At 62.2% G+C, this 115343-nt stretch carries 112 protein-coding genes; 58 read left to right on the top strand and 54 right to left on the bottom strand.

The window, feature by feature from the left end; genetic code table 11:
- Positions 1–155 precede the first annotated feature (155 nt).
- Entirely contained in the window at positions 156–878 is a 723-nt protein-coding gene (locus BJI47_RS09180) for a DUF1906 domain-containing protein (protein ID WP_254900479.1), read from the top strand.
- Between the two features lie 63 nt (positions 879–941).
- On the opposite strand, the gene BJI47_RS09175 is transcribed toward BJI47_RS09180, so the two are convergent.
- Together BJI47_RS09175 and BJI47_RS09170 are read right to left on the bottom strand one after the other, a co-directional pair.
- Positions 942–2147 (bottom strand): MFS transporter, encoded by a 1206-nt coding sequence (locus BJI47_RS09175; protein WP_088943416.1) that lies wholly within the window; start codon positions 2145–2147, stop codon positions 942–944.
- 25 nt (positions 2148–2172) lie between these two features.
- Positions 2173–2985, bottom strand: coding sequence for a hypothetical protein (locus BJI47_RS09170; protein WP_088943415.1), 813 nt, complete (start codon positions 2983–2985; stop codon positions 2173–2175).
- A gap of 339 nt (positions 2986–3324) precedes the next feature.
- Here BJI47_RS09170 and BJI47_RS09165 point away from each other — a divergent pair, with 339 nt between their 5' ends.
- Positions 3325–4551 carry a mannosyltransferase gene (locus BJI47_RS09165; RefSeq protein ID WP_254900478.1) on the top strand — a complete coding sequence of 409 codons (1227 nt, stop codon included), beginning with the start codon at positions 3325–3327 and terminating at the stop codon, positions 4549–4551.
- Here BJI47_RS09165 and BJI47_RS09160 read toward each other — a convergent pair.
- Complete coding sequence (locus tag BJI47_RS09160) at positions 4493–4783, bottom strand: 4a-hydroxytetrahydrobiopterin dehydratase (protein WP_088943413.1); 291 nt, start codon at positions 4781–4783, stop codon at positions 4493–4495. The two genes, BJI47_RS09165 and BJI47_RS09160, sit on opposite strands and share 59 nt — an antisense overlap.
- Before the next feature lie 15 nt (positions 4784–4798).
- On the opposite strand from BJI47_RS09160, the gene BJI47_RS09155 reads away from it, so the two are divergent.
- The gene (locus tag BJI47_RS09155) at positions 4799–5254 is read left to right on the top strand and encodes a (deoxy)nucleoside triphosphate pyrophosphohydrolase (RefSeq protein ID WP_088943412.1); all 456 of its coding nucleotides are present in this window, start codon (positions 4799–4801) and stop codon (positions 5252–5254) included.
- Here BJI47_RS09155 and BJI47_RS24055 read toward each other — a convergent pair.
- Positions 5220–5396 carry a hypothetical protein gene (locus BJI47_RS24055; protein ID WP_088943411.1) on the bottom strand — a complete coding sequence of 59 codons (177 nt, stop codon included), beginning with the start codon at positions 5394–5396 and terminating at the stop codon, positions 5220–5222. The two genes, BJI47_RS09155 and BJI47_RS24055, sit on opposite strands and share 35 nt — an antisense overlap.
- A gap of 189 nt (positions 5397–5585) precedes the next feature.
- On the opposite strand from BJI47_RS24055, the gene typA reads away from it, so the two are divergent.
- The 5 genes from typA (at position 5586) to BJI47_RS09130 (ending at position 10912) form a co-directional block, all read left to right on the top strand.
- On the top strand, positions 5586–7523 hold the full coding sequence (gene typA, locus BJI47_RS09145; RefSeq protein WP_088943410.1) for a translational GTPase TypA: 1938 nt from the start codon (positions 5586–5588) through the stop codon (positions 7521–7523).
- A 93-nt stretch (positions 7524–7616) separates the two neighbouring features.
- Positions 7617–9350, top strand: coding sequence for an ABC transporter family substrate-binding protein (locus BJI47_RS09140; protein ID WP_088943474.1), 1734 nt, complete (start codon positions 7617–7619; stop codon positions 9348–9350).
- A complete protein-coding gene (gene mshB, locus BJI47_RS09135) occupies positions 9326–10231 on the top strand; it encodes an N-acetyl-1-D-myo-inositol-2-amino-2-deoxy-alpha-D-glucopyranoside deacetylase (RefSeq protein WP_088943409.1) in 906 nt (301 codons plus the stop codon). The genes BJI47_RS09140 and mshB overlap by 25 nt, the downstream gene beginning before the upstream one ends.
- A 41-nt stretch (positions 10232–10272) precedes the next feature.
- Complete coding sequence (locus BJI47_RS24050) at positions 10273–10431, top strand: hypothetical protein (RefSeq protein WP_176224757.1); 159 nt, start codon at positions 10273–10275, stop codon at positions 10429–10431.
- A 28-nt stretch (positions 10432–10459) separates the two neighbouring features.
- Positions 10460–10912 (top strand): hypothetical protein, encoded by a 453-nt coding sequence (locus tag BJI47_RS09130; RefSeq protein WP_088943408.1) that lies wholly within the window; start codon positions 10460–10462, stop codon positions 10910–10912.
- Here BJI47_RS09130 and BJI47_RS09125 read toward each other — a convergent pair.
- The 3 genes from BJI47_RS09125 to BJI47_RS09115 form a co-directional block, all read right to left on the bottom strand.
- Positions 10839–11711, bottom strand: a complete 873-nt coding sequence (locus tag BJI47_RS09125) for a uracil-DNA glycosylase (RefSeq protein WP_303393528.1) — start codon at positions 11709–11711, stop codon at positions 10839–10841. The two genes, BJI47_RS09130 and BJI47_RS09125, sit on opposite strands and share 74 nt — an antisense overlap.
- Complete coding sequence (locus BJI47_RS09120) at positions 11699–13129, bottom strand: PH domain-containing protein (protein WP_088943472.1); 1431 nt, start codon at positions 13127–13129, stop codon at positions 11699–11701. The genes BJI47_RS09125 and BJI47_RS09120 overlap by 13 nt, the downstream gene beginning before the upstream one ends.
- A gap of 62 nt (positions 13130–13191) precedes the next feature.
- On the bottom strand, positions 13192–13680 hold the full coding sequence (locus BJI47_RS09115) for a PH domain-containing protein (RefSeq protein WP_088943407.1): 489 nt from the start codon (positions 13678–13680) through the stop codon (positions 13192–13194).
- A 235-nt stretch (positions 13681–13915) separates the two neighbouring features.
- Here BJI47_RS09115 and BJI47_RS09110 point away from each other — a divergent pair, with 235 nt between their 5' ends.
- From BJI47_RS09110 to BJI47_RS09090, 5 genes are all read left to right on the top strand, one after another.
- Positions 13916–16480: a bifunctional FO biosynthesis protein CofGH gene (locus BJI47_RS09110; RefSeq protein WP_088943471.1), complete on the top strand. Its 2565-nt coding sequence runs from the start codon at positions 13916–13918 to the stop codon at positions 16478–16480.
- A gap of 2 nt (positions 16481–16482) precedes the next feature.
- Complete coding sequence (locus BJI47_RS09105; protein ID WP_088943406.1) at positions 16483–17250, top strand: hypothetical protein; 768 nt, start codon at positions 16483–16485, stop codon at positions 17248–17250.
- Between the two features lie 115 nt (positions 17251–17365).
- The gene (gene fdxA / locus BJI47_RS09100) at positions 17366–17689 is read left to right on the top strand and encodes a ferredoxin (RefSeq protein ID WP_084346039.1); all 324 of its coding nucleotides are present in this window, start codon (positions 17366–17368) and stop codon (positions 17687–17689) included.
- 2 nt (positions 17690–17691) lie between these two features.
- Positions 17692–18795, top strand: coding sequence for a succinyldiaminopimelate transaminase (gene dapC, locus BJI47_RS09095; RefSeq protein ID WP_088943405.1), 1104 nt, complete (start codon positions 17692–17694; stop codon positions 18793–18795).
- A 41-nt stretch (positions 18796–18836) separates the two neighbouring features.
- Positions 18837–19484, top strand: a complete 648-nt coding sequence (locus BJI47_RS09090) for a LysE family translocator (protein WP_254900477.1) — start codon at positions 18837–18839, stop codon at positions 19482–19484.
- A 33-nt stretch (positions 19485–19517) separates the two neighbouring features.
- On the opposite strand, the gene BJI47_RS09085 is transcribed toward BJI47_RS09090, so the two are convergent.
- A complete protein-coding gene (locus BJI47_RS09085) occupies positions 19518–19913 on the bottom strand; it encodes a hypothetical protein (protein ID WP_088943404.1) in 396 nt (131 codons plus the stop codon).
- 2 nt (positions 19914–19915) lie between these two features.
- On the opposite strand from BJI47_RS09085, the gene BJI47_RS09080 reads away from it, so the two are divergent.
- Positions 19916–21331: an acyl-CoA synthetase gene (locus BJI47_RS09080; protein ID WP_088943403.1), complete on the top strand. Its 1416-nt coding sequence runs from the start codon at positions 19916–19918 to the stop codon at positions 21329–21331.
- Between the two features lie 4 nt (positions 21332–21335).
- On the opposite strand, the gene BJI47_RS09075 is transcribed toward BJI47_RS09080, so the two are convergent.
- The gene (locus BJI47_RS09075; protein ID WP_088943402.1) at positions 21336–21974 is read right to left on the bottom strand and encodes a CHAP domain-containing protein; all 639 of its coding nucleotides are present in this window, start codon (positions 21972–21974) and stop codon (positions 21336–21338) included.
- Between the two features lie 105 nt (positions 21975–22079).
- On the opposite strand from BJI47_RS09075, the gene BJI47_RS09070 reads away from it, so the two are divergent.
- Complete coding sequence (locus tag BJI47_RS09070) at positions 22080–22499, top strand: DUF1810 domain-containing protein (protein ID WP_088943469.1); 420 nt, start codon at positions 22080–22082, stop codon at positions 22497–22499.
- A gap of 11 nt (positions 22500–22510) precedes the next feature.
- On the top strand, positions 22511–22963 hold the full coding sequence (locus tag BJI47_RS09065) for a 6,7-dimethyl-8-ribityllumazine synthase (protein ID WP_088943401.1): 453 nt from the start codon (positions 22511–22513) through the stop codon (positions 22961–22963).
- Here BJI47_RS09065 and dapD read toward each other — a convergent pair.
- Complete coding sequence (dapD, locus tag BJI47_RS09060) at positions 22960–23913, bottom strand: 2,3,4,5-tetrahydropyridine-2,6-dicarboxylate N-succinyltransferase (protein ID WP_088943400.1); 954 nt, start codon at positions 23911–23913, stop codon at positions 22960–22962. The genes BJI47_RS09065 and dapD overlap by 4 nt on opposite strands.
- 153 nt (positions 23914–24066) lie before the next feature.
- Between dapD and dapE the strand changes: the two genes are divergently transcribed.
- From dapE to BJI47_RS09010, 10 genes are all read left to right on the top strand, one after another.
- Positions 24067–25164: a succinyl-diaminopimelate desuccinylase gene (dapE, locus tag BJI47_RS09055; protein ID WP_088943399.1), complete on the top strand. Its 1098-nt coding sequence runs from the start codon at positions 24067–24069 to the stop codon at positions 25162–25164.
- 42 nt (positions 25165–25206) lie between these two features.
- On the top strand, positions 25207–25944 hold the full coding sequence (locus BJI47_RS09050) for a TIGR00730 family Rossman fold protein (protein ID WP_088943398.1): 738 nt from the start codon (positions 25207–25209) through the stop codon (positions 25942–25944).
- Entirely contained in the window at positions 25941–26492 is a 552-nt protein-coding gene (locus tag BJI47_RS09045) for a TIGR00730 family Rossman fold protein (RefSeq protein WP_088943397.1), read from the top strand. The genes BJI47_RS09050 and BJI47_RS09045 overlap by 4 nt, the downstream gene beginning before the upstream one ends.
- Positions 26493–26549: 57 nt before the next feature.
- Positions 26550–28325 carry a long-chain-acyl-CoA synthetase gene (locus BJI47_RS09040; protein WP_088943396.1) on the top strand — a complete coding sequence of 592 codons (1776 nt, stop codon included), beginning with the start codon at positions 26550–26552 and terminating at the stop codon, positions 28323–28325.
- 112 nt (positions 28326–28437) lie between these two features.
- Positions 28438–29298, top strand: a complete 861-nt coding sequence (folP, locus tag BJI47_RS09035; protein ID WP_088943395.1) for a dihydropteroate synthase — start codon at positions 28438–28440, stop codon at positions 29296–29298.
- Entirely contained in the window at positions 29295–30227 is a 933-nt protein-coding gene (locus BJI47_RS09030) for a glucosyl-3-phosphoglycerate synthase (protein WP_088943394.1), read from the top strand. The genes folP and BJI47_RS09030 overlap by 4 nt, the downstream gene beginning before the upstream one ends.
- Positions 30228–30256: 29 nt before the next feature.
- The gene (locus tag BJI47_RS09025) at positions 30257–30547 is read left to right on the top strand and encodes a DivIVA domain-containing protein (protein ID WP_088943393.1); all 291 of its coding nucleotides are present in this window, start codon (positions 30257–30259) and stop codon (positions 30545–30547) included.
- Positions 30544–31152, top strand: coding sequence for a DNA-3-methyladenine glycosylase I (locus BJI47_RS09020; RefSeq protein WP_088943392.1), 609 nt, complete (start codon positions 30544–30546; stop codon positions 31150–31152). The genes BJI47_RS09025 and BJI47_RS09020 overlap by 4 nt, the downstream gene beginning before the upstream one ends.
- Positions 31153–31250: 98 nt before the next feature.
- Positions 31251–31418: a DUF3117 domain-containing protein gene (locus tag BJI47_RS09015; RefSeq protein ID WP_084346353.1), complete on the top strand. Its 168-nt coding sequence runs from the start codon at positions 31251–31253 to the stop codon at positions 31416–31418.
- Between the two features lie 87 nt (positions 31419–31505).
- Positions 31506–32360 (top strand): methyltransferase domain-containing protein, encoded by an 855-nt coding sequence (locus tag BJI47_RS09010; protein ID WP_088943468.1) that lies wholly within the window; start codon positions 31506–31508, stop codon positions 32358–32360.
- Here BJI47_RS09010 and glgA read toward each other — a convergent pair.
- On the bottom strand, positions 32327–33505 hold the full coding sequence (gene glgA / locus BJI47_RS09005) for a glycogen synthase (protein WP_176224770.1): 1179 nt from the start codon (positions 33503–33505) through the stop codon (positions 32327–32329). The two genes, BJI47_RS09010 and glgA, sit on opposite strands and share 34 nt — an antisense overlap.
- 76 nt (positions 33506–33581) lie before the next feature.
- Here glgA and glgC point away from each other — a divergent pair, with 76 nt between their 5' ends.
- Positions 33582–34796, top strand: coding sequence for a glucose-1-phosphate adenylyltransferase (glgC, locus tag BJI47_RS09000; protein ID WP_088943390.1), 1215 nt, complete (start codon positions 33582–33584; stop codon positions 34794–34796).
- Positions 34797–34820: 24 nt separating this feature from the next.
- Here glgC and BJI47_RS08995 read toward each other — a convergent pair whose 3' ends face one another.
- Positions 34821–35453: an O-methyltransferase gene (locus tag BJI47_RS08995; RefSeq protein ID WP_176224756.1), complete on the bottom strand. Its 633-nt coding sequence runs from the start codon at positions 35451–35453 to the stop codon at positions 34821–34823.
- A 107-nt stretch (positions 35454–35560) separates the two neighbouring features.
- Here BJI47_RS08995 and sigE point away from each other — a divergent pair, with 107 nt between their 5' ends.
- Genes sigE through tatB form a run of 4 tightly spaced genes read left to right on the top strand, consistent with a single transcriptional unit; the run spans position 35561 to position 38593 of the window.
- Positions 35561–36325, top strand: coding sequence for an RNA polymerase sigma factor SigE (gene sigE / locus BJI47_RS08990; RefSeq protein WP_254900476.1), 765 nt, complete (start codon positions 35561–35563; stop codon positions 36323–36325).
- A 16-nt stretch (positions 36326–36341) separates the two neighbouring features.
- A complete protein-coding gene (locus tag BJI47_RS08985; protein ID WP_088943466.1) occupies positions 36342–36677 on the top strand; it encodes a hypothetical protein in 336 nt (111 codons plus the stop codon).
- Between the two features lie 9 nt (positions 36678–36686).
- Positions 36687–38144, top strand: coding sequence for a S1C family serine protease (locus BJI47_RS08980; RefSeq protein ID WP_254900475.1), 1458 nt, complete (start codon positions 36687–36689; stop codon positions 38142–38144).
- 17 nt (positions 38145–38161) lie between these two features.
- The gene (tatB, locus tag BJI47_RS08975) at positions 38162–38593 is read left to right on the top strand and encodes a Sec-independent protein translocase protein TatB (protein ID WP_088943387.1); all 432 of its coding nucleotides are present in this window, start codon (positions 38162–38164) and stop codon (positions 38591–38593) included.
- Between the two features lie 66 nt (positions 38594–38659).
- Here the strand turns inward: tatB and BJI47_RS08970 are convergent, their stop codons facing one another.
- The 6 genes from BJI47_RS08970 to BJI47_RS08945 form a co-directional block, all read right to left on the bottom strand.
- Positions 38660–39433 (bottom strand): amino acid ABC transporter ATP-binding protein, encoded by a 774-nt coding sequence (locus BJI47_RS08970; RefSeq protein WP_088943386.1) that lies wholly within the window; start codon positions 39431–39433, stop codon positions 38660–38662.
- The gene (locus BJI47_RS08965) at positions 39430–40890 is read right to left on the bottom strand and encodes an amino acid ABC transporter substrate-binding protein/permease (RefSeq protein WP_088943465.1); all 1461 of its coding nucleotides are present in this window, start codon (positions 40888–40890) and stop codon (positions 39430–39432) included. Before BJI47_RS08965 ends, BJI47_RS08970 begins: the two co-directional genes overlap by 4 nt.
- A 48-nt stretch (positions 40891–40938) precedes the next feature.
- On the bottom strand, positions 40939–42072 hold the full coding sequence (locus BJI47_RS08960; protein WP_088943385.1) for an Mrp/NBP35 family ATP-binding protein: 1134 nt from the start codon (positions 42070–42072) through the stop codon (positions 40939–40941).
- Between the two features lie 26 nt (positions 42073–42098).
- Positions 42099–42962: a lytic transglycosylase domain-containing protein gene (locus tag BJI47_RS08955; protein ID WP_176224755.1), complete on the bottom strand. Its 864-nt coding sequence runs from the start codon at positions 42960–42962 to the stop codon at positions 42099–42101.
- Between the two features lie 138 nt (positions 42963–43100).
- Complete coding sequence (locus BJI47_RS08950; protein WP_088943384.1) at positions 43101–43670, bottom strand: DUF1003 domain-containing protein; 570 nt, start codon at positions 43668–43670, stop codon at positions 43101–43103.
- Positions 43667–44941, bottom strand: a complete 1275-nt coding sequence (locus BJI47_RS08945) for a CBS domain-containing protein (protein WP_088943383.1) — start codon at positions 44939–44941, stop codon at positions 43667–43669. The genes BJI47_RS08950 and BJI47_RS08945 overlap by 4 nt, the downstream gene beginning before the upstream one ends.
- A gap of 59 nt (positions 44942–45000) precedes the next feature.
- On the opposite strand from BJI47_RS08945, the gene BJI47_RS08940 reads away from it, so the two are divergent.
- The 6 genes from BJI47_RS08940 (at position 45001) to BJI47_RS08915 (ending at position 51001) form a co-directional block, all read left to right on the top strand.
- Positions 45001–45966, top strand: coding sequence for a CoA ester lyase (locus BJI47_RS08940; RefSeq protein ID WP_088943463.1), 966 nt, complete (start codon positions 45001–45003; stop codon positions 45964–45966).
- A 78-nt stretch (positions 45967–46044) separates the two neighbouring features.
- Complete coding sequence (locus BJI47_RS08935) at positions 46045–46536, top strand: general stress protein (protein WP_088943382.1); 492 nt, start codon at positions 46045–46047, stop codon at positions 46534–46536.
- Positions 46537–46720: 184 nt separating this feature from the next.
- Positions 46721–48043 carry an ABC transporter substrate-binding protein gene (locus BJI47_RS08930; RefSeq protein WP_088943381.1) on the top strand — a complete coding sequence of 441 codons (1323 nt, stop codon included), beginning with the start codon at positions 46721–46723 and terminating at the stop codon, positions 48041–48043.
- On the top strand, positions 48040–48993 hold the full coding sequence (locus tag BJI47_RS08925; RefSeq protein ID WP_088943380.1) for a carbohydrate ABC transporter permease: 954 nt from the start codon (positions 48040–48042) through the stop codon (positions 48991–48993). The genes BJI47_RS08930 and BJI47_RS08925 overlap by 4 nt, the downstream gene beginning before the upstream one ends.
- Positions 48993–49826: a carbohydrate ABC transporter permease gene (locus BJI47_RS08920; protein ID WP_088943379.1), complete on the top strand. Its 834-nt coding sequence runs from the start codon at positions 48993–48995 to the stop codon at positions 49824–49826. The genes BJI47_RS08925 and BJI47_RS08920 overlap by 1 nt, the downstream gene beginning before the upstream one ends.
- A gap of 5 nt (positions 49827–49831) precedes the next feature.
- On the top strand, positions 49832–51001 hold the full coding sequence (locus BJI47_RS08915; protein ID WP_088943378.1) for an ABC transporter ATP-binding protein: 1170 nt from the start codon (positions 49832–49834) through the stop codon (positions 50999–51001).
- 38 nt (positions 51002–51039) lie between these two features.
- On the opposite strand, the gene BJI47_RS08910 is transcribed toward BJI47_RS08915, so the two are convergent.
- The 3 genes from BJI47_RS08910 to BJI47_RS08900 all read right to left on the bottom strand — a co-directional run bounded on the left by BJI47_RS08910 (position 51040) and on the right by BJI47_RS08900 (position 54185).
- Positions 51040–52506: an MFS transporter gene (locus BJI47_RS08910; protein WP_088943377.1), complete on the bottom strand. Its 1467-nt coding sequence runs from the start codon at positions 52504–52506 to the stop codon at positions 51040–51042.
- Between the two features lie 118 nt (positions 52507–52624).
- Positions 52625–53482: a chromosome partitioning protein ParB gene (locus tag BJI47_RS08905; protein WP_088943376.1), complete on the bottom strand. Its 858-nt coding sequence runs from the start codon at positions 53480–53482 to the stop codon at positions 52625–52627.
- On the bottom strand, positions 53472–54185 hold the full coding sequence (locus BJI47_RS08900) for a metallophosphoesterase (RefSeq protein WP_088943462.1): 714 nt from the start codon (positions 54183–54185) through the stop codon (positions 53472–53474). Before BJI47_RS08900 ends, BJI47_RS08905 begins: the two co-directional genes overlap by 11 nt.
- Positions 54186–54263: 78 nt before the next feature.
- On the opposite strand from BJI47_RS08900, the gene BJI47_RS08895 reads away from it, so the two are divergent.
- Positions 54264–54851, top strand: coding sequence for a suppressor of fused domain protein (locus BJI47_RS08895; protein ID WP_176224754.1), 588 nt, complete (start codon positions 54264–54266; stop codon positions 54849–54851).
- Positions 54852–54882: 31 nt separating this feature from the next.
- On the opposite strand, the gene BJI47_RS08890 is transcribed toward BJI47_RS08895, so the two are convergent.
- Positions 54883–55980: a magnesium and cobalt transport protein CorA gene (locus BJI47_RS08890; protein WP_088943375.1), complete on the bottom strand. Its 1098-nt coding sequence runs from the start codon at positions 55978–55980 to the stop codon at positions 54883–54885.
- Positions 55981–56072: 92 nt separating this feature from the next.
- Here BJI47_RS08890 and BJI47_RS08885 point away from each other — a divergent pair, with 92 nt between their 5' ends.
- The 4 genes from BJI47_RS08885 to BJI47_RS08870 all read left to right on the top strand — a co-directional run bounded on the left by BJI47_RS08885 (position 56073) and on the right by BJI47_RS08870 (position 59213).
- The gene (locus BJI47_RS08885; protein ID WP_088943374.1) at positions 56073–56936 is read left to right on the top strand and encodes a PHP domain-containing protein; all 864 of its coding nucleotides are present in this window, start codon (positions 56073–56075) and stop codon (positions 56934–56936) included.
- The gene (locus BJI47_RS08880) at positions 56933–57547 is read left to right on the top strand and encodes a MarC family protein (RefSeq protein ID WP_088943373.1); all 615 of its coding nucleotides are present in this window, start codon (positions 56933–56935) and stop codon (positions 57545–57547) included. Before BJI47_RS08885 ends, BJI47_RS08880 begins: the two co-directional genes overlap by 4 nt.
- A gap of 5 nt (positions 57548–57552) precedes the next feature.
- The gene (locus BJI47_RS08875; RefSeq protein WP_254900473.1) at positions 57553–57813 is read left to right on the top strand and encodes a hypothetical protein; all 261 of its coding nucleotides are present in this window, start codon (positions 57553–57555) and stop codon (positions 57811–57813) included.
- 203 nt (positions 57814–58016) lie between these two features.
- Complete coding sequence (locus BJI47_RS08870; protein ID WP_176224753.1) at positions 58017–59213, top strand: NADP-dependent malic enzyme; 1197 nt, start codon at positions 58017–58019, stop codon at positions 59211–59213.
- A 73-nt stretch (positions 59214–59286) separates the two neighbouring features.
- Here the strand turns inward: BJI47_RS08870 and BJI47_RS08865 are convergent, their stop codons facing one another.
- The 4 genes from BJI47_RS08865 to BJI47_RS08850 form a co-directional block, all read right to left on the bottom strand.
- Positions 59287–59979: an ABC transporter permease gene (locus BJI47_RS08865; RefSeq protein WP_088943371.1), complete on the bottom strand. Its 693-nt coding sequence runs from the start codon at positions 59977–59979 to the stop codon at positions 59287–59289.
- A complete protein-coding gene (locus tag BJI47_RS08860) occupies positions 59976–60674 on the bottom strand; it encodes an ABC transporter permease (RefSeq protein ID WP_088943370.1) in 699 nt (232 codons plus the stop codon). Before BJI47_RS08860 ends, BJI47_RS08865 begins: the two co-directional genes overlap by 4 nt.
- Positions 60671–61849 carry an ABC transporter ATP-binding protein gene (locus tag BJI47_RS08855; protein ID WP_088943369.1) on the bottom strand — a complete coding sequence of 393 codons (1179 nt, stop codon included), beginning with the start codon at positions 61847–61849 and terminating at the stop codon, positions 60671–60673. The genes BJI47_RS08860 and BJI47_RS08855 overlap by 4 nt, the downstream gene beginning before the upstream one ends.
- A gap of 71 nt (positions 61850–61920) precedes the next feature.
- Positions 61921–62868: an ABC transporter substrate-binding protein gene (locus BJI47_RS08850; RefSeq protein WP_088943368.1), complete on the bottom strand. Its 948-nt coding sequence runs from the start codon at positions 62866–62868 to the stop codon at positions 61921–61923.
- Positions 62869–63050: 182 nt separating this feature from the next.
- Here BJI47_RS08850 and BJI47_RS08845 point away from each other — a divergent pair, with 182 nt between their 5' ends.
- Positions 63051–63917 carry a glycine betaine ABC transporter substrate-binding protein gene (locus BJI47_RS08845; RefSeq protein ID WP_176224752.1) on the top strand — a complete coding sequence of 289 codons (867 nt, stop codon included), beginning with the start codon at positions 63051–63053 and terminating at the stop codon, positions 63915–63917.
- Here the strand turns inward: BJI47_RS08845 and BJI47_RS08840 are convergent.
- From BJI47_RS08840 to BJI47_RS08830, 3 genes are read right to left on the bottom strand one after another with little or no spacing between them, the layout of a single operon-like run.
- A complete protein-coding gene (locus BJI47_RS08840) occupies positions 63873–64802 on the bottom strand; it encodes an alpha/beta hydrolase (RefSeq protein WP_176224765.1) in 930 nt (309 codons plus the stop codon). The genes BJI47_RS08845 and BJI47_RS08840 overlap by 45 nt on opposite strands.
- Before the next feature lie 12 nt (positions 64803–64814).
- Entirely contained in the window at positions 64815–65660 is an 846-nt protein-coding gene (locus BJI47_RS08835; protein WP_088943365.1) for an SDR family oxidoreductase, read from the bottom strand.
- On the bottom strand, positions 65657–67222 hold the full coding sequence (locus tag BJI47_RS08830; protein WP_088943364.1) for an NAD(P)/FAD-dependent oxidoreductase: 1566 nt from the start codon (positions 67220–67222) through the stop codon (positions 65657–65659). Before BJI47_RS08830 ends, BJI47_RS08835 begins: the two co-directional genes overlap by 4 nt.
- A 69-nt stretch (positions 67223–67291) precedes the next feature.
- Here BJI47_RS08830 and BJI47_RS08825 point away from each other — a divergent pair, with 69 nt between their 5' ends.
- The gene (locus tag BJI47_RS08825; RefSeq protein WP_088943363.1) at positions 67292–67951 is read left to right on the top strand and encodes a TetR/AcrR family transcriptional regulator; all 660 of its coding nucleotides are present in this window, start codon (positions 67292–67294) and stop codon (positions 67949–67951) included.
- Positions 67952–68126: 175 nt separating this feature from the next.
- Here BJI47_RS08825 and BJI47_RS08820 read toward each other — a convergent pair whose 3' ends face one another.
- The 6 genes from BJI47_RS08820 to BJI47_RS08795 form a co-directional block, all read right to left on the bottom strand.
- Positions 68127–71918 carry a multifunctional oxoglutarate decarboxylase/oxoglutarate dehydrogenase thiamine pyrophosphate-binding subunit/dihydrolipoyllysine-residue succinyltransferase subunit gene (locus BJI47_RS08820; protein ID WP_088943362.1) on the bottom strand — a complete coding sequence of 1264 codons (3792 nt, stop codon included), beginning with the start codon at positions 71916–71918 and terminating at the stop codon, positions 68127–68129.
- 111 nt (positions 71919–72029) lie between these two features.
- Positions 72030–75830 carry an ABC transporter ATP-binding protein gene (locus BJI47_RS08815; protein WP_088943361.1) on the bottom strand — a complete coding sequence of 1267 codons (3801 nt, stop codon included), beginning with the start codon at positions 75828–75830 and terminating at the stop codon, positions 72030–72032.
- 36 nt (positions 75831–75866) lie between these two features.
- Entirely contained in the window at positions 75867–76628 is a 762-nt protein-coding gene (locus BJI47_RS08810; RefSeq protein WP_088943360.1) for an ABC transporter permease, read from the bottom strand.
- On the bottom strand, positions 76625–77677 hold the full coding sequence (locus tag BJI47_RS08805; RefSeq protein ID WP_088943359.1) for an ABC transporter ATP-binding protein: 1053 nt from the start codon (positions 77675–77677) through the stop codon (positions 76625–76627). The genes BJI47_RS08810 and BJI47_RS08805 overlap by 4 nt, the downstream gene beginning before the upstream one ends.
- Before the next feature lie 91 nt (positions 77678–77768).
- Positions 77769–78611: an LLM class F420-dependent oxidoreductase gene (locus BJI47_RS08800; RefSeq protein WP_176224764.1), complete on the bottom strand. Its 843-nt coding sequence runs from the start codon at positions 78609–78611 to the stop codon at positions 77769–77771.
- Between the two features lie 44 nt (positions 78612–78655).
- On the bottom strand, positions 78656–79381 hold the full coding sequence (locus BJI47_RS08795; RefSeq protein ID WP_088943358.1) for a hypothetical protein: 726 nt from the start codon (positions 79379–79381) through the stop codon (positions 78656–78658).
- Positions 79382–79463: 82 nt separating this feature from the next.
- Between BJI47_RS08795 and BJI47_RS08790 the strand changes: the two genes are divergently transcribed.
- Both BJI47_RS08790 and BJI47_RS08785 read left to right on the top strand, forming a co-directional pair.
- Complete coding sequence (locus BJI47_RS08790; RefSeq protein ID WP_254900472.1) at positions 79464–80285, top strand: AraC family transcriptional regulator; 822 nt, start codon at positions 79464–79466, stop codon at positions 80283–80285.
- 20 nt (positions 80286–80305) lie between these two features.
- Complete coding sequence (locus BJI47_RS08785) at positions 80306–80713, top strand: VOC family protein (RefSeq protein WP_088943457.1); 408 nt, start codon at positions 80306–80308, stop codon at positions 80711–80713.
- Here the strand turns inward: BJI47_RS08785 and BJI47_RS08780 are convergent.
- On the bottom strand, positions 80695–81702 hold the full coding sequence (locus BJI47_RS08780; protein WP_088943357.1) for a glutathione S-transferase family protein: 1008 nt from the start codon (positions 81700–81702) through the stop codon (positions 80695–80697). The two genes, BJI47_RS08785 and BJI47_RS08780, sit on opposite strands and share 19 nt — an antisense overlap.
- Before the next feature lie 10 nt (positions 81703–81712).
- On the bottom strand, positions 81713–82423 hold the full coding sequence (locus BJI47_RS08775; protein WP_088943356.1) for a GNAT family N-acetyltransferase: 711 nt from the start codon (positions 82421–82423) through the stop codon (positions 81713–81715).
- A 147-nt stretch (positions 82424–82570) separates the two neighbouring features.
- Here BJI47_RS08775 and BJI47_RS08770 point away from each other — a divergent pair, with 147 nt between their 5' ends.
- Complete coding sequence (locus tag BJI47_RS08770; RefSeq protein WP_068369974.1) at positions 82571–82774, top strand: cold-shock protein; 204 nt, start codon at positions 82571–82573, stop codon at positions 82772–82774.
- Between the two features lie 176 nt (positions 82775–82950).
- Here BJI47_RS08770 and BJI47_RS08765 read toward each other — a convergent pair whose 3' ends face one another.
- Positions 82951–84096, bottom strand: coding sequence for an acyl-CoA dehydrogenase family protein (locus tag BJI47_RS08765; RefSeq protein ID WP_088943456.1), 1146 nt, complete (start codon positions 84094–84096; stop codon positions 82951–82953).
- Positions 84097–84179: 83 nt separating this feature from the next.
- Between BJI47_RS08765 and BJI47_RS08760 the strand changes: the two genes are divergently transcribed.
- Positions 84180–84971, top strand: a complete 792-nt coding sequence (locus BJI47_RS08760) for an enoyl-CoA hydratase/isomerase family protein (RefSeq protein ID WP_088943355.1) — start codon at positions 84180–84182, stop codon at positions 84969–84971.
- Between the two features lie 10 nt (positions 84972–84981).
- Positions 84982–85914: an adenosine deaminase gene (locus tag BJI47_RS08755; RefSeq protein WP_088943354.1), complete on the top strand. Its 933-nt coding sequence runs from the start codon at positions 84982–84984 to the stop codon at positions 85912–85914.
- On the opposite strand, the gene BJI47_RS08750 is transcribed toward BJI47_RS08755, so the two are convergent.
- Entirely contained in the window at positions 85907–87406 is a 1500-nt protein-coding gene (locus BJI47_RS08750) for a molybdopterin-dependent oxidoreductase (RefSeq protein WP_088943455.1), read from the bottom strand. The genes BJI47_RS08755 and BJI47_RS08750 overlap by 8 nt on opposite strands.
- A gap of 50 nt (positions 87407–87456) precedes the next feature.
- The gene (locus BJI47_RS08745; protein ID WP_088943353.1) at positions 87457–88773 is read right to left on the bottom strand and encodes a D-arabinono-1,4-lactone oxidase; all 1317 of its coding nucleotides are present in this window, start codon (positions 88771–88773) and stop codon (positions 87457–87459) included.
- Between the two features lie 77 nt (positions 88774–88850).
- On the opposite strand from BJI47_RS08745, the gene BJI47_RS08740 reads away from it, so the two are divergent.
- Positions 88851–89492: a TetR/AcrR family transcriptional regulator gene (locus BJI47_RS08740; RefSeq protein ID WP_088943352.1), complete on the top strand. Its 642-nt coding sequence runs from the start codon at positions 88851–88853 to the stop codon at positions 89490–89492.
- A 109-nt stretch (positions 89493–89601) separates the two neighbouring features.
- Positions 89602–90894 carry an amino acid deaminase/aldolase gene (locus BJI47_RS08735; protein WP_254900471.1) on the top strand — a complete coding sequence of 431 codons (1293 nt, stop codon included), beginning with the start codon at positions 89602–89604 and terminating at the stop codon, positions 90892–90894.
- Here the strand turns inward: BJI47_RS08735 and BJI47_RS08730 are convergent, their stop codons facing one another.
- Positions 90895–94350, bottom strand: coding sequence for a bifunctional RecB family nuclease/DEAD/DEAH box helicase (locus BJI47_RS08730; protein ID WP_088943453.1), 3456 nt, complete (start codon positions 94348–94350; stop codon positions 90895–90897).
- Between the two features lie 56 nt (positions 94351–94406).
- On the opposite strand from BJI47_RS08730, the gene BJI47_RS08725 reads away from it, so the two are divergent.
- Positions 94407–95036, top strand: coding sequence for an alpha/beta hydrolase (locus BJI47_RS08725; protein ID WP_088943351.1), 630 nt, complete (start codon positions 94407–94409; stop codon positions 95034–95036).
- Positions 95037–95079: 43 nt separating this feature from the next.
- On the opposite strand, the gene BJI47_RS08720 is transcribed toward BJI47_RS08725, so the two are convergent.
- Positions 95080–96867: a long-chain fatty acid--CoA ligase gene (locus BJI47_RS08720; RefSeq protein WP_176224750.1), complete on the bottom strand. Its 1788-nt coding sequence runs from the start codon at positions 96865–96867 to the stop codon at positions 95080–95082.
- A gap of 302 nt (positions 96868–97169) precedes the next feature.
- Between BJI47_RS08720 and BJI47_RS08715 the strand changes: the two genes are divergently transcribed.
- Positions 97170–98987: a DEAD/DEAH box helicase gene (locus BJI47_RS08715; protein ID WP_254900470.1), complete on the top strand. Its 1818-nt coding sequence runs from the start codon at positions 97170–97172 to the stop codon at positions 98985–98987.
- Positions 98988–99108: 121 nt separating this feature from the next.
- Here BJI47_RS08715 and BJI47_RS08710 read toward each other — a convergent pair whose 3' ends face one another.
- The 4 genes from BJI47_RS08710 to BJI47_RS08695 are packed head-to-tail and all read right to left on the bottom strand — an operon-like array spanning position 99109 to position 102431.
- A complete protein-coding gene (locus tag BJI47_RS08710) occupies positions 99109–99855 on the bottom strand; it encodes an amino acid ABC transporter ATP-binding protein (protein ID WP_088943350.1) in 747 nt (248 codons plus the stop codon).
- The gene (locus tag BJI47_RS08705; RefSeq protein WP_088943349.1) at positions 99852–101339 is read right to left on the bottom strand and encodes an ABC transporter substrate-binding protein/permease; all 1488 of its coding nucleotides are present in this window, start codon (positions 101337–101339) and stop codon (positions 99852–99854) included. Before BJI47_RS08705 ends, BJI47_RS08710 begins: the two co-directional genes overlap by 4 nt.
- A 41-nt stretch (positions 101340–101380) precedes the next feature.
- The gene (locus BJI47_RS08700; RefSeq protein WP_088943348.1) at positions 101381–101863 is read right to left on the bottom strand and encodes a RidA family protein; all 483 of its coding nucleotides are present in this window, start codon (positions 101861–101863) and stop codon (positions 101381–101383) included.
- A 1-nt stretch (position 101864) separates the two neighbouring features.
- A complete protein-coding gene (locus tag BJI47_RS08695) occupies positions 101865–102431 on the bottom strand; it encodes a histidine phosphatase family protein (RefSeq protein WP_088943347.1) in 567 nt (188 codons plus the stop codon).
- Positions 102432–102506: 75 nt separating this feature from the next.
- On the opposite strand from BJI47_RS08695, the gene BJI47_RS08690 reads away from it, so the two are divergent.
- From BJI47_RS08690 to BJI47_RS08680, 3 genes are all read left to right on the top strand, one after another.
- Positions 102507–103682 (top strand): acyl-CoA dehydrogenase family protein, encoded by a 1176-nt coding sequence (locus tag BJI47_RS08690; RefSeq protein ID WP_088943346.1) that lies wholly within the window; start codon positions 102507–102509, stop codon positions 103680–103682.
- A 9-nt stretch (positions 103683–103691) separates the two neighbouring features.
- Positions 103692–104789, top strand: a complete 1098-nt coding sequence (locus tag BJI47_RS08685; RefSeq protein WP_088943345.1) for an acyl-CoA dehydrogenase family protein — start codon at positions 103692–103694, stop codon at positions 104787–104789.
- 187 nt (positions 104790–104976) lie between these two features.
- On the top strand, positions 104977–105885 hold the full coding sequence (locus tag BJI47_RS08680; protein WP_088943344.1) for a phosphodiesterase: 909 nt from the start codon (positions 104977–104979) through the stop codon (positions 105883–105885).
- Here BJI47_RS08680 and BJI47_RS08675 read toward each other — a convergent pair.
- From BJI47_RS08675 to BJI47_RS08660, 4 genes are all read right to left on the bottom strand, one after another.
- Positions 105882–107375: a stealth family protein gene (locus tag BJI47_RS08675; RefSeq protein ID WP_254900480.1), complete on the bottom strand. Its 1494-nt coding sequence runs from the start codon at positions 107373–107375 to the stop codon at positions 105882–105884. The two genes, BJI47_RS08680 and BJI47_RS08675, sit on opposite strands and share 4 nt — an antisense overlap.
- A 155-nt stretch (positions 107376–107530) precedes the next feature.
- Positions 107531–107899, bottom strand: coding sequence for a VanZ family protein (locus tag BJI47_RS08670; RefSeq protein WP_254900469.1), 369 nt, complete (start codon positions 107897–107899; stop codon positions 107531–107533).
- A 41-nt stretch (positions 107900–107940) separates the two neighbouring features.
- Positions 107941–108564 carry a bifunctional 2-polyprenyl-6-hydroxyphenol methylase/3-demethylubiquinol 3-O-methyltransferase UbiG gene (locus BJI47_RS08665; RefSeq protein ID WP_088943449.1) on the bottom strand — a complete coding sequence of 208 codons (624 nt, stop codon included), beginning with the start codon at positions 108562–108564 and terminating at the stop codon, positions 107941–107943.
- A gap of 75 nt (positions 108565–108639) precedes the next feature.
- Positions 108640–109659: an NADPH:quinone reductase gene (locus tag BJI47_RS08660; RefSeq protein ID WP_088943343.1), complete on the bottom strand. Its 1020-nt coding sequence runs from the start codon at positions 109657–109659 to the stop codon at positions 108640–108642.
- Positions 109660–109782: 123 nt separating this feature from the next.
- On the opposite strand from BJI47_RS08660, the gene BJI47_RS08655 reads away from it, so the two are divergent.
- Positions 109783–110289, top strand: coding sequence for a DinB family protein (locus BJI47_RS08655; RefSeq protein ID WP_176224749.1), 507 nt, complete (start codon positions 109783–109785; stop codon positions 110287–110289).
- A gap of 4 nt (positions 110290–110293) precedes the next feature.
- Here BJI47_RS08655 and BJI47_RS08650 read toward each other — a convergent pair whose 3' ends face one another.
- Positions 110294–110788 carry an SRPBCC family protein gene (locus BJI47_RS08650; protein WP_088943341.1) on the bottom strand — a complete coding sequence of 165 codons (495 nt, stop codon included), beginning with the start codon at positions 110786–110788 and terminating at the stop codon, positions 110294–110296.
- Positions 110785–111609, bottom strand: a complete 825-nt coding sequence (locus BJI47_RS08645; RefSeq protein ID WP_088943340.1) for an SDR family oxidoreductase — start codon at positions 111607–111609, stop codon at positions 110785–110787. The genes BJI47_RS08650 and BJI47_RS08645 overlap by 4 nt, the downstream gene beginning before the upstream one ends.
- A 674-nt stretch (positions 111610–112283) precedes the next feature.
- On the opposite strand from BJI47_RS08645, the gene BJI47_RS08640 reads away from it, so the two are divergent.
- On the top strand, positions 112284–113102 hold the full coding sequence (locus tag BJI47_RS08640) for a hypothetical protein (RefSeq protein ID WP_088943339.1): 819 nt from the start codon (positions 112284–112286) through the stop codon (positions 113100–113102).
- 50 nt (positions 113103–113152) lie between these two features.
- Here the strand turns inward: BJI47_RS08640 and BJI47_RS08635 are convergent, their stop codons facing one another.
- Positions 113153–113836, bottom strand: coding sequence for a hypothetical protein (locus BJI47_RS08635; RefSeq protein ID WP_125458679.1), 684 nt, complete (start codon positions 113834–113836; stop codon positions 113153–113155).
- A 140-nt stretch (positions 113837–113976) separates the two neighbouring features.
- Positions 113977–114765 carry a NucA/NucB deoxyribonuclease domain-containing protein gene (locus BJI47_RS08630; RefSeq protein WP_176224748.1) on the bottom strand — a complete coding sequence of 263 codons (789 nt, stop codon included), beginning with the start codon at positions 114763–114765 and terminating at the stop codon, positions 113977–113979.
- Positions 114766–115343 lie beyond the last annotated feature (578 nt).

The following is a 115343-nucleotide window of genomic DNA, read 5'->3' as shown; positions in this document are numbered from 1 at the left end:
TTGTGCAGAGAGAGACAAATGGGACTGTGGAGTCTGGAGTGACTAGCGGTACTGGTGTGAGTGTGGTGCAATGCCAAAACTAGAAAATGTATCAGCGCGCACACAAATCAGCGGTGCGACACGCCGAATCGACCTACCTATGTGGGGGGCTTGAAGTGCACGTTTCACGACGCGACTTGTTCAAATACGCGGCGGTGGGGTCGGCAACTGCCGTCGGACTGGCGACGTTGGGCGCCCGTTCTGCAGCGCACGCCGACGGGTTGGGCACGCTTGTCGACTACTCGGCCGGGGTCCCCTCGCCGGAGGCGATCAAAGCGGCAGGCCACCTCGGTGCCGTTCGCTATGTCTCCGATCGCAGACCCGGTGCCGAATGGATGCTCGGCAAGCCGATGAAGCGCGACGAGGCCGATGCGCTGACCGACTCAGGGTTGGAAGTGGTGTCCAACTATCAGTTCGGCAAGGGTGCAACGTCCGACTGGAGGGACGGATACGCGGCCGGGGTCAAGCATGCGAACCGGGGCATGGAACTGCATCGAGCCGCCGGCGGACCGCAGAACCGACCGATCTACGCCTCGATCGACGATAATCCCACCGCGGTCGAGTTCGCCACGATGATCGCGCCGTACATTCTCGGCTGGCAATCTGTCGTCGGAGCCGGGAACACCGGAATCTACGCCAATTCACCGACCATCGAATTGGCGTCCATTGCCGGGCTCGGGCAGTGGTATTGGCAGCACAATTGGGGCACTCCGAAAGGCTTCCGGCACCCCGCCGCACATCTACATCAAGTGCAGATCGACAAGGGAAAGGTCGACGGCATCGCCGTCGACATCAATGTAATTCTCAAGCCCGATTACGGCCAATGGTCCCTAGCCTGATTCTCGAAAGAAAGACGATATGAATCTCATCGATGTTATTTACACGATTGCCGGATACATCTATCAGTTCCTGTCGGATTCCTTCGCTTCTTGATTCGAGTCTTGTCCATGAGATTCGAGTACCAGTAGCAGGAATGCAATCGCCGCGAGCGCGGCGACTGCGCAGGAGAACACCACCCCAGCGGTGACGAGGCCCCAGGCATTCGCGGCTGCTCCTGCTCCGATCACGGGCACCGAGATGGCGATGTAGAGGACGACAAAGAATGTCGACGTCACTTCGGCGCGCCGATCCACCGGCAGTTCTGCGGTCACCGTCGACATTCCCTTGCTGAACGTCACTCCTTGCCCGACTCCACTCACCACGGCGCTCAGAATCAGCAGGGGGAGCGACGCCGTCAGCAACGAGATTGCAAGTACTACGACGCCGGCGAAGAGCACGACGCATCCCGCCCGCAGCGCGAACGACGTATCTAGGGCGCGGAGACCGATTTGAGCGGCCGCGGACGAAGCGAACAATACGAAGACAACAGCGCCGGTCACAGCGTGGTCGTCGATGCCGAGGACACTGGTCATGAAGCCGGGAGAGACTCCGGTGAACAGGCCCAGAACAGCGAATCCGGCGAAGCCGGCGATCGATGCTCGGAGAAAGATTCCACGGATGGGCGCCGGAATCGACAGTCTCTGCAGGTGTGGTCTGGCCCCGCGGGCAACTTTCACCGTCTCGGGAGAGAGGTACACCGCGACCCCCGCCAGGATCAGCAATCCGATATCGACGACGAAGGTCAGCTGCATCGGGTGCGGCAGATACTGAACCAGTACACCGGCAAGTAGTGGCCCGAGACCGAGTCCGCCGATATTCGCCGCCGTCGCAATCGCCGGTGCGTGTGCGCGCCACTTGTCCGGCACCAATTCCAACAGTGTCACGGTTGCAGTTCCGACGAATATGCCCGCCGATAGTCCAGAGAGCACCCGTCCGATCAACAGCGCGGCGAGCGATCCGGCGAAAATGAACACCAGCGCGCTGACGATGCCGAATGCGATTCCGGCGAGCAGCATCGGGCGACGACCCAGTGAGTCCGACCAACGACCGAACGCCAGGAGTGCAGTGAGCACTCCCAGCGCATAGGCGGCAAAGATTATAGTGACGACGAAAACGGAGAATCCGAACTCGACCTGGTACAGCGAGTAGACCGGCGTCGGCATCGTGGTGCCGATCATCGCTACCGCGAATGCATAGGTGATCGCAACGAATGCGAGAGGTTTGCTCACCGAGCAGACCCTACTCACATGATGATCAGGCTACGTGGAAGGTCCCGATCGTAGGCAGGAATCCGCAGGTCCGTGCCGGTGCAGCGGGATCTTCGACGGACTTGGTCGTGATGGAACCGGATGCGACAGCGAGAACGCGTCCCGGTCCGGTATCAGCAATACCAGAGATCGTGGCAGGTCCGCCCGGGTTGATGGCCGACGCTCCGGTCAACTCCTGAGTCCCGGTGCGACGGTTGTCGAGATTGAGCCACGTCACGGTGAACGGTGACTCTTGCTGAGCAGCAAGAGGAGCCGTGCCGAGGGCGGTGAAGACGAAGCCGGCGTGCCCTGCAGCAGGTCCGGGAGGCGGAAGCGTTGCGGGGCCGGGTACGGCCAGCGCGGTGCCGATGGAATCTGCCTTGTCCGAGATGCAGCCTTTACCGATGGTCGGGTAGAGGAACTGCGCGATGACCGGTCCGTCGGACGGAGGCAGTTCGGGTCCGCCGCCACCGGATCCGTCGAGGAATGTGATGACCCTCGTGAGAGTGGCTTTCACCGTCTCGGGGATGGCGGGATTGTCCAGCAGCTGACGTGCCTGGGCGAGGAGGTCGGCTTGCGGGCCCGCTGCGACGTCGGTCGGACCTGCGGCGGCACCCATGATGGCGGGGGCGAACGATGCAAGTGCTTGGATCTGCGCGTAATCCGGCAGAGGCTGGTCCGGATCGGGGAGGAACATAGGAGGCAGCTCGGCTGCAGGCGGTGCTGGCTCTGCAGAAGCAAAGGTCGGCAGCGCGAGTGCAGCGGCGCATGCCACCGCCGCAACAGTGACGACTTTGCGTGTTACCCCGGTACGAAGCACTTGATTTTCCCCATCCTGATCGTAAAACGGGCCATGAAGCGGTTGTTGGCTCGAGGGGCCACTCTATGTATCCGACCCTTGTCTTGTACAGCCCGTACTTTCGGGCGTTGTCGGACTGGACGCGGTCGTGACTCGGCATTGACCGTCCACGGACATTAGCGTGTTACAGAAGTGAACAGTGTGATTGGTGATGCAAATGTTATTTGTGAACATCCATCATGATGGTCAACATATTCTGTGAACCGCGTGCGCGAGGCCCGATCGGGTTCCCTATAAGCTCGGCTGTCGATCTCGAACCGAGACGACCGAACTGCACCGAGCGGGAGCGAGAGACAACAGGTGAACCGACTGGTTCGATACGCCCCCTTCCTGCTTGCGCTATCGGTCTTGGCCAGACTCGCCTGGGCTTTCGCCATGCCCAACGGGATGAACCTCGTCGACCTGCACGTCTACGTAGACGGCTCGGCAGCATTGCTGAAAGACGATCTCTACAACTTCACCTACTCGGTGAAGACTCCCGACTTTCCGCTTCCGTTCACCTATCCGCCGTTCGCAGCCCTGGTCTTCTTTCCACTGCACTATCTGCCGTTCACCGTCGTCGGGATCGCCTGGCAGTTGGCGACAATGGCAGCGATGTTCCTGCTCATCAAGCTCAGCCTCGGGCTGATGCTCGGTGACGACGTGGCAGGCACCTCACGCTGGACCCGCATCGCTATGGCATGGACAGCGCTTGCCCTGTGGACCGAACCCGTGCGCACCACACTCGACTACGGGCAGGTCAACGTCTTCCTCGCTCTGGGTGCGGTCGTGGCGATCCGGAGTACGCGTTGGTGGGTGGCAGGTGGACTCATCGGATTCGTCGCCGGAATCAAGCTCACGCCTGCGATAACCGGGCTCTACTTCCTGGCCACGAAGCGCTGGAAGGCGGCGATCTTCTCGGCAGTCGCCTTCGCTGCAACCGTCGCGCTCAGTTACCTGGTTCTCGGCCATCAAGCAGGCACCTACTTCACCACGCTGCTCGGTGACGCCGATCGAATCGGGCCGGTCGGCTCGGTGTGGAACCAGTCGCTGCGCGGAGCAATGAGCCGGATCGCCGGACACGACATCGGATCCGGGGCGCTGTGGATCGGCGGCGTCGTGATCGTCTTCGCTCTCGCAATCGCCGCATGGCGCTCGCTACGACGCGACGATCGACTCGGCATCCTCCTCGTCGTTCAACTGTTGGGGCTGCTCATCTCGCCGATCTCCTGGTCACACCACTGGGTATGGGTGATGCCGCTGCTCGTCTGGCTCGTACACGGGCCGGATCGCGAAGCTCTGTTCACACGGATCGTGGCCGGATACTGGCTGGTGACCAGCGTCATCGGCATCCCCTGGATCCTCAGCTTCTTCCAGGAGTCGATCTGGCTCGTATCCCGCCCAGGGATACTCGCCTGGCTCGGAACCGTCGACGTATTCGGTGCACTCCTCGTGTACATCCTGGCGATCTACCTGAGAAGACGACGGGTCAATCTCGAATCAGCAGCTTCTCGATCTCGCGAGCCAGATCCACGTCCTTCGACGTGAGCCCGCCCTCGGAGTGCGTCGACAGCGTGAAGGTCAACTTTCGCCATCGAATATCGATGTCGGGGTGGTGCCCCGCAGCCTCGGCAGCGGTCGCCACCCTCGACACGAACTGGATTGCCGCCGGAAACGTCGGCAACTCGACCGTCCGGGTGATCGAGGAGCCATCGAGACTCCACCCCGGCAGACTGCTCAGTGCGTCGTCGATCTCGGCGTTTGACAGTAGTTCACTCATGGAAACGATCCTGACATGACCGATGCCGAAAAATCAGCTGGTTCCGCCCCCGACATCACCACTCCTGCCGTCGTGGTGGCCGGTGCCATCGTCGCCGACGGGCTACTTCTTCTCGCTCAGCGAGCCCGTCCACCGGAGCTCGCGGGCCTGTGGGAGCTGCCGGGAGGAAAGGTCGAACCCGGCGAAAGCGACGCTCAGGCGTTGATGCGTGAACTGCACGAGGAACTCGGCGTCGACACTGCTGTCGGTGCGCAGCTTGCCGGTGATGTCCACATCGGAGCCGGACGAATTCTGCGTGCCTACCGCGTCGAATTGGTTGCCGGATCGCCTGCGCCGCTTGAGCATTCAGATTTGCGGTGGGTCGACGCCGCTGAACTGCGGGAGATGGATCTGGTCGATGCGGACCGCGAATGGGTAACCGAACTTGCGCTGATGCTCAGGCAGACCGGGCCTTCTTCAGGCCTTTCTTGAGATCCTTGCCGGAGACGCCCTGATTCTCGAGCTTCTTCATCCTCATTATCACCACGGGGCACTTGATGCAGCGCGTCTTCTTGCGGCAACATTTCTTCTTGGGCTTGAGACCCGACACCTTCTCGGCCTTGATCTTGCCCATGTGAACGTCTCCGAAAATCTCGCATTTCAAGGTGAACTTATGAAAAAGGGTACTGCGTGTCGCAGGTCACCCTGGGGTAGCGGGTAAACTTGTTCAGTCGCGAGATTCTCGCGGTGCAGCGCGCTTCTCTAGCGTCAATAAGCCCGCTAGCGAACAAGAGCCCGCATTCAACCCAGGAGAACCTTTCGCGTGAGCGCCCCAAGCAGTGCAGATAACATCGACAGCACCACCACTTTTCGCAACGTAGCCATCGTTGCACACGTCGACCATGGCAAGACCACCCTGGTCGACGCCATGCTCCGGCAGTCGGGAGCGTTCGAGGAACGCGCCGAAGCGATCGATCGCGTGATGGACTCGGGTGACCTCGAGAAGGAAAAGGGCATCACGATTCTGGCCAAGAACACGGCCGTTCATCGACGCAACCCCGACGGCACCATGACCGTCATCAACGTCATCGACACCCCCGGGCACGCCGACTTCGGTGGCGAGGTCGAGCGCGGCCTGTCCATGGTCGACGGTGTAGTCCTTCTCGTCGATGCATCCGAGGGTCCGCTACCGCAGACCCGCTTCGTGCTGCGCAAGGCGCTCGCTGCGTCGCTGCCCGTCATCTTGGTCGTGAACAAGACCGATCGACCCGACGCACGAATCGAAGAGGTCGTCTCCGAGAGTCACGACCTGCTTCTCGATCTCGCTTCCGACCTCGACGACGAAGCTTCCGAGGCTGCTGAGCTTGCCCTCGACCTTCCTGTCCTCTACGCCTCCGGCCGCGAGGGCAAGGCATCGAAGGTTCAGCCCGAGAACGGCAACGCACCTGATGCGGAAAACCTCGACGAACTGTTCGAGGTTCTGCTCAGCTACGTTCCTGCTCCCAAGGGGAACGTCGACGCTCCTCTGCAGGCGCACGTCACCAACCTCGATGCTTCGGCATTCTTGGGTCGCCTCGCTCTGGTTCGCATCCACAACGGCCAGCTCAGCAAGGGCCAGACCGTGAGCTGGATGCGTGAGGTCGACGGCGAACCCGTCGTCCAGAAGACGAAGATCACCGAGCTGCTCAACACCATCGGTGTCGAGCGCGTACCGGGCGAGAAGGGCGTCGCAGGAGACATCGTCGCCGTCGCAGGCTTCCCTGACATCATGATCGGTGACACCCTCGCCGACCTAGAGAACCCCGTCGCGTTGCCGCGGATCACCGTCGACCAGCCGGCGATCTCGGTCACCATCGGCACCAACACGAGCCCGCTCGTCGGCCGCGTCAGCGGTCACAAGCTGACCTCGCGCATGGTCAAGAGCCGCCTCGATCAGGAACTCGTCGGTAACGTCTCGTTGAAGGTTCTCGACATCGGCCGTCCCGATGCCTGGGAGGTGCAGGGTCGTGGTGAGCTGGCTCTCGCCATCCTCGTCGAGCAGATGCGTCGTGAAGGCTTCGAGCTGACCGTCGGCAAGCCCCAGGTGGTCACCCGGCTGGTCGACGGCAAGGTTCACGAGCCGTTCGAAGAATTGACCGTCGACTCCCCGGAGGAATACCTCGGCGGTGTCACGCAGTTGCTCGCCGCACGCAAGGGCAAGATGGTGCAGATGACGAACCACGGCGCAGGCTGGGTTCGCATGGAGTTCATCGTTCCCTCGCGTGGCCTCATCGGTTTCCGCACCGACTTCCTCACCGACACGCGTGGCACCGGTATCGCCAACGCTGTCTTCCACGGTTACGGACCGTGGGCAGGAGAGATTCGTGCACGCCACACCGGTTCGCTCGTCTCGGACCGCGCCGGCAGCGTCACCCCGTTCGCCATGATTCAGTTGGCCGACCGAGGCACGTTCTTCGTCGAGCCGGGCGTCGATACCTACGAGGGCATGGTCGTTGGCATCAACCCGCGTCAGGAAGACCTCGACATCAACGTCACGCGCGAGAAGAAGCTGACCAACATGCGTCAGTCTTCGGCAGACGTCATGGAGACTTTGGCCAAGCCGAAGAAGATGGACCTGGAAATGGCCATGGAATTCTGTGCAGTCGACGAGTGCGTCGAAGTGACCCCCGAGGTCGTTCGCGTCCGTAAGGTGCACCTCGATTCCAATGAGCGTGCTCGTGAGCGTTCGCGCAGCAAGTCGCGTGACAAGGCTGCTCTGTAAAGAGCGGTAGCTTTCGTATATCGCGCTGAACGCCCGTGTCTGCGCAGTCGGTCTCGACAGATGACTGAGCAGGCACGGGCTACGACGAAGGAGATGCATTTGCGGCGAGCGCGCCCCCTGGGCCTCGGAACCATCGCATTGGTTCTACCCACTCTGGTTCTCGCAGCATGCACCGCCAACCCGCCGCCTCCGGTCGAGAGCGAACCGACACCCGTCATCACGACGACGGAAGTACCCGTCGAAACCGGAGATCCCGTCGTCGTCGCGATCGACGATGTCGGCATCGGATTCAATCCGCACCTCTTGTCGGATCAGTCGCCCGCCAACTCTGCGGTGAGCGCGCTCGTCCTACCGAGTCCGTTTCGGCCGACCACCGATCCGTCGAACCCCGCGGTGTCCATCTGGGTCCAGGACCCTTCGCTGTTGTTGTCGGCGGACGTGACGTCGCAGAATCCGTTCACGGTCACCTATCAACTCCGTAACGAAGCTCAGTGGTCCGACAGTGCGCCGATCGCCGCCGAGGATTTCCGGTATCTCTGGCAACAGATGATTTCGCAACCCGGAGTCATCGACCCGGCAGGCTACGGCCTCATCGTCGATGTTGCCTCCTCCGGCGGCGGCAAGAGCGTCGCCGTGACATTCGCTGAGCCATATCAAAATTGGCGACGGCTCTTCTCCGATTTACTCCCGAGTCATCTCCTCAAAGATTCCCCCGGTGGCTTCGAAACCGGTCTCGTCGACAACGTGCCGGTCTCCGGCGGTCAGTTCAGTATCAAGTCGATCGACGAAGGACGCGACGAAATCCTTCTCGAACGCAACGACAGGTTCTGGGACGAGCCGGCGAAGCCTGATCGAATCCTGCTTCGTCGAGGTGGGACCTCTGCTCAGTTGGCAGACTCGCTTCGGTCGAAAGACGCGCAGGTAGCCCAGGTTCGAGCAAGCACCGCTACGAGGGCCCAGCTGGCGGCGATACCAGGGGTTCGCACCGACGTCAGATTTCAGCCACGCGTTCTCGATCTGACCCTCAACGGCCGAACTGCGATGCTGTCGGATCCAAATGTGCGAGCGGGGATCCTCGGCCTTCTCGATCCGGCACTGCTGTCGACGGTTGCAGCCGGGACCGGGTCGGCCGATCACCCAGCGCGCGCACAACTGTCGAGCCCGTCGGACCCCGGTTATGCCCCCACCGCTCCTGCTCCCATCGATCGTCAGAGTGCGCTGGCACTTCTCGCCGGAGCGGGATTCGTGCCAGGCCCGGGTGGAGCGCTCGAAAAGGACGCATTGCCAGTCGAATTCATCATCGGGGCAGTGGAGGATGATTCCACCTCGCTCGCCGTCGCAAACACCGTTGCCGACCAACTGGCAAGCGTGGGCATCGATGCGTCGGTGACTCCACTGCCACCCGAAGAGTTGTACAGCACTGCACTCGTAGACGGCCGGGTCGACGCATTGGTCGGATGGTCAAGTGTAGGAAACGATCCCGCGACCGTGATGGCGTCGAGATTTGGATGTGCGCCGGCCCCGGCCCCAACTCGGTCGGGTGGCACCGACGAGGCCAAGGCGCGCCCGCCGAGTAACCTCTCCGGTTTGTGCGTGCCGGAGTTGCAGAATTCGGTGAATCTGGCTCTACGCGGCGAACTTCCGGCGGACCGGCTGGTTGCCGAAGCAGAGCCGAAATTGTGGGCGTTGTCCGCAGTTCTTCCGATCATGCAGGATTCGTCTGTAGTCGCCGTCAGCACAGGTGTCGAAGCCGTGTCGTTGGCGGGACCGATCGAGGTAGGCATCTTCGGTGATGCTGCGCAGTGGATGAGGATCAAGACCAAGTGAGACTTCTTCTCGTTCACGCGCATCCGGATGACGAATCCATCACCACCGGTGGAACTATCGCGCACTACGCGCGAGCAGGGGTGGAAGTTACTGTCCTGACGTGCTCGCTGGGCGAGGAAGGCGAAGTTATCGGTGACCGCTGGGCAGGCCTCGTCGCCGACCGGGCCGATCAGCTCGGCGGATACCGAATCCTCGAATTACACAGGGCGCTGGGAGTTCTCGGTGCCCAAGGACCGACATTCTTGGGCGGTGCCGGACGGTGGCGCGACTCCGGCATGGCGGGTACCCCGGCGGCACTCGATCCGCGAGCGTTCGTCAACGCCGACCGTGACGAGGCTCTGTCGGCACTGCTCTCGGTCATCCGCACGGTTCGGCCCCACGTCGTCATCGCCTACGACCCGGAGGGTGGGTACGGGCATCCCGACCATCAGCAAGTTCATTCGCTGGTGACGGAGGCTGTCGATATCGCAGACACTGACCGCTACCAGAATGTCGGCGCACCGTGGGCACCGCAGAAGTTCTACTGGACCGTCACCGGTGAAGAACAGCTTGTGCGCGGATTGGACTCGATCGCGGACATTCCCGAGGGCTGGCGAATGCCCGAGCCCGGCGAGCTGTCCACCGTGCCAGAGGAGACCATCACCACCTCGCTCGATGTCAGAGGCGTTCTCGGCTGCAAACGCGCTGCACTCGAAGCACACGCCACCCAGGTGACCGTCGCGCCTTCGGGCACCGAGTACGCACTGTCGAACAACATAGCGCAGCCGATTCTGGCCGAAGAGCAATTCGTTCTCGTTCGAGGCGATCGGGGAGAGGTCGATGCCTCGGGTAGGGAAAGTGACCTGTTTTCCGGCGTCATAGAATATGATTTTGATCACTAGGACTCATACAGCGCGGTCGGCCGAGCAGGGGAGTACGCAAGATGTACAACTGGGTCGTGCAGGACGCCATCGTCGCGTTCGTCAACTCGTTGATACCTGATTTCCCCCGTCAGGAGATGCTGTATCAGTCCGGCCTCACCGATCTCGCGTCCGCGCTGAGCAATCTCCTGACCGCTTTGGGATACCCGCCGGTCTCCTGACCGCGGGGAGTACGCCAGTATTGGCAACATGATCTCGAAGGCCGCATCCAATGCTGTCGTCCTCGTGTCGAGGGCAACGCTCGCAGTACTGATCTTCGACGGCTTTCTCTGCGGCGTACTGTCCGTTTTCTTCCTCCCGGCCTACCTCGGGCCGGTGCCCTTCCCGGTCAGTGCTCTGCTCGCGGGAATCGCCAATGTCATGCTTCTCTACGCCGCGCGCAAAGTTGCAGAACGACCCCTCGCCATTGCGTCGCCGCTGATCGCTTGGGGCGTCGCAGTGCTGATCTGCATGTTCGGTGGCCCCGGCGGCGACGTGCTGTTGCTTTCCGATTGGCGAACGGCGTTGTTGCTGGTGGCGGGTGTCGCTCCGTCTGGAGTTCTGCTGTTCACCTGGAGGCTGACGGCGCTCACATCAGGCCCGCATGGTACCCGGCCGCCCGCAGCACATCCTCGATCATCTTCGGAGTCAACCGCCCGGTGAACGTGTTCTGCTGACTGACGTGGTAGCTGCCGAACAACCGAATCGACCCCAAATCGACTTCGACGCCATGGCCGAATTTCGGGCGTGGACGCGGAATGTCCCAGCCGTTCGCTGCCAGCACAGGTAACAGGGCCTGCCAACCGAATCCGCCGAGGACGATCACGGATTTCAGCGTCGGCTTCAGCAAGCTCAATTCGATGTCGAGCCACGAGCGGCAACGATCGCGCTCGGTGACGGTCGGCTTGTTGTCCGGTGGAGCGCAATGAACCGGCGCAGTGATTCTGACCCCTCGCAACGTCAGGCCGTCGCCGATGTGTGTAGCCGTCGGCTGATTGGCAAGTCCAACGGCATGAAGTGCCGCATATAGAAAGTCACCGCTGCGGTCCCCGGTGAACATGCGTCCGGTGCGGTTGCCTCCGTGTGCGGCAGGTGCGAGGCCGACGATCAGAACCGACGCGTCCGCGGGACCGAACCCGGGAACCGCCCTGCCCCAGTAGGTTTCGTCCCGAAACGCGGCTCGCTTCTCGGTGGCTACCTTCTCGCGCCAGGCGACCAGCCTCGGGCAAGCTCGACAAGCGCTGACGGCCAGGTCGAGGTCGGCGATGGTGGCAGGAGTGGAGCCTGCGGAATGACCATTGGGGGCAGGAGTGGAGCCTGCGGAATGACCATCGGGGGCAGGAGTGGAGCCTGCGGAATGACCATTGGGGTCAGGAGTGGAGCCTGCGGAATGACCATTGGGGTCAGGAGTGGAGCCTGCGGAATGACCGGGTTCGGGGTCAGGTGTGTTCAGTGGGCCCATTTGTCGCCGGCTCTCGGGGTGACAGCGTCGATGAGGGCCCACGCCTGGTCTGCGGGAATGTCGAGAACCTCGTAGTGTCCGACGCCTGCCGGTGTGGCAGCGACGATTGTCGCGACACCGGCGCGCCGTTGGAAGAATGTTTGTCTGACCGTCCATCCGATGATCCCGGCGGCCTCCAGTGAGTGCCGGGTGCGGTCGAGGGAACCGTGGCGGGTGATCAACCAACCCGGCAACACTGCGTGGCCGAGCCCACGATATCGATCCCATGCGACGAATACCGCGCCGAGCAGCACGATCACCATGGCCACCCACACCGTGGTCGGGATCGGAGCGCCGAGTGCACTGGCGGTCCCGAGCCCGGCGGCCACAACGAGTACGGGGATTACTGCTCGGGTGTATCTGCGACGTTTGGCTGCCGGTCCGTGCGGCGTCAGCGGCTTCTGCGCGTTCTCGTGCAGCCCGGCGTCACCGAGCACGACCGTCATCATGCGGAGTGCTTCGCGTGCGGGTGCTTGCGGTAACAGCAGCGACGATTCCTTTTTCTCCGCGCTGACACCCGTCATGATCGCGTCGAGCTTCGCACCCTTGGCGATCCGCAGCAGCAGAGGTTCGGACAGTGAGGTGCCGCGAAGGCGTTTCCGGTCGAGCGTCGTCGAGCGAGTCTTGAGGAGTCCATGGTTGACGTGCAGGCGCGCGCCGTCGTCGGTGACGGTCAGATTGCCGTACGCGATCAGGTAACGAGCGCACGCGAAGAGACTGGCGACGATCAGCAGTATCAGCAGTCCTACGCCGATCACCAGGGCGATACCGAAACGCTCCGCGGAGTCGATGCTGCTGGAGACAAGGGAAGAATTTGCGACGCGTTCACCGAATCCGTATTGGAAGAGCACCCCGACCGCCGCTGCGATGGCCACTACGCCAGTGAACGAGAACGGTGCATATCGGACCCACTCGGTTTTCCAGTGCGCAATCTCGGTTGCCGCGGGTGGCGCCTTCCTGAGTGCATCGGGCCCCCGCTCGGCTCGCTGCAACAGCTGTTCACGCAACGCGGGGACCACCCTCGAATCGAGCGCGTTCAATTCGAATTTCTCACCCTTGCCTGCCTGCTGCCCGGTGCCGATCCGCAAGATCGACAGACCGAGAAGCCGATGCATGACGCCCGCTTCGACGTCGACCGAGCGAATTCGGCTGCGCGGCACGGACAGTAGCTTTTTCTGAAACACCCCGGTGCGCAGTTGCACATGCACCGGGCCGATGCGATAACTGGTGGTGAACCAGCGCAGCAACGCGAACACCACCACCAGGGTCACGATAATCAAACCCCACAGATGATTACCGCTCCGACTGCCGATCACGAAAGACACGAACAGGACCGGCAGGACCTTGACCGCTTCGTTGACCGGATGAACCAACAGCATCCGCTTGTCCAGACGCAGCCACGGTTGCTGCTCCTCGGCGACCAGAAGTTCGGTGTCGGTGCTCACGTCGCGTCGCCCAACGTTCTACCCGCGATCTCGGTGAGCTGAGCGACAGTACGATCGGCCACCTCCTTGTCCAAAGCCGTGATCTTGACCGCCCCCGCCGAAGACGCAGTGGTGACGGTGACCGTGGACAATCCCAGCATCCGGTCGATCGGCCCACGCTCGGTATCGACCGTCTGTACCCGCGAAATCGGTGCGATGCGTCGCTCCTGGTCGAACCAGCCGGTCAGCGTGTACACCGCGGTGTCACTGATCTCCCAACGATGCACGCGATACCGCCACACCGGAACGACGACGATATGAACGGCGGCGAACACGACCGAAGCGGCAAAGACCACCGTATGGGGCCACGTCGTCCACTTGCCGTCGATCACGGCCCACACGAGCTGGGCGATGAACAGCGGAACCCACATCAACGAGGCATTGATGGCCCACAATTGCCGCGCACGCGGACTCGGACGCCACGCAGGATCGGTCATTGTGATCATGCCCCAATCTATTCTGGTCGTTCCGCAGGCTCCACTCCTGCCCTAATCTTGTCGTTCCGCAGGCTCCACTCCCGCCCTGCTGGGTCGTTCCGCAGGCTCCACTCCCGCCCTCCTGGGTCGTTCCGCAGGCTCCACTCCTGACCCCAATGGTCGTTCCGCAGGCTCCACTCCTGCCCCGCCCGACCACCGCCGGTGGCACGCCCACCCGTCGGTGGCGCATGATCGACTGGTGACCATGCTGCCTGATCCTGTAACTGCCGCTGCTCCCGAACCAGAAAAGGTCCCCGCCCCCTCCGCAATGCGTCGCGTTCTACGGCGCGCCCGCGACGGGGTATCGCTCAACGTCGACGAAGCCACGGTGCTGCTGCACGCACGCGGTGACGACCTGGTGGACCTCTGCACTTCGGCGTCGCGCGTGCGGGATGCTGGTCTCGAGTCAGCGGGCCGACCCAAGACGGTCTCGTATTCGCGCAAGGTATTCATCCCGATCACTCGCCTGTGCCGCGACAAATGCCACTACTGCACTTTCGTGACGGTGCCTGGGAAGTTGCGCGCCGAAGGCCACGGGTTGTTCATGGATCCCGACGAAATCATCGAGGTTGCGCGCAAAGGTGCGGAACTGGGATGCAAAGAAGCACTGTTCACCCTCGGAGACCGGCCGGAAGATCGCTGGCCCGAGGCCAAGGAGTGGCTCGATTCCCGGGGTTACGACTCCACGTTGGACTACGTCCGCGCCATGTCGATCCGAGTTCTGGAAGAAACAGGATTGCTTCCCCACCTCAATCCGGGAGTGATGAGCTGGCAGGAACTTTCTCGCCTCAAGCCCGTCGCACCGTCGATGGGAATGATGCTCGAGACGACCTCCCGCCGACTGTTCGAGGAAAAAGGTCAGGCTCACTACGGCAGCCCGGACAAGGATCCCGAGGTTCGGTTGCGAACGCTGACCGATGCAGGACGCCTCAACATCCCGTTCACCACCGGCATCCTCGTCGGAATCGGGGAAACCATCCGCGATCGCGCCGAGTCGATCATGGCTATTCGCAAGGTGCACAAGGCCTTCGGTCATGTGCAAGAGATCATTGTGCAAAACTTCCTCGCCAAGAGCGACACCGTGATGCGAGATACGCCCGACGCAGGTATGGAAGAATTCCTCGCAACCATCGCAGTCACACGGGTGCTGCTCGGGCCGTCGATGCGTATTCAAGCACCCCCGAACCTCGTCGCCGTCGAAGAGACCGCGGCGTTGCTCGGCGCGGGCGTCGACGACTGGGGCGGTGTCTCTCCGCTGACTCCGGACCACGTGAACCCGGAACGGCCGTGGCCGAATCTCGACACGTTGGCCGAGCTGTCCGAAGCCGCCGGATACACGCTGACCGAGCGCACGGCAGCGCAACCGCAGTACGTTCTCGCAGGCGCGCCCTGGATTGATCCGCGCATCTCCGCACACGTGAACGCGCTGGCCGATCCGAAGACCGGCATGGCGCGTGACGGCGTCCTCCCGACAGGGCTTCCGTGGCAGGAGCCGGACGAGGAGTGGGTGTCCTCCGGCCGAGTGGATCTGAACACCGAGATCGACACCGAGGGGCGCAACACCGAAACACGCAGCGACCTGGACAACGCATTCGGGGATTGGGAGTCCATCCGTGAGCAAGTGCGCGATCTGGCCGGCCTCGAACGCGTCGACAGGGACTTGGTGGCCGCGCTCCGAGCGGCCGAGAAGGATCCCGCGGGTCTGTCCGACGAGCAGTACCTGGCGCTCGCGACGGCCGAGGGGACCGGCATGGACGCCGTCGCGGCACTCGCCGACGATCTACGCAGGCAGGTCAACGGCGAGACCGTCACCTACGTCGTCAACCGGAACATCAACTTCACCAACATCTGCTACACCGGTTGCCGGTTCTGTGCTTTCGCGCAACGCAAGGGCGATGCCGATGCGTTCACGCTGTCCACGGCAGAAGTGGCGGACCGCGCCTGGGAGGCGCACGTTCTCGGTGCAACCGAGGTCTGCATGCAGGGCGGTATCGACCCGGAACTGCCGGTCACCGGTTATGCGGACCTGGTGCGCGCAGTGAAAGCACGAGTGCCGTCGATGCACGTCCATGCGTTCTCGCCGATGGAGATCGTCAACGGGGCTTCGCGAGGTGGACAGTCGATTCGAGATTGGCTCGTCGAACTTCGTGCCGCGGGACTCGACACCATTCCCGGTACTGCAGCCGAGATCCTCGACGACGAGGTTCGCTGGGTGCTGACGAAGGGCAAGTTGCCTGCCGCGGAGTGGATCGAAGTGGTCACCACCGCCCACGAGGTAGGCCTGCGATCGAGCTCGACGATGATGTACGGCCACGTCGACAATCCGTCGCATTGGGTCGGACATATGAACGTGCTGAAGGGAATTCAGGACAAGACAGGTGGATTCACCGAGTTCGTGCCACTTCCGTTCGTGCACCAGTCCTCGCCGCTGTATCTAGCCGGAGCGTCGCGTCCAGGCCCGACCAACCGTGACAACCGAGCAGTGCACGCATTGGCGCGAATCATGCTGCACGGACGTATCGACAGCATTCAGACTTCGTGGGTCAAGCTCGGCATCACCGGCACTCAGGCGATGCTCAACGGGGGTGCGAACGACCTCGGCGGCACGTTGATGGAAGAGACCATCTCGCGAATGGCGGGAAGTCAGAACGGATCGGAGAAGACCGTCGCCGAACTCCACGAGATTGCCGAGGGGATCGGTCGTCCTGCCCGTGAACGAACGACGACGTACGGTCTTGTCGCGCCGGTCCCTGTCGTAGGACTCGTCTGAGCATGGACGATCGCACAGTCGTCGCCGCCCTCGACCGGGCCGTGGCCATCATCGACCCTGTTCTCGACGTTCTCGCCGAGCGTGATCCGGTAGGCCTGAAGGCGAGAACGTTTCGAAAACCTACCGCCAACGACACCGCCATCGACACCATGCTCGACACGTTGGCGAAAACGCTGAACGCCACCGACTTCCCCGGGACCGCAGCATGGCTCGAGCTCGATGCACAGGCCCGCTCGCAGTGGTGGGTCATGCGGATCGGCGCGCTCAACACCGTCGCCGTCGCATTCCCCAGCGTCTTCGGTGTACTGGTCAACCGGCTTCCGTTGCAGGATCTGCTCGGCTTCGCGAACCAGGCGATGGTTCTCGTTGCCGTAGCCAGAGAGAACGGCGTGGTAGACCGGCCGGCGCACGTGAGCATGCTCGCCTCCGTGCTGTGCGGCCGCGAGGTCGGTCTCGACACCGCCGAACCCGATTCGTCGCCGGCACCGGGCCGCGAATGCGGTCCCTTCGCGCTACTTCATGCGATGTGGGACGTCGCGACAGTGCTCAGGGACGTCTCGGGCGAGTTGGCCAAGCGACCGCGCAGCCGTGGCATCTATCGTGTGCTCTCGGCAATTCCTCTGGTCGGCGGCGTGGCAAGCTATGTCGGGGAGCGTGGTGCGCTGTCCCGAGCTGCAAAGCAGGGACTCGGTTGGGTTCACGCGAACGTCGAGAGTCCGAGCCACGTAAGCTCGAAGGGGGCTTCTCGGATGACCCGAGGGCCACAGTGAGGACACCCTGCGCTGATTGTCGTAATTCTACGACGCGATACTAGGATTCTCAGGGCACTGCAAGCAGCGAACAACGCTTTCGGTGTCGATTACTGGAAAGGGAGGGAGACCAGCAGTGACGTACACGATTGCGGAACCGTGCGTGGATGTACTCGACAAGGCATGCATCGAAGAATGCCCGGTGGACTGCATTTACGAAGGTGGCCGCATGCTGTACATCCACCCCGACGAGTGCGTCGACTGTGGTGCATGCGAACCGGTCTGCCCCGTCGAAGCAATCTTCTACGAGGACGACGTCCCGGAGCAGTGGAGTGGCTACGTGAGCGCGAACGTCGATTTCTTCGACGATCTGGGTTCACCCGGTGGGGCCGCGAAGCTCGGCAAGACCGATTTCGACCCACCGTTCATCAAGGCTTTGCCTCCCATGGGTGAGAGCTGACATTGGCGCGTATCTCCGTCGCGTCCGGCCTGCCCAACTTTCCCTGGGACTCACTGACTGCCGCGAAAGACAAGGCACAGTCGCACCCGGACGGAATCGTGGATCTGTCGGTAGGCACCCCCGTCGACCCGGTTGCACCGATCATCCGCGCAGCGCTGGCGTCGGTATCGGAAATTCCCGGCTATCCGACGACCGTCGGCACGTTGGCGCTGCGTGAAGCGGCGGTTGCTGCGCTGGCGCGGCGGTACGGCATAACGGGGATCGGTGCCGACGCGGTTCTGCCTGCCATCGGCACCAAAGAAATGATCGCCTGGTTACCGACCCTTCTCGGTCTCGGTAGCGGCGACCTCGTGGTCATCCCTGAACTGGCCTACCCGACTTACGAAGTCGGAGCTCTACTTGCCGGTACGCGCATCATTCGTGCCGACGGCTTGAATCGACTCGGCCCCGAGCGCGCATCGCTCGTATTCGTGAACTCTCCTGCGAACCCGAGCGGCAAGGTCCTCGGTCTCGAGCACCTCCGCAAAGTGGTCTCGTGGGCCCGTGAGCGCGACGCCGTGGTCGTGTCCGACGAGTGCTACCTCGGCCTGACCTGGGAAGGCGAGGCGCTCTCGATCCTCGACCCCCGTGTCAGCGACGGCGACCACACCAATCTCCTTGCCGTGCACTCGCTTTCCAAGACGTCCAATCTTGCGAGCTATCGTGCCGGCTTCGTCGTCGGCGACCAGAAATTGGTTACCGAACTGCTCGAAGTTCGCAAACACGCAGGAATGATCATGCCGTTGCCGATTCAGGCTGCCATGACTGCGGCACTGTCCGACGACGAGCACGAGAACATCCAGCGTGAGCGCTACCGTGCCCGTCGCGCCACACTGCTCTCCGCTGTCAAAGCAGCCGGGTTCGAAGTCGATCACTCCGAAGCCGGGCTGTATCTCTGGGCCACCCGCGGGGAACCCTGCCGGGACACCATCGACTGGCTTGCCGAGCGAGGCATCCTTGCCGCTCCGGGTGAGTTCTACGGCCCCCGCGGATCCCAGCACGTCCGTATCGCGCTGACTGCCACCGACGAACGCATCCAGACGGCCGCGGAGCGTCTGGCGCTCTAGCCTGCGCTGAAGCTTCACTTTCGCGGCTATCCGGTTGCACCATGCCTGGCCTGGGTGTTCTCATTCAGTCCATGACCGTCGGCATGTTGCTCAGCTTTGCAGGGGTGTGTTTCCTGCTGGCTATTCTTCCCGGGCCAGATTCGTTCCTCGTGCTTCGATACAGCATCGGAGGCCAGCGACCCGGAATTGCTGCGGCCATGGGCGTCGCGCTCGGTGGCTTGTTCTGGGCAGCGTTGGTTGCCGTTGGACTCGCAGCCATCGTCGAGCAGTCAGCGACCCTGTACCGAGTAATCAAGATCCTCGGCGGCCTGTACCTGCTGTACCTCGGGGTACGTGCGTTCATCGCGCGCAGGAAGTCGAAAGTCGACGGTGAACCGATGGTGCCGGTCGTGGCCTCGGCTCGGTCCGCCTTCGGTGCCGGTGTCCTCTCGTGCGCACTCAATCCCAAAGTCGGACTGTTCTATCTCGCTGTCGTTCCCCAGTTCCTGTCCGTCGTCACGTTCGCCGGAGCCATGACTCTCGGGGCCGTGGAAGTGGTGGTGGCCGCACTGGTCATGGGCGTCTTCTCGGTCGCGGCCTCGCGCGCCGTCGTGCTGCTGCGGCGACCCAAGGTGACCGACTGGCTCGATCGCATCAGCGCTGGAATCCTCGCAGCCCTCGGCATCGGCACAGTCGCGTCCTCGGTGTAGGGCACAGGTGCCTTCAGCGAGCCCGATCGGAAGTCAGGCGATGTCCCAACCACCGCGCCTGATGCGGAGGATGTAGACCAGTTCATTGCTACCGAAAGCCTCGACCGTGGTGAACCGCTTGGGCGCGGCATTGACCGACGGGTTGCGCGCATTCGCTTCCTCGTAGATCTGTGCGGCCCGCAGGTCTGCGAGTTCCACGCGTGTCCAGAAATCATCGGACTGCACCGAATAGACCAGCCGAGGGGCGCCTTCGCTGATGTGCGCGACCTCGATATCGTCCTCGTTGTCCAGGTCGTCGTCCAGATCTTCCTCGTCAGCGATTTCCTGGTCGGCATCGGTTCCGATCAAATAAACCCCGGGCTGCAGGTCTCCGGCGGGCACCGTCATGTACTCGGCGTAGTCACCGGTGTCGATTCCGTCGGCATCCATGTATGTACGGTAACCATGTGCTGCTCCGATCCTTGAATCCACTCGCCGTCGCTCGCGGACACGATATTGCCGACGCTGTGACGATCGGCGGTGTCTCCCTGTCCCGCGGCGACATTCTCGGCGCTGCGACGTCGGTCGCCGAGCGGATCTCGCGGGCGGAACGACTGGCAGTTCTGGCGACTCCCAGCGTCAAGACGGTGCTTGCCGTAGTCGGTGCGCTGATTGCAGGTGTGACCGTAGTGCCGATCCCGCCCGATGCCGGGCATGCCGAACGCGAACATATGCTGAGGGACTCCGGTGCGCAGGCATGGCTCGGCGAGGTGCCCGAGGACACGGCAGGCCTCGAGGTCCTGCCGGTTCGTCAGCACGCAAGGTCCTGGCACAGCTACCCGGATCCACACCCGTCGTCCATCGCTTTCATTCTTTACACCTCCGGCACGACCGGCCCGCCGAAAGGCGTCCTGTTGTCGAGGGAAGCGATCGCGGCCGGCATCGACGCGGTAGCGCAGGCATGGAATTGGACATCGCGGGACACTGTGGTGCACGGACTTCCGCTGTTCCATGTTCACGGACTGCTCCTCGGAGTACTGGGTCCGCTGCGCGTCGGAAGTCCGCTCGTGCACACCGGTAAACCGACTCCCGAGCTTTATGCCGCAGCCAAAGGAACGCTGTATTTCGGTGTCCCGACGGTATGGTCCCGCATCGCCGCCGACGAAGCGTCCGCAAGAGCCCTCGCGCATGCCCGTCTGCTCGTCTCCGGTAGTGCGCCTCTACCAGTGCCGGTGTTCGAGAAACTGAAGGAACTGACCGGCCAGGCGCCCATCGAGCGCTACGGCATGAGCGAAACACTGATCACCATCAGCACCCGCTCCGACGGAGAACGTAGGCCCGGGTCCGTGGGACTGCCGGTCGACGGCGTCGAAACACGAATCGTGAGCGAGGCGGGGGAGACGCTCCCACACGACGGCGAGTCGATCGGAGCGCTGCAGGTACGCGGTCCGATGCTGTTCGCCGGCTACCTGAACAACCCGGAGGCGACCGCGAAGGTCTTCACCGAGGACGGGTGGTTCGACACCGGCGACGTAGCCGTCATCGGTCCGGACGGATTCCATCGCATCGTCGGACGCGCATCCACCGATCTGATCAAGACCGGTGGCTATCGCGTCGGTGCCGGTGAGATCGAGACCGTTCTGCTGGGGGACCCGAGCGTCGACGAGGTCGCCGTCGTGGGGCTTCCGGACGACGACCTCGGTCAGCGCATCGTCGCATTCGTCGTCGGCACCGGTGTCGAACCGTCGGCTCTCATCGATCTCGTCGCGAACGAACTCTCGATTCACAAGCGGCCGAGGGAAATTCGCGTCGTGGATTCATTGCCACGCAACGCGATGGGCAAGGTTCAGAAAAAGCAGCTCGGCTGAGCGCCTATTCGGCGAGGCGCCCGAAGCCGACGACGGCCGAGTCCTTGGATACGTCGACGGTATGTACGCGGATCTTTCCGAGTTCGTTGCCACCCACCGTCGTGGCCGTGTTTCCGTCGATCGCCACGACGATGTTGGTGTGCTGACCTATCCAACTGCTGTTGTCGTAGAGCACGACGTCCCCGACCGACGGAATGTATCCCTTCGGTTCGAATCTGCCCTCGTCTTGGTAGTACTCGGTCAGTGTGTACACACCGGGGATCCGCCAGCTACCGGAATTCGGATTGCTCAGTGGCTGTCCTGCCTCACGCATGATCCAGCTGACGAAGTTTGCGCACCACGCTTCTTCGACACCGTCGGAGTAAAAGGTTCCCGGGTTCTGTCGGCTGTGTTCAGTGCGGAGAAGTTCGACGACCTCGGCCTGCTCCGAGGACAGAGCCGAAGCGTCGACATCGGGAAATGCAGTGGTGTCCCAAGGTAAGTATCTACTCGGCGCCAACCACAACACGCCCGCTGCCAACAACACGGTGGCGGCAAGAACTCCGGCGACCCACCCCCACTTTCGGCGGCTCGTGCGCGGGGCCGGTGAGGTACTACCGGATTGTGCTCGCACGGGCGCAGTGTCGACCCCGTCATTACCCATTTGCGGAGTGTATCGGCCTTCGAGTTGGATGAGTGCGCAGGCAGCGCTGCTAATGTCGGCCCCGCGACGAAGCTGTTTCGGCAAAAATTCTTCGGAAGGCTCTTGATGGAATACGACCTACAGCGATTCGTCGACGCGCAGGATCCGGTGTGGGACACCGTCCGCGCCGAACTGAAGACCGGCCGCAAAAGCACCCATTGGATGTGGTTCGTTTTCCCACAACTCGCTGGGCTCGGACGGAGTGTGACGGCTCAGCATTTCGGGATCGCAGACCGCGTGGAAGCGCAGATGTACCTCTCGCACGAAGTGCTGGGGCCTCGACTGCGCAAGGCCGCCGCGATGGTGGCGAAGATCGCCGACGGGACCGCCGCCGACATTTTCGGATATCCGGACGATTTGAAACTGCAGTCGTCGATGACCCTGTTCGCCGAAGTCGACCCTGGTATTCCGGTTTTCGGTGAGGTATTGCAGAAGTACTACGACGGTAAGCCAGACGAGCGAACTATCGATCTGCTCGACGACTAACATCATCTTTCATGACGAACGAGCAACTCGGATCCATCGCCTTCATCCAAGCGACGTGGCACAGCGAGATAGTCGACCGGGCGCGCCAGGGATTCGTTTCCGAGTTGGCGGCGCAGGGCTATCAGGAAGCGTCGGTCGTCCAGTTCGCGGTTCCAGGCGCTTTCGAGATTCCATTGCACGCCCAGCGTCTGGCGCGCACGGGTAAATATTCGGCAATCGTGGCTGCTGCACTGGTCGTGGACGGCGGAATCTATCGGCACGAATTCGTCGAATCTGCTGTTATCGACGGCCTGATGCGGGTCCAGCTGGACACCGACGTACCCGTGTTCTCCGTAGTGCTGACACCCCACCACTTCCACGAGCACGCCGATCACTCGGCGTTCTTCACTTCGCATCTGGAGCGTAAGGGAGTCGAGGCGGCACGCGCAGTGGTTGCCACTCTCGACTCCCTTCGAACCATCTAGTCGTTGGCGTGAAGTGCGGCGTTCAGTTCGACGCCGGTGCCCTTCCATGGCACGACCTCGACGGCACCGGACACCGAATTTCGACGGAACAACAGATTGCTGTTTCCGTTGAGCGTCGCAGCCTTCACGACGGTGCCGTCCGGTCCGGTCACCTTGGTTCCCGCGGTGATGTAGAGACCTGCCTCGACGACGCAGTCGTCGCCGAGGGAAATGCCGAGTCCGGAGTTGGCACCGAGTAGGCAACGCTCACCGACCGAGATGACGTTCTTGCCGCCGCCGGACAGTGTGCCCATGATGGACGCGCCACCGCCGACGTCGGAGCCGTCACCGACGACGACTCCGGCCGAGATTCGGCCTTCGACCATCGAGTTACCGAGCGTGCCCGCGTTGAAGTTGACGAATCCCTCGTGCATGACCGTCGTTCCGCTCGCGAGATACGCGCCCAGTCGGACGCGATCGGCGTCGGCGATCCGGACGCCTGACGGCGCGACGTAGTCGACGAGACGGGGAAACTTGTCGATGCTGAGGACCGTGACGTGGCCGCGTGCACGAAGGCGAGTGCGGACCGTCTCGAAACCGTCGACCGCTGCCGGTCCGAAGTTGGTCCATACGACGTTGGCAAGAAAGCCGAACTGGCCGTCCAGGCTGAGCCCGTGCGGCTGAACGAGACGATGCGAGAGCAGATGCAGGCGCAGGTAGACGTCGTGCGCGTCGATCGGTGCGTCGTCGAGCGAGGCGATGGTCGTTCGGACGGCGACGACGTCGACTCCGCGAGCCTCGTCCGGGCCGACGAGGGCGGCGAACTCGGCGGGGATGTCCGACCCCTCGAGCCGCGTGGTGCCGACGGGCCCGTTTCCGCCCAGCTCGGGGCTGGGGTACCAGGTGTCGAGGACGACTCCGCTGGTGGTGATGTTGGCAATGCCTATTGCTGATGCTCCCTGTGCGCTCACAGGTACCGAGGATACGGCGTGCGCCGTCGAAGACAGAAGCGCGAGGGCGACGGGCGCGCTCCGCAGGCCGTAGCGTCGGCGAGGGCACGCTGAAGTTCGCCCTGAACAGGCGGGAGTGGAGCCTGCGGAATGGTCGGGAAGTAGTCTCGTACGGTGAGTTCGCACCCGGCTTTGAATCTGCATTCCGACCCCATCGATCTGACCGCGGCGCTGGTGGACATCCCCAGTGTTTCGCGGGAGGAGTCGGTGATCGCCGATGCGGTGGAGGCCGCGCTGCGCGAGCAGACGGTTGGATTCGAGATCATCCGGAGCGGCAACGCGGTTCTTGCGCGCACCGATCGTGGGCTTCCCAGTCGCGTGATGCTCGCCGGTCACCTCGATACCGTTCCGATTGCCGACAATGTGCCGAGCAGACGTGAGCGCGACAGTGTCGAGGGCGATGTCCTGCATGGTTGTGGCACGGTCGACATGAAGTCGGGCGACGCGGTCTTTCTTCATCTCGCCGCCACCATCGACGACCCTGCGCACGACATCACGCTGGTGTTCTACGACTGTGAAGAGATCGACGCGACGCTCAACGGCCTGGGGCGGATCGAACGTGAGCTGCCGGAGTGGCTTGCGGCCGACGTGGCGATTCTCGGTGAGCCGTCCGGTGGATTCATCGAGGCGGGCTGCCAGGGCACGCTGCGAGTGCGGCTTTCGGCGGGTGGGACGAGAGCGCATAGCGCTCGATCGTGGCTGGGGGACAACGCAATTCATAAGTTCGGTGTTGTTCTCGAGAGGTTGGCTGTATACAGTGCACGAGAGGTGGACATCGATGGCTGCTTGTACCGCGAAGGTCTGCAGGCTGTCCGTATCTCCGGTGGCGTGGCCGGCAACGTCGTCCCCGACGCAGCCGAACTGGATGTGAACTTTCGCTTCGCCCCCGATCGGAGTGTCGAGCAGGCGATCGAGCACGTTCGTGACGTCGTCGACGGGCTCGATCTCGGATTCGAGGTCACCGATTCTTCACCCGGTGCGTTGCCTGGACTCGCTGCACCTGCTGCTGCGGCGCTGATCGAAGCGGCCGGTGGCCGGTTTCGCGCCAAGTACGGCTGGACCGACGTGTCGCGGTTCTCGGCGCTCGGTATCCCGGCGGTCAACTACGGTCCTGGAGACCCGAACTTGGCGCACAAGCGCGACGAGCGAGTGCCCACCGAGCAGATCACGAACGTCACGGCTGTCCTGCGGGGATACCTGACCGCTGGATAACCTGTGGTTCCGATGGGTTGTGGGCCGGATAACCTGTAAAACATGGAGACGCCAGCGAGACACAAGGGGCCAGTGACGTTGCGTCGCGGACGCAACACCGAGTCGTCGACCTCCGATCAACGGTTGCTCGATCAGCGCGGAACGGGAAACTGGAATCACACCGACACATGGCGGGTGCTACGGATTCAGAGTGAGTTCGTGGAGGGTTTCGGCGCTCTCGCCGAGGTGCCGAGGGCGGTCACGGTGTTCGGGTCGGCTCGAACCCCACGTGATCACGATGAGTACAAGGCGGCCCGCGAGCTCGGAAGTGCGTTGGCGGTAGCGGGATTTGCGGTTATAACCGGCGGCGGCCCTGGAATCATGGAAGCGGCGAACCGCGGAGCGAGTACCGTCGACGGTTACTCGATCGGGCTCGGCATCGAGCTGCCCTTCGAGCAGGGCCTCAACGACTGGGTGGATCTGGGTATCGATTTTCGGTACTTTTTCGTCCGGAAGACGATGTTCGTGAAGTACTCCCAGGCATTCATCTGTCTCCCAGGCGGTTTCGGCACTCTCGACGAATTGTTCGAGGCTCTCACGCTGGTGCAGACGGGCAAAGTGACTCGCTTTCCCATCGTCCTGATCGGCACAGAATTCTGGTCCGGTCTCATCAGTTGGATCAAGGACACACTGGTCGCACAGGGCAAGATATCCTCGGCCGATCTGGACCTGATTCGTTGCACCGACAGTGTCGAGGAAGCAGTACAGATCGTGAGCAGCGTTTGCGGAGAGTCGGAGTGAGCGAAGCTGTCGTAATCAGGGTGTGCGTCTACTGTGCGTCCGGGCCGGTTGATCCTTCGTTTCTCGAGCTGGCGCGTGAGCTCGGTACCGAGATCGGTCAACGGGGATGGCAGTTGGTGTCCGGCGGCGGGAACGTCTCGATGATGGGAGCGGTGGCTGAATCGGCTAGGGCTGCAGGTGCTTTCACCGTCGGAGTCATCCCGAAAGCTCTCGTCCATCGAGAGGTCGCCGACGTCGACGCCGATGAATTGATCGTCACCGACACCATGCGTGAGCGCAAGAAGGTCATGGAAGACCGTGCCGACGCGTTCATTGCGCTACCCGGAGGCATCGGAACGCTGGAGGAACTGTTCGAAACCTGGACGGCCGGGTATCTGGGCATGCATGACAAGCCCGTCGTACTACTGGATCCAACGAACCATTACGCGGGCTTGTTGCAATGGCTCGACGGGCTGTCCTCGACGGGATTCGTCCAACAACGGGCACTGGACAAGCTGATCAGAACCGCCACGATCGCCGATGCGCTAGCCGCCTGTTCTCCGCGATGAAACCGAAGGTTACTCTGGAGTAAGGTAACAGGGATCACATTGCTCGAAGGGGAGTCCATGGTTGTCGATGCGCGTCAGAAGATTGGCCTAACCGACCTCGCGGTCGCGTTGCCGAAAATGGTGACGGAGGTGCCGAGCCTGCTGCGCGGTGTCCTGGGCTTCACTCGCAAACCCCACCACAAGGCTTCGATCGGCCTGGTGTTCCAGGATGCCGCTGCCAAGCGCGGAGACCACCCCTTCGTGCGATTCGAAGGTGAATCGGTGTCGTACGCCGACGCAAACGCGATGGTCAATCGGTATGCCCACGTATTCACCGACCTGGGCGTAGAGCGCGGCGACGTGGTCGGTGTACTCAGCAAGAACAGGCCCGAGGCGCTCTTCGCGGCCCTTGCTGCAGTCAAGCTCGGCGCTACCGCAGGAATGCTCAACTACAACCAGCGGGGCAACGTCCTCGAACACAGCCTCGGCATCTTGTCGGCGACCGTTCTCGTCCTCGACGAGAACGCTCAGGAAGCGCTCGACTCGTTGGACAACGCTCCAGACGTAGGCGCGGTTCTGCCGATGCGCGAGCTTGCCGACCTCGCGGCGGATGCCAGCGCGGACAATCCTTCGGTTACTGCGGAGATCCAGGCCGAAGAAAATGCCTTCTACATCTTCACCTCCGGTACCACTGGTCTGCCGAAGGCGAGTTTGATGAGCCATTTCCGCTGGCTCAAGTCGATGTCCGGCCTGGGCAACATGGGGGTGCGGCTGCGCGAAGACGACGTCATCTACTGCTGTCTGCCGCTGTACCACAACAATGCGCTGACGGTGACGCTGTCATCGGTGCTCGCCGGCGGTGCGGCGATGGCCATCGGTAAACAGTTCTCGGTCAGCAACTTCTGGGAAGACGTCAAGGTAAACAAGGCGACCGCGTTCACCTACATCGGCGAATTGTGCCGCTACCTGCTGACTCAGGAGAAGCGGCCGGACGACCGAGACAACACGATCGGCCTTATCGTCGGCAATGGCTTACGCCCCGAGATCTGGGAAGAGTTCACCGAGCGTTTCGGAATCTCGCGCGTTGCGGAGTTCTACGGCGCGAGCGAATGCAACATTGCGTTCATCAATGCTCTGAACATGAAGAAGACTGCAGGCATCTGCCCACTGCCGTATGCCGTCGTCGAATACGACGAGGAGTCGGGCAAGGCGATGCGCGGAAGCAACGGCCGACTCCGCAAGGTCGGACGCGGCGAAGTAGGTCTGTTGTTGTCGAAGGTCACCGACCGCGCGCCGTTCGACGGTTACTCCGACGACGAGGCGACGGAGAAGAAACTCGTCCGAGACGGGTTCAAAGATGGGGACTGCTGGTTCGACACCGGCGACCTGGTCCGGCATCAGGGTTGGATGCACGTCGCGTTTGTCGACCGACTCGGTGACACCTTTCGGTGGAAGGGAGAGAACGTCGCGACGACGCAGGTCGAGGGCGCGCTCGGCGGACACCCATCAGTGGACGGTGTGGTCGTCTACGGCGTCGACATCGAAGGAACCGACGGCAAGGCAGGTATGGCTGCGGTGACGTTGCGTGACGGTGAGAGCTTCGACGGAAAATCGGTCGCCGGCCATCTCTACGACAAACTGCCCTCGTACGCGGTTCCGCTGTTCGTCCGTGTCGTGGACAGTCTGGAGCAGACCTCGACGTTCAAGAGCCAGAAGGTTGCCCTGCGCAAACTCGGCTACGGCGACGACCCCGAGGCCGAGCTGTACGTACTCCGCGGCAAGTCCGGTGGATACGACAAGGCGTACGACGGGTACGTCGACGAAGTAGCTGCAGGGAAGGCCCCCAAAGGTTAGGGAAGTAGCGAAGCGGTCAGTGTGACTTCCATCCACTGGCCGAATCGATCTTCTCGACCAGCCCGAGCGGCCGCGCAGCATTCGGTCTGTGCAGAAATGCCACTATTGATTCATGAGCACCCTTTGCGGCAAACCGGTCGCCACCGACCGCGCACTCGTCATGGCGATTGTGAACCGCACCCCGGATTCGTTCTACGACAAAGGTGCGAATTTCACCGACGACGCGGCCATGGCGTCGGTGCACCGCGCTGTCGCGGAGGGCGCGGACATGGTCGATATCGGCGGAGTCAAAGCCGGACCCGGTGATGTGGTCGACGCGGCCGAGGAAATTCGCCGCGTAATTCCGTTCGTCGAAGCCATTCGAGGTGAATACCCCGATCTGTTGATCAGTGTCGATACCTGGCGGAGCGAGGTAGCGAAGCTCGCGTGCGGAGTCGGTGCAGATCTGATCAACGACACCTGGGCGGGGGCCGATCCTGATCTAGTCGCAGTCGCTGCAGAAGAGGGTGTCGGGATCGTGTGTTCACACACCGGAGGCGCCACGCCACGCACGCGTCCGCACCGTGTTCGATACACCGATGTGGTCGCCGACGTCGTCGCCGAAGTGACGAAAGCAGCAGAAGCGGCGCTTGCCGCCGGAGTTCGCCGCGACTCGATTCTGATCGATCCGACCCACGATTTCGGGAAAAACACCTATCACGGGCTCGAGTTGTTGCGGCGAGTGGACGTTCTTGTAAACACCGGATGGCCAGTGCTCATGGCGCTGAGCAACAAGGATTTCATAGGCGAGACTCTAGGTGTAGAACTCGCCGACCGGTTGGAGGGAACATTGGCAGCGACAGCATTGGCCGCAGCAGGCGGAGCTCGCATGTTCCGAGTGCACGAGGTCGCATCGACCAGAAGAGTCGTGGACATGGTTGCCGCAATTCTGGGGACGAGGATTCCCGAACGAACCGTCAGGGGGCTCGCATGACGTTGGCCGACCGAACGGCTGTGAGGGAATCGTGGGCAGACTCGCACAGTTGGGACGAACCGTCGTGGTCTCTGGCGGAGCTGGAAGCCGCGAAGAAGGGCCGAACCGTCTCGGTGGTTCTACCCGCCCTCGACGAAGAACAGACCGTGGCCGCGGTCATCGACACGATCCACCCGTTGCTGGGAGGTCTGGTCGACGAACTGATCGTCCTGGACTCCGGGTCCACCGACGCCACCGCAGAGCGTGCAAGAGCAGCCGGTGCACGAGTGATCAGTCGAGAGGAAGCAATCCCAGGACTCGAACCCGTGCCCGGCAAAGGCGAAGTACTGTGGCGTGCTGTCGCAGCGTCGACCGGTGACCTCATTGCCTTCGTGGACTCCGACCTCATCAACCCCGATCCGGCCTTCGTGCCGAAGCTGCTGGGGCCCTTGTTGACGGTCGAGGGAATCCATCTGGTGAAGGGGTATTACCGGCGCCCGTTGCGGGTGAGCGGCGGCGAGGACGCCAACGGTGGAGGCCGGGTCACCGAGCTCGTCGCCCGCCCACTGCTTGCAGCTATGCGTCCGGAATTGACCAGCGTGATCCAACCGCTCGGCGGTGAGTACGCCGGCACCCGCGAGTTGTTGTCTGCCGTTCCGTTCGCGCCCGGCTACGGCGTCGAGATCGGACTGCTACTCGATACCTACGATCGGCTCGGCCTCGACGCCATCGGCCAGGTCAACCTCGGTGTACGCAAGCATCGGAACCGTCCGCTCGTCGAACTCGGTGCCATGAGTCGTCAGATCGTCGGCACCATGCTCGGGCGTTGCGGAATCCCGGACTCGGGAGCCGGGCTGACGCAGTTCCGCGTCGACGGTGACTCGTTCGTTCCGTTCTCGACGGAGGTCTCGTTGGAGGATCGACCGGCAATCAACACCTTGCACGTGTGACGGGCAGGGCTGCGTGAGACGATCGATCCATGCTGACGCTCCTTCTCTACGTCGTCATCATCGCGGTGATCGCAGCCCTGCTCTTCTTCGTGGCAAGCGTCGTGTTCGGACGCGGTGAAGAACTCGAACCGCTACCCGAAGGCACCACCGCTACGGTGCTGCCAGCAGAAGGTGTGACCGGTGACGATGTTCGACAATTGAAATTTCAGCAGACGGTGCGTGGCTACAAGCAGAGCGAAGTCGATTGGGCTCTCGATCGGTTGGGTGCCGAGATCGATCTGCTGCGGTCTGCTCTGGCAGCAGCGAAGTCCGAGGAATGACGGCGGTACCCGGACCGGACGGTCTGCTGCGCTGTCCATGGGGCGCGACCCAAGACGACCTTTATCGGGAGTATCACGACACCGAATGGGGTCGGGAAGTTCACGGGCGCGATGCACTGTACGAGCGACTGTGCCTCGAATCGTTTCAATCAGGACTGTCGTGGATCACCATCTTGCGTAAACGAGAAAGCTTTCGGCGCGCGTTCGCCGGCTTCGACCCGGAGAGAGTCGCTCGCTTCGGCGAGGACGACGTCGCCCGACTGATGGCCGATGCCTCCATCGTCCGCAACAAGGCCAAGATCGCCGCAACGATCGCCAACGCGCGGGTCGTCCTCGACCTGGTTGGAACCGATCTCGATACTCTGCTGTGGTCGTTCGCGACCGAGCCGCGACCGAGCCGGCTCGTCGACGCCTCGGAGGTGCCTGCAGTGACGGCGGAGTCGACGGCGATGGCTGACGACCTCAAGCGCCGTGGCCTGCGGTTTTTCGGACCGACAACGGCTTACGCCCTGATGCAGGCCACCGGAATGGTGGACGATCACCTGTCTGGTTGTCTGGTGCCGCCCCCCAATACCGACTCCAGTTCCCGATATCGGCCTCGATAGGGAAGAATAGTGAGCAAGAACCTTTCTCGCCCTGCGGTGAGAAATCTTTTTTGGCCGAGGCGCAGTGCAGTGTGGCGCAGATCTGGAGGGAGCAGAGGATGGCGGCGATGAAGCCCCGGACCGGAGACGGTCCCCTCGAAGCAACCAAAGAGGGACGAGGAATCGTGATGAGGGTGCCGCTGGAAGGCGGTGGGCGCCTGGTCGTCGAACTCACCCCAGACGAGGCAGCAGCACTCGGTGAGGAATTGAGGGGCGTCACCGGATAGCTGCTGTTCTTTTCTACCCATAGCCCCGTGCGCGAAGTCGGCGAACGGGGCTTTGTGGTGATGTCGGACCATACGGAGAGAACGAAGATGCTGAGCGAAGTGATGGATCTACTGGTGTGCCCGCACTGCACCTCGGATCTCGAGGCCATCGAGGACGGTCGCGTGTTGCGGTGCGACCGGGCGCATACCTTCGACGTTGCACGTCAGGGCTACGTCAGTTTGCTGGCGGGAAACGCGGGCAAGATCGTCGGTGATTCCGCCGAGATGATCGAGGCGCGGTCGAAGTTTCTCGACAGCGGACACTTCGATCGGATCATCGCTGCGGTAGCCGCGGCCATGTCGGTACACGATCCCGCCACCGTGCTCGAGGTGGGCGCGGGTACCGGACACTATCTGGCGGCGGTACTCGAGACGTCCGAGCGCATGAGGGGCGTCGGAATCGACGTGTCCAAGCCGGCGGCCAGGAAAGTGGCTCGTGCGCATCCGCGACTGGGATCCGTCGTGGCCGACGTGTGGCAACCACTGCCGGTGCGTACCGGATCGATCGACGCGGTCAGTTGCGTGTTTTCGCCGCGGAACGCCGCTGAGCTACGACGCATTCTCGCTCCGAGCGGAGTTCTGGTCGTCGTCACGCCGACCGAACATCATCAGCAGGAACTGATCGAAACCCTCGGCTTGCTCAGCGTCGACGAGGACAAGGCGCGGCGCCTCGGAGAATCTCTCGCCGGCCACTTCGAGCAGATGGACACCACCGGCATCGAGTTCGCGATGACGCTCGATCACGCCGGCGTCGCAAGGCTTGTGGGGATGGGCCCGTCGGCGCGGCATTCCACGGATGCCTCGCGCCGCACTGCAATCGCAGCTTTACCGGACACAGTCGAGGTGACTGCTTCGGTGACCGTCGGAACTTACCGGGCCCTGGCCGCCAGCGCTGCGCTGTAGACGTCGATCGTCTGCTGTGCGATCGCAGCCCACGAGAATTCGGCGACGGCCCGTGCGCGACCAGCTTTGCCCATCGCCGTCGCGGTCTTCGGATCGAGCGCGACAGCGTTGACAGTGTCGGCCAAGGAACGCTCGAACACCTGTGGCTCGTAGGAGTTGTAATGGACGAGGCGTCCGGTGACACCGTTGTCGACCACCTCGGGAATGCCGCCGACATCGGATGCGACGACGGCAGTTTCGGTGGCCATGGCTTCGAGGTTGACGATCCCGAGGGGCTCGTACACCGACGGGCACACGAATACGTCTGCCGCCGACAGTATTTCGCGGACCTTTTCGGTGGGAAGCATCTCTCGAACCCAGAACACATTCGATCGGGTCTCGGCGAGTTCGGCTACTGCTCGTTCGGTGTCGGCGGCAATCTCCGGGGTGTCCGGCGCGCCCGCGCACAGGACCAGTTGAATGGACGGGTCGAAACGATGCGCTGCCGCGATGAGATGGCCGACACCTTTTTGCCTGGTGATGCGTCCGACGAACGCCGCCATGGGCCTGTTCGGGTCGACGCCGATGTCGGCGAGCGCGGAATCCGCGGGGTCCGCCGCTGGACCCGGATGCCAATTCTCGGTGTCGATGCCGTTGCGTACCACGTGAACTCGGCTGGGATCGAGGCGCGGATAGGCGTCGAGAACATCCTTGGCCATGCCCTCGCTGACCGCGATGACTGCATCCGCGTACTCGACAGCGTTGCGTTCGGACCAGGAGGAGATGCGATAGCCGCCGCCCAGTTGCTCGGCCTTCCACGGCCTGCGAGGCTCGAGTGAATGGGCGGTGAGAATGTGCGGAACGCCGTACAGTTCGGCCGCGAGATGCCCGGCAAGCCCGGTGTACCAGGTGTGCGAGTGCACGACATCGGCGCCGGCCGCAGCGTCGGCCATCCGTAATTCGGCGGACAGTGTCGTCAGGGCGGCGTTGGCCCCTGCCAATGCGGGATCGGGATCGTGAACCTGCGCGGTATCGCGCGGCACCCCCATGCAGTGAATGTCGACCTCGCACAGGGATCTCAACTGCGCCGATAGCTCGGTCACATGTACACCTGCGCCGCCGTAGACCTCAGGCGGAAATTCCCTTGTCATCATTGCCACGCGCACATCTGACAACCTACATTCCTTGTGCGAACCGCGTGTACTGCTGGCGAGGTTCAGCCGGTGCGGATAGGTTGGGCACGTGAGGACACAACCGCACGTACTAGGCATTGTGCTGGCAGGCGGTGAGGGTAAACGTCTATACCCGATGACCGCCGATCGAGCCAAACCCGCCGTCCCATTCGGTGGCGCATATCGACTGATCGACTTCGTGCTCAGTAATCTCGTCAACGCCGGTTACCTCCGGCTGTGCGTGCTGACTCAGTACAAGTCCCATTCGCTGGACCGTCATATCTCGCAAACCTGGCGCCTGTCGGGTTTCGCGGGGGAATACATCACGCCGGTACCGGCGCAGCAACGGCTGGGCCCACGTTGGTACACCGGCAGCGCCGACGCGATCTTCCAGTCGCTCAACCTCGTCTACGACGAGGACCCCGAGTACATCGTCGTTTTCGGCGCCGATCACGTCTATCGCATGGATCCGGAACAGATGGTCCAGCAGCACATCGATTCGGGTGCAGGCGTCACCGTGGCGGGCATCAGGGTTCCGCGTAGCGAAGCGTATGCATTCGGCTGCATCGACTCCGACGAGAACGGCAAAATCACCCAGTTCCTCGAGAAGCCGGCGCACCCACCGGGGACTCCCGACGACCCGAACGTCACCTTTGCCTCGATGGGCAACTACGTGTTCACCACCAAGGTGCTCATCGACGCCATCAAAGCCGACGCCGAGAACTCCGACTCCGACCACGACATGGGCGGTGACATCATCCCGGCTCTCGTCGAGGCGGGCATGGCGTCGGTGTACGACTTCAACGACAACGTCGTTCCCGGTGCCACCGAACGCGACCGTGGCTACTGGCGTGATGTCGGCACCATCGACGCGTTCTACGACGCACACATGGATCTGGTGTCCGTGCACCCGATCTTCAATCTGTACAACCGTCGCTGGCCCATTCGCGGTGCAGCCGAGAACCTTCCGCCCGCAAAATTCGTGCAGGGCGGTCTCGCACAGGAATCCGTCGTGGGTGCAGGCTGCATCCTGTCGGCGGCAACGGTTCGCAATTCGGTTCTGAGCTCGAACGTCATGATCGACAGTGGGGCGACCGTGGAGGGCAGCGTCCTGATGCCCGGGGTGAAAATCGGCAAGGGCGCGGTCGTTCGTCGGGCGATCCTGGACAAGAACGTCGTCGTCGGTGACGGCGAAATCGTCGGCGTCGACATCGAGCGCGACAAGGAACGCTTCAACGTCTCTGCCGGTGGCATCGTCACCGTCGGCAAAGGTATCTGGATCTAGCCGCCCGCATCCAGCCGCCCGGGTCTAACTCCGTGAGGCGCAGATCAGCCCGTCGCCGAGGGGGAGCAGGACTGTCGTGAGGCGATCGTCCTCGGCGATGGCGCGGGCGGCAGCGCGGACGGCGACGGTAGTGGCGTCACGCTGGGTGAAGTCGGGAACCCGTCCGCCCAGCAGGGCGTTGTGCAGCACCAGAACTCCGCCGGGTCGAAGTAGTCGCACGCTCTCCTGCACGAAATGCAGATGGTCCACCGGACTGGTGTCGATGAAAACCAAGTCGTAGGTGTCGTCGGCGAGGCGGGGGAGGACATCGAGCGCCCATCCGTTGATGAGGCGCGTCCGCGACGGCGCGATACCCCCGGCACGGAACGCTTCCTTGGCAGCGCGCTGATGTTCGGGTTCGGTGTCGATGGTGGTGAGCACGCCGTCCTCGCGCATGCCGTCGAGCAGCCACAGGCCGGACACTCCCGCACCCGTTCCGACCTCGACTACGGTCTTGGCGCCGAGCATCTGGGCAAAGATGCTCAGTACCGAGCCGACGGACGGCGGCACGGGTGCGGCGCCGAGATCGTCCGCGCGTTCGCGAGCATTGACGAGGATCTCGTCTTCCTGCACGGACTCCTCGGCGTAGGTGAGCAACTTCTCGGCATTTGTCGGCACACGCCGAGGCTATCGTGGCAGGAGCAAAGCCTGCGGAGCGACTCGGTCGATCTGCGTGCGACTTTCTCAGCGGCGCCTCAGCTTTTTCATACGGTGGGCACACCCGGATGCGACAAGCTACTGGAGATCGCTCGATCGAGAAGACACACGCGGGAACATCTCGGCGGAGCCGCAGGTTGTACACGGCACGGGAGCTACACCAACGTGGTCCTGAGCAGGAGGATCCAACTATTTACAAGATCAACGGAGATCGAGACGCAGCTCGATTGCCCGAGTCCGCCGATTCTGCTGCTGTAGCGGATCTGAGCGGCACCGCCGCATTCGACGCCACCGGCGAAAAGAACACGATGCCGTCCTGGGACGAGCTCGTTCGCGAACACGGCGACCGTGTCTACCGCTTGGCATACCGGTTGTCCGGCAACGCGCAGGATGCCGAAGATCTCACGCAGGACACTTTCATCCGTGTGTTCCGTTCGTTGTCGAACTATCAGCCCGGCACGTTCGAAGGCTGGTTGCATCGCATCACCACGAATCTGTTTCTCGACATGGTTCGTCGCCGTAATCGGATTCGGATGGAAGCGCTACCCGAGGACTACGACCGCGTCCCTTCCGAGCTCCCGAACCCGGAACAGATCTACCACGATGCACGTCTGGACCCCGATCTGCAGTCCGCGCTGGACTCGTTGGCGCCGGAGTTTCGTGCCGCAATCGTGTTGTGCGACATCGAAGGGCTGTCGTACGAAGAGATCGGTGCAACACTCGGGGTGAAGCTCGGAACCGTCCGAAGTCGAATCCACCGTGGACGCGCGGCGCTTCGCGAGTATCTTCGAGTGCACGGGAAGGTCGAGACGGCTCAATCAAGTGTCCAGTAGCTACCAGGAGGGTTGGATGACGCAGGCCCGCAAGCCACGGCAGTTCAGCTCGACAGAGCATCTGGCCAGTGAAGCAGTTGCCGCCTTCGTCGACGGCGAACTCAGAATGACCGCCTACCTACGGGCTGCCCACCACATCGCCGAATGCCATGAGTGCGCCGCCGAGGTGGATGCTCAACAGCAGGCCCGTAGTGCGTTGCAAGGGTCGGGCGAGTTGTCCATGCCCCACTCACTTCGCGGTCTGCTCAGTCAGATTCCGATGTGTGAACCAACCGACGCCAAGGACGCAATCAGCCGCAGCAAACGCGCGATCGTCACCTCCGTTGTGGGTATCCGCAGGCGTCGTCGGTAGCCTGTGCGCGTGAGCACCCATACAGATCCCGAGGCACCCAGACTGCCTCCAAGGCCGCTCTACCGGCCCGAGGTGGATCCCGCGTCGGCTGCGGCGTTCGGACGTCCCGAGGGCCACGATGGGTCGTTCACACCTCCAAGTCGACGGGCGGAGCCTTCGCCTCGAATTACGGTGCGCACACCCGACCCAGTTCTCGCAGAGGCATTCGGTCGCCCCGCCGACGCGGACGAGTCCTTGCAACGCGATCCTGACCGAACGTCCACCGACGCGGTCTCCGAGCCCGAACCCGAGGATCCGTGGCGCGACCCGCATTCCTCGGTGCGACTGGGTAACGCCGCCGAACCTACACCGGAGCCTCCGGTAGCTCCCGAGGGTCCCAAGCTCGGTGTACGCGAGGTGCTGTTCGGTGAACGCGTCGCACCCAAGACTCTCGTAGTACTCGGGGCCATCGCCCTGGCAATCGGCCTCGTCGGCGGGCTGGTGGGACGTGAAACTGCCGAAGTGACCGGGGCATTGACCAGTCAGAAGGTAAACCTGACTCAATCGAGTGGCGAAGACCTCCCGCAAGGGCAGGTCGCCAGAGTGGCCGACGCAGTTCTGCCTGCTGTCGTCTCGATTCAGGTGACCCTCGGCGAGAATGCAGGTACCGGATCCGGTGTCGTCATCGACGGAGCCGGGTACATCGTGACCAACAACCATGTAATTTCGATGGCAGCCACCAACCCGGATCGTGCGACGCTGCAAGTGACCTTCTCCGACGGCACCAAGGTGCCCGCCAAGATCGTCGGCCGCGACACCAAGACGGACCTGGCAGTGCTCAAGACCGACGTCGAAAATCTGACGGTCGCACAGTTGGGAAATTCTGCAGACGTTCAGGTCGGCGAGGACGTCGTAGCGGTCGGTTCGCCTCTCGGCTTGAGCAAGACAGTCACTCGGGGCATCGTGAGCGCGCTCGATCGGCCGGTTCGCCTGTCCGGTGAAGGCACCGACACCGACGCCGTCATAGACGCCGTGCAGACCGATGCTGCGATCAACCCGGGTAACTCCGGGGGACCCCTGATCGACGCCGAAGGGCGTGTCATCGGGATCAACTCGGCCATCCGGAGCGAAAGCGGCGGCTCGGTGGGTCTCGGATTCGCCATCCCGATCGATGACGTCACCAAGGTCGCCCAGTCGCTCATCGCCAACGGGAAGATGCAACACCCGGACATCGGCATCAACGCGCGCTCGGTCATCAACGACGCCACGTCCGGTGCCGAGGTCGCCAACGTGCGTGCCGGTGGTCCTGCGCAACAAGCAGGCATCGTCGAGGGTGACGTGATCACCAAGGTCGGCGATCGCGCTGTGACGAGCGCCGACGAACTGGTCGTCGCCGTGCAGTCGAGTCGAATCGGTGAGTCGACGCCCGTGCAGCTGATCCGGTCGGGTCGGCTGGTCGATGTCACCGTCACCCCAATTTCTGATTGAGGAAGTAGGCTGACGATGTGTTCGGCAACATTGGCTGGGGAGAGCTCGTCGTGCTCCTGGTAGCAGCACTCGTCATCCTTGGTCCTGACCGGCTCCCCGGTGCCATCAGTTGGGTCACCAAGTCGATCCGTCAGGTCAAGGATTATGCGAACGGCGCAAGTCAGCAGCTCAAAGACGAACTGGGCACGGACTTCGAAGATCTGCGTAAGCCGCTCGCCGACCTCAATCAGCTTCGCGGCATGACCCCGCGCGCGGTCATCACCAAGCACTTACTCGACGGCGACGATTCGATCTTCACGGGCAACTTCGATTCCAAGAAGCCGACCACCGGTTCTTCGGCCAGCGGCTCTTCGACGAACGGATCTCTGCCCACGCCGGAGAGTACGCCGTCACTGGAGAAGAATCTTCCGACCGGTAAGACGCCGCCGATCGATTCGGACGCCACCTAGGTTCATCGGCCCGAGAAACGGCCCGTTCGCGGTGGTGCTCGAACGGACCGTTCACGCGACGTCCGGTCAGAGCACCTTGTTCAGGAAGTCTTGCGTCCGCGGGTTCTGCGGGTTCCCGAAAAGTTGATCGGGCGTACCTTCTTCGACGATGACTCCTTCTGCCATGAAGATGATGCGGTCGGACACTTCGCGCGCAAACCCCATCTCGTGGGTCACGACGACCATCGTCATGCCGCCCTTCGCCAGATCGCGCAGCACCTGGAGAACCTCACCGACCATTTCGGGATCGAGGGCCGAGGTCGCCTCGTCGAACAACATGATCGACGGGTTCATCGCCAGGGCTCGGGCGATCGCGACGCGCTGCTTCTGCCCACCGGACAGGCTGGCAGGTTTGTAGTGGGCACGATCCGACAGACCGACCTGTTCTAGCAGTTCGAGTGCAGACTTCTTGGCCTCGACTTTGGATTCCTTCTTGGTCTGCACGGGGGCGAGCATGACGTTCTCGAGGGCGGTCATGTGCGGGAAGAGATTGAAATGCTGGAAGACCATGCCGATGTTCTGCCGGACCTCGTCGAGGTTTACCTTTTTGTCCGTGAGGTCGACCCCATCGACGACGACGTGGCCGCCGGTGATGTCCTCGAGCTTGTTGAGGCACCGAAGCAGCGTGCTCTTGCCGGATCCGGACGGCCCGATGATGCACACCACTTCACCGTTTGCGATATCGGCGTCGATGCCTTTGAGTACTTCGTTGTCGCCGAATGCTTTGTGTAGGTCCTTGATGGCGATCTTGACGCCGGGCTTGCCTTCGACCGGCACAGCTTTGCTCAGGTCCGCGGTCATTTGTTGATCCTCTTCTCGATCCGGTTCGACAGCTTGGTGAGGGCCATGATGATGATGAAATACATGACGCCGATGATCAGCCACATGTTGAAGGACTGGAAGTTGCGCGCAATGATGATGCGGCCGGTCTGGGTCAATTCGGCGAGGCCGATGACCGACAGGATCGAGGTGTCCTTGAGTGTGATCACGAACTGATTGATGTATGACGGGATCATCGTTCGAACTGCCTGCGGCATCACCACTTTTCGCATCGACTTCAGGTAGCTGATACCGAGGCTCCGCGACGCTTCCATCTGGCCTTTGTCGACGGCCAGGATGCCGCCGCGCACGATCTCGGCCATGTAGGCGCCGGCATTGAGCGAAAGTGTGATGACGCCTGCGGTGAATGCCGACATCTGGAAGTCCAGTGCCGCAGGGATGCCGAAGTAGATGAAGAATGCCTGCACGAGAAGCGGTGTGCCACGGAAGACATCGACGTAGGTTGTGCCGATGCCGCGCAGCACGATGTTCGTCGATACGCGGAATAGGCCGAAGATCGCGCCGAGCACCAGAGCGATCGCGATCGAGATTGCAGTCAGCAGAATCGTCAGCCAAAGGCCTTCGAGCAGCAGCTTCCAGGTGCTCTTGATCAGGCCCAGGATCGAGTTGTCGTCGGTGCTGGCAGCGGAATTGAGATAGGTGTCGAGGATCTGGTCGTATTGGCCGCTGGCACGCAGATTCGCCAGGCCGGCGTTGAATTCCTCCAGCAACTGGCCGTTCTGGCCCTTAGCGACGGCGAAGCCATAACTGGCGCCAGGCTCCTTCTCGGTGACCGTCTTGAAGCCATTGCCCTGCTTGATGCCGTAGGCCAGCACCGGATAGTCCTCGAATACCGCGGCGGAGTTGCCCGTTCGGACCTCGTCGAACATCGACGACGAGTCGGCGAAGTACCGAGTGCTGAATCCGTACTGCTCTTTGATCGATTCGGCGAAGGTGGCGCCTTCGGTGCCGTTCTTGACCGCGACGGTCTTACCGGCGAGGTCCTCGTACGACGTCACCGAATCGTTGGAGTCGAGGACACCCATCTGTACGCCGGAATCGAAGTACGGATCGGAGAAGTCGAAAGTAGCCTTGCGGGCATCCGTGATCGACATTCCGGCGATCATGCCGTTGAACTGGCCGCCGGTGACGCCCTGTAGTGCGGCGTCGAAACCGACTGGGCTGACGTTGTACTCGAATCCCTGGTCCTCCGCGATCGCCGCGAGCAGATCCATGTCGATCCCGACGAGTTTGCCGCTCTCGTCCTGGAATTCGAACGGAGCGAACGTGATGTCGGTAGCGATCGAATAGTTCTGACCCGACGGCGGAGCCGGTTGAGCGGCTGCGACGGCGGGTGCTAGGACTGATCCCAGGAGGACGGAGAACAGCACGAACGCCAGCGCCACTGCGCCACGGCCGTTCGATTGCGGCGTTTTCATGTTTGCCACTCTCTACCGGATTGCGTCCGAGTGGCAAGTGTTTCGAGGTTACCGGCGGGTTGTGTCGATGCTCAGCGACATGCCGACCAGTCCCCGCTCACGCACGGCGAGCTTTGCTGCGACGGCTTCGAGTGCCTTCGCGGCCGGAGTCTCGGGGTGACCCAGCACGATGGGAATCCCGTTGTCGCCACCTTCTCGTACCGCGGTGTCGAGCGGGATCTGGCCCAGCAGAGGAACAGTGGCGCCGACAGCCTTGGTCAAACGTTCGGATACGTCCTGTCCGCCGCCCGATCCGAAGATGTCCATGCGAGTGCCGTCGGGCAACTCGAGCCAGGACATGTTCTCCACGACTCCGGCAATACGTTGACGGGTCTGCAGTGCGATCGCACCCGCGCGCTCGGCTACCTCCGCTGCTGCCTGCTGCGGTGTGGTGACGACGAGGATCTCCGCGCTGGGAACCAACTGCGCCACCGAGATCGCGATGTCACCGGTGCCGGGTGGGAGGTCGAGTAGGAGAACGTCGAGATCTCCCCAGAACACGTCCGCGAGGAATTGCTGCAAGGCGCGGTGCAACATGGGACCGCGCCATACGACGGGGGTGTTGCCCTGGGTGAACTGGGCAATGGAAATGAACTTCACACCGTATGCCTGTGGCGGCATGATCATCTTCTCGACCTGGGTCGGCTTGGCATCGTTGCCGAACATCCGAGGAACCGAGTGACCGTAGATGTCGGCGTCGAGCACACCCACCGACAGGCCGCGGGCCGCCAACGATGCAGCGAGGTTGACCGTGACGGAAGACTTTCCGACGCCACCCTTGCCCGACGCGACGGCGTACACGCGAGTCAGCGACCCGGGCTGGGCGAACGGAATGAGGGGTTCGGCGGAATCGCCTCGCAGGGATCTGCGGAGTTCGGTGCGCTGCTCGTCGTTCATCACATCGAGTTCGACGTTGATGACGCCGACTCCGGGGACGTCGGCGACGGCTTTCTTGACGCTCTCGCTGATCTCGCCCTTCATCGGGCATCCGGCGGTGGTGAGGTAGATGCCCACGTCGACTGCGCCGCCGTCGCCTATCGTGACGCTCTTGACCATGCCTAGATCAGTGATCGGTTTGTGAATTTCCGGATCGATGACCTTCGAAAGTGCTGTTCGAACGTCGGATTCCGTAAGGACTGCCATGACCCCATGCTATCGGGGCCCCGACGCTAGTGGATGCGGGGGAGCTCGTCCGAGGTCGGGACGATTCCGGTTGCGTAACCGGTGGACCAGGCGAGCACATTGGCGACGTATGCCATCGAATTGTTGTACCGCAGAATTGCCTTGGTCGTCTGGCCGAGATCACGCAGGTCCAGTCCACCGTCGCAGAGGTACTTGCCGGTGGCGAGAGCTGCGTCGTAGAGGTTCTGGGGGTCGGAGATGCCGTCGCCGTTACCGTCGGCGTGGTAGTGATTCCAGGTCTCCGGCAGGAACTGCATCGGTCCGACAGCGCGATCGAAATGTGGGTCGCCGTCGAGGGCGCCCCCGTCGGTGTCGGCGATGACGTTGTTTCCGGCGAGCGAGCCGTCCAATCGGGGGCCGAGGATCGGTTCGAACAATTCGCCCGCGTCATCTGCTTTGCCGTTGTTCGCATGAGTGGACTCGACGCGGCCGATACCGGCGATGACGGTCCAGCTGATACCGCAGCCCGGCAGCTCGGCGGTCAGGATCTGCTCGGCGTTCTTGTATGCCGACACGTTGACCGTGGGGATGGCGATCGGGCTGGCCATCAGAGACGTGGGTAGCTCGGGCGTCGGCGCAACCGCGGGTTGCGGGGCGGCGGCTACGGCCAGCGCGACCGGTGCCTCGGCTGCGGCGACGGGCTGAGCGTCGGTCTCCGATGCGAGGGGACGTGAAGTCTCGACCACGGGCTCCGACTGCTCGGTCGTCGACTCCGATGCCATGAACGGGAGGTACTCCGCTGCTCCTGCGCTGGAAGCCGCAGTGATGAGACCTGCGGGGACAAGGCCGGTCAGAGCGATCACCGAATTCCGCCGCATAGTGGAGTTCGATGCTCTTCTGTGACGTCCCACGCCTGGTACCTCCTCGTCGCCCCGTTGTTTTCGAGGCTTTCCGTTTGAATTCCGGAGTCGAGGGTACCCGATTCGAGATGATTTCGTTACCGCGCCGTTATAGAGCGTGTCGTGCGAGGTCAAGCCGCCGCCGAAACGTTATTCGATGTGATCCGTGCCGGACCCCCACGTCTCCCCGTCACTTTTCGACGCGGGACGCGAAGCTTTCTTTCTGGACTTCTTCACCGGCGCCGGTGAAACGCCGTTCAACTGTTCGAGAAGTTCCCTGATCTCGTCGAGTTCGCGGCGCAGATAGTCGCGGGTAGCGACCTCGCCGACGGCGATGCGCAGTGACGCGAGTTCGCGGGCGAGGAACTCGGTGTCCGCTTTGGTCTGCTGCGCTCGTGCTCGATCTTCCTCCAGCGACACCCGGTCGCGATCGTCCTGACGGTTCTGTGCGAGCAGGATCAGCGGCGCCGCATACGCAGCCTGTGTGGAGAACGCGAGGTTGAGCAGGATGAACGGGTATGGGTCCCAGCGCAGATTGACCGCAACGACGTTGAGGAAGATCCAGACGATGACGATGGCCGTCTGAATGATGAGGTAGCGCCCGGTGCCGAGGAATCGTGCAGCCTTTTCACCGGATCTGCCCACGTCGACGTCGAGGTGGAAGTTGAACAGCTTGGTCCCGCGTGGGGTGTCCATCCGTTGGCGGGCTGTTTCCTTCATCTGCCGGCCACCTCTTGCTCTCGCCAATCCTCCGGTAACAGGTGATCGAGAAGGTCGTCCACTGTTACCGCGCCTACCAAATGGTCTTCATCGTCGACTACCGGGCCGCAGACCAGGTTGTATGTCGCGAAATACCGCGTGACGGTAGTCAAACTGTCCTCGGTGGACAGTCGGGGGAGGGCACTGTCGAGCACACCACCGATCAAGCTTGCGGGCGGTTCACGCAGCAACTGCTGCAAATGAACGCATCCGAGATACGCCCCCGTCGGCGTCGCGGTCGGCGGCCGAACGACGAAAACCAACGAGGCCAACGCTGGAGTCAGATCCGGATTGCGCGCCCGCGCGAGTGCTTCGGCGACGGTGGTTGACGCCGTCAAGATGACCGGCTGGGGCGTCATCATGCCACCGGCCGTATCGGGAGAGTGCGCGAGCAAACGGCGAACCGGTGCCGAGTCCTCCGGGTCCATCAGTCGCAGCAGTGATTCCGCCTCGGTCTTCGGCAGCTCGCCGAGCAGGTCGGCCGCGTCGTCGGGGTCCATCGCTTCGAGGACGTCCACCCCACGGTCGACGCCCAGATAATGCATCAATTCCACCTGATCGTCATCGGGTAACTCCTGGACGATGTCGGCCAAGCGCTCGTCGTTCAGCGCCATCGCCACTTCCATACGCCTTTTGACGGGGAGTTCGCGCATCGCGTGCGCCACGTCGGCGGCACGTAGGTCCTCGAACTGCATCAGAAGTTGCGCGACGCCCTGACCGGGCAACGACAGCTCGTTCTGCGTCAAACCCTGAACGTGCTGCCAATCGACAACGTGAATCGCGCCGCGACGGGCAAGTCGTTGACGCTGGCGCCGCACTGCGACACGAGCGACGAGCCAATCCCGGGTACGGGTCAGTTCGATCCCGAGATCGACCACGATCGAGTCGACATCGTGCATCTCTTCGAGCTCTGGGTCGTCGACGCGGACCTTGGAATCGAGGATCTGCGCGAAGACCAGAATCTCGTTCGCGCGCTGGGTGAATCGACGCAGACTCACGTTGCCGGTGTTGAGTTGCACGGAGTTCGGCTCGATGCTCGTGACCCGAAGCATCGGCACGAAAATCCTTCGGCGCGTGGAAAGTTCGACGACGACTCCCAGCACGCGCGGTTGGGCGCGTCCGATGCGCATGGTGATGACCAGATCGCGCACACGGCCGATCGACTCACCATCGGGACCGAGAACCACCAGGCCCGCCAGCCTGGCCGCAAATACCTTGCTCAGAGCTGCCATGATGTCAAGGTTAGAGCGTCAACGGATATTTCAGAGAATCAGACAGGGGTGGCGTGAACGTGACTTCGGTGGAGCGAGACCGTCCGCGTCGATCGGTTCTTGCCGTTCCCGGCAGTTCCGCGAAGATGATCGAGAAAGCCAAGACACTGCCCGCGGACGCAATCTTTCTCGACCTCGAGGATGCGGTCGCCGCTATCGCGAAGGTCGAAGCACGCGGACGGATAGTGGAGGCGCTCAACTCCGACGGCTGGGGCGAACAGATCAAGGTGGTCCGCGTCAACGACTGGACGACGCCGTGGACGCACGGTGATGTGATCGAGGTCGTCTCCGGTGCAGGCGGCAACCTGGACGCGATCCTGCTCCCCAAGGTAGAGACCGCCGCGCACGTCCAGGCGCTCGATTTGTTGCTCACGCAGGTGGAAAAGCTTGCGGGTCTGCCGGTGGGCGCCATCGACATCGAGCCACAGATCGAGAGTGCGACAAGCCTGCGCAACATCGACGCGATCGCTACCGCGAGTCCTCGTGTGCGCACCCTCGTCTTCGGGCCTGCAGACCTGATGGCCAGCGTCAACATGCGCACACTCGTCGTCGGCGAACAACCGGAGGGCTACGACACCGGCGACGCCTATCACCACATTCTGATGACCATCCTGTTGGCCGCGCGCACGCACGGGCTACAGGCGATCGACGGACCGTACCTCCAGATTCGCGACCTCGACGCGTTCCGGCGCGCCGCGGGTCGCACCGCGGGCCTCGGTTTCGACGGGAAATGGGTACTGCACCCGACGCAGATCGACGCCGCCAACGAGATATTCAGCCCGCGTCAGTCCGACTTCGACAAGGCCGAGATGATTCTCGACGCCTACGAGTTCCACACCTCCGCCGCAGGCGGCGGCCGTGGTGCTGTCATGTTGGGGGACGAGATGATCGACGAGGCCAGCCGGAAGATGGCGCTTGTCGTCTCGGCGAAGGGGAGAGCCGCAGGCATGACACGGACGACCTCGTTCACGCCGCCTGCGACGTAGTACGCCCGCAAACGCACAGGGCATGGTGAAACACCACAACGGGTATCTGTTGTGTCCGTTCCCAGGCACAATGGATACATGACGAATCCACTCTCGCAGCCCGGCCGCGGTGGCCAAGGCCTTCCGACGCCTCCGTCAGGATGGCCGATCGGCTCCTACCCCACGTATGCCGAGGCCCAGAAGGCTGTCGACTACCTCTCCGATCAGGAGTTCTCCGTTCAGGACGTCACGATCGTCGGCGTCGACCTGATGCAGGTAGAGCGAGTCCTCGGCAGACTCACGTGGGCCAAAGTGATTGGCGGAGGAATTGTTTCGGGTGCATGGCTGGGCGTGTTCCTCGGTCTCGTACTCGGAATCTTCACCAACGGCAACCTTTTCGGTGCTTTGGTCATAGGCATCGTCGGCGGCATCATCTTCGGTCTCATCTCCACCGCCATTCCGTACGCGGCAACGCGCGGGCAACGTGACTTCGCGTCGAGCATGCAGCTCGTCGCCGGTCGCTACGACGTCTTGTGCGAGCCCAAGAGTGCCGAGAAGGCTCGGGACATGCTCGCCAAGCTGTCGATCTGACCCGATAGTCGGCTGTCGGACATTACGGAATAGTCCCAATTTCGCCTCGAGGACTGTGAGTTCGGTTACGTTTCTTTACGCGCAGGGTAGACCAGAGCGACTGCTGCGCGAGTAATCGAAAATACGGAGGCGGAAAGTGCCGAGACAACGTGGTCCGAGGCCGAGAAACGCAACCAGGATAGGGGTGTTGGTCGCAGCTGCACTGGTCGTCACTCCACTGTTGGCGGGATGTGGATCATCGGACAGCAGCACCCCGGTGCTGAGTTTCTATACAGCTGCGGACGGTGCCGAGCAATATGCGGCCGCCGCGCAAGCCTGTTCGGCGGCGTCGGGTGGCCGCTACACCGTGGAGCAGAGAACACTCCCCAAGAGCGCCAACGATCAGCGGCTTCAGCTGGCTCGACGGTTGGCGGGCAACGACAGTTCACTCGACCTGATGACGCTCGACGTCGTCTGGACGGCAGAGTTCGCCGAAGCAGGTTGGGCGCTGCCGGTTCCCGAGGACTTGTCCGCCAAACTGCGTGACGGGTCGACCCTCGACGGTCCCCTGGCAACGGCAGAATGGCAGGACCAGCTGTACGCGGTTCCGCTCAACTCCAATACGCAGCTGCTCTGGTATCGCCCGGACCAGGTTCCAGGCGGCGTGCCCCCGCAAACGTGGGATCAGCTGATCGACGTCGCCGAAGCGAATGCGGCAGAGGGCCAGCCGTCGTACATCGGGGTTCAGGCCAAGCAGTACGAAGGCCTGATGGTGTGGTTCAACAGCCTCCTGGTCAGCGCAGGCGGACAGGTAGTCGGTGACGACGGCACGACTGTCACCCTCAACGACACTCCGGAGCATCGCGCGGCCACCGAAAAAGCACTCGAAATCATGAAACGTGTTGCAACCGCGGACGGTGCGGATCCGTCCATTTCTCAGACCGACGAAGCGACGGCCCGACTCGGACTCGAAGCAGGTAGCTCCGCATTCGAGGTCAACTACCCGTTCGTCCTGCCCGGTCTGAAAGAGAACGCGGTCGCCGGTGCGGTTCCATTTCTCGACCTGTCGAATGTTCCTGCTGATCAACAGGATGCGGCAATCGCCGAGGTTTTCCGAAGCGCTCCGTATCCAGCTGTCAAGGAAAACACCCCAGCCAAGGTCACGATCGGTGGATTCAACATCGGCGTCGCGAACACGACCCAGCACGAGGATCTCGCCTGGGAAGCCGTCGCATGCTTGACGAACGAGGAGAATCAGCGCAACAACGCAGTCAACGGCGGCGTGCCGCCGGTCCTGCGGAATCTGTACCAGGATCCTGAGTTCCAGGCGGTCTACCCAGCGTGGGAAGGCGTCCTCAACTCGATCGAGAACTCTGCGGTCCGGCCCGTTTCCCCGGCATATCAGTCCATTTCGATCCTGCTCACCGATGCGCTGAATCCACCGCAGGGCATCGACCCCGTCGCCGACGTGGACAAGCTCGCCGATCTCGTTTCCAAGGCCGTCAACTCGGAAGGGCTGATCCCATGAGCGCACCGACAACCGAGCCCGAATCCGGGCCCGTCGCGCCGGCCAGGCAGGATGCGCTGAAGCACATATCCGACGGCAAGAAGGCCGAGCGTCGACTCGGGCTCATGCTGGTCGCGCCCGCCGCGATCATCATGGTGGCCGTCACCGGGTATCCGATCGTCTACGCATTTTGGCTCAGCCTGCAGAAGTACAACCTGGCCTTCCCCGACGACCGTGAGTTCGTGGGCTTCTCGAACTACGTCACAGTGCTCTCGGACAGTTACTGGTGGCAGGCGTTCGGTGTCACGGCAGGAATCACGATCGTGTCGGTGATCATCGAGTTCGTCCTCGGGTTGGCTGTGGCACTCGTCATGCACCGCACCATCTTCGGCCGCGGCCTCGTGCGTACCGTGGTCCTGATTCCGTACGGCATCGTGACGGTCGCCGCGGCGTACAGCTGGTACTACGCGTGGACGCCGGGCACCGGGTATCTCGCCAACCTCCTTCCCGACGGCAGTGCACCTCTCACCGAACAGTTCCCGTCGTTGGCGATCATCGTCCTCGCCGAGGTGTGGAAGACCACCCCGTTCATGGCTCTTCTGCTGCTGGCCGGACTCGCACTCGTCCCGGACGATCTGCTCAAGGCTGCCGAGGTCGATGGAGCCGGTGCCTGGACGAGGTTGCTGCGCATCACGATTCCGCTCATGAAGCCGGCGATTCTTGTCGCGGTTCTCTTCCGCACTCTGGATGCGTTCCGCATCTTCGACAACATCTACGTGTTGACCAAGGGCAGCAACGGCACGGGTTCGGTGTCGATTCTCGGTTACGACAACCTGTTCGGCGCTTTCAATCTCGGACTCGGTTCGGCGATCAGCGTTCTCATCTTCTTCTGCGTCGCCATCATCGCGTTCGTGTTCATCAAGCTGTTCGGGGCTTCGGCGCCGGGCTCGGACGACGGAGGCCGTAAATAATGACGACAGTGACGCCTCGTAAGAAGGTCGGCTGGACGGTCGTCAACGTCCTCGTCCTGCTGTACGCGCTCGTTCCGTTGGCCTGGATCATCAGTTTGTCGTTCAAGTCGACGGCCACGATCACCGATGGCGCGTTCATTCCCCGGTCCTTCACATTCGACAACTACAAGGGAATCTTCTCCACCAGTCAGTTCACCTCGGCTCTGATCAACTCGATCGGAATCGGTCTGATCACCACGGTCATCGCCGTCGTGATCGGCACGATGGCGGCCTACGCGGTTGCGCGTTTGGACTTTCCCGGCAAGAAGTTGCTCGTCGGTGTCGCATTGCTCATCGCGATGTTCCCGCAGATCTCGCTCGTCACTCCGTTGTTCGACATCGAGCGGGCTCTCGGCCTTTTCGACACCTGGCTGGGTCTGATCATCCCGTACACCACGTTCGCGTTACCGCTGGCGATCTACACGCTCTCCGCGTTCTTCCGGGAGATTCCTTGGGAGCTGGAGAAAGCGGCGAAGATGGATGGCGCCACTCCAGCACAAGCTTTCCGTAAGGTCATCGCTCCGCTGGCCGCTCCCGGCATCGTGACGGCCGCCATCTTGGTGTTCATTTTCGCCTGGAACGACCTGCTACTGGCTATCTCGTTGACCGCGACGGAGCGGTCCATCACCGCACCTGCTGCGATCGCGCAGTTCACCGGCAGCTCGCAGTTCGAGGAGCCCACCGGGTCGATCGCAGCAGCAGCAGTGGTCATCACCATTCCGATCATCGTTTTCGTGCTCTTTTTCCAACGACGCATCGTGGCGGGCTTGACGTCCGGCGCAGTGAAGGGATAACCGTCATGTCCGAAATTGTTCTCGAAAACATCACCAAGCTCTTCCCGGACGGTGCCGCTGCCGTCAGCGACGTATCCATGACCATCGCGGACGGCGAATTCATCATTCTCGTCGGGCCGTCGGGGTGTGGAAAGTCCACGACGCTCAACATGATCGCGGGCCTCGAGGACATCTCGTCCGGTGAGCTTCGTATCGCGGGGGAGCGCGTCAACGAGAAGGCTCCGAAGGATCGCGATATCGCGATGGTGTTCCAGTCTTACGCGTTGTACCCGCATATGACGGTTCGGCAGAACATCGCGTTCCCGTTGACTCTCGCCAAGCTGAGCAAGAGCGAGATCAACGAGAAGGTGGAGGAGGCTGCGAAGATTCTCGATCTGACCCAGCACCTCGATCGGCGGCCGGCGAATCTCTCCGGCGGCCAGCGTCAACGAGTTGCCATGGGACGCGCCATCGTTCGCACTCCCAAGGCATTTCTCATGGATGAGCCGTTGTCGAACCTCGACGCCAAGCTGCGTGTGCAGACGCGCGCGGAAATCTCCAGGCTGCAGAAGCGTCTGGGCACCACCACGGTGTACGTGACGCACGATCAGACCGAGGCTATGACGCTCGGCGATCGGGTCGTGGTGTTGCGTGGTGGACGCGTGCAGCAGATCGGCTCACCGCAGGAGCTCTACGACAAGCCCAAGAACCTGTTCGTGGGCGGTTTCATCGGATCTCCTTCGATGAACTTCGTCCCGGGACAGCTCACCGCGAACGGTGTGTCCACCGACCTCGGTGACATCGAGCTTCCACTGGACCGAATGGACTCGATCAAGTCGAAGAATCCGGGGCGTGAAGTTGTCGTCGGCATTCGCCCCGAACATTTCGAGGATGCTGCACTCATCGACGGGTACCAGAAGATCAGCGGCGCGGTATTCACCGCGAAAGTCGACGTTCTCGAGTCGATGGGCAGTGACAAGTACGTGTACTTCACTCTCGCGGGGGCTCAGGTCGAGTCCGCCGAACTACAGGAATTGGCGGCCGATGCGGGCATCGGCAATCTCGGTGGTGCGCAGGTCGTTGCACGGTTGGCAGCAGAGTCCAAGGCAGCCGCGGGTGGTGAGATCGAGTTGTGGTTCGATCCGGCCAAGGTGTCCGTGTTCGACCATGCATCGGGTGCAAACCTGACCCTGTAAGCGGTCCGGCGCGCAGGTATGCGGAAATCGATGGCCCGCTATCGGTTTCCGTGTGCTTGCGCGACCTCGCTGTCGGGTGCAACCTCGGTGACGATTGCGGGTATTGGTGGTTCCACTCGTATTGCCGTTGCAGCCAAGGCCACGATGGTACAAGCGATCGCTCCGGCGACGAATGCAAACGTGTACACCATTTCGCGTGGAATCGAAGTTCCTGCAATGGTGTAGGTGGCCAGCATGGTGGTGAGAAGTGCACTCGCAATGGACGTTCCGACGGTTCGGACGATCGAGTTGACGCTGTTCGCGACGCCGGTGTCGGATGCGGAGACCTCGGCCATGAGCAAGTTCGGTATCGCCGCGAAGGCGAGGCTGACGAAGACACTGACGATCGACGTCGCGAGAACGACCTGCCAGGTGACGGTGTGGAAGAAGACGAAGGACACGAAGCCGACGACTCCGATTCCACCGCTCGTGATCAGTATCGGTCGTGCACCGAAGCGTCGGATGAATATCCCGCTGCAGGTTGCGGCAATCACGCCGACGACAGCTCCGGGCAGCAGGTACACGACGCTGGCCCCGAGCACGGTTGCGCTGAAGCCGTAGCCGGCGAGTTCACGAGATGTCTGCACGAAGTACGAGCAGGCGAGGAAGTTGACGAACATTCCGATACCGACGAAGAGTGTTGCGATATTCGTCGCCAGCAGCGGTCCGTGCGTGAGCAGGCGCGGTGCTACAAGGGGAGCTGCGGTCTTGTTCTCGAATATCCACCACAGGGCGAGCGTGATGGCTCCGATGATCGAGCATGTAAGGGTGGCGACCGAGCCCCACCCCCATTCCCTGCCCTGCGTCAACGCGAGGAACAACAGGACCAGCGCGATTGCCAGGAGGACTGCGCCCCACCAGTCCACCGAACCGCGGCCAGTGCGGGCGCGCGCTGGAACGGCGAACCACGCGATCACGAGAGCTCCGAGGACGAACACCGCGGTCAGCCAGAAGACACGGTGATAATCGGCACCGTCCGCCGTCAGCAAACCCGTCAGAACGAGCCCGAACCCACCACCGACGCCGAGGGTGCCCGAAAGAATGGCCATCGAGCCGACCAGTTTTCTGTCCGGCATCTCGTCGCGAAGGATCGCCAGGGCGATCGGAAACAGCGCGTACGACACACCTTGAAGCACTCGTCCGAAGATCAGTAGTGCGAGGGAGTGAGTGCTCGCCGCGATGAGGGAACCTGCGAGCACGAGCAGCAGAACGCCGATGAGCACGGGGCGTTTGCCGTGCAAGTCCGCCAACCTGCCGATGACCGGGGTTGCGACGACGGCGGCGAGGAGATTGGCGGTGAGCACCCATCCGGCGGCGGTAGGGCTGACGTGAAGCTGCATCCCTATCGTTCCGACGATCGGGATGACCATCGTCTGCAGGACGGCGACCGTCATCACCACGAAGCACAGACCCGGCAGCAGTAGAACTCCTGGTCGTAGATCTTCCGTGCGAACCGCGGATGACATGCGGAAGAACCCCGTTACATTTTCGATGGAGCAAAAGACATCAAAAAAACTTGATGTGTGCACCTAAATGCTTATCAGAGATTCGGTGAGGGCGGAAGGCGCGACTACGACGCGGTGCTCACGAACGTTGTGTGACTCGGGCGCGTTCGCGGAGTTCGGAGACGATCTCGTCGTTCCAAATATGTTCGCGGACCAGGCGATACCGTTCGCGGATCATCCACAGATACGCCTCGGCATCCGTCTTGCCTTCCAGGATGTCGGCGGCGCGCACCATCCTGACGACCGGGAGAAACTCTTCGCCGAACCAGCGTCGGGCAACGGTTGGGCGATCGACGAACTCGGATAACTCCTGGATCAGCCGGAAACCCCAAGCTTCGACGCACTCGCTCAATTCTGCGTACTCGAACGGATCGGTGACCTGCACGGCGTCGCGGGCCTTGCCGACCAAGGGCACGCGGGTGAGGAAGATGCGTCGGTGATCCTTGATGAGTAGATCGCCGCGTCTGGTGATGCCCTCGGGGGAGATGCGCGTGATGATCTCGGTGACCAGAGCGTCGATCGTGGTTCGGTGCATGGCGAAAGCGATGGACACCCGATGGTGGCCGTCGAGTACGAAATGCATCGAGCCGATGCGATACACCTGGATCGGCGGCATGGACTCACCGCGTCGCTGGGCGGCAGCGAGGCGCTGCCACCGTTCCCGAATCCGTGCCGAGGTCGGTCGGAAGAATCGATCGAAGTCGCGTGTTCGGTCGACGCTTCCGACGATGGAGTCGACCCGGATGACCTGCAAGCCGAGTTGGCGCTCACCCACCTTGCCGAGGGCGGCGACGACCTCGTCGAACGGCAGAATGGTGTTGACGTCGTCGGGCTGTCGACGTAGCCACCCGACCAATCGTGCAATGTCGGCGCGTCGGCGCTGCCGCGTGAAGTCGTTCTCCGCATCGGCGGTGGGAAAGCCGGTGTCACGTGCCATGTCGTCGCCTCACGATCGTGGGTACGTTCTCAGCTGCTCGGCCACCCGGTTCGATCTCGAGCAAGGTGTATCCGACCGTGTTCAGGACGGTGGTTCCGTGCAACTCGAAGTCTTCCGGTGTCTGCCCGTGGGGGTGGATGTGACCGTGCAGAAGCACCTGGGGTTGCAGCGAACGGACCACGTCGTCCAGACACTCGAATCCGACGTGCGCGGGATCGGTGTCGTCGCCGACTCCGAACGGCGGGCTGTGCGTCAGGAGCACGTCCACACCGCGCAGGTCGCCGCGCACCGTTCGTTTCCACGACTCGGTGCGGGTGAGGGACCTGGCTCGGCGACGCTGTTGACGTTGAGTCCACTGGTTCGGGCCATCGTTGTAGCGAATCGATCCACCGAGGCCCGCGATGCGCAACCCCGCCGCCGACACGATCGTGCGGTCGGCGTTCACGGCACCTATCGGTCCTGGCCAGGTGCTCGGCAGACCCGCACGCATCCATCCGACCCGCCCGGCCGAATATCCCGTCAAGTCTGCGTCGTGATTTCCGGGAACGAACACGCACGGCACATTCAAAGCATCCGTCAGATATTCCAAATACTCGAAGGGCAGGTCGCCGGCCCCGAGAACGAGGTCGACATCGAGCGAGCGCACCTGTGTACTCCACAGGGTCTCGATAGTTTCGTCGGAGACGGCTAGGACGGAGACCACGTGCCCGACGCTACCGACATCCACCTTTCGTGATGCACCGAACGCGCTGTTCGGACCGCGGTGGTGTTGGATGGCACTGTGAGCGACAGCGTCATTTCCTCGGTCCGCGCACACCTCGTCGCGCAGATAGGGGACAAGGATCCCCGCCCCTACTCCGTTACCTTTCTCGGTCTCGAATCGTTGGAAGTGCTGACATTTCTGCCCCGGCAGGATGCGTTCGCCAGATTCGCGACTCTGGGCTGTTCTCGGTACCCCATGTCCGATCCCAGTGAGATGATCGCCGACGCGACCCGCGGTCCTCGAGCCGAACTCATTCTCATCACGAGAGTCTTCGACGGTATCGACACCTCCTTCCTGCAGAACATCGCCAAGTTGGCGGCGTCGCCGTCAGTGGAAGGGGTGGTTCTACGCCCTGATCTTCTGCTCGATATCGGCGAACCGTTGTGGAAGGGCGCGCCCTTCACTGCGGTGTTGCTCGGAGACAGTGAGATCGACGATCTGGAGCTGCCGGAGCCTGCAGATCCGGTGAAATTTCTGCAGTTGGTTCCGATCACCAGTACCGAGGCGGCATGGGTACGACTGCGTGGCGCCGAAGCGCTTCGGGACGCATGGAAAGAAGCAGGTATCGACGTTCGTGACCCTGCCCGGTCGGCTGTGACCCTCTAGTCACACCGAGTTCGACGCGCCTTGCCGGCGGTCAGAGCCAGTTGTTGCGCCGAAACGTCGCGAACAAGCTGATGCATACGACCGCTACTACTCCGATGACGCCGTAGTAGCCGTATTTCCAATGCAGTTCCGGGATGTTGTCGAAGTTCATGCCGTAGATGCCTGCCACCATTGTCGGCACCGCGGCGATGGCCACCCACGCCGAGATCTTGCGCATGTCCATGTTCTGCTGCATCGTCACTCGCGCCAACGCAGCATCGACCAGCGAACTCAGTACTTCGTCGAACTCGGCCACCCGCTCCGCAACCAGCGTGTGGTGATCGGCGACATCGCGCAGATACCGGCGTATCGCCTTCGGAACAGGAGTGTCCACACCCTGCACCAACTGGCTCAACGGCGTCGACAGTGGCGTAACCGAGCGTCGCAACTCGACGACCTCGCGCTTGAGTAGATAGATGTTCTCGATCGGAACGTGATCATCGGGGGAGAACACTTCCTCCTCCATCACGTCGACGTCACGTTCGATCGAAGACGTCACCGCCAGATACTCGTCGACGACGTGATCGGCGACGGCATGCAGAACTGCGGTCGGCCCGAGCACGAGGTGCTCCGGATTCTGCTCCAGTCGATGACGCACGCCGGAGAGCCCGGAATGTTCGCCGTGCCGGACGGTCACCACGAAGTCCCGGCCGAGGAATACCATGATCTCCCCGCTCTCGACCAGCTCGTTGGCCGTCGTCGCCGATTCGTGCTCGACGTAGCTCACCGTTCGGAGGACGAGAAACGAAACGTCGTCGTACCGTTCGAGTTTGGGGCGCTGGTGGGCGTGAACGGCGTCCTCTGCCATCAACTCGTGCAGGCCGTAACACTCGGCGACACTGTTCATCTGGCCTTCGTCCGGGGCATGAAGGCCGACCCAGACGAATCCGTCGCCTCGTCTGCGGACCTCTGCGATGGCAGCGGAGTGAGTGAATCTACCCGCCAGCCGGACGCCGTCGACGTACACGGCGCAGTCGACGATGGCGCGGGCGGTCGGCACCGGGACTTTCGGCACGCGAGCCGCCGACCGAGTAGAGGGCCGCAGCGAGTGCAGGGACGGCAGCGAAGGCCGTGGTGGTAGAGATGGCATGGCTGCACTCCTTCGTCGAGGGCGGGTTCTTCGAGTGCGATTGTTCTGGGCGGCAAGCGACGCGCAATCGTACGCCTGAGAGACTTTCCCTCGTGCACATCGATCTTCACACTCATTCTTCCGCGTCCGACGGCACCGATACGCCGGCGGAGTTGGTTCGCGCGGCGAACGCGGCAGGTCTCGATGTCGTTGCGCTGACCGATCACGACACTACGGCCGGTTGGGACGAGGCGCTGAAGGCGGCACCTGCCGGTCTGACCGTGGTGCGGGGAATGGAGATGTCCTGCACCGGTCGAGGCGAGGACGGAAATCCGGTCCCGGTGCACCTGCTGGCGTACTTGTTCGATCCCGAGAACGAAGCCTTCGCGCTCGAACGTGCGCGATTGCGCGAAGAACGCAGCACGAGGATCGGACGCATGGCCGAGCTACTGGCCGTCGACTATCCCAGCATCGACCCGGAGGACATTCTGGCCGGGACCGGCCCATCGGCCGGACGGCCACACCTCGCACGTGCACTCGTCGACGCGGGTGCCGTCCCGAGCGTGCAGGCAGCATTCGACGGCCCCTTGCGTACCGGGAGCCAGTACTACGTCGCCAAGGTCGATACCCCGCTCGATCGGGCCGTAGAGATGATCGCCGCAGCGGGAGGAGTCAGTGTGATCGCGCACGCACGCGCCAGGACCCGGGGAAGACTGCTCGATCTCGCACAGATCCGTGAACTCGTCTCGCTCGAGCCCGGAGGTGCTGGGGGACTCGGGGGTATCGAGGTCGATCATGCCGATCACAACGCCGAGGATGCTCGGATACTCCGCGAGCTCGCCGGCGAGCTCGACCTGATCATCACAGGCTCGTCCGACTATCACGGTCGAAACAAAGAACTGAAGCTCGGTCAGCACACGACACACGTGGACGACTACGAGCGGTTGGTATCGCAGGCATCTGGACTGTCTGTATGAGCTTCGATACCACCCTCTACCTGACGGTCCTGATCACGCTGTTCGTCATCATGGACCCACCGGGCGCCATTCCTGTCTTCCTGTCCCTGGTCGGACGCAAAAGCAAAGAAGAGCGAAATCGTGCCGCCTGGCAAGCTCCCGCGGTCTCACTGACGGTCATCACCGTCTTCGCCATCGGTGGTCAGGCCATTCTCGGCTACTTGCACATCGGAATACCGGCGCTTCAGGGCGCGGGTGGTTTGCTGCTTCTCCTCATCGCACTGTCACTGCTCACCGGAAAAAGTGCAGGTGGTGGAACCGAGGCCGAGGAAGTCAACGTCGCGCTCGTCCCCCTCGGCACCCCGCTGATGGCGGGGCCGGGTGCGATCGCAGCCGTGATCGTCTATGTCAGCCAAGCAGACGGGCGGGTCGGGTCCATCGCAGCCGTCGCGCTTGCCATCATCACCATTCACATACTGTTCTTCGCAGTACTCAGATTCTCGACGGTATTGATACGAATCCTGGGTGTCGGTGGCATCACCTTGCTTGCTCGCATCGCAGGCCTATTGCTGGCTGCAATTGCCGTCCAGCTCATCGCGGACTCCGTCCGTGGCTTCATCACAGGAGGTTGACGGGTGTGCTTAGAACGTTGAGTGGGGCCGTCGCAGCAGGGCTCGTGGTCATGGCCATCCTTGTCGCAGGCGCCCAATACCTCGGAAATCAGCGTGCATTTCCCGGGCCGGGCACAGTCTCGGTAGTGGCCCACATCGCGGCAGCAGTCGCCGCCATCCTCGCGCAGCACTTCGCCGATCACCGTCGTCGAGGCTCCTCGGCTCTCGCATCGACCGTCGTATTCGTCATCGCCGGTGTGTTGCTCTGGACTCAGTGGTGGAGTTGACCTCACGTGTCGGTGGCGATACCCGACATGTTGCCAACCCGCGGACCGCAGTGGCACACTGAGTTCTGCAGTTTTCGGCGCCACCGCGCCATACCGACTGTGTAGATCGGTACTCCCGTAGATGCAGCCCTACGATGGCGCGCTCGGTGACACCTCCCTCGAATTGCTGAACGGTATCGAAACCGGATTCCATAGGAGCTAACGTGACCACCGTGACCGAACCGACCAGCAACACAGCAAACCTGTCCGCTATCACCGACGAGGAGATATTCCTCGGCCACGTCGGTGGAAAGCTGTCCGTGGAACTGACCTCCCCACTCGAGACTCAGCGTGACCTTTCCATCGCGTACACCCCCGGGGTAGCTCAGGTGAGTCGCGTTATCGCGCAAGACGCCGCGCTTGCCAAGAAGTACACCTGGACCGACCGCCTCGTGGCTGTCATCTCCGACGGTTCGGCTGTACTCGGGCTCGGCGACATCGGCCCCCGCGCATCGCTTCCGGTCATGGAAGGCAAAGCGGCACTGTTCAAGAAATTCGCCGGCCTGAACTCCATCCCGATCGTCCTCGACACCCACGACGTCGACGAGATCGTCGACACCATCGTTCGTCTGCGTCACAGCTTCGGTGCCGTCAATCTCGAAGACATCTCGGCCCCACGTTGCTTCGAAATCGAGAGGCGCGTAATCGAAGCTCTCGACTGCCCGGTGATGCACGACGACCAGCACGGCACCGCCATCGTCGTTCTCGCTGCCCTCAACGGCGCAGCGAAGTTCCAGGGGCGTAGCACTGCCGGGTTGAAGGTCGTCATCTCCGGCGCCGGTGCGGCAGGCGTCGCGTGCGCCAACATTCTTTTGGCGGCAGGTACTCCGGATGTCGTCGTGCTCGATTCCAAGGGAATCGTCTCGGCCGATCGCACCGACTTGAACGCGGTGAAAACAGACCTGGCCTCGCGGACCAATCCTCGCGGGCTGTCGGGAAGCGCCGCCGATGCGCTCGCCGGAGCCGACGTGTTCCTCGGAGTCTCCGCAGGACAGATCGAAGAGACCTGCATCGCATCGATGGCGCCGGAGTCGATCGTATTCGCCCTCTCCAACCCGGATCCCGAGATTCACCCTGAGCGAGCGAGCCTCTACGCCGCGATCGTCGCGACAGGCCGCAGTGACTTCCCGAATCAGATCAACAATGTGCTCGCCTTCCCCGGTGTGTTCAAAGGCGCACTCGACGCCGGTGCACGCCGCATCACCGAAGGCATGAAACTCGCCGCTGCCGAGGCAATCCTCTCGGTTCTCGGCGACGAGCTGGCTGCGGACAAAATCGTGCCGAGCCCGCTCGACCCTCGCGTAGCCCCGGCCGTTGCGGACGCAGTTGCGGCAGCAGCGCGAGCCGAGGGTGTCGCGTAGGACCGAATAGAAGAAGTACCCCGGACCCAGCCTCAACCAGGCATGGTGCGGGGTGCTTTTTCGTTCTTCCCGACTAGACCTCGGCCACACGCGAAGGCATGCGCTTCAGACGACCTGTACCCGGAACCGAAGCCCAGACGGCAAGGGCCAGCAAGCCGTCCACGATCAGGGTCAGCAGCGCCACCAGGATTGCGCCGACAAGCACCCGCCCGTAGTCGTAGAGTGCGAGACCATCGAAAATGTAGCGACCGAGCCCGCCGAGGTTGACGTAGGCCGCGACGGTCGCGGTGGCAATGATCTGGAGCGTGGTGTTCCTGAGGCCACCGATCATCAGCGGCAGCGCGTTGGGGATTTCGACGCGGAAGAGCACTTGCAGCTCGGTCATGCCCATAGCTCTGGCGGCGTCCACCACATCAGCGTCGACGTTCGCAATTCCGGAATACGTCCCGGCAAGGAGGGGCGGAATACCGAGGAGAACCAGTGCGATGACCGGGGGCACCAGCCCCAACCCGATGACGAGAACAAGAAATACCAGAATGCCGAGTGTCGGTAGGGATCGGAGCGCATTGACGAGTCCGACTACGAGGGCTTCACCTCTCCGGAGGTGTCCGATCAGCAGGCCGATGGGTATCGCGATGGCCGCCGAGATCACCACGGCGAGCAGGCTGTACCAGATGTGCTCGATGATACGGGCGCCGATTCCGGTGGGCCCGGCCCAGTTTCCGGCGTCGAAGATGTAGGAAAAGGCCTCCGAGAACAAGTTCATGCCGACCCCTCCTCCGAGACTGTGGCTCTCTGCGAAACGGTGGCCTTCTTCTTCGAGGCCGAGCTGAGTCGAGTCCACGGTGTGAGCCAACGACCGATTAGATACAACACCGCATCGAATACGAGCGCCAGGAAGACGATGGAGATGATGCCGGCCACTATCTGGTCCGGGTAGTCACGCTGGTAGCCCTGGGTGAACAGTTGGCCGAGGCCGCCGATGCCGATCACCGAGCCGACCGACACCAGCGAAATGTTCGTTACAGCCACGACCCTGACGTTCGCGATCAGCACCGGAAGCGACAGCGGCAACTCGACGGACACTGCGCGCCGAATCGGCGAGTAACCCATGGCCTCGGCAGAATCGACGACCGCGAACGGCACCGAGTCCAATGCTTCGGGAACGGCCCGAATCAGAAGCGCAGTCGAGTACACCGCCAGCGCGATGACGACGTTGAGCGGATCGAGAATGGGAAGACCCACGATCGCCGGAATGGTGACGAACAGTGCCAGTGAGGGGATGGTGAAGGCAATACTGGCCAGCGTCAGCGTCGTTCGCCGCACCCATCGTGTGTTCCGGATGAGCGTGCCGACTGGTATCGCGATGACCAGTCCGATGAGCAACGGAACAAGCGAAAGGTAGAGGTGTGTCTTGGCAAGGCCGATAACGACGTCGAAGTTGTCGACCAGCCACTTCACAGCTTGTCGTCCTCGCTGTGACGCCACGAACTGCTGTGTTGCCCTGAACTGAAGTGGTGCCGGTTCCGTTCTTCGTCCTCGGACTTACGTTGCACAGCAAGGTTTTCGAGGATCTCTGCGGCGTCGACGCTGCCGACGGCTGCTCCGGTGTCGTCGACCGCGACACCAATTCCCGACGGCGACGAGATGGCCGAGTCGAGTGCTTGGCGCAGATCCCCACCTTGGGTGAACAGTGATCCGCCCGCCGCGGTGCTGTCCTCCAGCGCCCGACCGTCGCGAACCTTCTCGACCCCGGTGACATCGATCCAACCGAGCGGACGACGTGCCGAGTCCACGACGAGAACCCACTGGCCCTGGTTCAGGCGCAGGGACTTCACTTCGCTCTCGGTTGCAGTGTCGATCGAGTGCACGGTGACCGACTGAGCCGACCTGAACGACAGTCCACGGTAGCCACGATCGCGACCGACGAAAGAAGCCACGAAGGAGGTGGCCGGTGCCGACAGGATGGTCTCCGGTTTGTCGTACTGCTGCAGTCTCCCATGGGGTCCGAAAACGGCAATGTGGTCCCCGAGTCGGACTGCTTCGTCGATGTCGTGAGTGACGAACACGATGGTCTTCTTCAAGTCCGCTTGTAGACGGAGCATTTCGGTTTGCAGGTCCTCTCGAACCACCGGATCGACCGCACTGAAAGGCTCGTCCATCAACAGGATCGGCGGATCCGCGGCCAGTGCGCGGGCGACGCCGACTCGTTGCTGCTGGCCACCGGACAACTGTGCCGGGTAGCGAGAGGCAAAAGCTGGGTCGAGGCCTACTCTCTCGAGAACGTCCAGCGCAGCTTTACGCGCTGCGCGCCTCGTGGCGCCACGCAACACCGGCACGGTTGCGACGTTGTCTACAACCGTGCGGTGTGGCAACAGGCCTGCGCTCTGAATGACATAACCGATGCCGCGCCGCAGTTTCACGGCGTCGGCGTCGGCGATGTTCTTGCCATCGACCGTGATCACTCCCGAAGTCGGCGTGATCATGCGATTGATCATCCGCATCGAAGTGGTCTTACCGCAGCCCGACGGCCCGACGAAGACGGTGAAGGACTGGGGTTCGATCACCAGGTCGAGCGAATCGACGGCGGTGGTGCCGTCCGGATATGTTTTGTTCACACTGTCGAAAGTGATCACTACTGGGGTGCCTCTCGTCGGTGCACCGGCAAACCGTCGGTGAAATGCGTTGCGTCGATAGACCCGCGCAATCAGCTGATCGGCTTGTCCAGACCCTTCTGCACTACCCAGGCCTTAGCCGCTGCCGCCGGTTCGACTTTGGCGTCACCGGAAACAGAGGTGTTGAGGGCGATCAATTCTTCGGTAGTGATCTGCGCAGACACCGCGTCGAGGACCTTGGTGAGCTTGTCCGACTGCTTTGCAGTGTTGAGGACCGGGATGATGTTCTGTGCAGCGAAGTTGTTCTCCGGGTCCTCGAGCACTACGAGGTCGTTCTGCGCGATTGCGGGCGAAGTGGTGAAGATGTCGGCAGCAGTGACCTTGCCGGAGACCAGCGCTTCGACGGTCGCTGGGCCGCCCCCGTCGGAGATCGGAACGTAGTTTCCTGCCGCGATGTCGAGGCCGTATTTCGAACTCAACCCCGGCAGCCCACCGACGCGTTCCTGGAACTCGGGCGTGCCCGCGAAGGTGACGTCCGCGGAGAAGGGCGCTAGATCGCCGATCGTGGTCAGCTTGCGTTCTGTGGCCGTCGAGCGGGTGACGACGACGGCATCCTTGTCCTCACCGGGCGCCTGTGCCGTCACTGCCAAGTCCGGACCGAGTGCCTCCGGCAGGGCTGCCAGAACGTCCTCGGACGAAGTTGCCGTTGCCGACTCGTCCAAATACTGCAGGAGGTTGCCTGTGTAATCGGGGACCAGATCGATCGACCCGTCCTTCACTGCAGGTATGTAGGCCTCACGGCTGCCGATATTGAATTTGGTACCCACCTCGAAGCCATTGGCGCGCAGCGCTTCTGCATAAATATTCGCTACAGTCTCGGACTCCGGGAAGTTGGCCGAGCCCACCACGATGGAGTTGGTGTCCCCATTGCTCTCCCCGCCGCCACTGGAAAGTGGGTCGTCGTTGTTGCCGCATGCTGTCAGCGCGAGTGCCGAAATTGACAAAGCAGCGAGGACGCGGGTGGTTCGGGTGATGTTCATTGCGGTCCTTCCATCGGTACCGGCGCGGAGGCTGACCGGCTGTCTCGCCAGCTCGGGATGGTGATCCGAACAAGTCTAGACATAGGGTTGCCCCGAAGAGCATCTCGTTGGCCTCAGTTCCCGTTGTGGTGGAACGATAAACCTTGCCACCGACATCGTCCGCGAACGGAGCTTGTACAAAAGTGAGTGTGTCAGGCCTACGGGTCGCAGTTCTAGCCCTCATCTCGTGCGTCGCGATATCGTGCGGCGCAGCAGAGCAGCCGTCCACGACCATCGTTGTGGGTTCCTCGGACACCGTGGACAGTGAACTACTGGCGCAGATCTACGCCGGAGCGCTGCGCTCCACGGGTGCCGAGGTGCACACCCGATTGGACGCAGGCAACAGAGGTGACTCCCTGGCTGCACTCGACCGAGGCGACGTCGACGTCGTCCCGGAACTGATGGGCGAACTCCTCGACACGTTCGATTCGACGTCGGAGGCTACCGAAGCGGACGAGGCGTTTGCCGATCTCAACAAGTCGCTCCCGCAGGGGCTGTCCGTCTCGGACTATGCCACCGCGGAAGACGGTGTAGCACTGGTCATCGCTGACCTCGACCTTTTTCCGGGTGCCGAGACGATCACCGACATCGGGTCGAGGTGCTCGCAGGCCACGGTAGCGGTCACTTCAGCGAACGCCGAGGCATTGACCAGAGTGCGGGATCGCTACGGGTGCAGTTTTGCCTCGGTCCGGATCGAGGCCGACGAAGAGGCAGTCGTCGCGTCCGTCGGGGGAGGGGAGTCCGTGTCCGCCGGCGTGATTCGTACCGCGTCGTCAGGGCCGAAGGCCAAGGATCTGACCGCGCTCGACGACGACGAAGGAGCGTTCCGGGCCCAGAACGTCGTACCACTCTTTCGAGACGGCGCGTTGAACGAGCACGAAATCAAAGCCTTCGGTGTGGTCGCCGGTGAATTGACCACTGCGGACCTCGCCGACATGATCGGCGAGGTCCGCAGTGGTGCGCGATCAGACGAGGTCGCTGCTCGTTGGCTCGGGGAACACAACCTCTGAAGTACGCACTCTCGTGGCGAGAAATGCGCCCATATGGTGCACGGCATCGGCCGCTTCGCGAAGTATCGACGCCTGCAGGTGTGCGACGTGCCACAGCTTTTCGTACTCGACATAGTCGACTTCGACGCCGGACAAGAGGAGCTTGTCGTGAAAGGCGACGATCTGCGGATACAGCACCTCGGAGGTGCCGACGTGCATGACGATCGGCGGTAGCCCCGACAGATCCCCGTGTAGGGGAGCGAACCTCTGATCGAGCGGATCACCGTCGTGGAGATATGCCTCGGCCGAGGCGAACGACCAGGCAGTGTTGACAACCATGTCTCGATCGAACTGCGCGTCGCGAGCGCCAGGGTCGACCCATGGGGAGATCAAACCGAGTGCGGCAGGCAGAATTCCGTCGTCCACGAGTCGACGCGCCGTTGCGACGGCGAGACCACCGCCTGCCGAGTCGCCGGCGATCGCAACCCGATCAGCGCTGAACCCGTGCGAGGTCACCAACTCGCGGAAGGCGGCTACAGCGTCGTTCAATCCAGCGGGCAACGGATTCTCCGGTGCCAGTGAATAGTCGAGAACGTATACCGCGCTTGCAGACTCGCGAGCAAGGTGTGCCGCCAGCGAGCGGTGAGTGGCAATCGAACCGATGGTGTACGCGCCACCATGCAGGTAGAGCACTGCCGTCGTACGTTCCGTCGCGCCGACGGTGATGCGTTCCGCTTGGCGTCCGGCGAGGGTGAGCTTTTCGTTGACGGTTCCGTGCGGCAAGGTCTGCAGTGGAGAGGCCGCATCGAGGATTTTGCGTTGAATCGTGAACGGGAGGCGCGCATTCAAAGCCAAGCGGTAGAACGGCTTCAACGATGCGGCGACGAGGGGGAGTGGCAGATACATGGACCTCACGCCCTATATCTTTCGCGGCATGACGCGAGCGGACACCGTGGCGATGATCCTCTGATACTTCGAACCGGTAACGCGCTGTAGCAGATCGAGCGCAACGGCATCGGCGCCGATGAGTACTCGGCCCTTCCCCTTCTCCACTCCAGCGAGGATGGTCTTGGCTGCCTTGTCGGGGGTGGTCTTTGCCAGTTTCGTATCGAAGAACTTCGCGACGGAAGCCTGGTCGTAATTCTCAGCGACGGTGGCATTGCGCGCGATAGCAGTCTTGATACCACCCGGATGCACCACGGTCATCTTCACCGGTGCCTTCGAGATCAGCAGTTCGATCCGAAGTGCCTCGCTGAAACCGCGGACAGCGAATTTCGCGGCGTTGTATGCAGCTTGCGACGGCATTGCCAACAGCCCGAAAAGGCTCGAGATGTTCACGATGTGTCCGTCGCCGGATGCTTGGATATGGGGAAGAAATGCCTTGGTGCCGTTGATAACTCCCCAGAAATCGACGTCGACGATGCGCTCGATGTCCTTGAACGAAGAGCTCTCGACGTCGCCGTGATAGGCGATGCCCGCATTGTTGTAGATTTGATTGACCTTCCCGAACCGGGTGGCGACTGCATCTGCGTAGTCGAGCACGGTCTCACGCTGCGTGACGTCGAGGAAGTCGGACTTCACCTCGGCACCGAGAGCCTCCGCCTGACGAACAGTCTCTTGCAGCCCGTTCGCGTCGACGTCCGAAAGTGCGAGCTTGGCGCCGCGCTGGGCAAGGTTGAGAGCGAGTGCACGGCCGATCCCCGAACCTGCGCCGGTGACGACTGCTACCTTGCCGGTAAATCCGTTCGCTGACTTCGAACTCACTGTGTCACTACCTTGGTGTCGGTGTCGGCAAGGGTGCTGCCGAGATCGCTGGGGAGGTCGGATGCTGCGGTACTGCGGTACGCAGCCAGGTCGAACTTTCTGGTGATCTTTCGGAATCGGAACGTGAAGTCCGGCCATAGAGTGGTGTTGTTGCCATGCTTGTCCAGGTACCAGCTGGCACAACCCCCGTTCATCCAGACGCTGTCGGCCATTCGATCCTGAAGATCGGCGTTGTAGTCGTCCTGGACGTCCTTTCGAACCTCGATGAAGCCGATGTCATGCTTGTCGATCGTGTCGATGGCGTCGATGACGTAGTTGAGCTGCGATTCGATCATGAAGACCATCGACGTGTGCCCCAAACCGGTATTCGGGCCTACGAGGAAGAACATGTTGGGGAAGTTCGAGATGGCCGCACCCTTGTACCCTTGCTGGCCTTCCTTTTCGAAGGTCTGCGCGAGAGACTCGCCGTTCTTGCCATAGATGCCCTGGTACGCAGGCGAATCCGTGACATGGAAACCTGTGGCCACGATCAGCGCATCGATCGGGCGTTCGGTTCCGTCCGTGCTGACGATCGAGTGGGCGCGAACCTCGCGGATGCCGTCGGTGACGAGGTCGACGTGTCCGCGGTCCAAGGCTGGGTAGTACGTATTGGAGATGAGCATGCGCTTGCATCCGATACGGAAGTTCGGCGTGACCTTCTTACGCAAAGACTTGTCCTTGATACCCATGGCGATCTGTCGGCGCGCAACCACTTCCAAAATTTTCATCAGCTTCGGATATTTGGCAAGGCCGAGGACCTGAGTCTCGCGAGCTGCGTAGATTCCGGTGCGCGAGAGGCGCTGGAATCCGGGAATGTGCTTGAACGCGAAGCGCTCGAACTTCGTGTAGGCGCGGTCGGCGCGAGGAAGAATCCAGGGTGCGGTTCGCTGATAGACGTCGAGATGCGACACCGTATCCGCGATGGCGGGGACGATCTGGATGGCGGACGCACCGGTTCCGATGACCGCGACACGCTTGCCGTCGAGCTTCGCGTCGTGATTCCACTGCGCGGAATGGAAAATCTCGCCCTCGAAGCCCTCGATTCCCTTGATGGGCGGAAGGTTCGGCTCGCACAGTGCGCCGACGGCAGTTACGACGATCTTCGCCGAGTATTCACCGGTGCTGGCGCTGATGTCCCACCGTGAAGTGTCTGCATTCCAGCGGACCGCGGTGACGTCCGAACCGAATACGTGTCGGTCCATGACGCCGTACTTGCGCGCGACCAACTCGATGTACTTCTGGATTTCGGGCTGCGTGGAGAACGATCGAGTCCACTCCGGGTTCAGGGCGAACGAGTACGAGTACAGGTGCGAAGGAACATCGCACGCAGCTCCCGGGTAAGTGTTGTCGCGCCACGTCCCCCCGACGTCGCTCCCGCGTTCGAGGACGAGGAAGTTCTTCTTGTCCTCCTGCGTCAGCTTGATCGCTGCGCCGAGGCCTGCGAACCCGCTACCGATGATGACAGTGTCGACCTGACGCGGCGTGCTCACGCGCTCCGAAGTATCCGTAACCGAAAGGCTCATGAAAGTGACAGTAGAAGCTTACTGAGCGTCAGTCAACAGTTATTGACGATTGATCAGTAGACTGTTGGAATGGCCATTGTGAACAAGGTCGGAGCCCACAAGGCGAAACCGGCGGCAGGCAAGCGAACCCGATTGAGTCCGGAAGATCGTCGAGCACAACTGATCACGCTCGGTACTGCCATGCTTTCCGAGCGTCCGCTCGAGCAGATTTCGGTCGAGGACATAGCCGATCAAGCCGGCGTTTCGCGCGGTCTGCTGTTCCACTACTTCGCCTCGAAACGGGACTTTCACCTCGCCATCGTCCGCGAGACCAGCAACACGATGCTCGAACGCACGGCGCCGGACACCAGCCTCGAACCATTGGAACTCCTCCGCGAATCGGTGGCCAATTACGTCGACTACGTCACCGAGAACCGAGACACCTACATTTCGCTACTCCGCGGAACGGTAGGAGGAGACGCCGATATGCGAGAGGTTTTCGAGCAAACCCGGACCACCATGGCTGACCGAACCGTCACCCAGCTCCACAAACTCGATATCGAGCCCACGGCGACCATCCGCCTTGCCGTACGCGGCTGGATCGCGTTCGTCGAAGAAGCGACCATCTCCTGGCTCCGAGACCCCGAAGTAAGCCGCGAAGAAGTCATCGCGCTCAACGTCGCCGCCCTGCCTGCGGTGGCGCTCACACCTGACATGAGCACCGCGCTGTTCGGAGGGGACGTCGGCTAGAACTGGCTAGCTCTTCACTAGCTCTTCACCCGTTTGCTTGAATGCCGCACTGAAGTTATCTGATCGTATGAGTGGACCATTGAAGCGATGGGGTGGGCGCCTACACCCCCGAAACGCCTGATGGCGCACCCGGTCGCTCGAACGCGACCGAATGCGCCATCAGGCGTGAAGTGAACTACTCGCCGACGCCCGAGAAGGCCTCGTCGATGATTTCGAGCTGCTCGACGGCGTGAACCTTGCTCGAACCCGAGGAAGGTGCCGACATCGCGCGACGCGAAACTCGCTTGATGTTGCTGAGAACGTCCGGCATCAATTCCGGGAACGCGAGACCGAAGAACGGCCATGCACCCTGGTTCGCAGGCTCCTCTTGGACCCAGCGGAACTCCGTTGCGTTCGGGTAACTGTTGATCGCTTCGGTGATCCGGTGGACCGGGACCGGGTAGAGCTGTTCGATCCGGACAATAGCCACATCTTCGCGGTTGTCCTTCTGCTTGCGTGCGAGAAGCTCGTAGTAGAGCTTGCCGCTCACCATCAGGACGCGCTTGACCTTGCTGCGATCACCGGTACCGGAGTCGTAGGTCGGCTCGTCGAACACGGAGTGGAACTTGCCGTCGGTGAAGTCCTCGATGTTGGACACCGCGGCCTTGTTCCTCAGCATCGACTTCGGTGTGAAGACGATCAGCGGGCGACGGATTCCGTCCCGTGCGTGGCGACGCAGGAGGTGGAAGTAGTTCGCCGGCGTCGACGGAACCGAGACGGTCATCGAACCCTCGGCGCAGAGCGTGAGGAAACGTTCGATGCGGCCCGAAGTGTGGTCCGGACCCTGTCCTTCGTGACCGTGCGGCAGCAGTAGCACGACGTCGGCCAGCTGTCCCCACTTCGCCTCACCGGAGGAGATGAACTCGTCGATGATGGACTGCGCGCCGTTGACGAAGTCGCCGAACTGCGCTTCCCACATGACGAGTGCATCGGGGTCACCAACGGAGTAGCCGTACTCGAAGCCGACGGCTGCGAATTCGCTCAGTGCGGAGTCGTAGACCATGAACTTGCCGGGATTCTCGCTGCCGATGTTGTGCAGCGGGGTGTACTCGGCGCCGGTTTTGCGGTCGATGATGACCGAGTGCCGCTGGGAGAACGTTCCGCGACGGGTGTCCTGGCCGGAGAAACGAACGTTGCGTCCCTCGTCGACGAGGCTACCGAGAGCCAGAAGCTCACCGAATGCCCAGTCGACCTTGCCTTCGTACGACATTTCGCGACGCTTTTCGAGTACCGGCTTGACGCGCGGGTGCACGCTGAAACCGTCCGGAACTTCGAGATGCGCGTCACCGATGCGGTGCAGAACCGATTTGTCGACCGCCGTCGTGAGCTTGGCGGGCAACTGCTGGTCTAGTTCGACCGACTCGCTGGGCTCCGGGGTGTACTTCTCGAGTTCGCGAACCTCGTTGAAGACGCGTTCGAGCTGGCCCTGGTAGTCGCGAAGCGCGTCCTCGGCCTCCTTGAGGGAGATGTCGCCACGGCCGATCAGCGATTCGGTGTAGCTCTTGCGAACGCTGCGCTTGGTGTCGATGAGGTCGTACATCGCTGGCTGGGTCATCGAAGGGTCGTCACCTTCGTTGTGTCCACGTCTTCGGTAGCAGATCATGTCGATGACGACGTCCTTGTGGAACTTCTGCCGGAAGTCGACGGCGAGATGCGCAACGCGTACGCAGGCCTCGGGGTCGTCTCCGTTGACGTGGAAGATCGGTGCGCCGATCATCTTCGCGACGTCGGTGCAGTACTCGGACGAGCGAGAGTGCTCGGGTGCGGTGGTGAAGCCGACCTGGTTGTTGACCACGATGTGCACGGTTCCGCCGGTGCGGTAGCCACGCAGAAGCGCAAGGTTCAGCGTTTCTGCAACGACGCCCTGGCCTGCGAACGCTGCGTCGCCGTGGAGCATCAGCGGTAGAACGGAGAATCCGCCTTCGCCTGCACCCTTGTCGAGCAGATCCTGCTTGGCGCGGACGAGCCCTTCGAGGACAGGGTCGACTGCTTCGAGATGAGACGGGTTCGCGGTGAGCGAGACTTTGATGTCGTTCTCGCCGAACATCTGGATGTACGTGCCCTCGGCACCGAGGTGGTACTTCACATCGCCCGAGCCATGTGCGGCTGCGGGGTTCATGTTGCCCTCGAACTCGGTGAAGATTTTCGAGTATGGCTTACCCACGATATTGGCGAGGACGTTGAGACGACCGCGGTGCGGCATGCCGATGACGACCTCGTCGAGTGCATACTCTGCACTCTGGTCGATGACCGCATCCATCATGGGGATGACGGATTCGGCGCCTTCGAGCGAGAAGCGCTTCTGGCCGACGTACTTCGTCTGCAGGAACGTCTCGAATGCCTCGGCTGCATTGAGCTTGCTCAATGTGTACTTCTGCTGCGCCACGGTCGGCTTGACGAGTGTCGTCTCGACGCGGTCCTGAAGCCAGGCGACCTGATCCGTCTCGAGGATGTGGGTGTATTCCACACCTACGTGGCGGCAGTAGGAGTCACGTAGGACGCTGAGTACGTCGCGAAGACGCATCTTGTCCTTGCCATGGAATCCGCCGACCTTGAACTCGCGATCGAGGTCCCACAGCGTGAGGTCGTGGCTGATGACATCGAGATCCGGGTGCATCCGGAACTTGTCCTTGGTGAACTGCAGCGGATCGGTGTCGGCCATCAGGTGACCGCGGTTGCGGTACGCGGCGATCAGTTCGAGAACGCGAGTGTTCTTGTCGACCGTTCCCTCGGGCAGATCCTTGCGCCAGCGAATCGGCTCGTACGGGATCTTGAGCGAGTGGAACAGTTCGTCGTAGAACTCGTCGCTGATCAGCAAGTTGTGGATCGTGCGAAGGAAGTCGCCGGATTCCGCACCCTGGATGATTCGGTGGTCGTACGTCGAGGTGAGGGTCATCAGCTTGCCGACGCCCAGCTCGGCGAGGCGCTCGTCGCTCGCGCCCTGAAACTCCGCGGGATATTCCATCGCGCCGGCACCGATGATCGTTCCCTGGCCATTCATCAGGCGCGGAACCGAGTGCACGGTTCCGATGCCACCGGGGTTGGTCAGCGAGATCGTGACGCCTTGGAAGTCCTCGCCCGTCAGTTTGCCGTCACGCGCACGACGGACTACGTCCTCGTATGCGTTGTAGAACTGGGCGAAGGTGTGATCCTGTGTGCCCTTGATCGCGGCGACGACGAGGGTGCGGTTGCCGTCCTTGCCGGGTAGGTCGATGGCAAGACCAAGGTTGGTCGCACTGGGTGAGACCGCGTTCGGCTTGCCGTCGATCTCGGCGAAGTGGGTGTTCATGGTCGGGAACGACTTGATTGCCTGGACGATCGCAAATCCGAGGATGTGCGTGAACGAAATCTTGCCGCCGCGTGTACGCGCGAGATGGTTGTTGATCACCAACCGGTTGTCGACCATGAGCTTCGCCGGAATCGCGCGAACGCTGGTCGCTGTCGGGATCTGCAGAGAAGCCGTCATGTTTCGCGCGACGGCTGCTGCAGCTCCGCGAAGAATTTTGTTGGTCGGTTCGCCGGCGTCGCTCGTGGACGCAGTAGCGGGCTTTGCGGCAGCAGCGGTCAAGGTTCCACCTGCGGCTTTCGACGTCGCGGGCTTAGAGGTCGGCGCAGGCTTGACTGCGGCGGCCTTGGGCGATTCGGTTTTCACCGGTGCACTCCGGGGAGCTGGAGCGGTGCCGTTCGATCCGGAAGCACCCGTCGCGGATGCGTTGCTCTTCGAAGCAGCGGCGCTGCTGGAGGCGGGCTTCGCTGTACTGCCATTCGGGACAGACGCAGTGTCACCTGCCGGAGCGTCCGGGTCGTAATCGGTGAGGAATTCGTGCCAGCTCGCGTCCACAGACGCTGGGTCTTCCTTGAATCGCTGGTACATCTCGTCGACCAGCCATTGGTTTTGTCCGAATTGGGTAGTAGAGCTGCTGCTCACGGCAGTAGTTCGCCTCGTCTCTTCTCTTCGTTCCCGATCAACGCGCGTACATAGCCAGGCTAACCCGCTCCCGGTACGTGCGAGCGCCCGGGACGGAGCTGTGATAAGTACTCACGAGTAACTATCGGCTTCATTGCTGATGACTCCTCGGTCTATCGGTTTATTCCCTCCGCGTGTTTCGGCCGCATTCCACAGCTGTGTGTAGAAGCCTCCGTGAGCGCGTAATCGATCGTGTGTACCTACCTCGACGATACGTCCGGAGTTCACGACGACGATCATGTCGGCGCGTGCCGCAGTCGCCAGCCGGTGCGCCACGACGACAGAGGTCCGCTTGCGGAGCACGGCGTCACTCGCCGTGAGAACTATGCGCTCGGTAGCCGGGTCGAGCGTGGCTGTCGCCTCGTCGAGGAGCAACAGGTCGGGGTCGACCAATTCGGCTCTGGCCAGCGCGATCAGCTGTCTTTGGCCGGCGGACAAGCCTTGTCCGCGCTCACCGACCGGCTGGTACATGCCACCGCGAAGTCCGGCGATGATGTCCAAAGCCCCGACCGCGCGGGCGGCGGATTCGATGTCGGCACGGCTCGCATCGGGGCGTCCGAAGGCGATGTTGCTTGCTACATCGCCGGTGAAAAGGTGCGCTTCCTGCGGTACGACTCCGAGTCGGCGACGGTATTCGGAGAGTCGGTATCGACGCAGATCGGTGCCTCCCACACGAACCGAACCTGACGTCGGATCGTAGAAACGGGCGAGCAATTTGATGACCGTCGACTTGCCGGCGCCGGTTTGGCCGACGAGTGCAACTGTGGTTCCCAGGGGGATTGTGAGATTGACCTCAGTGAGTGCATCGGTCTCGGCGCCTGCGTAGCGAAAGCTCACATTGTCGAGATGAATATCGCTGCGCAACTGACCGCCCTCGATCGGGACGGTGTCGGTGTCCGAGCCGGCCTCGATGGAACTCGGCGTTCGCAACAGGTCGCCGATCCGGCTCACACCCACACTGGCCTGTTGGTAACCGTCGAAAACCTGGGACAGCTGCTGGATCGGTCCGAAGAGGAGACCGAGGTAGAGCACGAACGCGACGAATGTGCCTGCCGAAGTCGAACCGGTCGCGACCTGATGAGCCCCGACGAAGACGACGAAGGCCAATGCCATGTCCGAGAGCAGAGTGATGAAAGGGAAGAATACCGAGATCGCGCGCTGAGAGCGCATCCGGCTCCGACGGTATCGATCGGCACGTTCGGCGAACTGCAGTGCGGCGAACTCTTCGCGACGATAGGCCTGTGCGGACCGAAGCCCGGCGACGTTTTCCTGGAAGTCGGCGTTGACGGTCGAGATTCGCTCGCGGGATTGGGAGTACGCGACGGCGGAGACCTTGCGGAAGATGATCGTCGCGAGTATCAGCGGTGGGACTACAGCGAGTGCGACGAGTCCAAGTGTCAGATCGGTGACCAGGAGTGCGGCAGCGATGCCGATCACGGTGAGCAGTGAGACGACGGCGGTGGATGCACCGGTCTGGATGAACGACGACAGTGCATCCACGTCGGTCGTCATCCGAGTCATGATGCGGCCGGAGAGTTCGCGTTCGTAGTAGTCCAAGCCGAGTCTCTGGATGTGCGCGTAGCTCTTGACACGTAAACCGAACAGGACTCGTTCTCCGGCCCGTGCGGTGATCATGGTGGTCGCGGCGATGACGAACCATCCCGCTGCCGCAAGTACGACGCCGAGTGCGCTCGCGGCCCACAGTGCGCCCGCATTCCCACTGCTGACTCCGTCGTCGACGGCGAAACGCACGATCGACGGAAAGGCAATCGCCGACAATGAGTCGAGCGCCAGCAACACCACGACTGTGGCAAGTAGGAGTCGGACGGGCTTCAGTAGACGCGAGAGTCGAAATTGTGGGTCCGCGGCTCGTATCTCCGCATCGGAGGCATGCGGATCCTCGGTTGCCGGTGGTAACGCATCGACTGCAGCTTGCAGTTGCGGCGTCGATGCGACATGGCCGAGTGAGCCCGAAGTCGGTCCGCCCCTGCCCGCGGGTGGCGTGGAGGTGAGCGTGCGGCGGGAGGCTGAATCGACCGACTTTTCGAGTTCGGGCCACAGCATCGCCTCGGTCGGCGCGGCACTTCGTTCGCTGGTGGGTATGTCTCGAGGTCCTTCTCCGTCTGCGAGCAGCAGGCGGAACAGTGGGCAGCGCTCGTCCAATTCGGCGACCGTCCCGGAATCGATGATGCGGCCGTCGTCGAGTACTGCCACGCGGTCTGCCAGGGTCAGCGTCGAGCGTCGATGCGCGAGTATCAGGGTCGTTCTCTCACGCCCAGCGCGAAGCGCATCGAATATCGCTGCCTCGGTGGTTGCGTCGACTGCCGAAGTCGCATCGTCCAGGACGAGGATCCGCGGATCGGTCAGGAGTGCTCTGGCCAGTGCGATCCGTTGCCGCTGCCCACCGGACAGGGTGAGGCCGCGTTCGCCGACGACCGAGTCGTAACCGTCTGGCAAGGCATCGATGAACGAGGCTGCTTCGGCCAGAGTTGCCGCGCGAGTGATGTCCTCGCCAGTGGCGTCGGGTCGGCCGAGGGCGATATTCGCGGCAATGGTGTCCGAGAACAGAAACGGTTCGTCGAAGACGAGACCGACGGCGCCGCGGAGTTGCTCGGCGCTGATGTCGGCGACGTCGAATCGCCTCCCGTGCGACGTCAACGCAACCGAGCCGATTCGGGGGCTGTAGAAGCGCGGGAGCAGTAGCGACAGTGCGGTCTTTCCTGAGCCTGCGTGCCCGACTATCGCGACGCTTTCCCCTGGCGCGACCGTGAGATCGAAGGATCGAAGCACGTCGCGTTCTTCCTCGAAGCCGAAGGTCACTGCGGAGAGGTCCACTCCCAGCGGCCCGTCGGGGAGGTGGGTGGGGTGCTCGGGCTCGGGGACCGAAGGCTCGGTGTCGATGACCTCGTAGACGCGCTCGACGGCGGCTCGGGAGAGTTGCGCCATGATGATGACCGAGGACAGCGTGCGGGTTACCGCCGACAGCGTTACCACGTACGTCGCGAAGGCGAGGAAGGTGCCGATAGTGATGTGGTCGGTCATGGCGAGGTAGCCGCCGAGTGCGATGACGCCGACGAGTCCCAGTTGGGGGATTGCCGCCATCGACGGAGTGAATCGGGAGTTGAATCTGGCCGAGCGCATTCGTTCGGCGAAGAGTGTGCGGCTCAGGTTCTCGAGCCGGTCGACCGCTCGGGCTTCCTGCCCGAAACCTTTGACGACGCGCACTCCGGTCACGGTTTCCTCGACGTGCTGGGCAAGGTCGCCCGCTCGTTGTTGCGCCGACCATGTTGCCGCATACAGCGTGGGCCGAATGCGATGAACGACGATCGATACTGCAGGAACGATCAAGAGTGCGACGGCGGTCAACAGTGGCGACAGATAGGCCATCACGACCAGGGCGAGGACGAACTGCAGCAATGCCCCGGCCGACAACGGCATCATCGCCAGCAACCCCTGAACGAGTTGCAGATCGGTGATGGTCCGCGAGACGACCTGCCCGGTTCTGATGTCGTCCTGGCGTCGACCGTCCAGGCGTTGCAGTGACGCGAGTAGACCGAGCCTCAGATCGTGTTGGACGTCGATCGACAGTCGGCCGGCCAGGAATCGTCGACCGAACTGGCAGCCGAACCGAACTACGCCGAGTGCGCCGATCGCTATGGCGATGGCGCCGATTGTGCTGCCCTCGCCTGCACTTGCGCCGTCGATCGCGATGCGGGTGAGCAACGGGAACGAGATATCGATCACGGCGGCAATCATGGTGACGGCCAACGCACCCGCGGCTGTCCGGCGGTGAATCCAGCATTGAGCACCGAGACGGCGGATCCAGCCAGGGGATCCGGTCACCGATTGGTGGGCACTACCGATAGTCGACATCACGATCGAAGGTAGACCGTGCTACCGACACCCTTCTCAGCTGATGTCGCGTTCCCTGGTCCGCAGCCAGCCGGCACCCGCAACGGCGAGCCCCCACACCAGTAGGCCGAACGGCGCCACCGGCCAGGGCATGAAGAATTCGCTATCGATCTCGCCCACTCCGACCGTCGCAAGAGTGAGCGCCGATGGGGTCACCACCGAGATGTTGCCCAGGCCGATACCCGACACTATCGAGGTCGCAACGAGTTCGCCGATCGGATACCACGCGACGATGATGATCGCGGGCCAGGTCGGGGAGCCCATCAGTAGTCCGAGACCGGCCCCGATCAAGGACCAGACGACGACGGCGAACAATCCCATGGCAAGCATGCCGATGATTGCGCCGGACAGCACGAAAGGTTCGCTCGAGAACAGCAACAGGCACACCAGGCTGACGATTTCGACCAGGAGGCCGTATCCGAGTGCGAACAGAGCGGTGACACCAAACTTGGCGGCGATGACGCGGTCGCGACTCGTCGAGGTCAGAAATGATGTGGTGATCGTGTCGTACCGAAATTCGGTGCCACCGTTCACCGCTCCGAACACCGCGGCGAACATCATCGTGAACCCGAGGGCGACGTAGAGCCCTACGATTCCGAATCCGCCCGACAGTTCGAACTCGTAGTCGGAGGTGGAGTTGGCTATCGACGCGGCGATCGCGCTGGCGCTGATCCCGACGAATACCGGTGGTATGGCCAGCGCCCACCAGAATTTGAGGGTTGTCACCTTGCGTATCTCGGAGGTGAGCAACGTGGTCATCGTCGACCCCCATCCCAGGGAGACGGGCCGTAACCAGGGGGCTGGAGATATCCAGGGGGCTGGAGGTAACCAGGAGGAGGTCCGTACCCCGGCGTTCCGATAGTGCCCGCAGGCGTTGAGGTGTACTGCCCGGCGGTCATCGAAAGAAATACTTGCTCGAGGTCCACGTGCTCGTAGGAAGCACCGAAGACGGTCAACCCGGACTCCGACGCTATCCGCGTGACGGTGTCCGTGTCGGTCCCTGCGACGCCGAGTCGTCCGTCGGGAAGAAGTTGTGCGTTCGTGATTCCGTTGGATGCAAGTGCCAGGGCAAGAGCCGCCGGATCCGATACGGCAACGAGCGTTCGGCTCGGCCGCGAGGCACGAAGCTGATCGATTCCACCCTGATACATCAAGGCACCGCCGCTGATGATCACCAGATTGTCGACCGTTGCCTCGACTTCACGGAGGAGGTGGCTGGAGATGAGCACGGTTCTTCCTCCTGCCGCGTAGGACTTCAGAAAGTCGCGGAGCCAGGCGATTCCCTCAGGGTCGAGTCCGTTGGCCGGCTCGTCGAGCACCAGGATCTCGGGATCGCCCAGGAGCGCTGTCGCCAAGGCGAGTCGCTGACGCATTCCGAGGGAAAATCCGCCGACCTGACGGTTGGTCGCGTCCCCGAGTCCGACGAGTCGGAGAACGTCTTCGGCGCGGCTGTCGGGCACACCGATGGACGCGGTGAAGATGCGGAGGTGGCCGGCCGCGGTGCGCTTGGGATGCAGACTGCGTGAATCGAGTACGGCACCGACGGCTCGAGCCGGGTGGCTCAGAGCGGAGAAGGGTGCACCGGCCACGAGGCCGACCCCGGCGCTCGGTTTCGCCAGGCCGAGCAGCATTCGCAACGTTGTGGTCTTACCTGATCCGTTGGGGCCGAGGAATCCTGTGATCGTCCCACGTGGGACCACGAAGCTGAGGTCGGATACTGCGCGAATCGAGCCGAAGACTTTGGTGAGGCCTTGCGCTTGTAGTGCGTGGACAGCGAAGCCGTGTGTCCCTGCGTAGCCACCTGTCATGGATTCGATTCCCCCGGATCGTCGTACGTGAGCTACCCGGGATCACGGAAACTTCCCGATCCCGGGTTCAGGCTACGACGTGTGCGGGTGCTCAGAGAAACGCGGCAGCAATCTCGCGATACACCTCGGACGGATCTGCCTTGTCCGGCAACGCGTGCACGACGACATGGGAGGCACCGGCGTCGATGTGTTGGCGGAGTCGCCGGGTGATCGCGGCCGGATCTCCATGGACGACAAGGGCATCGATCAACCGGTCGCTGCCGCCGTCACCGATCTCCTCTTTGGAATATCCGAGGCGTTCGAGGTTGTTGGTGTAGTTCCGCAGATGCAGGTACGGATTGTTCACCGGTGGACGCCCGATGTCTCGGGCCCGTTCGGGATCGGTGTCGAGGACGACCTTGTGCTCGGGGGCGAGGACTTTGTCCGGTCCCAGAATCGCCCGAGCCTCGACTGTATGTTCGGGAGTCGTCAGATAGGGGTGGGCTCCTGCGGTGCGGTCTGCGGACAGCTTCAGCACCTTCGGGCCCAATGCCGCGAGTACTCGACGCCCGATGGGCACCCCGCCCTCGTCGAGGGCGTCGAGATAGTCGACCAGTGCCTCGTACGGCTTCCGGTATTCCTGCGTTGCCTCCGGGTGCCCTGCGCCGATACCGAGCAGGAATCTTCCTGGGTGCTTCTTGTCGATGCGGTGGAACGATTCTGCGACCTCCGGGGCCGCTGCGGACCAGATGTTGACGATCCCGGTCGCCACTACGATCGACTCGGTCGCATCGAGAACCTCTTCGGCCGAGGCCAGATCCGCAGGCGGGGAGCCGCCGAGCCAGATTGCGCCGTAACCGGCTCCTTCGATCGTGTGGGCCAACTCGGGTGGGATCCCCGAATAGTGTCGCCAGATGCCGATCGTGCCGAGTTCAGGTGTGGCGGTGATGGTCATGTTCATGACCAACACCGTTGCGCACGGCTGTAATTCCTGTGGACTTACCGATCCGGCTCGATGATCCGGGTTTCCGGCCACGCGCGCGGTGCCGGTCCGAAAGCCTCGCGTGCATTCTTGATGACACCTTTGCCGATCATGCGGTTGCCTGTTCCGCCGATCACCGCGCCGATTCCGGCAGGCAGAAGTTTGCCGAACAGCAGAGCGCTTCGTTTGGCGAAATACTTCGAGACGAACTTCTTGGCGAGTGACTTGTTCATGTTGGTCATCGCGCCACCCGGAATTCGAGTGGTCACGAGCGATCCCCAGTTACGTGCGCTTGTCCCGACGGTCTTCTGCACGATCTGCATTCCCGATTCGCCGAGCGCGACCGACAGGACGAGCGCACGTCGCTGCTGGTGGTCGTGGACCGCGATACCGTGCACCGAGGCCACCGACAGCGTCAACAGCGCGGAAGATTCGATGAAGAATGCAGTCTCGGCGCCTACGGCAGCAAGGGAAGCGACGGTCCCGATCGCCGGTACCGCTGCGGCGCCACCCACTGCGCTTCCGCTTCCGGTCACTGCGAGCAGAAACCGATTCTCGAGGCGCTCGATCAGCTGCGCGGGAGTGTCGTTCGGATGGGCTCGACGCATGTACCCGACGTACTTCTCGACGGCCGGTCCCTGGATCCTGCTGCCGTGGTCGAGGATCTTCACGAGCGCCTGTTCGAGACGCCCGTCCTCCTTGATCATCTCGACCTGATCCTTGTTCTTGTCCTTGCTCGCCATCCGCACTCCGATCGATGTGAATTCTTTGGTTTTCGGTCGCTGAGCGCTGGTACCCGTTCACATTCGGTTCTACCCTGCAATGGTGGCCGGTGTATCCGAGGGCGCGCGCGGAACCCCGAGTGCTCGGCTGCGTCCGTACGTCGCGTCGTACAGCGGATATCGACTGTCGGGTTACGAGCCCGGTCAGCATTTCGGGATGCCGAGTCCGTATCTGACTGTGATCATCGCCATCGGCTCCAAGCTCGAGATCGCGGATTCGCCGCGACAGGGCTCCTGCGCTTTCGAGACACTCGCAAGTGGCATCTCCGCCGAACCTGTCACCATCGCGCACGACGGCAACCAACACGGGATTCAGCTGTCGCTCACCCCTGCCGGCACCCGCGCGCTGCTTGGGATTCCCACTGCCGCGCTCGGCGGCTGGATGGTCGACCTCGGCGACGTCATGTCCGGCGCGGGGGAACTCCTCGATCGAGTCGCCGCGACCGAAGACTGGGACAGACGGTTCGACGAGATCCTGGCTCGCAATCTGGAAGAACGGCCCATCGATCCGACGCTCGTTGAGGCATGGCGGCAGTTGGTCGGGTCGGGTGGTTCGGCACGGGTCGGTGAGGTGGCCCGAAACGTCGGATGGAGCCGGCGACATCTGATCAATAAGTTCACTGCCGAGTTCGGGGTCGCGCCGAAGGACTCGGCCCGCATTTCGCGGTTCTACCGCTCGCACCAGGCTCTGCGCCGGCCGTCGATACCCCGTTTGTCCGAAGTCGCTGCCGCTTGCGGCTATTACGACCAGGCGCATATGGCCCGCGAATGGCGCGAGTTCGCGGGCATGTCTCCGTCGCAATGGCGTCGGGTGGAGGAGTTCGCATTCGTCCAAGACCAGGACGGCAGTCCGAGCGCACGATGACGTCCATGACTGAAACAACGATGACTTCGAAGAAGAGCACCAAGACTCGAACAACGATCTGGCCCACCCTCAACTACAACGACGCGCATGCCGCCATCGGATACCTCGTCGATGTCCTCGGCTTCGTGGAGAAGGCAGTCTACGGAGAGGGTGACCGTGTCGACCACGCGGAACTGTTGTGGCCGACAGGAGGAGGCGTGATGCTCGGGAGCGTCCGGGAGGGCAGTGCTCTCTGCGGCCTCCCCCCAGGAGTCGGGTCCGTCTACATCGTCACCGACGAACCCGACGCGATCCACGCCCGCGTCGTGTCCGCCGGTGGCGACGTCACCCAGGGGTTACGAGACGAGGACTACGGCAGTAGAGGGTTCACTTGCCGCGACCCCGAGGGCGTCCACTGGAGTTTCGGAACCTACGCCGGAACCCAATGATCGGGCGGCACCACTTCCTCGGACTTGGGCGGGGAGGGGGCAGTGCCCTCGCCGAACGGGCGACCACCGAGTGATTCGCGTCCGTGCGGCTCGAGCCAGCCGTGCAGATTCGGCCCCTTGGGTACGATGCCCGTCGGATTGATATCGGTGTGCACGAGGTAGTAGTGCCGCTTGATGTGGTCGAAGTCGACCGTGTCGCCGAATCCGGGTGTTTGGAACAGATCGCGCGCGTAGTTCCACAGCACCGGGATCTCGCTGAGTTTGCTGCGGTTGCATTTGAAGTGGCCGTGGTAGACCGGATCGAACCGCACGAGCGTGGTGAACAGTCGGACGTCGGCTTCGGTGATGGTGTCGCCGACGAGATAGCGCTGGCCGCTCAGACGTCCGGCGAGCCAGTCGAGGGCGGTGAACAGTCGGTCGTATGCCTTGTCGTAGGCCTCTTGCGATCCGGCGAAACCACAGCGGTACACACCGTTGTTGACCTCGGTGAACACCCGCTGGGCTACTTCGTCGATTTCGGCGCGCAGCGGTTCGGGATACAGATCCGGTGCGCCCGGGCGGTGGTATTGCTTCCACTCGGTGGACAAGTCGAGTGTGATCTGCGGGTAGTTGTTGGTGACGACCTCACCGGTGGAGATCTCGACCATCGCGGGAACGGTGATTCCGCGCGGATAGTCGGGGAAGCGCGCGAAGTACGCCTCCTGCAAGCGCTCGATCTTCAGCACTGGATCGACGCCCCCAGGTTCCTCGTCGAAGTTCCAACTGCGCGGGTCGTGCGTCGGGCCGGGAATCGACAGCGACAGCACATCCTCGAGTCCGAGAAGTCGACGAACGATGATCGATCGGTGCGCCCACGGGCACGCCCGGGCGGCGACGAGTCGGTAGCGACCGGGCTCTGCGGCGTAGCCGTCGCGCCCGTCGGCGGTTATCCGCGTTTCGATGTAGTTGGTGTCTCTGTTGAATTCCTTGCCTGGTTCGACGTACGTCATGGAGTCAACGTTACGTAGATCCCAGCTCGACGGAGGTGAACACGCCCCATTCCTCGTAGCCGAGACGTGAACCGAGCCTTCGGGCGGTCCCGTTCTCCGCGCTCGTCTGCCACTGCGGGATCAGTCCCTCGTCTATCGCGTCGTTCGTCGCGAGCCGTGCGACGACCTGAGCGTTGCCGCGTCGGCGTGCGAGCGGTGCGGTCAGAACGCCGACGTCGGCAAGAATGCCTTCCCATTCGAGGTACGCCGCGCAGGACAGGGGCGCGGCGGACTCTGCCGGGCGATCGTCGGCGAGGAGGGTGAACCACGACCGCTTGCGCGTCAGATCAGCGCTGAGCACGTCATCGGGCGCGCACAGGGCGTCGAGTGTGAGAACGTGCCCGAGGTCGTGGGAAATGAGTGGGTCGTGAAGATCGATGGTCGTGCCGATGTCGGCGGCATAGGACAGGACGATGGGTCCGCGGCTGCGTCCGGATACCGACGACTCCAGCAGTGAGAGAGTTCCACGGTCGGCCAGCTCCTCGTCGGATCGGTGCTCTGCGGCCTCCAACACCTGCTCCGGGCCCACCAGAGCGCTCGCGTCCCCTAGTCGCAGGAACGTGACCTCGGTCGCATCGGGGTCTACCTGCAGATATCGGATGCCGGGCTTCAGAGCCGCGTCAGGCAGCCCGAGGCGTCGGGACCAGGCGAGTCGGACAATGTCGTGATGATGGGAATCCACCGGGCCAAGGGTATCCGGGCCCGCCGAAAAATAAGTTTTCAGACTTTTTTCACCCCGGCGTATCGCAAATGACAAATGAATGGCATGATCGGGAGTGAGATTGGAGCTTCGACGTGAAGGTCCAGCTCGCTACAGAAGGTTTACGGTATGACGCAGGGCAGTGTTAAGTGGTTCAACGGCGAAAAGGGCTTCGGCTTCATCGAGCAGGATGGTGGCGGACCTGACGTGTTCGTTCATTACTCCGAGATCCAGGGAACTGGCTTCAAGTCTCTCGACGAGGGTCAGCGCGTGGAGTTCGAGGTTGGACAGGGCCAGAAGGGCCCCCAGGCCACCGGCGTTCGCGCTATCTGATCCCCCTAAAGGATCGCCACCCGGAAATGCTGACGGCTTAAGCTGTCCGACTCCGAGTTTTCAAAGGCCGGATATCCGAAGAGAAATCTTCGAGTATCCGGCCTTTGTACTGTGCGACTCCACCGCAGGCGTGTGGGAGTGCGGCCCATCTGGACGTACTCCCCCACGCGTGCGCGCTACAACCCGAGATCGCGTCCGATCAGTTCCTTCATGATCTCGTTCGATCCGGCCCAGATCTTGGTCACACGTGCGTCCTTCCATGCGCGAGCCGCTCGGTTCTCGTTCATGAACCCGTAGCCGCCGTGCAACTGCACGCAGTGGTCGAGGATCTCGTTCTGTACCTGCGAACTCCACCACTTTGCTTTCGCAGCATCGATGGCAGTGAGTTCACCGGCACCGTGAGCGACGATGCAGTTGTCGATATATGCCTGCGCCGCATCGAGTTTCGTGGTCAGCTCGGCGAGTAGAAACTTGTTCCACTGAAGCGAACCGATCTGCTGGCCGAAGGCCTTGCGGTCCTTTGCGTACTGCAGTGTCTCTTCGAGGATCGGCCGTGTGTGCCCAAGATTGGCAACCGAGCAGCTGATGCGTTCCTGGGGGAGAAGTTGCATCATGTGGATGAACCCCCCGTCGAATTCGCCGATCATGTTGCTCGCGGGCACACGAACATCTTCGAAGAAGAGCTCGGCGGTGTCGGACTCGGGTTGGCCCACTTTGTCGAGCTTGCGTCCACGGGAGAACCCCACCGCGTCCTTTTCGACGGCGAACAACGTGATGCCCTTCGCCTTCTTTTCTGGCGTGGTGCGGGTAGCGACGATGATGAGATCGGCACTGTTCCCGTTGGTGATGAACGTCTTGGACCCGTTGATGATGAAGTCGTCGCCGTCCTTGACCGCGGTGGTCTTCAACGCGGCGAGGTCGGAGCCTCCGGAGGGCTCGGTCATCGCGATCGCGGTGAGAAGCTCGCCGGTGCAGAACTTCGGCAGCCAACGCTGCTTCTGTTCCTCGGTCGTCAGTTTGACCAAATACGGTGCGACGATGTCGACGTGAATTCCGAAGCACGACGCCACTGCCGCGCTCGAGCGGGAGAGCTCCTCACCGAGGACGGCGTTGAAGCGGTAGTCCTCAGCGCCGCTGCCACCGTATTCTTCTGGAACCTCGAGTCCTAGGAACCCGTTTCGGCCCGCTTCGAGCCCGATGTCGCGGTCGATGAAGCGCTGTTCGATCAGCTTCTCTTCGCGTGGGGTGATGGTGCGGGTGACGAACTCGCGGACGGATTCGCGGAACGCGTCGTGGTCCGAGTCGAACAAGCTGCGCTTGATGTATTCCTCCAAGGAATGACTCTCGTTGGAAATGTGCCCGTGGGTAACTTCCGCTGATATGGCGATGTGGCACGCTTGACCACATGGCTGATCACCCCACTTCGTTAGTTCGATACTCCACAGATGCCGGCGCCGAGGTTGCCGTCCTGACTTTCGATCACGGACCGCTCAATCTGTTCGATCAGGCGATGTTCGACGCCGTCGCCGCCGATGTAGCTGATCTGACTGCACGCCCGCCGCGTGCGGTGCTGCTGCGCGCGGAGGGCAAGGTCAATTCCGCTGGGGTGGATGTGAAGGTCTTCGAGGGCCTCACCGCGCAGCAGGGTGCCGATACGTGGCACCGGCTTTTCGCTGACATCGCACATCCGCTCGAGGCACTGCCGTGCCCGGTCGTCTACGCCGCTCACGGTCTGACCCTGACCGCGGCATTCGAGATTTCCCTCGCCTGCGACATCATCCTCGCCGGACCGAAGGCAAAATTCGGCCTCGTCGAAACCGTCGTCGGGCTGACTCCGTCGATGGGCGGCCCGCAGCGCTTGGCCGAACGGGCGGGTTCGGGTCGCGCTCGCGAGCTCGTCATGACCGGAGATCTGTACGACGCCGAGACGATGCGCGAGTGGGGCGTCGTCAACGCCATCCACCCTGATGTCGACGCGGCTGCTCGTTCCCTGGTCGAGCGGTTGGCCGCCGGTCCGACGGTGGCTCACGCTGCCACGAAAAAGATTGTGGCAGCGTGGCGTTCGGGTGGAATCGCGCATGCTGACGAGATCACGTCGGAGGTGTCGGGGGCGTTGTTCGAGACCGAGGATTTACGCGGTGCGGTGAAGAGTTTTCTGGAGAACGGCCCTGGTAAGGCGGTTTATTCGGGCAAGTAATGTGGGGTGGATGAGTTTGCCTCTCGCTGAATTGCACATGCACATCGAGGGTTCGTTGGAGCCCGATCAGATTTTCCAGTTCGCGGAGCGTAACGGTATTCGGTTGCCGTATGCGGATATCGACGAGTTGCGTGGGTTGTACGAGTTCACGGATCTGCAGTCGTTTCTCGATCTTTATTATGCGAATACTTCGGTGTTGCGTACTGCTGAGGATTTCGCCGATCTGGGGCGGGCGTATTTCGCGCGTGCCAGGGTTGCGGGTATCACGCATGCGGAGGTTTTTTTCGATCCTCAGGCCCACACCAGCAGGGGTGTTGCGCTGGAGGCGGTGGTGGAGGGGTTGGCCGATGCTGCGGCGTCGAGCGAGCGGGAGTTCGGTGTCACGAGCGGTTTGATCGCTTCGATTCTGCGGGACAAGCCGGTCTTGCATGCCAACAAGTTGCTCGAGGATTTGTTGGCGATGAAGGCGCCGATCATCGGCCTCGGTCTCGATTCGGCGGAGGTGGGTTTCCCGCCTTCGTTGTTCGTGGATGTGTTCGCGCGTGCGCGGGCGGAAGGCTTGCATGTGGTTGCTCATGCGGGCGAGGAAGGCCCGGCCGAATACATCTGGCAGGCGCTGGACTTACTGGGCGCCGAACGTATCGATCATGGGGTTCGCTGTCTGGAAGACGAGGCGTTGGTGAATCGTCTTGTCGAAGAGGAAATTCCATTGACCGTCTGTCCGTTTTCGAATGTTCGGCTCAAGGTCGTCGATACGCTTGCCGATCATCCGATTCGTCGGATGATCGAGCGGGGGCTCGTGGTGACGGTGAATTCGGATGATCCGGCTTACTTCGGCGGCTACGTCGACGACAACTTCGCTGCCCTGACCGATCAGGTCGGTCTGACCGAACGTGAGCGAGAGATTTTGTACGACAACTCGATTCGCGCGTCGTTCAGCTGACGGATACCGAAACTTGCGGGTATCCGGTTGCGCCGTCGGGTACGGTGTCGGCGGTCATGGATGTCTGGATGTCACCGTTCGCGTCGCTGGCTCGTGCACGAATGGTGTGATTGCCCGGTGGCGCGTCCCATTCGAGGACCCATTGCCGCCAGGTATCTTTCGAGTATTCCTCGGACAGCGTCGCGGGCATCCAGTTGCCTTCGTCGATCTGGACGTCGACCCCCGAAATTCCGAGGTGCTGGTGCCAGGCGACGCCGGCGATCATGGTCTTTCCTGCCGGGACGGTTCCGCCGGAGCGGGGCGTGTCGATGCGTGAGGCGGTCTTGATCGGTCCGAGTTCGCCCCATCCCCGGTCGGTCCAGTATGCGGTGACCTTGTCGAATCGGGTCACTTCGAGGTCGGTGACCCATTTGGTAGCAGAGACGTAGCCGTAGAGTCCCGGCACCACCAACCTGGCTGGGTATCCGTGGCGGACGGGCAACGGTTGGCCGTTCATACCGACTGCGAGGAGGGCATCGCGGCCGTCGAGCAGCACCTCCAGTGGGGTTCCTGCGGTGAAAGCGTCGTGGCTCGAGGAGAGCACCATGTCGGCGTCGTCTTGGACCCCGGCTTCTTCGAGAAGATCTTTCAGCGGGTAACCGATCCAGGTGGCATTGCCGACCAGGTCGCCGCCGACGACGTTGGAGACGCAGGTCAGGGTCACGGTCTTTTCGACGGCTTCGCGTTGCATCAGATCCTCGAAGGTAATCTCGAGTTCCCGCTCCACCATGCCGTGGACACGGAGTTTCCAGATGTCCGAAGACACTTGCGGTAGCACCAGTGCGGTGTCTATTCGGTAGAAGTCCTCGTTCGGGGTGATGTATGACGGAAGGCCGTCGATGTTCATCGTGGTGTTCAGATCGGCGCCGGGCGGGATCGGAACTTGTGGTTTCGGCGTCGGAAGCAGAAATGCGAGGCGGTTGGCCGTGACGTTGCGGGCTTGACCGATCATCCGGCCGGCGGTTCCGGCAACTACCGCGAGCGCCCCCGCAGCAACGGCAAGGCCGAGGAAACTCCGCCTGCTCATGCCTTGTGCAGGCTCGGGTGCGTCGGTGGCGCGGAGCAGCGCATTCAACACCACGATCCCGACGGCGACTCCCGTGACGGTCGGGATGGCGTCGAGCAGGTTGTTTCCGCTACGAGTCAGCGCTGCAACCACCCCGACGACGCCGAGTCCGGCGAACAGCACGGCGCCGCGTGGAGCGCGCATTATGCCCGCGAGGGCTGCGAGCGCGGCGATGATCAGTGACATCCCGACGAAGAGGGCCGTTTTGTCGGAGGTGCCGAAGGTGTCGATCGCCCATTCGCGGACTGCTTCGGGGGTGTTGTCGACCACCGCCGAGCCCACGGCATAGAACGGAGACGAGTTCGGCCCGAAGGGAACCGAGACGAGTTCGCCGACGCCGAGAATCACTCCTGCCGCAAGGAGACCGGATAGTGCACGCTTCAACATCACTCCACGATAAGCGGTGCTCTCGCCGGACCCGGGTCTTCGGCCCGCGCCTACTTGCGTAGCCGCTGCTGAAGGTACTCGTTGTCGAACAACCTGTCCGGATCGAACTTGTCACGGATGTCGCAGAAGTCGTCGAAGTGCTCGTACGTTCCGGCGAACTGCTCGGCCCGAAGCGAGTTCAGCTTTCCCCAGTGCGGCCTGCCACCGACACTGCGCGCAATCGCTTCGACCGCGTCGAAATACTCGCGATGGTCCACGCGGTGATATTGATGGACGGCGATGTAAGCGGTATCTCGGCCGTAGGCGGTCGAGAGCCAGATGTCGTCCCCCGCAGCGAACCGCACTTCTACGGGAAACGCGACCGTGACGGCAGAAGACTCCAGCCATCGATCGATTTCGCGCAACACATACGTGGTCGATTCTGCCGGTACCGCGTACTCCATTTCGCGGAACCTGACGGTGCGGGAGGACGCGAATACCCGATAGCTACGGTCGGTGAACTCGCGAGCAGACAATGCCCGTGCAGAGAACATGTTGATGCGCGGAGTTGCACGGGGAAACCTCGTCACTGCTTGATTGACGACCTCGAAGACCGTGTTGGACAACAACTCGTCGTCGATGTAGGCCCGAACCGACCCGAGCGGGGACAGTGGCGTGTCCGCCGGTAGCCGCGTGTTTCGCTTGGTCAGCACCCGATCGGTGTGCGGAAACCAATAGAACTCGAAGTGGTCGACGCCGGAGACGGACTCGTGAAGGTGCGCAAGCGTTCCGTCGAGCGTCGCCGGTGCCTCGACGGCATGCAGCGCAAAGGCGGGCTCGCAGGCCAAGGTGACCTTGGTGATGATGCCGAGCGCACCGAGTCCGACACGGGCAGCGTCGAAGAGGTCTTTGTCGGTCGTCGCCGAACAGTTGATCAGCTGCCCATCGGCGGTGAGGATCTCGAGGGCGCGAACCTGTGTGGCGAGGCCGCCGAACCGTGCGCCGGTCCCGTGAGTACCCGTCGAGATTGCTCCCGCCACGGATTGAGAGTCGATGTCGCCGAGATTGGTCATCGCCAGTCCGAGGTCCCACAGACGAGCCGTCAGCTCTCGCAGTCGAGTGCCGGCGCGCACGGTCACCAAGGTGGAGCTGTCGGCCCCAGGGACAACAGATTCGATTCCGTAGAGCATGTCGAGACTGACCTGTAATCCGTCCGTCACGGCAATCGAGGTGAACGAATGGCCGGCACCGACGCATTTGACGCGAAGAACACTCTCGGCTGCCCGTAGGACCACCGACCTCAGCTCGTCGATCGTTCGAGGCGCGAGGTACTCCGCCGGACGTGCGGTCTGATTCCCGGCCCAATTTTTCCACGTATGCCCCGTCATGGCATAACTATGGATCGCACGCCCGACACGGTCAATTTTTCCGGCGCATTGCTCTGCCTGGGCCTACTATCGTGGGCATGCAGACCCAGTTGTCGGCAGATGCGCGCCGCGCGCAGTTGGTGGCATATGCGGTGCAGCGAGCCGAGCACGTCGGCCTCGAGGCGTTGACCGTTCGCGGCGTCGCCGAAGAAGCGGGCGTCACCCAGGCTGCTGTCTACTACTGGTTCGAATCGAAGGAAGCGCTCGTCATTGCCATGGGCGAGCGGCTGATCGCCGAGGTGACCGGCGCGTTACACGGCGCATTCGATCGAGCGGTGGATGCACGCGATCTCTCTGGTGTGCGCGGACTGCGCGAACTGGTGCACAGCGGCCTGAGTGGTATCTGGCCGGTCATCGAGCAGTCCGCGGACCGGCAACTGCTGTCCTACGAGATCAAGACGTACCTCCTGCGCCACCGCGCACTCGGTTCGGAACAGGCAGCCCGGATCGCCACCGGTCAGTACGCTATCCGCGACGCCGAAGCCCTAGCATTCCTCGAGCGCTGCGCCGCTCACACCGGTATCCGATGGCTGGAGCCAACTGACGCAGTGGCACGGTTCGGCATGGCCGTCATCGACGGTATGGTCCTGCGTTGGCTGGTGGATCGAGATGAGATGGCAGTGATCGCGCAGCTCGATGAACTGTCTGCTCTGATAGCAGCCAAGGCCGTCGATCTGTGACGGTCGCTGGGACAAACGGTGCTCTCAGAGCTTGACTGACAGCCCCCGCAGTTTCGATCGGACAGTTTCGATCAGGTAGTAACGAGTAGACGAAAAGGAAGACAGCTCAGTGACGTCACTTCTCGGTCGGATCACGCACGACTCAGCCACACATGACGCGGCCCTCGACCGTATCGCTTCGGCCACCAAGGACCTGGAACCACCTTTCGCTGCTGTGGACTCGGTTGCATTGGACTTCAATGCCTCCCAGTTGGTTGCTCGCAGTAATGCGCTACCGGTTCGGGTCGCCAGCAAGTCGGTGCGATCACGAGCGATACTCGGCCGTGTCCTCGGACGGGATCGGGTCACCGAAACTACGGCTGGATCGAATGCTGCTGTCGGGCAAGGGTTCCAGGGAATCATGGCGTACTCGGCGGCGGAAGCACTATGGCTCGCAGGCGCCGGTGATCAGCACGGAGTCGATGGCGTCGAGGACATTCTCATGGGGTATCCGAGCGTGGACACCACCTCCCTTGCCGCGATCACCCGTGATCCGGTGCTGTCTTCACGAATCACTCTCATGGTCGACGACGTCGCACATCTCGACATCATCCGGGCCGCAGCCGGTTCCGATCGACTCGCCCCGCGCATCTGTATCGATGTCGACGCTTCGCTGCGGATCGGACCCGCCCATATCGGGGTGAGACGCTCGCCGCTACGCGAGCCTGCGCAGGTCGCCGAATTCGCACGCATCGCGCATGCGCGAGGCTTCGATGTCGTCGGAGTGATGTTCTACGAAGCCCAGATTGCGGGGTTGCCCGACTCGAATCCCGCTGTCGAGCTGATGAAGCGACTATCGGCATCGGAGCTTCTGGTACGGCGCAAGGCAGTGGTCAGCGCAGTGACCGACATTGTCGGGCCATTGGAAATCGTCAATGGTGGTGGCACCGGTTCACTCGAGGTGACCTCGGCAGACCCCGTCGTCACCGAGGTCACCGCCGGTTCAGGGCTTTTCCTGCCCGCACTGTTCGACCGCTACAAAGCTTTTCCGTCGAATCCGGCCCTGTATTTCGCGTTGCCGGTTCTCCGTAAGCCCACCGCGTCGATCGCGACAGCATTCGGGGGCGGGTACATCGCCTCGGGGCCGGTGTCGGCTACACGAGTGCCGTTGCCCGTCGGGTTCTCGAATGCGGTGCGCGGGCTGACGCGCGGCGGGTTGAAGCTGATCCGAAACGAAGGTGCAGGCGAGGTTCAGACGCCGCTGCGTGGTGCCGAATCGGTGGCGATCGGTGACCGAATCTGGTTCCGTCACGCCAAGGCAGGTGAAGTGTGCGAGCGCTTCGACACGCTGTACGTAATCGATGCGGACGGTGGACGGACGGCGATTCCGACCTACCGAGGAGAGTCGAAGAACTTCGGCTAGTCACGCCCGCCGTTTCCCCTGCTCGCGATTCTCCTGCCCGCGATTACTCAGTGCCATGAAGGTTCCCAAGGTGACGAGCCCGTCGGGGGTCGTGGGGAGGTGTTGGGTGAGGCTGCGGGACCGGATGAGAAATGCAGCCCACTGGCCACGCGAGATTGCCACGTTCAGTCTGTTGCGTGAGAGTAGAAATCCCATTCCGCGGGGAACATCGTCGACGGAGGAGGCGGCCATCGAGACGAGGACCACCGGAGCCTGACGGCCCTGAATCTTGTCGACAGTTCCCACCATTACCTCGTCGAGGCCGACCTTTGTGAGGTGGGCGAGGATGACAGCGACCTGGGCGTTGTATGCGGCGACGACGAGAAAGTCCGATGCCGCGAGTGCTCGGGTCCCCTCGAACGAGGCAGGGTCCGTCCATTCGTTGCCGATCAGTCCCTGAATGCGAGTGGCGATCTCCGCGGCTTCTTCTGGCGAGCCCGTCGAGTTCCCGTGATGATCGACTAGGACGGTGTGCAGGCCGGGGGCGAGTCCGTCGAGGTTTCGTGCCTCGGTCACCTCACGGTTCGACTCGAGGCGCCCCTCGTACGCCAGCGCCGATACCGGCGCGCACAGCGCCGGGTGCATGCGCCACGTGGTGGCCAGGAAGTAGCCGCGATCGGCAGGAAGGGCGCCGTGTCCGGCAGCGAGCCAACCGAGCGCCGATCGGTCGACGGGTTCGGGGTGGGTTCCCTGGCTTACCTGGGGGAGTTGTTGCGGATCACCCAGTAGCAACAGATTTCGAGCTGCACCGGCGACGGCGATGGTGTTGGCCAGTGAGAATTGGCCGGCTTCGTCGATGACGAGAAGATCGAGCGACCCAGGCACTACCCGGGTGGAATGCGAGAAGTCCCATGCCGTCCCGCCGATGACGCAGCCGCGATCTGCGTCGGCAACGAAGCCCGGGTACTCGGCTTCTTTCAATACGGTCTGTTCGGTCGGTGATTTCTTACCGACCGATCGGGCTTCGACTCCTGCCTCGACGACGGTGGCGAGAAGATTGTCGACCACCATGTGTGATTGTCCGACAACTCCGATGCGCCAATGATGCTCGCGCACAAGGTGGGCTATCACCTTGGATGCGGTGTAGGTCTTTCCGGTTCCGGGTGGGCCTTGAACCGCAAGGTACGAGTGGTCGAGGTCGAGAAGCGCTGCAGTGATAGCCGAGGCATAGTCGTTTCCGTTCACGGGTGGAAGCGGATTGCCCGATGTGGTTCGAGGTGGCGACAGCGTCATCAGGTCGGCTACGGGGGTCAGTGGCAAATCGGGCAGCGTGTCGTCCACCTCGGTGGCGGCTGTCTCGATCGCGGACTCGAGGCTTGCGGTGGGTACGGGTCGGTCCGGAGCTGTCGCGATCGGAGCATCGAAATACGGATCGGTGCCCGCTCGCAGAGATTCCTCGACGATGACGGCATCTCGGGTGCCGGCGAATCCGACGTCGACGATCTTCGCCATGGACGATCCACGATGGGTCGGGTGCAGCTTGTCCAACCCCGCAGGTGACGGATTGTCGTACAACAGTCTGACCGTATGGCCCACTCCGCCGATGACATCATTGGACAGTTCGCCGACGAGTCTCAGCTTTCTACGTAGAACTCGTTGGCGTGGAGCAGTTTTCATCCACTCGTGGAGAACTTCCACGTGATCGATCTTCATGACGTCGGCGGCGTCGGCCCACTCGTCGACAGGGTCGGTCAGTCTGTCGAAGTGCGCCCACCAGAAAGGCTTACGTTCGCGCCGGTGGAAACCGACGGCGCCGGCGTACATGGCAACCGCCTGCTGAGCCGGTGTTCGATTCGAGGGCAGTCCGGCGTACTCGCCGAGCGAGGTTTCCAGTGGGGTTGCAGTGTCTTCCCTTTCCACGACCGGTTCGCTCGGCTTGCGAGGGGTCACCCCGGCATCGGAAGCCCTGGCGAGAAGCCAATCGCGGAGCTCGATCGTCGAGACGCAGTCCGTTCGGTTGTACTCGGCGATCTCGTTCAGCAGTTCCGCCGCCGCTGCATCCTCGCCTGCATCGCGGAACTCGCACCAGTGTGCGTACTCGACGATCGATGCCGCCGCATTCGTGACGTCTCCCGATCTGTCCTCGGGCATGTACAGCGGTTCGAGCTTCTTGATGCTGTAGGACCTGGCACCGATGCGAACCGACGCGCGGACGATCGGATACAGATCCACCAAGACCTCGTGTCGCAGCAGGTCGTCCACCACGTCCTCGCCGACGCCGTACCTGCCGGCCAGCCGAAGTAACGCAGTCTTCTCGTACGGGGCGTAGTGGTAGACGTGCATGTTCGGGTATTTCACGCGTCTGGCCGTGACGTAGTCGAGGAAGTCGATCAGCGCCTGACGTTCCTGGTTGCGGTCGTGTGCCCAGAACGGCTCGAAGGACAAGTCCGTGTTCAGAACACCGAAGAGGTACTCCAGACCCCAGTCGTTCGGATTTGCCGGATCGGCCCAGAGCGGGTCGCCTTCGAAGTCGAAGAAGATGTCACCAGGGTCCGGTTCTGGGATCGAGCCGAGACCCTGAGCGTCGAAGATGTCGAATTCGGCGGCGCCGGTGCGCTCCTGACGCACTTGTAGTGCGGCCTGTGCCCGCAGACTCGTCAACGTTCTGTCCGACATACCCTCCACTGGATCGGCCGAGGCGGCGAGCTCTTCTATCGTCGAGATGCCTGCATCGATCAGTCGCTCGCGCGCCGAACTCCGCATACCAGCAACAAGAATCAGGTCTCGGTGTTCCTCGACCTGCACCGAGCAGGTATCGCACCTGCCGCATGCGGAATATTTCGTATCTGCCCACTCGACGGCGGTCCCCTCCGCCTGGTGTTCGTCGAGTACGCGTTGAAGGTTCTCGCGGGACTGCCGATAGACGGCAAGTATTTCGGTGATGGTGTGGCTCGAAGTGCTGCCGTCGCCGAGCATCAAATGCACGTGATCGGACGGCGTGATCCCACCGCGCTGCAGTGAGTCTGCGTACGCCGCCAACTGAAGGAGCGCAGGAACCTTTGCATGACGAGACAATTTGGTGTCGTAGACGGTGTAGCGGTCCCCGTCGACAACCAGGAAGTCACAGAATCCGAGGAATCGGCCATCGAAGAAGGTCGCCTGATAGAGCACCGGGGTGCGGGAGGTCAACGCCGTGAAGGTCGACCAGTCGGCGTCGGCGAGTTCTTGCCGGGTGCGGCCCGGCCTCTCCATCGTCAACACTCCGCCCGGGAACTGCTCTTCGAACCGTGCCAGCTGCGTGCGCTCGTGTGCCAGGCCGAGTGCTGATGTGCGCTCCAACATCGGGTCGGGTTCGGCGGCAATACGCGGCACGAGACCGTTCAGGCCGTCGAGGCGTCGTAGTAGCCCGAACTCGCAGGACGCGGCCGCCGCGAGGTCGCTGGCGCTGTAAATTACCTGATCGTCCAAGAGGAACACGCGCATAACTGTAGGGGAATGCACCGACACGAAAGCGAAACAGGCAAGATGGTCCAATGCCGTTTTTCGAGGGAGTCACTGGTGCCGTCCATTACCGATCATGGACGACGGCACACCCCCGTCTCATCGTGGTGTTCCTCCACGGTTTGGGACAGAACAGCGGAAACTACCACCGGTTCGCGCGGGTGATGAACGGCCGCGACATCGATGTGTGGGCCATCGACCACGTCGGCCACGGGCTCACCGAGGGCGAGTTGTCCGATGCGTCGCAGATCGCCGGTCTAGCAGACAACGCCCTTCAGCTCGCGGCGATCGCGCAGTCCGAGCGGGACGGCATTCCGGTGGCGCTGATGGGACATTCGCTGGGCGCTGCAACCGCGATTGCCGCTCTCGACAAAGATTCGAGCCGGTTCAGTTCGGCGGTGTTGTGTGCGACCCCGAAGTCGGTTGTAGGTGCAGCCGTCGCTGATCTACGCAGTTCGACTGTGCCTGTCCTGGCGCTGCACGGCATGGACGACCGGATGGCGTCGATAGACGCAGTTCGCACGTGGATTCCGTCGGTACTGAGTGCTCAGCTGAAGGAGTACGAGAATGCCGGTCATGATCTATTGCACGAGAAGATCCACCGGACCGTCTCGCTCGACGCTGCCGAGTTCATGCTCGGATGTATAGACATAAAGGTGTGACGTGCATGCCCGAACAGCAGACATGCACGTCACACGGTTTAAGTCAGCTGTAGATCGACTCGATGACCGAGCTGCGCTCCTTGTGGATGATGTTCCGCTTGAGTTTGAGCGTCGGTGTCAACTCACCGGTCTCCACCGTGAAGTCCTGCTCGAGGATCTTGTACTTCTTGATCTGCTCGGGCTTGGAGACCTTCTTGTTCGCTTCGGCGACGGCCTTGTCGATCTCGGCAACGAGATCGACATTGGTCGACAGTTCCGAGAAGGGAACGTTCTCGGCCAGCCCGTGGCGTTGCTTCCAACCGGGAAGAGCTTCGGGATCGAGGGTGATCAGGGCGCCGATGAAGGGCTTGGCGTCTCCGACGACGAGGGTCTGGCTGATGAGCGCGTGTGCGCGCAGCGCGTCCTCGAGCACCGCGGGTGCAACGTTCTTGCCACCGGCGGTGACGATGATTTCCTTCTTGCGGCCGGTGATGGAGACATAACCGTCCTGATCGATGGAGGCGAGGTCCCCGGTGTGGAACCACCCGTCGACGATCGACTCGGCGGTCGCTTTATCGTTGTGCCAGTAGCCGCTGAAAACCACTGGTCCCTTGAGGAGGAGTTCCCCATCCTCGGCGACCTTGACCGCGTGACCGTTGATCGGCTTGCCGACCGTTCCCACGCGCTGCTCGGCCGTGGTGTTGACCGTGACTGCGGCGCTGGTTTCGGTGAGGCCGTATCCCTCGTACACCGGGACGCCGATTCCGCGGAAGAAGTGTCCGAGGCGTGCACCGAGGGGGCCGCCGCCGGAGACCGCCCGTGTGCAATTGCCGCCGAGGGCCGCCCGCAGCTTGGAGTAGACGAGCTTGTCGAACAGTGCGTGCTTAAGATTGAGGACGAGGCCTGCCCCACCCTTTTCCTTGGCCTCGCTCCACTCGATTGCAGTTGCGGCGGCCTTGTCGAAGATTCCGCCCTTACCGCCGTCGTGCGCCTTCTGCTTGGCGGAGTTGTAGACCTTCTCGAAGACGCGCGGTACCGACAGGATGAAGTCCGGCTTGAAGACGGCGAACTGGTCGACGAGGGTCGTGACGTCGGCAGTGTGCCCGACGGTGGCCTTGGATTCGAATGCGCCGAAGGAGATCGCCCGCGCGAACACGTGTGCCATCGGCAGGAACATGAGGGTGCGGTTGCCCTCCTTCATCGAGTCGTGCAGCGCCAACTGAGTGGCCTGGACCTCGGCGTAGAAGTTGGAGTGCGTCAGCTGTACGCCCTTGGGACGGCCGGTGGTGCCCGAGGTGTAGATCAACGTTGCAGGTGAGGACGCGCCGACCTGCTTGCGACGGGTGTGCAGTTCTTCATCGGTGATCGCGGCGCCGCGCTTGCTCAGTTCTTCGACTGCGCCTGCGTCGATCTGCAGTACCTCACGCAGGTCGGCGGCACCTTCGGTGACCTCTTTCAACGCCTCGGCATGTGCCACGGATTCGATGAACAGGATCTTGGTAGCGGAATCCTCGAGGATCCACTGAGCCTGATCCGGTGAGGATGTTTCGTAGATTGCGACCGTGCATCCGCCGGCAGTCCAGATCGCGTAGTCGAGGAGAACCCACTCGTAACGAGTTGCGGACATGATGGCGACGCGATCGCCCAGTTCGACTCCCGAGGCAATGAGACCCTTGGCGACTGCAGATACTTCCTTGGCGAACTGAGCTGCGGTGACCTCGGTCCATTTACCGTTCTGCAAGCGCAGGAACGGTACGAGGTTGGGGCACTCCTTTGCGTACCGGAACACCGAATCGGCCATGGACGCGTCTTCGGGAATGGTGAACGACGCGGGTACAGAATATTCTCGCACTGGGGACCCCTCCGGGAAAATGACGTAATAGATGTGCATTTCATCACACTCTTGGCCAAGGTGCACTACCGATGGGGTGTCCGGATTGCGAACTTTCGGCCAGATCTACCGAGTTTTGGTGTAACTCTGCGTGGACCTTAACCGTTGTCGCACGGAGGTTCGGGGCTTCTCTCCATATCTGACTCTGATCTCGCCGTCGACCGGATCGGGGGACGAGAACCGCGTCGGCCGGTGGGTGCGCAACCATGAATTCTCGGCACACGGTCCACTGGGTCGGTTGCAGGGACTAAACTGGGTTGCATATGAGCACAACAGAGCCGAATCAGGATGCCGCCGTGACGAGTGACGAAGCAATTTCGAATAGGTCGGCACCGGCGCCTACCGACTCGACCCCCGCCCCGGACGCTGCGTCCGAAGAAGCTCCGCAGCTTACTTTCGCCGACCTCGGAATCGATGAACGTGTTCTACAGGCCCTGCGGGACGTGGGATACGAGACACCGTCGCCCATTCAGGCTGCCACTATTCCGCCGCTGATGGCAGGCAACGATGTCGTCGGATTGGCTCAGACCGGCACCGGCAAAACCGCGGCCTTCGCAGTGCCGATCCTCTCGCGACTCGACGTGTCGCGGCGTGTTCCGCAGGCATTGGTGTTGGCGCCGACGCGTGAGCTCGCGCTGCAGGTGGCCGAGGCGTTTGGCAAGTACGCCTCGCATATCCCCGGGCTGCACATCCTGCCTATCTACGGCGGACAGGCTTACGGTATTCAGCTCTCGGGTCTGCGCAAGGGTGCGCAGATCATCGTGGGTACTCCCGGTCGCGTCATCGATCACCTGGAGAAGGGCACTTTGGACCTGTCCGGACTCGAGTATCTGGTGCTCGACGAGGCCGACGAGATGCTCAAGATGGGCTTCCAGGAAGATGTCGAGCGCATTCTCTCGGATACTCCCGAATTCAAGCAGGTGGCTCTCTTCTCGGCCACGATGCCTGCTGCCATCCGCAAGATCTCCAAGCAGTACTTGCACGATCCTGTCGAGATCACCGTCAAGACCAAGACCTCGACGGCACCGAACATCACGCAGCGGTACGTACAGGTCGCACATCAGCGCAAGCTGGAAGCACTGACGCGCATCTTCGAGGTCGAAGAGTTCGAGGCGATGATCATGTTCGTGCGAACCAAGCAGGCCACCGAGGAGCTCGCCGAAAAGCTGCGCGCTCGTGGTTTCTCCGCGGCCGCGATCAACGGTGACATCGTGCAAGCTCAGCGCGAACGGACCATCGGTCAGCTCAAGAACGGCCAGATCGACATTCTCGTTGCCACCGACGTCGCGGCGCGTGGTCTCGACGTCGACCGCATTTCACACGTCATCAACTACGACATTCCGCATGACACCGAGTCGTACGTGCACCGCATCGGTCGTACCGGGCGAGCGGGCCGAGCCGGTCAAGCGTTGCTGTTCGTAGCGCCACGGGAGCGTCACCTGCTCAAGGCGATCGAGCGTGCGACGCGTCAGCCGATCACCGAGATGCAGCTTCCGAGCGTCGACGACGTCAACGCCCAGCGTGTCACCAAGTTCGGGGACTCGATCACCGAGAGCCTCGAGAGCGAGAATCTCGCTCTGTTCCGCCGCCTCGTCGAGGATTACGTGCAGGCGCACGACGTTCCGCTCGCGGATATCGCAGCAGCGCTCGCCGTGCAGTCTCGCGACGGTGAAGCGTTCCTGCTCAAGCCCGAGCCGCCCGCCCCGCCGCGCGCACCCCGGGAGCCACGCGAGCCGAGGCCTCCGCGTTCGTTCGACGCTGACGCGGCCGATTCTCATCACCGCAAGACCGGTCAAGAGATGGCGACGTATCGGATCAGCGTCGGCAAGCGGCATCACGTCGCGCCGGGTGCCATCGTCGGAGCTATCGCGAACGAGGGCGGACTGCGCCGCAGCGATTTCGGGCACATCAGCATTAGACCGGATCACTCGCTCGTGGAACTGCCGGCGGATCTGGCCGACGAGACCGTCGAGGCGTTGCGTCGTACCCGGATCAGTGGGGTGCTGATTCAGCTGACTCCCGACTCCGGGCCTCCAGGACGCAGTGGCAGCGGCAAGTTCAAGGGCAAGCCCAGGCGCTGAGAAAGCCGAAAAGTAGACTGACACCGTCTGCCCACGTATCGCACCCTGTTTCAAAAGGTGCGACGCGTAGGTGGGCGGTGTTTTTCTTGGGCGGTGTTTTTCTTGGGCGGACCCGCGTTCGTCAGCCCATGATTCGCTGTAGGAACTGCCTGGTTCGCGGCTCGGTCGGATTCACCAGTACTTCCTCTGGTGTTCCGCGCTCGAGAACGATGCCGTCCTCGATGAAGAGAACTTGATCGGCGACTTGCTGGGCGAAGCGGATTTCGTGGGTGACGATCACCATCGTCCACCCCTGCGCTGCAAGATTTTTGATGACGGCGAGTACTTCGCCGACCAGTTCGGGATCGAGCGCGGAGGTCGGCTCGTCGAACAGCATGAGCTTCGGTCGAAGCGCCAAGGCTCGGGCGATCCCGACGCGTTGTTGCTGGCCACCGGAAAGTTGGAACGGGTATTGATCGGCTTTGGTTTCGAGGCCGACCTGCTCGAGCAGGGTGAGGGCGTCGGCGATCGCTTCGTCCTTCGGACGTTTCTGGACGATCACCGGACCTTCGATGATGTTCTGCAGGACGGTTTTGTGTGGGAACAGATTGTGGCTTTGGAAGACCATTCCGCTTTGCGCTCGGAGGAGTCGAAGCTCTGCTGCGGACACTGTGGTTGCGAAGTCGACGGAGACGTCACCGATCCGGATCGACCCTGAATCGGCGGGGTCGAGTGCATTCAACGATCTGAGCACCGTGGTCTTGCCGGATCCGGACGATCCGATGATCACGGTGACGCTTCCCGCCGGGACGGAGAAGGAGACATCGCACAGCACGTCGATCTCGCCGAACGACTTCTTGAGTGCCTTGACGTCGAGAAGGTCGGTCATTTCGCCACATACCTATCGAGTCGGACTTCGAGTTTTCCTTGGAAGAACGAAAGAATCATGCAGATCACCCAGTAGTACAGCGCGGCAACGCTGTAGAGAGCGAAGAAGTCGAACGTCGGTGCGGCCGCCAATTGCGCGACGCGCAGCAATTCGGTCACCAGAATGGTCGACGCCAACGAGGTGTCTTTGACGAGCGAGATCAACGTGTTCGACAGCGGAGGCACGGCGGTACGCAGAGCCTGAGGGAGAATGATGCGCTGCAGCGTCGTTCGGTAGCCCATTCCGATGGTCTGCGAGGCTTCCCATTGCCCCTTCGGCACGCTGAGGATGGCCGCTCTGATGACTTCGGCTGCATAACCGCCGACGTTCAAGCTGAAGGCGACCACCGCAGCTGGGAACGGGTCGATCACCACGCCGAACTGCGGCAGGGCGTAGAAGACGATGAACAACTGCAGCAGTAGCGGCGTGCCTCGAACGATGGACACGTAGAAGCGCGCTGCCGAAGACAACGCTTTGTTCGACGAGATACGAGCCAGGGCAACTGCAAGGGCGATGACGAGCCCGATGGCGAAGCTGATGGCCGTCAGCGGGATGGTCATCGTCAGCGTTGCCTTCAACATCGGCCACAGATTGTCGAGGATCAGATCGAACTTGGATTGTGGTTCGGTGCCTGATGCGTCGGACGTCGGTGCCTGGGTGTCTGCTATCGGTGCGGCGACGGCGGAACCGAAGTACGTGGTCGAGATCCGGTCGAGCGTTCCGTCCGCCTGCAAAGTGTCTATCGCATTGTCGATTTCGTCCATCAGGCCGCTGTCTTTGCGGGCCGCGAATGCCTGGTAGCTGGTGTCTCCGGTCTGCGCCGCTACTTTGACGCCGGTGTCACCGGTCTGTTTCAGATACTCGGCGATGGCGAGGCTGTCGTTGACGGTGGCGTCGACGCGCCCGTCTTTCACGAGGGTGACGGCCTGCACGAACCCTTCGACGGCTTCGACTTTCGCGCCTGCGTCAGCGGCGACCTGGGCCCAGTTGCTCGTCGACGATTGTGCGGTCGTCTTGCCTGCGAGGTCTGCCACAGAGGTGATCGATGTGCTGTTCGCCGAATCGAGGATCTCGCCCTCGGAGACCGTGTACGGCTTGGACAGGTCGTATGCGTTCTGCCGATCGGGGTTGATCGTGACCTGATTGGCGATCAGGTCGAAACGCCCGGATTGAAGGCCGGCGAAGATCGAGTCGAACGGCGTTTGTACGTATTCGACGCGGACGCCGAGTTCGCCCGCGACTGCGTCGACCACGTCGATGTCGTACCCGGTGAGCTGTCCGTTCGAGCCCTGAAAGCTGAACGGGCTGTAGGTCCCTTCGGTACCGACGACGAGTACACCGTTGTCTTGGACCGTATCGATCAGTGGTCCGGTGGAGGACCCACAACCGGCAACGGACATCAGTGCGACCAGCACGGCTAGCAGAGCGAGCACTTTGCGATGCACTTCGAAGTAGGCCTTCCGTCATCTCGTTCGGTAGAGGAAACCTACCCGTCGATCTCTATTTCTGCCGATACGACAACGGCGTTGTTCATCGGTAGTGCTGCCGTTCCGATGGCACTGCGCGCATGGGCTCCGACTTCGGGGCCGAACACTTGCAGGATCACGTCGGAGAAGCCGTTTACAACGGTCGTCGTCTGGGTGAACCCGTGATCGGCGTTGACCATTCCCGAGACGGTGAGCCAAGCACTGATTCGATCGAGATCGCCGATAGCGCGTTGCACGCTGGCGAGTACCGCCAGGGCTGTGTCTCGTGCAGCGTCCGTGGCCTCGTCGAGGGAGATGTGCGACGGCACTGCGCCGAAGGGGCCAGCCATCGACCCGTCCGCCCGCTGCGGTGAGTGACCCGTGACATACACCCGGTTGCCTCGAACGCGAACCCATTCGAAGGAGAACTGGAATCCTGGCGGCGCGTGAGCCTCGGCGGGAAGGACGAATCCCAGTTCTTCCAGCTTGCGTTCGATGCGCATCTCAGTGATACCTCCGTGCTGGAATTCCGTTGATCGTGCGCACAGTCCATCCATTCTCGTCGCGGACAAGAGTGGATACCCCGGCGTTCAGGATGCGCGGCGATGGTATGCCGCGGATCGCACCGAGAATCGCCCGGATGATGCCGCCGTGGGCGACCGCGATCACTGACGAGTCCGGATACGTTTGCGCGATCATCTCGACGGCTTGCACCCCTCGCTCGATCAGGGCGCCGCGCGGTTCCAGGCCTGGATACAGTCCGTCCGGCCAGTGTGAGTACGCGTCGTAGTCGGTGAATCCCTCGGCCTCGCCGAAGTGTCGTTCGGCGAGATCGGGATAGACGTCGCTGCGCTCGATCCCCAGATGCGATCCGATGATGTCCGCTGTCTCCGAAGCCCTCGACAATGGTGAACTCACCAACAGGTCCCAGGCGTGGCCCTCGAGTTCGTACACCGCTTCGCGGGCTTGTGCGCGGCCGGTCGAGTTCAGTGGAATGTCCGAGGAGCCTTGGAGGCGACCGTGCAGATTCCAGTCGGTTTCGCCATGTCGAACCAGTGCCAGCAAAGTCATAGTGTCCGGAGAGTATCCCAGCTACTGGGGAGTACGGTCGGAAGAGACAATGTGGTCGAGTCCGGAGGGACCAAAATGAATCTTGCTTTGACAGAGAAGGAAGCCGCCTTCCGTAACGAAATGCGGACTTTCTTCACCACTGAGATTCCCGCGGAAATCCGCGAGAAGAGCAAAGTGGGCATCGAGCTGAGCCGTGAAGACATGGTGACGACGATGCGCATCCTCAATGCGAACGGTCTGGCTGTTCCGCATTGGCCCACAGAGTTCGGCGGTAGGGATTGGACGCCGGTTCAGCGTCATATCTGGCTGGACGAGATGCAGCTTGCCTCGGTACCCGAGCCATTGGCGTTCAACGCCTCGATGGTCGGCCCGGTGATCGCTACTTTCGGCTCGCAAGAGATGAAGGAGAAGTTCCTTCCGAAGACGGCCAATCTGGATATCTGGTGGTGTCAGGGATTCTCCGAGCCCGAGGCGGGATCGGACCTTGCATCGCTGCGAACGACTGCATTGCGCGACGGTGACGACTACATCGTCAACGGCCAGAAGACGTGGACGACGCTCGGGCAGTACGCCGATTGGATCTTCGCCCTCGTCCGAACGAACCCGGATGCCCCGAAGAAGCAGGCGGGGATCTCGTTCCTGCTGATCGATTTGAACACCCCTGGCATCACGGTTCGCCCGATCAAGTTGATCGACGGCAGCGTCGAGGTCAACGAAGTATTCTTCGAAAACGTCCGCGTTCCGGCGGAGAACCTTGTGGGCGAGGAGAACCAGGGGTGGAGTTACGCGAAATTCCTGCTCGGTAACGAACGCACCGGTGTCACCCGGGTCGGGCACACCAAGGTTCGTCTGGAACAGGCAAAGAAGCATGCGGCCGCCACCGCCGTTGCCGACGGCACGCTCCTGGAGGATCCGATCTTCGCCGCGCGATTCGCCGAGCTCGAAAACGAAGTTCTCGCACTCGAACTCACACAGCTGAGAATGGTGTCGGGATCTTCCGACGGTAAGCCGAATCCAGCGTCGTCGATTCTGAAGTTGCGCGGATCGGAGCTGCAGCAGTCGGCGACCGAGATGTTGATGGATATCGCAGGACCAGATTCGCTTCCCTACGAGGCAGGCGAGGACATCGACAGTCCCGGTTGGGCACAACGTTCGGTTCCGACGTACCTCAACTACCGCAAGGTATCGATCTACGGCGGATCCAACGAAGTGCAGCGGCAGATCATCGCATCGACGATTCTCGGATTGTGAGGGGCAGACATGGATTTCGAACTGAACGAAGAACAGAAACTCCTGCGTGACACCACTCGTGAGGTGCTGTCGAGGGCGTATGACACCGAAAAGCGAAACAAGATCGTTGCCGCCGAACCTGGTTGGTCGGCTGATGTGTGGAAGCAGCTCGCCGAAGTCGGGCTACTCGGACTGAGTTTCTCCGAGGACGACGGCGGCATGGATGCCGGTCCGGTGGAGATCATGGCCGTCATGACCGAGGTCGGTCGTCGCCTCGCCCCGGAGCCGATACTCGATGCGGTGCTCGTGCCGGGCGGATTGATCTCCGAGGTCGGAAGTGTCGATCAGCGCCGACGCATCTTGCCCGGCGTAGCAGAAGGCAGCACCTTGCTTGCCTTCGCACACAACGAAACCGGCAGCCGTTGGCCGAATATCTCGGTGAGTACTTCAGCGACCGAGGACGGCGGGTCGTGGTCGATCACCGGTACGAAGAATCCGGTCCCATCCGGCGGCAGTGCTGATGTGTTGGTGGTCAGTGCCACGCTTCCAGGCGGCGGGGTAGGCCTGTTTCTCGTCGACGGCGATGCGACGGGGCTCGATCGCAAGTCCTACCGAACTCACGATGGTGGTCGGGCGGCACAGATCACGTTTACCGATGTCGCGGCCGAGCCGTTGGGTGACGGTGAGGATGCGGCCGCGGCCATCGTGGCTTCGGAGGTGAAGGCGCAGGCTGCACTGTGCGCCGAAGCTGTCGGTGCCATGGAAGAGGCACTGAGGTTGACGACGGATTATCTGAAGCAGCGCAAGCAATTCGGGGTTCCGCTCGCGAAATTCCAGGCGCTGACGTTCCGGGCTGCGGATATGTACGTGTTGCTCGAACTGGCGCGCAGTATGGCCCTGTACGCAACGATGAACCTCGCAGACGACGTCGTCGATCCGCTCGTGGCTTCGCGTTCGAAGCTGCAGATATCTCGGTCCTCACGCAAGCTGGGGCAAGAGGCGATTCAGCTGCACGGTGGTATCGGCGTCACGGCCGAGTACCCGGTCGGACACTACGTCAGCAGGCTCGTCGCGATCGAGCACACGCTCGGTGGCGCAGACGAGCACCTGCGCGCGCTCTCGCAGTAAGAGTTTCTCGACAGGTGAGTGGGAATCGAGCTGATTCCCACTCACCTGCATGGGGGAGCTGTCTCGGTGTTCGTTCGCCGTAAATTCGCCGTACCCCGGGTGTTCCCTTCGGGGGGTTTGGCTACTGTGAACTAGAGGGCATGCGAAAAGTGTGCCCACGAGAAGGCCGATCGGAAGCGAGACACCGATGAAGGCTCGTACGGCGGAGTATCCACGCCCGAACCACTGCCTCCTGCACCTGAGCGATACGCACCTCGTCGAGGGCGGTGATTTGTACGGGGGAGTGGACAGTACGGCCACCCTGCGTCGCATCCTCGCCGACGTCGAAACGTCCGGGGTGCGGCCCGATGCACTGGTGTTCACCGGCGATCTCACCGACCGAGGTGAGCCGGGTGCTTACGACACGCTGCGGGCGCTGGTCGAGCCGGTTGCCGATGCGCTCGGAGCCCGGATCATCTGGGCGATGGGAAATCACGACGACCGTGCGGCCTTCCGATCACGGTTGCTCGACCAGGCGCCGACGACCGGGACGGTCGACCGGGTGCACGATGTGGCAGGACTTCGCATCATCACGTTGGATTCGACGGTTCCCGGTCACCACTATGGTGAAGTGACGCAAGCCCAATTGGATTGGCTTGCAGGCATTCTCGAAACGAAAGCCGAATTCGGCACCATTCTGGCGATGCATCACCCGCCGGTGCCTGCGGTGTTGGATCTTGCGGTGCTGGTGGAGTTGCTCGATCAACGCCGACTCGCAGATGTGCTCCGTGGTAGCGACGTCAGGTCCATCCTGGCTGGTCACCTGCACTATTCGACATCAGCGACGTTCGCGGGAATTCCAGTGTCGGTAGCGTCCGCTACCTGCTATACCCAGGACCTGAACGTCCCGCCCGGCGCAACCCGGGGCCGGGATGGTGCTCAGGCCTACAACCTCGTCCACCTCTACGACGACAACGTCGTGCACTCGGTGGTCCCCATCGGAACCTATGAGACCGTCGGTGAATACGTCTCCGCCGAAGAGGTCGTTCGGCGTCTGGACGAGGCCGGGGTGACCATTGCCGAAAGCACGCGAAGGCCGAGGTTCAGCAGTATCTAGCTTTCCCAGGGCGCAACGATGGGGAAGTACCTTTCGAGGAACTCGGTGACCCGACGGGTCCGCACCTCGAGGTCGACCTCGGGAAAGCTGCCGTCGTTGAGGCAGAAGAAGTCGATCGAGCGCTTGGGCAGAAGGTTCTCCATGGAATGGAGCCCCGAATGCGACGTGGTGTCGATGTAGGTGACCTTGGCACTCGTCTGCACCACTGCCCGGCCGCTCATCAACGCGTAGTAGTGATAGAGCGAGTTGGTGACCGAGATGTTGGTGCTGGCGCGGAATACGCTTGCCGCGGTGGCAGCGAACTCGTCGGGAAACTCGTTCTCCATCTCCTGCATGACGCTTTTGCGCAGTGGCGTTGCCGCGTGTTCCAGGTGCCTGGTGGTCATCAGACCGAAGCGGTCCTGCAGCAGTCGGCGGTTGACCCGGGCGGCGTTCTCGAACCCGCTGCGATCTTCGTCGTTGTAGCCCAACCCGATTCGGGTGCCGGCCTCGATGAACATGCTGATGCCACCGGGGGAGAAGAACATCTGCGGGCCGACCGGGCGTCCGAAGAACATGTCGTCGTTGGAGTAGAGGAAATGCTCGGACAGGCCCGGGATGTGATGCAGCTGGGACTCGACTGCCTGTGAATTGTGGGTCGGCAGAACGGAAGTGTCGGCGAAGAACGTTTCGCTCGGCACGAACGTGACGCGCGGATCTTCGGCCAGCCAGGCAGGTCGGTCGGAATCGGTGGCGACGAAGATGCGACGAATCCACGGTGCGTACATGTGGATCGAGCGAAGCGCATACTTCAGTTCGTCGATCTGCCGAAATCGTGCGGGTGACGAGTCGCCTTCTCCGACAATGTAGTTCTGCATGCGGCGTGCGCGTTGGGCTTGAAATTCGGCGGAGGAGCCGTCGACCCAGGAGAACACGATGTCGATATCGAAATTAATGTCCGACGCGTGGTCGGCAAACATGTTCTCGATCGTCGGCCAGGTTTTTCCGAACCGCTCGACGGTTCCGCGCACTGCTTCGTCGCGTCGGATGGTGCGGCGGGTCAGCGAGTTCTCGACGGGAAGCACGATCTCCTGGGGCGAAAATGCCCACAGTTCGATCTGAACTGCCGTCGAGGCGCCGTAATGCAGGCCACTGTTCGGTTCGATTCGGGGGCGATAGAGCCGAAAAATGCGGGCGTCTGAGGCGGGTGAGAGTGATCCGTCGGCCACCAGTACCGTCTTGGCTCGTTTGATGTCGACCGTTTTGGAGTAGAACGGCTCTTGCATGCACGCCTCTACCAGCGCTACGCGCAGTGGTTCGCGATCGGCAGCATCGATGGCGATGACGGGTCGCTTGTCGTTGCCGCGAACCAGCAGGTATCGGATGCGGGCAGTGTCGAGGGCAGCGCGGATAAACAGCAGATCGAAGACCATCGCCTGGTGGGGCGTCGTGGACGTGATCGACAAGGCGAACCTTCCGTCGTACGCAACCACATCGGTTCGGTCCGTCAGGCGCGCGATGGACTCGGGCGATTCACCGATCACTGGGTCGAGCGCGTCCTGCTCGGGAGCGACCAGATATATCTCATGGGGCGTGGACGTCGAGGTAATGGTGACCCTTCCAGAAGTGGCGTGCGAGCCGAGAACCCCCGGAGCGTGCTGTCAGTCTATAGCGGAGTGAACCGGAACCACGCGCGTGGCAACGAGCACCCCACGGCCGCACCTGCCACATCGAATGCTGCGTCGAGGAGGGAACCGCTACGGCCCAACGGCAGGACGGCCTGAAGGATCTCGGACGCTATCGCGAAAGTTGTCGTCCAGAGGACGGTCCGCAACGCCGACACCGCTGCGACTCGTGAGGTGTACGCGAGTGCGAAGAAGAGCGTGAAGTGAATGATTTTGTCGCTGTGGGTGAATCCGCTGGGGACGCCCGACGCGGGGGTGAACAGAATGATCATCGCGGCGATCAGTGCGAGAGCCAGTGGCACGTAGTAGCGCAGTGGCAGAGTCAACCAGTGGCGGAGCGGCATGGACATCGCCATCACTCTAGTTGCCCCTGTATTCCGTCCTCCCGAGGTCAGAGCTTACGAAGCAACACGACGGCGTCGACGCGCTCGACTTGCTCCCCCTCGGGGGTGGTGCCGATTCGCGCACGATCCTCGGCAACGACGACGGACCATTCCTCGGTGGGGAACAGTGCGGTGACCTCGTCGGCTGTGAAGAGGATTTCGGCGTGTCCATGCTGCGAGGCCAGGGCGTCGGAGGGACTGTGTCCGACGATCAGGAGGTGTCCGCCCGAGGTGACTGCGTCGCCGAAGCGAAGAACAGCAGGCTGGAACTGGGCGGGTCGCAGATGAAAGAAGTGGGCACTGACCAGGTCGAACGACGTGGCTGGCGGAGCCCACTCGGTGAGATCGCGGTGGAGCCACGCCACGGTTCGGCCGCCCTGTGCCTGCCGAGCACGTTCGAGGGCGATGGGGGAGATGTCGGCGCCGGTGGTCTTCCAGCCGTTGTCCGCGAGCCAGAACGCGTCGGCGCCTTCGCCGCTGCCGACGTCGAGGGCGCTTCCTGGTGTGAGCTTCGACGCCTCGGTGATCAGGACCTGGTTGGCGTGGCCGCTCCAGATGTTCGGTCGTTCCGAATACAGGTTGTCCCAGAACGGTTGGTCGAAGACTGCCTGAGCGTCGTCGTGTGTGTGCATGTCTACGACAATGCCGACGCATCCGTAGATGAGCAAGTTGTTTTGCTGTTTCGGCAAATGGTGCCTTGTGGTGCGTCAGACATCGATGAGAACTTTGCCGGTCACGCCGTTCTGAACTGCCTCGTGCGCAGCGGCTGTGCCGGACAAGGGAAACCGGTGTAACGGTAGACCGGCGCTCTCGCCGACCGCGAGAACACCTGCACCTGCTGCAGCGTTGATGTCTTCTCGAGCTGCCTTCAGGGCGGCCTCTCCGACGGTGTAGAGCAGAATGAATTGGTAGCGAGTGTTGAGCACCATGTTCGGTCGTATATCGAGGGTGATCGTGTTGCCGCCGTTGTTGGCGTACACGGCAATCGAGGCACGCGTGGAGATGACGCGGGCATTCAGTTCCGCGTTCTGCGCCGGGGCAACCTCGATCACCAGATCGACCCCGTCCGGGGCGATGGCTCGGATCGAGACAGCGGCATCACCGGTTGTGTAGTTGACGACGTGGTGTGCACCCGCGCCAGTAGCGAGGGCTGCTTTTTCCGGGCCACTGACAGTAGTGACGACCGTTGCTCCCGCCCAGCGTGCGAGCTGGATCGCCGCATGGCCGACCGCTCCCGCACCACCTGCAACCAAGACTGTCTTGCCGGCGAGCGCGCCGGGATGCAACCGTGAGGGGCCGTCTTCGGAGACCGTCAGTGCGCGGTGGGCTGTCATGGCGGGCACGCCGAGGCTGGCCCCGACGTCGAAACTGACGTGTTCTGGGAGTCGTACGACGCGTTCGGCCGGGACGACGGTGTATTCCTGTGCCGTTCCGGTCGGCCTCCGGTGCTGTGAGAGGTACAGCCACACCCGGTCCCCGACGGCCAGACCCTCGACGCCGGCGCCGGCCGAATCCACGGTCCCTGCACCGTCCTGGTTGGGCACGACCTCGTCGAAGTCGAGTGCGTCCCCGGGGCGCGCGCCTGTCCGGTTCTTCCAATCGGTGGGGTTGACCCCGGATACGGCGACCTTCACTCGAACCTCGCCCGGGCCTGGTTCGGGTATCTCTCGGTCCACGAGATCGAGTACGGAGGTGTCGCCGGTCCTGGTGTACGTGATTGCCTTCATGTCAGGGTGCAACCGGTTATGCAGCGATAGAAATTCCGGTCATGAAAATTGTTCGGTCGGGTATGCACGCCTGAGTAGGTAAGTCCCACGTCATCTCCACCGTATTTCGAAAGGACAATCCAGGTGAATCACGCCGGAGTACTCATCGAGGCTTTCGATCGCATCAAGGGAGTCGTACACGACATTCTCGACGACATTCCTCCCGAGGCACTCACCTTCAGGCCGGACCCGCAGGCCAACACGATTGCGTGGCTGATCTGGCACTCGACACGCGTTCAGGATGATCACGTGGCCGGCGGCGAAGGAGGAGAGCAGGTATGGACCTCGGATGGCTGGGAGGGCAGATTCGGCCTACCGTTCGATAGGGCTGCGATCGGCTACGGCCACAGCTCCGACGATGTCGCTCGGGTGAGCGCCGACGCCGACCTTCTCCGCAGCTACCACGACGCGGTGCACGCCAGGACCGTCGCATATCTCGGCTCGCTGACGGCCGAGGATCTCGATCGCGTCGTCGACGAGCAGTGGGATCCCCCGGTGACACTCGGTGTGCGGCTGGTGTCGGTGGCGTCCGATGACCTCCAACACTGTGGACAAGCGGCCTATGTACGGGGCTTGTTCGAGCGGAAGTAGCTGCTCAGCCGAAACGCTTGTGCAGATTGTCGAGGGTCTTCGCGATGTTCCGACGTTGGAACTGAGGGAACGTCTTTCCGCTCGTGGCGATCTTGTCGAACACGAGCGCTACGGCATCGGGCCACTTCGTGCGGTCGTCGGTCCATGTCTCGGTGACCTTGGTGCCACCGGGAACCGGTTCGAAGTCGTACCGCCACGTCGCGTTGGCGCCCTTGAAGCGGGGAGTCTTCACGCCGATCGCGTGGACGCGGAACTCGAACACCGAGTCGGGATCTGCGACAGTGACGGTGCATCGGGTAATCCAGCGTGCCCGCCCACGCTTGTTCTTTCCGTCGAATACCATTCCGACGTAAGCGCTTTCGCGGGGGTTGTGTACCACGGCACCAAGGTTTTCCGGGCTCCAGCCACCCATCTGTGTCGGATCGCTGATGGCGGCGTAGAGAGTGGCGGCGTCAGCGTTGATGACTGCGCTGTCGGACACAGAGAATTCGCGGGTCATGAAGCGGATCCTTTGCGTAGGCCTGGATGGTTGCGAGCGAGGATCGGTACCAACAGCTTTCGAGGCGTCACCTGGGCGAATATCGACGCGATTCGGTTGATGGCGCCGGGTATCGCGACCATTTGGCCTTTCGCCATGCCGTCGACGGCGGTCTTTGCGACATCTTCGGGCGACACCCACATCACGGACGGAAGTGCAGCCTCGGCATCTTCTTTCGAAAAGCCCGCTGTCTCACCGAATCCGGTATCCACCGGTCCGGGGCACAGAGCCGTCGCGGTAACTCCGGTTCCGTGCAGCTCGCCACTGAGACTTTGTGTGTACGAGAGGACGAATGCCTTGCACGCGCCGTACCCGGCCTGACCGGGGAGCGGCTGAAAGGCCGCGGTCGATGCGACGTTCAGTACGGCGCCGCGTTCTCTCGCTGTCATGCCTGGCAGGAATCGGCTGCAGAGGTCGGCGACAGCAGCCACGTCGACCTCGATCATGTTCAATTCGGCTTCGGGGTCCGAGGATGCGACAGGCCCGAGAGTGGACAGGCCTGCGTTGTTCACCAGGATGTCCGGTACCAGTCCCAGTGCCTCGATTCGGCCCAGTAGTTCGCTTCGCGCCGATCGCTCGGACAGGTCCGCAGCGAGGACCTCCGCTCGGACTCCGCGTGCATTCAGTTCCTCGGCCAGGGCTCTCAACTTTTCACCGCTTCGCGCCACGAGGGTCACGCCGTGCCCACGGCCGGCGAGTTCGCGGGCAATCGCTGCCCCGATTCCGGAGGAGGCCCCCGTGACGACGGCTGTGCTGTCGGGCGTAGGTCGAGGAAGGCTCATGGGTCCACCGTAGCGAAGCACGAGTTCGGGGACCCCTACTCACGAGCGCGATCAGAACACCTCTCGCTGGAGGACCTATCTACACCAGCCCCCCGTTTTGGGGGATGAAGACGCACCTTACGTCCTGACAGGCATCTCTGTGACGACAACGTACTGCGGGTTCTCAGATCGAGGAGCGTCGGTGACAGCGCTACTCAATTCCGGGCTGGGTTCATGAGTGCGAGCTCACCCCATCCCCTTCCTTGTGGGAGGACATGGCGGCAGAGTTGCGTGAACGAGCCGGGCTTTTACCTGCTCCATGTGATCGCCCGGCCTTGACCTCGCTGGCATCGGTAGCGATTCACGGGTCAGACGACGACTACCGCGCCTGCGTGAACGCACGCTTCGCAGCGTCGAGACCGCGGGCCCGCCGATACACACTCGACAATATGCCCGCGACCTCCGCGGCCCCTGCTCACGCCGCCATATTCGGTTCGGTAAACCGCACCGATATTGAGAAATTGAGCGTCGGCCCCGGCCAGGCTCCCTCCGACCTCGGCCTTTCTCGCTGTTCTATCGCCCGATTTGGTCTTGGCAGCAGCGCGGACTATAGGTCCGCAAGAGGTCAGAAGTCATGTCGGATCAACGGTTACATCCCCTGCACCGATTGGAGTGAGTCTTGTAACGTAGGGGCCATGGTCGAAATAGCGCACGAGGGCGAATCATTATTGATCAGAACCTATTTCGGTGATCAGGGGTCGTGGGACGACATCGTTGCCGCAGCGTCGAAAAGCCACACGCAATCAGACGGTACTGAGGTTCGGGCGACGTTGACGTTGATCGACGATACGTCGTTCGAAAGCGCGTCCCCGGCCGAGGTGATCAGCCTCCTGCAAGCACCCCCGCCGACCTACGCGTTCATCGCCGACCGCCAAACATTCGAAAGCTCCGAAATGCCTATCCTGGCAATCGATATCCGCAACAGCGGAGGCAGTGAGCCGATGCCGGCGTTTCGAGTTATGCCGGCAGTGTTGGCAGACGTCGAGAACAACTTGTCCATCGCCAATCTCGATTTCGCCGACTACCAGAACGCCGCGGACAGCGATGGCATCTTCCGCGGTTTCGGTTCACCGCAGACCACCACCCGCATAGTGACAAAACAGCGCCTCCTCGAGGCGGCCGCAGACGGCAACCTGACAGAGACGATTCTTGCGCGGTACCGCAGCGACCTCGAAAAAGAGTCACGCAGCGAGTGGGAGGCAAAGCTGGCACCGGATCTTCGTGCGACGCATGAGTACTACGCTTCCGGGCGAGACAATTATTGGATGTTTGAGGAAGTTCTAGGACTCGACGAGACAATCGACGCCACCCGCGATGGGGGATCGGCCCTGGTCTTCGGTCTGCCGATTTCGTACGGCAGGTGGGGTGTGTACTTGGACCCGGACACTCTGGCCCCCATAACAGCCCTCATGACACGTATGCCTACCCCAGAACAGCAGCAGGCAAGTAAGTAAGACAACGACTCCTGCCGAGTGCACGCGCACACTCGGCAGGAGTCGATTCTTCAGGAGATCGTGAAGTCACTGATCTTCGTCATGCCGTCCTCAGCGAAGACCGGCACCGTCCTGGGCGCAGAGCCGTAGACGTCCACGCCGCCGATGGTCTGCCGTTCTAGCGCTGTCGCTTCCGCCGGCGACGCTACCGCGCTTTGAAGCGCAGACTTCTCGATATAGCCAGCGGTACCATCATCTCCGAACGCCGCGACGAGGTCGGGCAACTCAGCGTCGCTGGCGGCATCACCTTGTCCGTACGTTTGGCCCTGATCGTTCGTGCCGGATTCTGCGACGGTATCGCCGCTATCGGTCGAGGGTTCTGCCGATCGGGCGGCCGGAGCTGTCCAGTCGAGAGGGTTGCTGGGGAACGTCAGGGCCTGCCGGTAGGCATTGGTGCCGTTCCACACGGCGGTGAATCCGTGGCTGTTGTACGAACCGGTACCACAGGTCTTCGTCGTGCCGACTGTTAGCTCTGGTGCTGGGAATGCGTTGTACTTATAGTCGATCGCCTCGCACAAGACCCCGCTCTTGAACAGGCGGGCGCGGACGCCGATGTCTCCTGGAGGGGCTGTCTGGCCAAAGACTGAGTAGATCTTCGACTGTGCGGTCAGGTTGGGTGAGTTGATGATGGTAGAGGTGTTCAAAAACTGGATGCCGCCGCCGTTGCTTCCCGCGGGACCGACCCACCCGGTCACTGCGGCTGCATTTGCGGTACCTGGTGCGAGGATTACAGCTGCACTCAAGAGTGCGCCGACTGCCAGGGCCTTACGTGCTGAACGTACTTTCATGATGACTCTGCTTTCTGGTCGGGAGGGAATGAACTGAAACTGGGCGGTCAGTTGAAGGCATTGACGTAGAAGTTGTCACCGACCATCACGCGGTTTCCTTTATAGAATTGGGACATCGTTCCGCCTTGAGAATTGTTTTCTTTCAACGGAACCCATCGAACAGATGCCCCGGACCCGCCCTGATCGGAGGAAGCGAGCGGGTACTCATCGCACGAGGGATTCTCCATCTCGTCCGGTCCCGGCTTTTCTCCCAACAGTTCGAGCCGTCGAAGTTGTGAGGCCGGGCACGATATGTCGCGGTTTAGGTCGATTCCGTCTTTGTTCGTCCGTGTGAGAGACGACCCGAACGGGCGGCCCTCACCGGTTATGGCTTGACGGTCGAGAACGTGTTGCGTGATAGTCGGGATAACAGCCTTGTTGTAGTAGACCGTGGGATAGTTTGTCGGATTGACGCATCCGGCTGCGCCGAACGCTGCCGTACTGTCGCAGCGGATCCGCTGCTCCGTGTAGAACGTTCCAGGCGGCGGACCTTCCTGAATGGTGCCTGCGATGACGGAGGTCCAGGCGAACGTGTACGTCGACCAGCCGATGCTGCTCGTCGTGAGCTTGGAGAACTCGGGGTATTGCTCGTACGAAATCACCCCAGGTGGATTCAGATTGAACGTACGCATCTCGGCGATAGGAGCTTGGATTCCATCAGGTCCCACTTTCGAAGGAGTGAAGGTGAAAGTACCTGTTGTTATCGGTGTTCCCCATTCGATCTCGCTCTCGAAGTACGCGAAGATATTGGATTGGCGGTTGTTGACCGACGACGACATGACGAGGGTGATGTTCACATTCAACGTTCCAAAAGGAACCGCGACGCCGTCCGTCCCCCTCCGGTACTGCAGGATTGGAGCGATGTACACCCCACACGATTTGAAGCGGGTGTTGTTGCACCCCTGGATAGGGGTCGCAGATCGTTGTTGTTGCGCAGATTCCTGAATCGCTGAATCGCCGATCCGTTGAATCTCCGCAGGATCGGTGACCTGGACAATCGGTAGACTGCGAACGAAGATTTCGGAATCGGGAGTCGGAAGCTGTTCCGGAGCTGGCGCGGGACCCGGCAACTGCTCCCCAGGCACAGTGGGCGAATCGGGCACCTCAAGTGGGGCTGGTGTATCGACAGGTTGGGCGAACGCATTTGCGCTACTCAGGACCTGCATGGTCAACACCAGGGCAATAATCGCCCCGAATGGTCGGCGTTGGGACATGAAACCTCTTCGGCATCGACGTACACATGAAAGGCGGTCGCAACCGGGACTGCAGACAACCGGCTGTGTGGCATAAGCGCAAATAGCAACGACGCGTTACTAGCCTCGATCTTTCTTCCTGCTGACGTGTCGGCCTGAACCCCTCGAGATTGTGGCTGTCA

This window comes from Rhodococcus sp. 1168, assembly GCF_002091955.1.
Classification (GTDB): Bacteria; Actinomycetota; Actinomycetes; order Mycobacteriales; family Mycobacteriaceae; genus Rhodococcoides.
The sequence above is the reverse complement of the archived record's forward strand: the minus strand, read 5'-3'. Positions and strand labels throughout refer to the sequence as shown.

Coding starts and splice junctions, on each gene's coding strand:
- folP (WP_088943395.1), top strand. CDS start 28,438: ATGAGCACCCTTTGCGGCAAACCGGTCGCCACCGACCGCGCACTCGTC.
- BJI47_RS09040 (WP_088943396.1), top strand. CDS start 26,550: ATGGTTGTCGATGCGCGTCAGAAGATTGGCCTAACCGACCTCGCGGTC.
- BJI47_RS08950 (WP_088943384.1), bottom strand. CDS start 43,670: ATGAAGGAAACAGCCCGCCAACGGATGGACACCCCACGCGGGACCAAG.
- BJI47_RS08745 (WP_088943353.1), bottom strand. CDS start 88,773: ATGACGGGGCATACGTGGAAAAATTGGGCCGGGAATCAGACCGCACGT.
- BJI47_RS08830 (WP_088943364.1), bottom strand. CDS start 67,222: ATGAGCCTTTCGGTTACGGATACTTCGGAGCGCGTGAGCACGCCGCGT.
- BJI47_RS08880 (WP_088943373.1), top strand. CDS start 56,933: ATGAGCTTCGATACCACCCTCTACCTGACGGTCCTGATCACGCTGTTC.
- BJI47_RS08965 (WP_088943465.1), bottom strand. CDS start 40,890: ATGAAAACGCCGCAATCGAACGGCCGTGGCGCAGTGGCGCTGGCGTTC.
- BJI47_RS08810 (WP_088943360.1), bottom strand. CDS start 76,628: ATGACCACGTTGCTCACCTCCGAGATACGCAAGGTGACAACCCTCAAA.
- BJI47_RS09050 (WP_088943398.1), top strand. CDS start 25,207: ATGGAGACGCCAGCGAGACACAAGGGGCCAGTGACGTTGCGTCGCGGA.
- BJI47_RS08840 (WP_176224765.1), bottom strand. CDS start 64,802: ATGTATCTGCCACTCCCCCTCGTCGCCGCATCGTTGAAGCCGTTCTAC.
- BJI47_RS09015 (WP_084346353.1), top strand. CDS start 31,251: ATGGCGGCGATGAAGCCCCGGACCGGAGACGGTCCCCTCGAAGCAACC.
- BJI47_RS08665 (WP_088943449.1), bottom strand. CDS start 108,564: ATGCACACACACGACGACGCTCAGGCAGTCTTCGACCAACCGTTCTGG.
- BJI47_RS08925 (WP_088943380.1), top strand. CDS start 48,040: ATGAGCGCACCGACAACCGAGCCCGAATCCGGGCCCGTCGCGCCGGCC.
- BJI47_RS08700 (WP_088943348.1), bottom strand. CDS start 101,863: ATGCGCATCGAACGCAAGCTGGAAGAACTGGGATTCGTCCTTCCCGCC.
- BJI47_RS08960 (WP_088943385.1), bottom strand. CDS start 42,072: ATGGCAGTCCTTACGGAATCCGACGTTCGAACAGCACTTTCGAAGGTC.
- BJI47_RS08750 (WP_088943455.1), bottom strand. CDS start 87,406: ATGTTGAAGCGTGCACTATCCGGTCTCCTTGCGGCAGGAGTGATTCTC.
- BJI47_RS09010 (WP_088943468.1), top strand. CDS start 31,506: ATGCTGAGCGAAGTGATGGATCTACTGGTGTGCCCGCACTGCACCTCG.
- BJI47_RS08945 (WP_088943383.1), bottom strand. CDS start 44,941: ATGGCAGCTCTGAGCAAGGTATTTGCGGCCAGGCTGGCGGGCCTGGTG.
- BJI47_RS09030 (WP_088943394.1), top strand. CDS start 29,295: ATGACGTTGGCCGACCGAACGGCTGTGAGGGAATCGTGGGCAGACTCG.
- BJI47_RS09090 (WP_254900477.1), top strand. CDS start 18,837: ATGCCTGGCCTGGGTGTTCTCATTCAGTCCATGACCGTCGGCATGTTG.
- BJI47_RS09120 (WP_088943472.1), bottom strand. CDS start 13,129: ATGCTGTTGGTTCATCCGGTCAACGAAGCGGTCAAGGTCCTGCCGGTC.
- BJI47_RS08640 (WP_088943339.1), top strand. CDS start 112,284: ATGGTCGAAATAGCGCACGAGGGCGAATCATTATTGATCAGAACCTAT.
- BJI47_RS09070 (WP_088943469.1), top strand. CDS start 22,080: ATGGAATACGACCTACAGCGATTCGTCGACGCGCAGGATCCGGTGTGG.
- BJI47_RS24055 (WP_088943411.1), bottom strand. CDS start 5,396: ATGGGCAAGATCAAGGCCGAGAAGGTGTCGGGTCTCAAGCCCAAGAAG.
- BJI47_RS09075 (WP_088943402.1), bottom strand. CDS start 21,974: ATGGGTAATGACGGGGTCGACACTGCGCCCGTGCGAGCACAATCCGGT.
- BJI47_RS09105 (WP_088943406.1), top strand. CDS start 16,483: ATGGACGATCGCACAGTCGTCGCCGCCCTCGACCGGGCCGTGGCCATC.
- BJI47_RS09130 (WP_088943408.1), top strand. CDS start 10,460: ATGATCTCGAAGGCCGCATCCAATGCTGTCGTCCTCGTGTCGAGGGCA.
- BJI47_RS09155 (WP_088943412.1), top strand. CDS start 4,799: ATGACCGATGCCGAAAAATCAGCTGGTTCCGCCCCCGACATCACCACT.
- BJI47_RS08825 (WP_088943363.1), top strand. CDS start 67,292: ATGGCCATTGTGAACAAGGTCGGAGCCCACAAGGCGAAACCGGCGGCA.
- BJI47_RS08890 (WP_088943375.1), bottom strand. CDS start 55,980: ATGCCATCTCTACCACCACGGCCTTCGCTGCCGTCCCTGCACTCGCTG.
- BJI47_RS08770 (WP_068369974.1), top strand. CDS start 82,571: ATGACGCAGGGCAGTGTTAAGTGGTTCAACGGCGAAAAGGGCTTCGGC.
- BJI47_RS08645 (WP_088943340.1), bottom strand. CDS start 111,609: ATGAGCCTTCCTCGACCTACGCCCGACAGCACAGCCGTCGTCACGGGG.
- BJI47_RS08695 (WP_088943347.1), bottom strand. CDS start 102,431: ATGACTTTGCTGGCACTGGTTCGACATGGCGAAACCGACTGGAATCTG.
- BJI47_RS09140 (WP_088943474.1), top strand. CDS start 7,617: ATGCATTTGCGGCGAGCGCGCCCCCTGGGCCTCGGAACCATCGCATTG.
- BJI47_RS09160 (WP_088943413.1), bottom strand. CDS start 4,783: ATGAGTGAACTACTGTCAAACGCCGAGATCGACGACGCACTGAGCAGT.
- BJI47_RS08905 (WP_088943376.1), bottom strand. CDS start 53,482: ATGGCACGTGACACCGGCTTTCCCACCGCCGATGCGGAGAACGACTTC.
- BJI47_RS09115 (WP_088943407.1), bottom strand. CDS start 13,680: ATGATCACAATGACCGATCCTGCGTGGCGTCCGAGTCCGCGTGCGCGG.
- BJI47_RS08970 (WP_088943386.1), bottom strand. CDS start 39,433: ATGACCGCGGACCTGAGCAAAGCTGTGCCGGTCGAAGGCAAGCCCGGC.
- BJI47_RS09085 (WP_088943404.1), bottom strand. CDS start 19,913: ATGGATGCCGACGGAATCGACACCGGTGACTACGCCGAGTACATGACG.
- BJI47_RS08935 (WP_088943382.1), top strand. CDS start 46,045: ATGACGAATCCACTCTCGCAGCCCGGCCGCGGTGGCCAAGGCCTTCCG.
- BJI47_RS08985 (WP_088943466.1), top strand. CDS start 36,342: ATGACGCAGGCCCGCAAGCCACGGCAGTTCAGCTCGACAGAGCATCTG.
- BJI47_RS08910 (WP_088943377.1), bottom strand. CDS start 52,506: ATGTCATCCGCGGTTCGCACGGAAGATCTACGACCAGGAGTTCTACTG.
- BJI47_RS08740 (WP_088943352.1), top strand. CDS start 88,851: ATGCAGACCCAGTTGTCGGCAGATGCGCGCCGCGCGCAGTTGGTGGCA.
- BJI47_RS08650 (WP_088943341.1), bottom strand. CDS start 110,788: ATGACCCGCGAATTCTCTGTGTCCGACAGCGCAGTCATCAACGCTGAC.
- BJI47_RS08785 (WP_088943457.1), top strand. CDS start 80,306: ATGACTTCGAAGAAGAGCACCAAGACTCGAACAACGATCTGGCCCACC.
- BJI47_RS08670 (WP_254900469.1), bottom strand. CDS start 107,899: ATGTCCATGCCGCTCCGCCACTGGTTGACTCTGCCACTGCGCTACTAC.
- BJI47_RS09110 (WP_088943471.1), top strand. CDS start 13,916: ATGCTGCCTGATCCTGTAACTGCCGCTGCTCCCGAACCAGAAAAGGTC.
- BJI47_RS08915 (WP_088943378.1), top strand. CDS start 49,832: ATGTCCGAAATTGTTCTCGAAAACATCACCAAGCTCTTCCCGGACGGT.
- BJI47_RS08715 (WP_254900470.1), top strand. CDS start 97,170: ATGAGCACAACAGAGCCGAATCAGGATGCCGCCGTGACGAGTGACGAA.
- BJI47_RS08800 (WP_176224764.1), bottom strand. CDS start 78,611: ATGACCATCACCGCCACACCTGAACTCGGCACGATCGGCATCTGGCGA.
- BJI47_RS08760 (WP_088943355.1), top strand. CDS start 84,180: ATGGCTGATCACCCCACTTCGTTAGTTCGATACTCCACAGATGCCGGC.
- BJI47_RS08755 (WP_088943354.1), top strand. CDS start 84,982: ATGAGTTTGCCTCTCGCTGAATTGCACATGCACATCGAGGGTTCGTTG.
- BJI47_RS08660 (WP_088943343.1), bottom strand. CDS start 109,659: ATGAAGGCAATCACGTACACCAGGACCGGCGACACCTCCGTACTCGAT.
- BJI47_RS08920 (WP_088943379.1), top strand. CDS start 48,993: ATGACGACAGTGACGCCTCGTAAGAAGGTCGGCTGGACGGTCGTCAAC.
- BJI47_RS09025 (WP_088943393.1), top strand. CDS start 30,257: ATGCTGACGCTCCTTCTCTACGTCGTCATCATCGCGGTGATCGCAGCC.
- BJI47_RS08710 (WP_088943350.1), bottom strand. CDS start 99,855: ATGACCGACCTTCTCGACGTCAAGGCACTCAAGAAGTCGTTCGGCGAG.
- BJI47_RS09080 (WP_088943403.1), top strand. CDS start 19,916: ATGTACGGTAACCATGTGCTGCTCCGATCCTTGAATCCACTCGCCGTC.
- BJI47_RS09125 (WP_303393528.1), bottom strand. CDS start 11,711: ATGGGCCCACTGAACACACCTGACCCCGAACCCGGTCATTCCGCAGGC.
- BJI47_RS24050 (WP_176224757.1), top strand. CDS start 10,273: ATGTACAACTGGGTCGTGCAGGACGCCATCGTCGCGTTCGTCAACTCG.
- BJI47_RS08815 (WP_088943361.1), bottom strand. CDS start 75,830: ATGTCGACTATCGGTAGTGCCCACCAATCGGTGACCGGATCCCCTGGC.
- BJI47_RS08780 (WP_088943357.1), bottom strand. CDS start 81,702: ATGACGTACGTCGAACCAGGCAAGGAATTCAACAGAGACACCAACTAC.
- BJI47_RS09020 (WP_088943392.1), top strand. CDS start 30,544: ATGACGGCGGTACCCGGACCGGACGGTCTGCTGCGCTGTCCATGGGGC.
- BJI47_RS09065 (WP_088943401.1), top strand. CDS start 22,511: ATGACGAACGAGCAACTCGGATCCATCGCCTTCATCCAAGCGACGTGG.
- BJI47_RS08795 (WP_088943358.1), bottom strand. CDS start 79,381: ATGGCGAGCAAGGACAAGAACAAGGATCAGGTCGAGATGATCAAGGAG.
- BJI47_RS08865 (WP_088943371.1), bottom strand. CDS start 59,979: ATGAACTTGTTCTCGGAGGCCTTTTCCTACATCTTCGACGCCGGAAAC.
- BJI47_RS08850 (WP_088943368.1), bottom strand. CDS start 62,868: ATGAACATCACCCGAACCACCCGCGTCCTCGCTGCTTTGTCAATTTCG.
- BJI47_RS08690 (WP_088943346.1), top strand. CDS start 102,507: ATGAATCTTGCTTTGACAGAGAAGGAAGCCGCCTTCCGTAACGAAATG.
- BJI47_RS08680 (WP_088943344.1), top strand. CDS start 104,977: ATGAAGGCTCGTACGGCGGAGTATCCACGCCCGAACCACTGCCTCCTG.
- sigE (WP_254900476.1), top strand. CDS start 35,561: ATGCGACAAGCTACTGGAGATCGCTCGATCGAGAAGACACACGCGGGA.
- BJI47_RS08805 (WP_088943359.1), bottom strand. CDS start 77,677: ATGACAGGTGGCTACGCAGGGACACACGGCTTCGCTGTCCACGCACTA.
- BJI47_RS08685 (WP_088943345.1), top strand. CDS start 103,692: ATGGATTTCGAACTGAACGAAGAACAGAAACTCCTGCGTGACACCACT.
- BJI47_RS08725 (WP_088943351.1), top strand. CDS start 94,407: ATGCCGTTTTTCGAGGGAGTCACTGGTGCCGTCCATTACCGATCATGG.